Annotated in this window: 104 protein-coding genes, 4 tRNA genes, 1 other RNA gene and 2 pseudogenes (1 of these 111 cut by a window edge); 97 read left to right on the forward strand and 14 right to left on the reverse strand. The window is 44.6% G+C overall.

All coding sequences use genetic code 11. The annotated features are described in order from the left end of the window. The 8 genes from BS63_RS0102185 to BS63_RS0102220 all read left to right on the forward strand — a co-directional run. Nucleotides 1–360, forward strand: the end of a protein-coding gene (locus BS63_RS0102185; RefSeq protein WP_002961422.1) for a DUF1003 domain-containing protein. Its footprint begins 396 nt before the window's first position; the window shows 360 of its 756 coding nt (coding positions 397–756); its start codon lies beyond the left edge, outside the window; the stop codon is at nucleotides 358–360. A 401-nt stretch (nucleotides 361–761) separates the two neighbouring features. Next, on the forward strand, nucleotides 762–1649 hold the full coding sequence (rapZ, locus tag BS63_RS0102190; protein WP_002962132.1) for an RNase adapter RapZ: 888 nt from the start codon (nucleotides 762–764) through the stop codon (nucleotides 1647–1649). Continuing rightward, nucleotides 1646–2623: a YvcK family protein gene (locus BS63_RS0102195; protein ID WP_019769619.1), complete on the forward strand. Its 978-nt coding sequence runs from the start codon at nucleotides 1646–1648 to the stop codon at nucleotides 2621–2623. The genes rapZ and BS63_RS0102195 overlap by 4 nt, the downstream gene beginning before the upstream one ends. Further along, nucleotides 2620–3531, forward strand: coding sequence for a DNA-binding protein WhiA (gene whiA / locus BS63_RS0102200; protein WP_002962136.1), 912 nt, complete (start codon nucleotides 2620–2622; stop codon nucleotides 3529–3531). The genes BS63_RS0102195 and whiA overlap by 4 nt, the downstream gene beginning before the upstream one ends. A gap of 600 nt (nucleotides 3532–4131) precedes the next feature. Continuing rightward, on the forward strand, nucleotides 4132–5652 hold the full coding sequence (locus tag BS63_RS0102205; protein ID WP_019795514.1) for a zinc ABC transporter substrate-binding protein AdcA: 1521 nt from the start codon (nucleotides 4132–4134) through the stop codon (nucleotides 5650–5652). Nucleotides 5653–6249: 597 nt separating this feature from the next. Continuing rightward, the gene (locus tag BS63_RS0102210) at nucleotides 6250–7005 is read left to right on the forward strand and encodes a class I SAM-dependent methyltransferase (RefSeq protein ID WP_002962809.1); all 756 of its coding nucleotides are present in this window, start codon (nucleotides 6250–6252) and stop codon (nucleotides 7003–7005) included. 11 nt (nucleotides 7006–7016) lie between these two features. After that, nucleotides 7017–7355 carry a cupin domain-containing protein gene (locus tag BS63_RS0102215; RefSeq protein ID WP_002962808.1) on the forward strand — a complete coding sequence of 113 codons (339 nt, stop codon included), beginning with the start codon at nucleotides 7017–7019 and terminating at the stop codon, nucleotides 7353–7355. A 2-nt stretch (nucleotides 7356–7357) separates the two neighbouring features. Continuing rightward, on the forward strand, nucleotides 7358–7660 hold the full coding sequence (locus tag BS63_RS0102220) for a cupin domain-containing protein (protein ID WP_002962807.1): 303 nt from the start codon (nucleotides 7358–7360) through the stop codon (nucleotides 7658–7660). A gap of 240 nt (nucleotides 7661–7900) precedes the next feature. Here BS63_RS0102220 and BS63_RS0102225 read toward each other — a convergent pair whose 3' ends face one another. The 6 genes from BS63_RS0102225 to yghU form a co-directional block, all read right to left on the reverse strand. Then, the gene (locus BS63_RS0102225; RefSeq protein ID WP_002962806.1) at nucleotides 7901–8143 is read right to left on the reverse strand and encodes a type B 50S ribosomal protein L31; all 243 of its coding nucleotides are present in this window, start codon (nucleotides 8141–8143) and stop codon (nucleotides 7901–7903) included. Nucleotides 8144–8367: 224 nt separating this feature from the next. After that, nucleotides 8368–9621 carry an NAD(P)H-dependent oxidoreductase gene (locus BS63_RS0102230; protein WP_002962804.1) on the reverse strand — a complete coding sequence of 418 codons (1254 nt, stop codon included), beginning with the start codon at nucleotides 9619–9621 and terminating at the stop codon, nucleotides 8368–8370. A gap of 18 nt (nucleotides 9622–9639) precedes the next feature. Beyond that, nucleotides 9640–10245: an NADPH-dependent FMN reductase gene (locus BS63_RS0102235; RefSeq protein ID WP_002962803.1), complete on the reverse strand. Its 606-nt coding sequence runs from the start codon at nucleotides 10243–10245 to the stop codon at nucleotides 9640–9642. An 85-nt stretch (nucleotides 10246–10330) separates the two neighbouring features. Beyond that, nucleotides 10331–11263: an FAD:protein FMN transferase gene (locus BS63_RS0102240; RefSeq protein ID WP_002962802.1), complete on the reverse strand. Its 933-nt coding sequence runs from the start codon at nucleotides 11261–11263 to the stop codon at nucleotides 10331–10333. Next, nucleotides 11247–12191 carry a DHH family phosphoesterase gene (locus BS63_RS0102245; protein ID WP_002962801.1) on the reverse strand — a complete coding sequence of 315 codons (945 nt, stop codon included), beginning with the start codon at nucleotides 12189–12191 and terminating at the stop codon, nucleotides 11247–11249. Before BS63_RS0102245 ends, BS63_RS0102240 begins: the two co-directional genes overlap by 17 nt. Nucleotides 12192–12286: 95 nt before the next feature. Then, the gene (gene yghU / locus BS63_RS0102250; RefSeq protein ID WP_002962800.1) at nucleotides 12287–13078 is read right to left on the reverse strand and encodes a glutathione-dependent disulfide-bond oxidoreductase; all 792 of its coding nucleotides are present in this window, start codon (nucleotides 13076–13078) and stop codon (nucleotides 12287–12289) included. Nucleotides 13079–13298: 220 nt separating this feature from the next. Between yghU and add the strand changes: the two genes are divergently transcribed. From add to rplS, 7 genes are all read left to right on the forward strand, one after another. Next, nucleotides 13299–14306, forward strand: coding sequence for an adenosine deaminase (gene add / locus BS63_RS0102255; RefSeq protein ID WP_002962799.1), 1008 nt, complete (start codon nucleotides 13299–13301; stop codon nucleotides 14304–14306). 65 nt (nucleotides 14307–14371) lie between these two features. Beyond that, on the forward strand, nucleotides 14372–14815 hold the full coding sequence (locus tag BS63_RS0102260) for a flavodoxin (protein ID WP_002962798.1): 444 nt from the start codon (nucleotides 14372–14374) through the stop codon (nucleotides 14813–14815). Nucleotides 14816–15123: 308 nt separating this feature from the next. Beyond that, nucleotides 15124–16509, forward strand: coding sequence for a Fe-S cluster assembly protein SufB (gene sufB / locus BS63_RS0102265; RefSeq protein ID WP_028798413.1), 1386 nt, complete (start codon nucleotides 15124–15126; stop codon nucleotides 16507–16509). Between the two features lie 585 nt (nucleotides 16510–17094). Further along, entirely contained in the window at nucleotides 17095–17829 is a 735-nt protein-coding gene (locus BS63_RS0102275; protein WP_002962074.1) for a VTT domain-containing protein, read from the forward strand. A gap of 66 nt (nucleotides 17830–17895) precedes the next feature. After that, nucleotides 17896–18162 (forward strand): chorismate mutase, encoded by a 267-nt coding sequence (locus BS63_RS0102280; protein WP_002962073.1) that lies wholly within the window; start codon nucleotides 17896–17898, stop codon nucleotides 18160–18162. 79 nt (nucleotides 18163–18241) lie between these two features. Continuing rightward, nucleotides 18242–19429 carry a chloride channel protein gene (locus tag BS63_RS0102285; protein WP_002962072.1) on the forward strand — a complete coding sequence of 396 codons (1188 nt, stop codon included), beginning with the start codon at nucleotides 18242–18244 and terminating at the stop codon, nucleotides 19427–19429. A 98-nt stretch (nucleotides 19430–19527) separates the two neighbouring features. After that, entirely contained in the window at nucleotides 19528–19875 is a 348-nt protein-coding gene (rplS, locus tag BS63_RS0102290) for a 50S ribosomal protein L19 (protein ID WP_002962071.1), read from the forward strand. Nucleotides 19876–19927: 52 nt separating this feature from the next. On the opposite strand, the gene BS63_RS0102295 is transcribed toward rplS, so the two are convergent. Further along, on the reverse strand, nucleotides 19928–20263 hold the full coding sequence (locus BS63_RS0102295) for a MerR family transcriptional regulator (RefSeq protein ID WP_002962070.1): 336 nt from the start codon (nucleotides 20261–20263) through the stop codon (nucleotides 19928–19930). A 294-nt stretch (nucleotides 20264–20557) separates the two neighbouring features. Here BS63_RS0102295 and BS63_RS0102300 point away from each other — a divergent pair, with 294 nt between their 5' ends. The 23 genes from BS63_RS0102300 (at nucleotide 20558) to BS63_RS0102410 (ending at nucleotide 46471) form a co-directional block, all read left to right on the forward strand. After that, nucleotides 20558–21217, forward strand: coding sequence for an NAD(P)-dependent oxidoreductase (locus BS63_RS0102300; protein WP_002962069.1), 660 nt, complete (start codon nucleotides 20558–20560; stop codon nucleotides 21215–21217). 94 nt (nucleotides 21218–21311) lie between these two features. Then, a tRNA-Arg gene (locus BS63_RS0102305) sits at nucleotides 21312–21383 on the forward strand. A 135-nt stretch (nucleotides 21384–21518) separates the two neighbouring features. Then, a complete protein-coding gene (nrdI, locus tag BS63_RS0102310; RefSeq protein WP_002962068.1) occupies nucleotides 21519–21974 on the forward strand; it encodes a class Ib ribonucleoside-diphosphate reductase assembly flavoprotein NrdI in 456 nt (151 codons plus the stop codon). 209 nt (nucleotides 21975–22183) lie between these two features. Continuing rightward, nucleotides 22184–22525 carry a metal-sulfur cluster assembly factor gene (locus BS63_RS0102315; RefSeq protein ID WP_002962067.1) on the forward strand — a complete coding sequence of 114 codons (342 nt, stop codon included), beginning with the start codon at nucleotides 22184–22186 and terminating at the stop codon, nucleotides 22523–22525. Nucleotides 22526–22609: 84 nt separating this feature from the next. Then, nucleotides 22610–24307 carry a dihydroxy-acid dehydratase gene (ilvD, locus tag BS63_RS0102320; protein WP_019775853.1) on the forward strand — a complete coding sequence of 566 codons (1698 nt, stop codon included), beginning with the start codon at nucleotides 22610–22612 and terminating at the stop codon, nucleotides 24305–24307. Nucleotides 24308–24786: 479 nt separating this feature from the next. Next, on the forward strand, nucleotides 24787–25773 hold the full coding sequence (locus BS63_RS0102325) for a YeiH family protein (protein WP_002962064.1): 987 nt from the start codon (nucleotides 24787–24789) through the stop codon (nucleotides 25771–25773). A 62-nt stretch (nucleotides 25774–25835) separates the two neighbouring features. Then, nucleotides 25836–27068: an FtsW/RodA/SpoVE family cell cycle protein gene (locus tag BS63_RS0102330; RefSeq protein WP_002962061.1), complete on the forward strand. Its 1233-nt coding sequence runs from the start codon at nucleotides 25836–25838 to the stop codon at nucleotides 27066–27068. Between the two features lie 143 nt (nucleotides 27069–27211). Next, nucleotides 27212–27772 (forward strand): HAD-IA family hydrolase, encoded by a 561-nt coding sequence (locus tag BS63_RS0102335; protein WP_002962060.1) that lies wholly within the window; start codon nucleotides 27212–27214, stop codon nucleotides 27770–27772. A 1-nt stretch (nucleotide 27773) separates the two neighbouring features. Further along, nucleotides 27774–29726 (forward strand): DNA topoisomerase (ATP-hydrolyzing) subunit B, encoded by a 1953-nt coding sequence (gene gyrB, locus BS63_RS0102340; protein ID WP_019770481.1) that lies wholly within the window; start codon nucleotides 27774–27776, stop codon nucleotides 29724–29726. A gap of 365 nt (nucleotides 29727–30091) precedes the next feature. After that, nucleotides 30092–31816, forward strand: coding sequence for a septation ring formation regulator EzrA (ezrA, locus tag BS63_RS0102345; protein ID WP_002963018.1), 1725 nt, complete (start codon nucleotides 30092–30094; stop codon nucleotides 31814–31816). A 466-nt stretch (nucleotides 31817–32282) separates the two neighbouring features. Next, complete coding sequence (gene hflX / locus BS63_RS0102350) at nucleotides 32283–33521, forward strand: GTPase HflX (RefSeq protein ID WP_028798414.1); 1239 nt, start codon at nucleotides 32283–32285, stop codon at nucleotides 33519–33521. Continuing rightward, nucleotides 33514–34167 (forward strand): hypothetical protein, encoded by a 654-nt coding sequence (locus tag BS63_RS0102355; protein ID WP_002962359.1) that lies wholly within the window; start codon nucleotides 33514–33516, stop codon nucleotides 34165–34167. The genes hflX and BS63_RS0102355 overlap by 8 nt, the downstream gene beginning before the upstream one ends. 55 nt (nucleotides 34168–34222) lie before the next feature. After that, nucleotides 34223–35152, forward strand: coding sequence for a ribonuclease Z (gene rnz, locus BS63_RS0102360; RefSeq protein ID WP_002962358.1), 930 nt, complete (start codon nucleotides 34223–34225; stop codon nucleotides 35150–35152). After that, the gene (locus tag BS63_RS0102365; RefSeq protein ID WP_019781377.1) at nucleotides 35149–35922 is read left to right on the forward strand and encodes an SDR family NAD(P)-dependent oxidoreductase; all 774 of its coding nucleotides are present in this window, start codon (nucleotides 35149–35151) and stop codon (nucleotides 35920–35922) included. Before rnz ends, BS63_RS0102365 begins: the two co-directional genes overlap by 4 nt. After that, nucleotides 35919–38156, forward strand: a complete 2238-nt coding sequence (gene recJ / locus BS63_RS0102370) for a single-stranded-DNA-specific exonuclease RecJ (RefSeq protein ID WP_002962355.1) — start codon at nucleotides 35919–35921, stop codon at nucleotides 38154–38156. Before BS63_RS0102365 ends, recJ begins: the two co-directional genes overlap by 4 nt. 202 nt (nucleotides 38157–38358) lie before the next feature. Next, nucleotides 38359–38907 (forward strand): GNAT family N-acetyltransferase, encoded by a 549-nt coding sequence (locus BS63_RS0102375; RefSeq protein ID WP_002962353.1) that lies wholly within the window; start codon nucleotides 38359–38361, stop codon nucleotides 38905–38907. Further along, nucleotides 38904–40184 (forward strand): CBS-HotDog domain-containing transcription factor SpxR, encoded by a 1281-nt coding sequence (spxR, locus tag BS63_RS0102380; RefSeq protein WP_002962351.1) that lies wholly within the window; start codon nucleotides 38904–38906, stop codon nucleotides 40182–40184. The genes BS63_RS0102375 and spxR overlap by 4 nt, the downstream gene beginning before the upstream one ends. A gap of 79 nt (nucleotides 40185–40263) precedes the next feature. Continuing rightward, entirely contained in the window at nucleotides 40264–41124 is an 861-nt protein-coding gene (locus tag BS63_RS0102385) for a methionyl aminopeptidase (protein WP_002962350.1), read from the forward strand. A 4-nt stretch (nucleotides 41125–41128) separates the two neighbouring features. Beyond that, complete coding sequence (locus tag BS63_RS0102390) at nucleotides 41129–42112, forward strand: YihY/virulence factor BrkB family protein (RefSeq protein ID WP_002962348.1); 984 nt, start codon at nucleotides 41129–41131, stop codon at nucleotides 42110–42112. Between the two features lie 508 nt (nucleotides 42113–42620). Further along, entirely contained in the window at nucleotides 42621–44030 is a 1410-nt protein-coding gene (gene pepV / locus BS63_RS0102395; RefSeq protein WP_002963302.1) for a dipeptidase PepV, read from the forward strand. A 248-nt stretch (nucleotides 44031–44278) separates the two neighbouring features. Beyond that, entirely contained in the window at nucleotides 44279–44863 is a 585-nt protein-coding gene (locus BS63_RS0102400; protein ID WP_002963301.1) for a uracil-DNA glycosylase family protein, read from the forward strand. Continuing rightward, nucleotides 44860–45621: a DUF4931 domain-containing protein gene (locus tag BS63_RS0102405; RefSeq protein ID WP_002963300.1), complete on the forward strand. Its 762-nt coding sequence runs from the start codon at nucleotides 44860–44862 to the stop codon at nucleotides 45619–45621. The genes BS63_RS0102400 and BS63_RS0102405 overlap by 4 nt, the downstream gene beginning before the upstream one ends. A gap of 280 nt (nucleotides 45622–45901) precedes the next feature. Next, a complete protein-coding gene (locus BS63_RS0102410; RefSeq protein WP_002963357.1) occupies nucleotides 45902–46471 on the forward strand; it encodes a hypothetical protein in 570 nt (189 codons plus the stop codon). Between the two features lie 397 nt (nucleotides 46472–46868). On the opposite strand, the gene mnmE is transcribed toward BS63_RS0102410, so the two are convergent. Beyond that, nucleotides 46869–48239: a tRNA uridine-5-carboxymethylaminomethyl(34) synthesis GTPase MnmE gene (mnmE, locus tag BS63_RS0102415; protein WP_028798415.1), complete on the reverse strand. Its 1371-nt coding sequence runs from the start codon at nucleotides 48237–48239 to the stop codon at nucleotides 46869–46871. 148 nt (nucleotides 48240–48387) lie between these two features. Here mnmE and rpiA point away from each other — a divergent pair, with 148 nt between their 5' ends. The 16 genes and pseudogenes from rpiA to BS63_RS1000000112230 all read left to right on the forward strand — a co-directional run bounded on the left by rpiA (nucleotide 48388) and on the right by BS63_RS1000000112230 (nucleotide 61585). After that, nucleotides 48388–49065: a ribose-5-phosphate isomerase RpiA gene (gene rpiA / locus BS63_RS0102420; RefSeq protein ID WP_002962544.1), complete on the forward strand. Its 678-nt coding sequence runs from the start codon at nucleotides 48388–48390 to the stop codon at nucleotides 49063–49065. 372 nt (nucleotides 49066–49437) lie between these two features. Further along, nucleotides 49438–50649 (forward strand): phosphopentomutase, encoded by a 1212-nt coding sequence (locus BS63_RS0102425; RefSeq protein ID WP_002960093.1) that lies wholly within the window; start codon nucleotides 49438–49440, stop codon nucleotides 50647–50649. A gap of 12 nt (nucleotides 50650–50661) precedes the next feature. Further along, nucleotides 50662–51432, forward strand: a complete 771-nt coding sequence (locus BS63_RS0102430; protein WP_002960090.1) for an EcsC family protein — start codon at nucleotides 50662–50664, stop codon at nucleotides 51430–51432. 28 nt (nucleotides 51433–51460) lie between these two features. Beyond that, a complete protein-coding gene (locus BS63_RS0102435) occupies nucleotides 51461–52030 on the forward strand; it encodes a nucleotidyltransferase family protein (RefSeq protein ID WP_002960087.1) in 570 nt (189 codons plus the stop codon). A gap of 13 nt (nucleotides 52031–52043) precedes the next feature. Further along, nucleotides 52044–52853: a purine-nucleoside phosphorylase gene (locus BS63_RS0102440; protein ID WP_002960085.1), complete on the forward strand. Its 810-nt coding sequence runs from the start codon at nucleotides 52044–52046 to the stop codon at nucleotides 52851–52853. A gap of 13 nt (nucleotides 52854–52866) precedes the next feature. After that, a complete protein-coding gene (locus tag BS63_RS0102445; protein ID WP_002960084.1) occupies nucleotides 52867–53574 on the forward strand; it encodes a glutamine amidotransferase-related protein in 708 nt (235 codons plus the stop codon). Then, nucleotides 53571–54803 (forward strand): chloride channel protein, encoded by a 1233-nt coding sequence (locus tag BS63_RS0102450; RefSeq protein WP_019772591.1) that lies wholly within the window; start codon nucleotides 53571–53573, stop codon nucleotides 54801–54803. Before BS63_RS0102445 ends, BS63_RS0102450 begins: the two co-directional genes overlap by 4 nt. Nucleotides 54804–54816: 13 nt before the next feature. Then, a complete protein-coding gene (gene deoD / locus BS63_RS0102455) occupies nucleotides 54817–55524 on the forward strand; it encodes a purine-nucleoside phosphorylase (protein ID WP_019779670.1) in 708 nt (235 codons plus the stop codon). 1 nt (nucleotide 55525) lies between these two features. Further along, a pseudogene (locus BS63_RS1000000111280) lies at nucleotides 55526–56291 on the forward strand (LytR family transcriptional regulator). A gap of 18 nt (nucleotides 56292–56309) precedes the next feature. Continuing rightward, nucleotides 56310–56771 (forward strand): COG2426 family protein, encoded by a 462-nt coding sequence (locus BS63_RS0102465; RefSeq protein ID WP_002960079.1) that lies wholly within the window; start codon nucleotides 56310–56312, stop codon nucleotides 56769–56771. A gap of 255 nt (nucleotides 56772–57026) precedes the next feature. Then, on the forward strand, nucleotides 57027–57737 hold the full coding sequence (locus BS63_RS0102470) for a lantibiotic protection ABC transporter ATP-binding protein (protein WP_019769365.1): 711 nt from the start codon (nucleotides 57027–57029) through the stop codon (nucleotides 57735–57737). Next, nucleotides 57730–58485 carry a lantibiotic immunity ABC transporter MutE/EpiE family permease subunit gene (locus tag BS63_RS0102475; protein ID WP_002960077.1) on the forward strand — a complete coding sequence of 252 codons (756 nt, stop codon included), beginning with the start codon at nucleotides 57730–57732 and terminating at the stop codon, nucleotides 58483–58485. Before BS63_RS0102470 ends, BS63_RS0102475 begins: the two co-directional genes overlap by 8 nt. Further along, a complete protein-coding gene (locus BS63_RS0102480) occupies nucleotides 58482–59225 on the forward strand; it encodes a lantibiotic immunity ABC transporter MutG family permease subunit (protein WP_002960076.1) in 744 nt (247 codons plus the stop codon). The genes BS63_RS0102475 and BS63_RS0102480 overlap by 4 nt, the downstream gene beginning before the upstream one ends. 32 nt (nucleotides 59226–59257) lie before the next feature. After that, nucleotides 59258–59917, forward strand: a complete 660-nt coding sequence (locus BS63_RS0102485; protein ID WP_019769363.1) for a response regulator transcription factor — start codon at nucleotides 59258–59260, stop codon at nucleotides 59915–59917. Then, the gene (locus tag BS63_RS0102490; RefSeq protein ID WP_002960072.1) at nucleotides 59908–61281 is read left to right on the forward strand and encodes a sensor histidine kinase; all 1374 of its coding nucleotides are present in this window, start codon (nucleotides 59908–59910) and stop codon (nucleotides 61279–61281) included. Before BS63_RS0102485 ends, BS63_RS0102490 begins: the two co-directional genes overlap by 10 nt. Nucleotides 61282–61477: 196 nt before the next feature. Further along, nucleotides 61478–61585, forward strand: coding sequence for a putative holin-like toxin (locus BS63_RS1000000112230; RefSeq protein ID WP_002963318.1), 108 nt, complete (start codon nucleotides 61478–61480; stop codon nucleotides 61583–61585). Between the two features lie 330 nt (nucleotides 61586–61915). On the opposite strand, the gene BS63_RS0102500 is transcribed toward BS63_RS1000000112230, so the two are convergent. Further along, nucleotides 61916–62821 carry a LysR family transcriptional regulator gene (locus BS63_RS0102500; RefSeq protein WP_002963261.1) on the reverse strand — a complete coding sequence of 302 codons (906 nt, stop codon included), beginning with the start codon at nucleotides 62819–62821 and terminating at the stop codon, nucleotides 61916–61918. A gap of 278 nt (nucleotides 62822–63099) precedes the next feature. On the opposite strand from BS63_RS0102500, the gene rfbA reads away from it, so the two are divergent. The 13 genes from rfbA to BS63_RS0102570 all read left to right on the forward strand — a co-directional run bounded on the left by rfbA (nucleotide 63100) and on the right by BS63_RS0102570 (nucleotide 76242). Next, the gene (rfbA, locus tag BS63_RS0102505) at nucleotides 63100–63969 is read left to right on the forward strand and encodes a glucose-1-phosphate thymidylyltransferase RfbA (protein ID WP_002963260.1); all 870 of its coding nucleotides are present in this window, start codon (nucleotides 63100–63102) and stop codon (nucleotides 63967–63969) included. Continuing rightward, nucleotides 63969–64562, forward strand: coding sequence for a dTDP-4-dehydrorhamnose 3,5-epimerase family protein (locus tag BS63_RS0102510; RefSeq protein ID WP_002963259.1), 594 nt, complete (start codon nucleotides 63969–63971; stop codon nucleotides 64560–64562). The genes rfbA and BS63_RS0102510 overlap by 1 nt, the downstream gene beginning before the upstream one ends. A 441-nt stretch (nucleotides 64563–65003) precedes the next feature. Further along, nucleotides 65004–66050 (forward strand): dTDP-glucose 4,6-dehydratase, encoded by a 1047-nt coding sequence (gene rfbB / locus BS63_RS0102515; protein ID WP_019769581.1) that lies wholly within the window; start codon nucleotides 65004–65006, stop codon nucleotides 66048–66050. Between the two features lie 343 nt (nucleotides 66051–66393). Continuing rightward, the gene (locus BS63_RS0102520; protein ID WP_002963258.1) at nucleotides 66394–66858 is read left to right on the forward strand and encodes a hypothetical protein; all 465 of its coding nucleotides are present in this window, start codon (nucleotides 66394–66396) and stop codon (nucleotides 66856–66858) included. A 146-nt stretch (nucleotides 66859–67004) separates the two neighbouring features. Further along, nucleotides 67005–67799 carry a dihydroorotate dehydrogenase electron transfer subunit gene (locus BS63_RS0102525; protein ID WP_002963257.1) on the forward strand — a complete coding sequence of 265 codons (795 nt, stop codon included), beginning with the start codon at nucleotides 67005–67007 and terminating at the stop codon, nucleotides 67797–67799. Between the two features lie 9 nt (nucleotides 67800–67808). Further along, on the forward strand, nucleotides 67809–68744 hold the full coding sequence (locus BS63_RS0102530) for a dihydroorotate dehydrogenase (protein WP_002963255.1): 936 nt from the start codon (nucleotides 67809–67811) through the stop codon (nucleotides 68742–68744). Nucleotides 68745–69277: 533 nt separating this feature from the next. Then, nucleotides 69278–69976 carry an orotidine-5'-phosphate decarboxylase gene (gene pyrF, locus BS63_RS0102540; protein WP_002962178.1) on the forward strand — a complete coding sequence of 233 codons (699 nt, stop codon included), beginning with the start codon at nucleotides 69278–69280 and terminating at the stop codon, nucleotides 69974–69976. Between the two features lie 149 nt (nucleotides 69977–70125). Continuing rightward, nucleotides 70126–70755, forward strand: coding sequence for an orotate phosphoribosyltransferase (gene pyrE / locus BS63_RS0102545; protein ID WP_002962179.1), 630 nt, complete (start codon nucleotides 70126–70128; stop codon nucleotides 70753–70755). A gap of 50 nt (nucleotides 70756–70805) precedes the next feature. After that, nucleotides 70806–71153: an MmcQ/YjbR family DNA-binding protein gene (locus tag BS63_RS0102550; protein ID WP_002962181.1), complete on the forward strand. Its 348-nt coding sequence runs from the start codon at nucleotides 70806–70808 to the stop codon at nucleotides 71151–71153. Between the two features lie 10 nt (nucleotides 71154–71163). Beyond that, entirely contained in the window at nucleotides 71164–71664 is a 501-nt protein-coding gene (locus BS63_RS0102555; RefSeq protein WP_002962184.1) for a YbhB/YbcL family Raf kinase inhibitor-like protein, read from the forward strand. 9 nt (nucleotides 71665–71673) lie between these two features. After that, entirely contained in the window at nucleotides 71674–72327 is a 654-nt protein-coding gene (locus tag BS63_RS0102560; protein ID WP_002962186.1) for a uracil-DNA glycosylase, read from the forward strand. Nucleotides 72328–72350: 23 nt separating this feature from the next. After that, entirely contained in the window at nucleotides 72351–73619 is a 1269-nt protein-coding gene (locus BS63_RS0102565; RefSeq protein ID WP_002962187.1) for a dihydroorotase, read from the forward strand. A gap of 139 nt (nucleotides 73620–73758) precedes the next feature. Then, the gene (locus BS63_RS0102570) at nucleotides 73759–76242 is read left to right on the forward strand and encodes a 5'-nucleotidase C-terminal domain-containing protein (protein WP_019769267.1); all 2484 of its coding nucleotides are present in this window, start codon (nucleotides 73759–73761) and stop codon (nucleotides 76240–76242) included. A gap of 135 nt (nucleotides 76243–76377) precedes the next feature. Here the strand turns inward: BS63_RS0102570 and plsY are convergent, their stop codons facing one another. After that, nucleotides 76378–77019, reverse strand: coding sequence for a glycerol-3-phosphate 1-O-acyltransferase PlsY (plsY, locus tag BS63_RS0102575; protein ID WP_002962188.1), 642 nt, complete (start codon nucleotides 77017–77019; stop codon nucleotides 76378–76380). Nucleotides 77020–77549: 530 nt separating this feature from the next. Between plsY and parE the strand changes: the two genes are divergently transcribed. The 9 genes from parE to BS63_RS0102620 all read left to right on the forward strand — a co-directional run bounded on the left by parE (nucleotide 77550) and on the right by BS63_RS0102620 (nucleotide 86973). Beyond that, nucleotides 77550–79493 (forward strand): DNA topoisomerase IV subunit B, encoded by a 1944-nt coding sequence (gene parE / locus BS63_RS0102580; RefSeq protein WP_019781123.1) that lies wholly within the window; start codon nucleotides 77550–77552, stop codon nucleotides 79491–79493. Then, complete coding sequence (locus tag BS63_RS0102585; protein ID WP_002960904.1) at nucleotides 79493–80311, forward strand: hypothetical protein; 819 nt, start codon at nucleotides 79493–79495, stop codon at nucleotides 80309–80311. Before parE ends, BS63_RS0102585 begins: the two co-directional genes overlap by 1 nt. 501 nt (nucleotides 80312–80812) lie before the next feature. Further along, nucleotides 80813–83272, forward strand: coding sequence for a DNA topoisomerase IV subunit A (gene parC, locus BS63_RS0102590; protein WP_032798533.1), 2460 nt, complete (start codon nucleotides 80813–80815; stop codon nucleotides 83270–83272). Nucleotides 83273–83513: 241 nt separating this feature from the next. Continuing rightward, the gene (locus tag BS63_RS0102595) at nucleotides 83514–84536 is read left to right on the forward strand and encodes a branched-chain amino acid aminotransferase (RefSeq protein WP_019769912.1); all 1023 of its coding nucleotides are present in this window, start codon (nucleotides 83514–83516) and stop codon (nucleotides 84534–84536) included. A 209-nt stretch (nucleotides 84537–84745) separates the two neighbouring features. Beyond that, complete coding sequence (locus BS63_RS0102600; protein WP_002960890.1) at nucleotides 84746–84976, forward strand: DUF2969 domain-containing protein; 231 nt, start codon at nucleotides 84746–84748, stop codon at nucleotides 84974–84976. 51 nt (nucleotides 84977–85027) lie between these two features. Then, nucleotides 85028–85108, forward strand: a tRNA-Tyr gene (locus BS63_RS0102605). Nucleotides 85109–85251: 143 nt separating this feature from the next. Beyond that, nucleotides 85252–85323, forward strand: a tRNA-Gln gene (locus BS63_RS0102610). 115 nt (nucleotides 85324–85438) lie between these two features. Beyond that, nucleotides 85439–86641: a 30S ribosomal protein S1 gene (rpsA, locus tag BS63_RS0102615; RefSeq protein WP_002960660.1), complete on the forward strand. Its 1203-nt coding sequence runs from the start codon at nucleotides 85439–85441 to the stop codon at nucleotides 86639–86641. 260 nt (nucleotides 86642–86901) lie between these two features. Next, nucleotides 86902–86973, forward strand: a tRNA-Arg gene (locus BS63_RS0102620). Between the two features lie 109 nt (nucleotides 86974–87082). Here the strand turns inward: BS63_RS0102620 and BS63_RS0102625 are convergent. Beyond that, nucleotides 87083–87670: a VTT domain-containing protein gene (locus BS63_RS0102625; protein WP_002960659.1), complete on the reverse strand. Its 588-nt coding sequence runs from the start codon at nucleotides 87668–87670 to the stop codon at nucleotides 87083–87085. Between the two features lie 75 nt (nucleotides 87671–87745). On the opposite strand from BS63_RS0102625, the gene ssrA reads away from it, so the two are divergent. Together ssrA and BS63_RS0102630 are read left to right on the forward strand one after the other, a co-directional pair. After that, nucleotides 87746–88095, forward strand: a transfer-messenger RNA (tmRNA) gene (gene ssrA / locus BS63_RS1000000111670). A gap of 40 nt (nucleotides 88096–88135) precedes the next feature. Next, nucleotides 88136–88765, forward strand: a complete 630-nt coding sequence (locus BS63_RS0102630) for a DUF3862 domain-containing protein (RefSeq protein WP_028798416.1) — start codon at nucleotides 88136–88138, stop codon at nucleotides 88763–88765. Between the two features lie 218 nt (nucleotides 88766–88983). On the opposite strand, the pseudogene BS63_RS1000000112475 reads toward BS63_RS0102630, so the two are convergent. The 3 genes and pseudogenes from BS63_RS1000000112475 to BS63_RS0102645 all read right to left on the reverse strand — a co-directional run. Then, nucleotides 88984–89389 (reverse strand): annotated as a pseudogene (locus BS63_RS1000000112475) (hypothetical protein); the annotation flags it as partial. A gap of 218 nt (nucleotides 89390–89607) precedes the next feature. Next, on the reverse strand, nucleotides 89608–90306 hold the full coding sequence (locus BS63_RS0102640; RefSeq protein ID WP_002960652.1) for an ABC transporter ATP-binding protein: 699 nt from the start codon (nucleotides 90304–90306) through the stop codon (nucleotides 89608–89610). Nucleotides 90307–90330: 24 nt separating this feature from the next. Then, nucleotides 90331–90705 carry a GntR family transcriptional regulator gene (locus BS63_RS0102645; protein WP_002960650.1) on the reverse strand — a complete coding sequence of 125 codons (375 nt, stop codon included), beginning with the start codon at nucleotides 90703–90705 and terminating at the stop codon, nucleotides 90331–90333. Nucleotides 90706–90887: 182 nt separating this feature from the next. Here BS63_RS0102645 and BS63_RS0102650 point away from each other — a divergent pair, with 182 nt between their 5' ends. From BS63_RS0102650 to BS63_RS0102740, 19 genes are all read left to right on the forward strand, one after another. Continuing rightward, a complete protein-coding gene (locus BS63_RS0102650) occupies nucleotides 90888–93995 on the forward strand; it encodes a DNA polymerase III subunit alpha (protein WP_002960648.1) in 3108 nt (1035 codons plus the stop codon). 81 nt (nucleotides 93996–94076) lie between these two features. Further along, nucleotides 94077–95087 (forward strand): 6-phosphofructokinase, encoded by a 1011-nt coding sequence (gene pfkA, locus BS63_RS0102655; RefSeq protein WP_002960646.1) that lies wholly within the window; start codon nucleotides 94077–94079, stop codon nucleotides 95085–95087. A 70-nt stretch (nucleotides 95088–95157) separates the two neighbouring features. Continuing rightward, nucleotides 95158–96660, forward strand: coding sequence for a pyruvate kinase (pyk, locus tag BS63_RS0102660; protein ID WP_002960644.1), 1503 nt, complete (start codon nucleotides 95158–95160; stop codon nucleotides 96658–96660). A 194-nt stretch (nucleotides 96661–96854) separates the two neighbouring features. Beyond that, nucleotides 96855–97415 carry a signal peptidase I gene (gene lepB, locus BS63_RS0102665; RefSeq protein WP_002960642.1) on the forward strand — a complete coding sequence of 187 codons (561 nt, stop codon included), beginning with the start codon at nucleotides 96855–96857 and terminating at the stop codon, nucleotides 97413–97415. A 261-nt stretch (nucleotides 97416–97676) separates the two neighbouring features. Then, a complete protein-coding gene (gene glmS, locus BS63_RS0102670; RefSeq protein WP_019768828.1) occupies nucleotides 97677–99488 on the forward strand; it encodes a glutamine--fructose-6-phosphate transaminase (isomerizing) in 1812 nt (603 codons plus the stop codon). A gap of 586 nt (nucleotides 99489–100074) precedes the next feature. After that, entirely contained in the window at nucleotides 100075–101853 is a 1779-nt protein-coding gene (locus BS63_RS0102675; protein WP_002963183.1) for a PTS mannitol transporter subunit IIBC, read from the forward strand. Between the two features lie 100 nt (nucleotides 101854–101953). Next, nucleotides 101954–103906 (forward strand): BglG family transcription antiterminator, encoded by a 1953-nt coding sequence (locus tag BS63_RS0102680; RefSeq protein WP_002963181.1) that lies wholly within the window; start codon nucleotides 101954–101956, stop codon nucleotides 103904–103906. Between the two features lie 2 nt (nucleotides 103907–103908). Then, entirely contained in the window at nucleotides 103909–104346 is a 438-nt protein-coding gene (locus BS63_RS0102685) for a PTS mannitol transporter subunit IIA (RefSeq protein WP_002963179.1), read from the forward strand. A 25-nt stretch (nucleotides 104347–104371) separates the two neighbouring features. Next, the gene (locus BS63_RS0102690; protein WP_002963177.1) at nucleotides 104372–105517 is read left to right on the forward strand and encodes a mannitol-1-phosphate 5-dehydrogenase; all 1146 of its coding nucleotides are present in this window, start codon (nucleotides 104372–104374) and stop codon (nucleotides 105515–105517) included. A gap of 154 nt (nucleotides 105518–105671) precedes the next feature. Continuing rightward, nucleotides 105672–106031, forward strand: a complete 360-nt coding sequence (locus tag BS63_RS0102695) for a hypothetical protein (RefSeq protein ID WP_002963175.1) — start codon at nucleotides 105672–105674, stop codon at nucleotides 106029–106031. Between the two features lie 2 nt (nucleotides 106032–106033). Then, nucleotides 106034–106441, forward strand: a complete 408-nt coding sequence (locus BS63_RS0102700) for a hypothetical protein (protein WP_002963173.1) — start codon at nucleotides 106034–106036, stop codon at nucleotides 106439–106441. A 32-nt stretch (nucleotides 106442–106473) separates the two neighbouring features. Then, entirely contained in the window at nucleotides 106474–106854 is a 381-nt protein-coding gene (locus BS63_RS1000000112235) for a hypothetical protein (RefSeq protein WP_002963172.1), read from the forward strand. Between the two features lie 84 nt (nucleotides 106855–106938). After that, nucleotides 106939–107289, forward strand: a complete 351-nt coding sequence (locus BS63_RS0102710; protein WP_002963171.1) for a hypothetical protein — start codon at nucleotides 106939–106941, stop codon at nucleotides 107287–107289. Between the two features lie 65 nt (nucleotides 107290–107354). Further along, the gene (locus BS63_RS0102715) at nucleotides 107355–108158 is read left to right on the forward strand and encodes a hypothetical protein (protein WP_019772455.1); all 804 of its coding nucleotides are present in this window, start codon (nucleotides 107355–107357) and stop codon (nucleotides 108156–108158) included. A gap of 52 nt (nucleotides 108159–108210) precedes the next feature. Further along, nucleotides 108211–108429: a hypothetical protein gene (locus BS63_RS0102720; protein ID WP_002963169.1), complete on the forward strand. Its 219-nt coding sequence runs from the start codon at nucleotides 108211–108213 to the stop codon at nucleotides 108427–108429. A 373-nt stretch (nucleotides 108430–108802) separates the two neighbouring features. Then, nucleotides 108803–109138 carry a zinc ribbon domain-containing protein YjdM gene (locus tag BS63_RS0102725; protein ID WP_002962863.1) on the forward strand — a complete coding sequence of 112 codons (336 nt, stop codon included), beginning with the start codon at nucleotides 108803–108805 and terminating at the stop codon, nucleotides 109136–109138. 211 nt (nucleotides 109139–109349) lie between these two features. Next, on the forward strand, nucleotides 109350–109991 hold the full coding sequence (locus tag BS63_RS0102730; RefSeq protein ID WP_002962861.1) for an amino acid ABC transporter permease: 642 nt from the start codon (nucleotides 109350–109352) through the stop codon (nucleotides 109989–109991). A gap of 9 nt (nucleotides 109992–110000) precedes the next feature. Next, complete coding sequence (locus tag BS63_RS0102735) at nucleotides 110001–110633, forward strand: amino acid ABC transporter ATP-binding protein (protein ID WP_019779867.1); 633 nt, start codon at nucleotides 110001–110003, stop codon at nucleotides 110631–110633. Nucleotides 110634–110648: 15 nt separating this feature from the next. Continuing rightward, entirely contained in the window at nucleotides 110649–111497 is an 849-nt protein-coding gene (locus BS63_RS0102740; RefSeq protein WP_002962857.1) for an amino acid ABC transporter substrate-binding protein, read from the forward strand. Nucleotides 111498–111945: the final 448 nt, after the last annotated feature.

The raw sequence follows: 111945 nt of genomic DNA on the forward strand, positions 1-111945 counted from the left end.
GCTGTTAATGTTTATAAGCCTTTTGGTATCCAGTTTGATGCCTATCCCTTTATCCTTTTGAACCTAGCCCTATCGACGCTGGCAGCTATCCAAGCACCTCTGATTATGATGAGTCAAAATCGGGCCAGTGATTATGACCGCTTGCAGGCCAAGAATGACTTTAATGTCAACAAGAAATCCGAAGAGGGAGTCCGTCTTCTCCATACCAAACTGGATCACCTGGTTCAACAAGACCAATCAGACCTCCTGCAGGTGCAAAAGCTTCAGACAGAAATGTTGGCTTCTATTACCCAACAGCTGGATGATTTACAAAAGACTAATTACGAGCTCAAGACGCAGTTGGCAGCCAAAGAGGGATAAAAAGATATCACAATTAGTAAGGAAGATAGGAAGTTTGCTGATAGCAGCTTCCAGGGGCATTTCTTGAGCCTCGAAATGAGTTAGCGAGGATAGTTTGGGGATAGACTAGACTTCCCGCAACACTCTTTTTGACTAGTCGATAATACTAGTCAAAAAGAGGTAGTAAAGGAGGCAGACAAGGTACTCTAGTACTTGTCTGCCTCCCTTGAACCTAAGAGTGCTAGAGTGAGGCAAATCGATTTGGCGAAATCACGATTGCGTCTCACTCTCTGTAGTAAGTGTAAATACAAAGTTATGGACTTTGCCTTGTCTGTTGGAAAGTCTTGATTTTCGAAGAGTCAAAAAAATTGGGAGAGACAAAGCCTTTTAGCCTTGCCTGCCTCCAATGAAGGGAGAAAAACATGACAAACTCTATTGATTTAGTGATTGTAACAGGAATGAGTGGTGCTGGTAAGACCGTCGCTATCCAATCCTTTGAGGACATGGGTTATTTTACCATTGATAATATGCCTCCAGCTCTGGTACCCAAATTCATGGAGTTGGTTGGCCATAGTGAGGACAATGACCGAGTTGCCCTGGTTGTTGATATGCGGAGCCGTCTCTTTTTCAAGGAAATCAATTCTATTTTGGATGAATTAGACAAGAATCCTGCCATCAACTTCAAGATTCTCTTTTTGGATGCTACCGATGGTGAATTGGTGGCCCGCTATAAGGAGACCCGTCGCAGCCATCCCCTGGCCGCTGACGGTCGCGTTATGGACGGGATTAAACTGGAGAGGGAGCTTCTGGCTCCCCTAAAGAGCATGAGTCAAAATGTGGTGGACACTACCGAATTAACCCCTCGCCAATTACGCAAAACCATTTCCGAGCAGTTTTCATCGGATGATGATGCCACACCATTTCGGATTGAAGTCATGAGCTTTGGTTTCAAGTATGGTCTGCCCTTGGATGCCGACCTAGTCTTTGACGTCCGTTTTTTGCCAAATCCTTATTATATTCCAGAATTACGCAACCAAACAGGGCTTGATCAGGAAGTGGCCGACTATGTTATGGACCATGATGAGTCAGAAGACTTTTACCGTCACCTCTTGGCTTTGATTAAACCAATTCTGCCAGGCTATCAAAAAGAAGGCAAGGCTATCTTGACCATTGCCGTTGGTTGTACAGGTGGTCAACACCGTAGTGTAGCCTTTGCTCACAGACTGGCCCAAGATTTAAAGACCGACTGGGTTGTCAATGAAAGCCACCGCGATAAGGATCGGCGGAAGGAAACGGTGAACCGCTCATGAGAAAACCAAAGATTACTGTTATTGGTGGTGGAACTGGGATTCCCGTCCTCCTCAAAAGCCTACGGCATGAAAATGTTGATATCACCGCTATCGTGACCGTAGCCGATGATGGGGGTTCTTCAGGCCAGCTCCGTTCTGCCATGCAGCTGACTCCGCCTGGCGACCTCCGCAATGTTCTGGTAGCCATGAGCGACATGCCCAAATTCTATGAAAAGATTTTCCAGTACCGCTTTAATGCAGACGATGGTGCCTTATCTGGCCACCCCCTGGGAAATCTGATTATCGCTGGGATTTCTGAGATGCAGGGCTCAACCTATAATGCCATGCAAATCCTCAGTAAATTTTTCCATACAACGGGTAAGATTTATCCTGCCAGCGAAGATGCTCTGACTCTTCATGCTGTTTTTAAAGATGGGCATGAGGTGGTGGGCGAGTCCAGTATTGCCGACTACGAGGGCATGATTGACCATGTCTTTGTCACCAATACCTACAATGCTAAAGAACCCTCTGCCAGCCGCAAGGTTGTTGAGGCCATCATGGATAGCGATATGATTGTCCTAGGCCCGGGGTCTCTCTTCACGTCCATTCTGCCCAATCTGGTTATTCCTGAAATCAAGCAGGCCCTCCTGGAAACCCAGTCAGAAGTGGCCTATGTCTGCAATATTATGACCCAGTACGGCGAAACCGAGCAATTTTCGGATGCTGACCATGTGGCTGTCCTCAATCGTCACCTAGGTGCCGATGTCATTGATACCGTTCTGGTTAATATCGAGCCGGTTCCCAAGGATTATATGGACACCAACAAGTTTGATGAATATCTGGTTCAGGTTGACCATGATTTCCTTGGTTTGCAGAAGCTAGTTAAACGGGTCATTTCTTCTAATTTTTTGCGTTTGGAAAATGGCGGAGCCTTCCACCATGGTGAGTTGGTCGTTGAAGAATTGATGCGCTTGATTAAGAGGAGAAAACGATGAGTTTTACCACCCAGGTCAAAGAAGAAGTGTTGGGGCTAGCCGGTGCCGACCCCAACCAGTTGTCAGCTATCATCAAAATGTCTGGCAGTCTGGGTCTGACCAGCTCTGGCTTGACCCTGTCTATCCTGACCGAAAATGCTAAAATAGCCCGTCATATCTATTCTCTCTTGGAAGAACTTTATGGCAGCCAACCTGATATTCGTTACCATCAGAAGACCAATCTGAAAAAAAATCGTGTCTATACTGTCTTTCTTGATCAGGATGTGGAAGCCATTCTGGCAGACCTGCAATTGGCAGATTCCTTCTTCGGGATTGAGACAGGAATTGCCCAGTCCCTGCTCCAAGATGATGAGGCAGGGCGTACCTATCTTCGGGGGGCCTTCTTGGCCAATGGTTCCATCCGTGACCCAGAGTCAGGCAAGTACCAATTGGAAATCTTTTCAGTCTACCGAGACCACGCCGAGGACCTGGCCCAGCTCATGCAAAAATTTATGTTGGATGCCAAGGTCATCGAGCATAAAAATGGAGCCGTTACCTATCTGCAAAAGGCTGAGGACATCATGGATTTTCTGATTGTCATCGGTGCCATGCAGGCCAAGGCTAATTTTGAAGAAATCAAGGTCATGCGGGAGACCAGAAATGACCTCAATCGGGCCAACAATGCCGAAGCCGCCAATATTGCCCGGACCGTAACGGCCAGTATGAAGACCATCAATAATATCATCAAAATCATGGATACAGCTGGCTTGGATATCCTACCGGTCGAATTACGCCAGGTCGCCCAAGTACGGGTGGCTCACCCCGATTATTCCATCCAAAAAATCGCCGACAGCCTCGAAACGCCCCTAAGCAAAAGCGGCATCAACCACCGCCTCCGCAAAATCAATAAAATTGCTGAGGAATTATAAGATGCCAGGGACAAAGTCACTCTAATATTGTTACTTAGAGTGACTACGAAAGCTACCATTCTAGCTTTCTATGTCTCTGACTAATTCCGATAAAGCAGCTGGATTGACTGCTTTATCTACGCGTCGCAAAGTTGTAAAGCATCCCAAAGTAAAATAGGAAAACTGTCGAAGAAGTACAGGACTTCGAGACAGACTTTCTCTTTTTACAAAGGGATGTAGGCGTGCTCAATTCTTTGTGATATAGATGAACTAAAGTTTTTAACTTAGTTCGTCTACGGTTGTCGCTATGGCGACCAACCTATATCTCTCACTAATTCAGCTAAGTTGTCATGGTCGGCCAACTTAGCTTCATGTCGTAAGATGCCAGGGACAAAGTCAACAGAAAATAATTTCAAGAGGAGAGATAAAGGTCTCACCTCTTTTTCTTAGCTTCCGAAACCCATTAGCTATGCTAGTGGGTTATTTCGTTGGTCCCTGTACAATATCGTGACCTGCTTTGACATACCCAATATTTTTCACAAAAAGTGCTTGCACTTCTTGTTTTTTATGATATACTTAACCAGTAAATAATTTAATTAACTGGTTAAGAAAGGCAGAGAGATGAAGAAAAAAAGACTGATAACCTTTGGGACCTTGTTGATTTTGGCCTGTCTCCTGGTCGGCGTGACTTGGTTCCATGAGCAGGAGAAGCAGAAGTCTGGTGACATTGAGGTAGTAGCTACCTTCTATCCCATGTATGAATTTACCAAGAATGTTGTTGGTGACCAGGGCCATGTTAGTTTGCTCATAAAGGCGGGCAAGGAGCCCCATGACTTTGATCCTTCAACCAAGGATGTAGCTACCATTCAAAAGGCTGACGCCCTCGTTTATGACAATGAGAGCATGGAGACCTGGGTGCCCAAGGTGAAAAAATCCATTGGCAAGAGCAAGACTGATTTTATCAGAGCGACTGGTAATATGGTTCTTCTAGCCGGAAGTGAAGAAGGTGAAGAGGAAGGCCATGAAGGACACCATCATGACTTTGACCCCCATGTCTGGTTGTCCCCTCAACGCTCGATTAAGCTGGTTGAAAATATCCGAGATAGCCTGTCCAAAAAATACCCTAAGAAGGCAAAGTTGTTCAAGAAAAATGCTGCCTCCTATATTAAGAAGTTGCAGGCCTTGGATAAGGAGTATAGTTCAGCCCTTTCGGCAGCCAAGCAAAAGAGCTTCATTACCCAGCACGCAGCCTTTGCCTACCTGGCTTTGGACTACGGCCTCAAGCAGGTCTACATCAATGGCATTTCGGCGGAGAGTGAGCCATCGGCTCAACACTTGGCTGACTTGACCCAGCAGGTTAAAGATTCTGGCATCAAGTATGTTTACTTTGAAGAAAATGCCTCCTCAGCAGTTTCAGAAACCCTAGCAAAAGAGGCTGGTGTTGAAACCCTAGTTTTAAATCCAATCGAAAGTCTGACCCAGCAGCAAATGGACAAGGGGCAAGATTATTTCTCAGTCATGCATCAAAATCTAAAAAATCTACGCAAGACGACAGATAAGGAAGGACAAGAGCTGGCCAGTAAAGAGGCTGAAAAAACAGTTCAAAAGGGTTACTTCAAGGATGAGGAAGTTTCCAACCGTAGCCTGAGCGATTGGACAGGCTCTTGGCAATCAGTTTACCCCTATCTGCAAGACGGCAGCCTGGACCAAGTTTGGGACTACAAGGCCAAGCTTAATAAGGACATGACCGCCAAAGAGTACAAAGACTACTACAGCAAGGGCTACAAGACAGATGTGGAGGTTATCTCTATTAATGGGAAGAAAAATCAAGTAACCTTTACCCAAAAGGGTAAAAAGCAGACCTTCACCTACAAGTATGTGGGTTATAAGATTTTGACCTACAAGAAGGGCAACCGTGGTGTTCGCTATCTCTTTGAAACTAAGAATAGCAAAGCAGGAGCCTTTAGATATATCCAGTTCAGTGACCACAATATTTCTGACACCAAGGCGGAGCACTTCCATCTTTTCTGGGGCGATACCAGTCAGGATACCATTTTACAGGAAATGGACAACTGGCCAACCTATTACCCTGCTAAGATGTCTGGACATGATATTGCCCAGGATTTGGTTGCCCATAGTTAAGAAATTGAAGAGAGATGAGTTCGATACTTGCAGCTAGCAAGAAAAAGTCCTGTTGACGAGCAGGTGATAGTTTGCGACAGTTGGATAAGCGAGCCGATAAAGGTCGCTTATCCAACTTAGTAAGATGTTTAGGGAGTGGGACAAAAATCGCGATTTCAACGAAATCGATTTTGTCGTCTCACCACCGCACAGTTGATTAGGAAGGATGCTGTCCCGAAGGGGACAAGTACTTCCAATCAACCGCTGCGTCAAACTGTTTGATGTTGAAAAAGTGACAGGGTTAAGAGTTTTGTCTCACTTAGTAGGAAATAGAGCCATTTTAATGGCCTATTTCCTTAACTAATTGGAAGGTTAGGACGATTGGTCCTAGCCTTTTATCTTAGCTGTTTTAGAATCATTCTAGAATAAGCTTTTCTGCCCTCGGATGGTCGGTTTGACCAGTCTTTTGTGATAAAATTAAAGAGTACTCGAAAGGAAAGCTTTAGGCTAGTAGAAGGACTTAGCGGAAAGGAACAAACTTCCAAGAATCCTCTTTGACCAGCCTAGCTCGTCTCTCCAGAGTATAAAATAAGTTTTATTTCCGAAAGGATGATATAGATGACTAAAAAAGAAGTTGGTCACAATTTTCTTGCCAGACTGGGCAAGAAACGCTTACGTCCTGGTGGTATTAGGGCTACAAATTGGTTGATAAAGGAAGGAGGATTTAGTAAGGACAGTCAAGTTTTGGAGGTCGCCTGCAATCAGGGCACAACCTCTATAGAGTTGGCCCAGACCTTTGGCTGCAAGATTATTGGTATTGATAGGGATAGGGCTGCTCTGGATAAGGCAAAAAAATCTGTTCAGGCCGCTCAGCTGGAGGATCTGATTCAGCTTCAAGAGGGCAATGCCATGAAGCTCCCCTTTCCTGACAATAGTTTCGATATTGTTATCAACGAGGCCATGCTGACCATGTTGTCAGAAAAAGCAAAAATCAAGGCTGTCAAGGAGTATTATCGGGTTCTCAGGCCTGGTGGATGTATCTTGACCCATGATGTTTCCTTTAGTGATAAGCATCTGGAAGATAAGTTGGCCCAATTGAGACAGACCATTAATGCTAATGTTAGTCCCCTGCATGTAGACAAGTGGCAGGAGCTCTTTAAATCCTGTGGTTTCTCACAGGTCAATTATGACACTGGTAGGATGACATTGATGTCAATAACTGGTATGATTAAGGATGAAGGGCTCTTAGGAGCCTGCCGGATATTTTATCGGGGAATGAAGAAAGAGAATCGTCAGCAATTTTTGCAAATGTACCGCTTTTTTAACAAGACTGGTAAAGAGTTGGGCTACATTGCTGTGTCCAGTCAAAAATAAGGAGGAAAATGATGGCCTATATTGAAAAATTAGCTCCAGCCAAGGTAGTCGATTTGAAGGAAGAAGTACCGATTGAGGAAGAACAAATGCTCAGTCGGACCCTAGTCCAGCGACGGGATTTGGGCATGACAGTTTTTTCTCTGGATAAGGGACAGGAAATTGCTCGCCATAAGTCCCCTGGCGATGCCATGGTCAATGTTCTATCGGGACAGGCAAAAATTGAAATTGGCGATGAAGAATTCATTGTCGAGGCTGGTCAAACCATTGTCATGCCGGCCGGAATTCCCCATGCCCTCTGTGCTCAAGAGGCCTTCCAGATGTTGCTGGTCGTCGTTAAACCGGAGGCCTAGTCATGAAATTAGAACTATTAAATCTGGTCAACTATCATGACTATCAAATCACCAGTCGTTCCCTCAGTCAAAAACTTGGCCTTGACCAAGTGGTCACCCTCTATGCCATGGATAAGGCTGAGACCATCAGCCAGGAAAGCTCCCCCAGCCCCAAGCTGATTCAGGTTCTAGAAGGTCAATTGGAAGTCAGTCTGGCTGAGGAAGAAGCCGAGCTCTTAAAGCCCAATGAACTCCTAACAGTCCCAGCCTTAAAGCTCCACGCCCTTAAGGCAGTTGAAAAGACTAAGTTTTTACAAATCGAATGATAAACAAAAGCCAAGTTTCCACTATTGGGGTGCTTGGCTTTTTTGGTTTTAGAGACTGTAGTTCTTGGCTTCTGAAAGGTTAAAAAATCAAATCCTGGTAGGATGATCAAGTTCAATCAGCTTAGAAGCTAGGTCGTTAGGGACATCATCAAGGCGTGAGGCTCTGACGGGCTCACCCAAAGTTACAATCCCCCAATTTTCGGCAAAAAAAGAAGTCCGAAGACTTCCTTTTTATCTTGCTTATTTGAGACCGTATTTCTTGTTGAAACGATCGACACGTCCGTCTGCTTGCGTGAATTTTTGACGTCCAGTGTAGAATGGGTGTGAATCAGAAGAGATTTCAACACGTATCAATGGATAAGTTTCACCTTCGAATTCTACGGTTTCGTTAGATGATTTTGTAGAACCGCTGAGGAACTTGTAACCAGTAGTGGTATCTAAGAATACGACTGGGCGATACTCTGGATGGATATCTTTTTTCATTACTAAATTTCCTTTCTGCCATAGCTTTTCTAAGCCATAGTTAATAACTACTCTAGTTTATCAAAGTTCCTTAGCTTTGGCAAGACTTTTGGATAAATTCCTTGAGAAATTTGCCCGTCCCAAGCTGGGGCAAACTGTCAAATCCAAGCTAACCGGCAAGTAAAACTACCTAGGAAATTTATAATCGTCCCTGCTGGGTCAAAGTGCCAGAGCAAGCCTGTTTCTTAATGGGAAGAAGCCCCAGAAGTGGCATCGGCTGCAGCTTCTCCGCCACCAGATGATGAGGCACCAGAGGTAGCGTCAGCACCGCCGTGACCACTTGATGAAGAAGCCCCAGAAGTGGCATCAGCTCCAGCATTACCGCCAGCTAAGTGTTGACCGGTAGTTTCAAGATACCAATCCAACCAAGGCTTGAAGTTGAAGACAATTTCGTTGATACCAGCATAAGATCCATCATCATAGTACATAGCTTGATAGTTGTGGGTATTGAGGACGGCCGGATTTGGATTAGGAATCAAAGTCCGCACAACTTCTTGATTACCATTACGCAGGGTACCGATAACCCATTCGACATTTTTCATCCGAGCAGGTGGAAGGCTGTTATGGACAGTGGATAGACGGTTTCCTGACTGTTCAGGCACCCGTTTAGCGAACATGGTTTCTGGATCTTGGTGGGCATTATTATAGTAGAGGAACTGGTTGTTGTCATCCGCATAAGTCAGTTCAAACGGCATGGATCTAAGGAACATATTGATCTGATCAACAGTCAGGATACCGTGATCCAATTTGACATAGGTGTCACCAGAGACGGCTCCGGTAATCTCAGCTACTTTTTCAACCCATTCTGGGTCATCTGGGTCAACCTCGGTGACAGTTGTTGCGATTGGATGGTTACAATCCAGATCTTCAGGCTCGATTGGTTTTGGTTTTTTCAATTTTGAAACGACCCCCACGTATTTGACAAAGTTATCTAGACAGGTAGATAGGAAATCGACAGTTCCTTGATTGATAATATCTCCATTATCATCAAAGGCTTCCTTAGCCTTACCCAAAAGGAATTCATTTCCTGGCAGGGTATAGGCACTGACACCAGGAGCGTCCAAGATTTTCCGCAGGTGAACCTGAGCCCTGGAGGTTCCTTGGTCGTAGTAGGAAGCTCCAACAATCATGACCGGCTTATTTTCAAAAGGGTGTAGGTTGAAAGAAAGCCATTCGAGAGTGCTCTTGAGAGCTGGTGTAATGGTGTGGTTGTGCTCCGGCGTAGCGATGATAACCCCATCTGCCCGAGTAATCTTGTTATAGAGATATTGGATCGCAAAGGAATCAGACTGGTCGTCATCCTGGTTGAACATTGGGACATCCTTGATTTCAAGGACTTCCAGTTCAAATTGATATTTAAAGTGCCGGCGAATATATTCCAGCAACATGCGATTGTAAGAAATTTCAGCATTTGAGCCGACAAGTCCAACAAATTTCATAGTCATTTTTATCCTTCCCTAGTTCAAAGTTTCCCAGTCAAAGTTTTCGGCCTCTTTTTTCAAGAGTTCTTTGGCGTGGGACATCTTTTCTGTCATTTTAACAAAGAGCCTGAAATCATCAAAAATTGCATCTAACTTTTGACTGGTTTCGATATCCGTCAAATCCCCCTTGCTATCAAAGGCCTGCAGGGAATGAGACAGGAGAAATTCATCAGGAAGAACATTAGCCTTTAATTCTGGGGCATTAAGGATTTGCCGCAGTTGGAGCTGAGCACGTGAAGATCCCAAAGTTCCGTAAGATGCTCCCGTAATCATGACAGGTTTATTGAGCATAGGGTAGATACCATAGGATAACCAAGCTAGGGCATTCATCAAAACAGCTGGTACGGAGTGGTCATATTCCGGTGTTCCAATGATGACCCCATCGGCTTCCTCAATTTTAGCAGCCAAAGCCTTAACAGGCTCTGGGAGGGTCCTGTCTGCAGGTTTATTGAAAAAGGGAAGGTCCTTGATTTCGACCAATTCAATATCTGCCTTATCAACAAAATGCTTTTGAATGTATTGCAAGAGTTGACGGTTTGTGGACTTCTCAGAATTCGTTCCAACAATTCCGATAATTTTCATAATAAAAACCTCCTATATTCATGTAGGATTATTGTAACAAAAAAGCACTTTATTTGAAAGTGCTTACAGGAGTTTTAAGTAATTTTCAATTTTTCACAATTGGTAGATTTGAACTAGCCAAAACTTGGTTGTCTTTGGTGACCACCAGGGTAGCTAAGTCAGCTTCCCGACTGATTTCTGTCAGGATTTCCTGAGCCGATTTGCCAAAGAGGCGGGTGGTCCAAATTTCTCCGTCAACAGATTGTTTGGAAACGATGGTCAAACTGGCCGTCTGACAATCCACGGGATAGCCGGTCTGGCTGTCAAAAATATGGTGGTAGATCTTGCCTTGATAGGTGAAGGTCCGCTCGTAAATACCCGAGGTGACTACCGATTGGTCACGGATTTTGAGAATGGCTAGGTGATTGCCCCGAGGAAGTTTGGGGTTTTGGATGCCGATTCGCCAGTTCTGGTCGGGATTATGGTAGGCAGGGCCGAAGGTCAGAACATTGCCCCCCAGATTAATCAGACCAGCAGGTACCCCTTGCTTTTTTAGGAATTCAACAATCCGATCAGCGATATAACCCTTGGCCAGGGCCCCTAGGTCAATTTTCATACCAGTCTTGGCTAGAAAGACAGAAAGATTTTTTTCATCTAAAATAATCTGCTTGGGGTCAATCAAGTCCAGCTGGGCCTCAATTTCCTCCTGACTGGGGACCTTGGCATCCGCAAAACCAATCCGCCAGGTCTGAATGAGAGGGCCGATAGCGATATTGAGATGACTGCCTGGAGCCAGGCTGTGCTTTTTCCCCAGAGCAATCAAGTCGAAGAGCTGGGGATGAACGCTTACGGCCTTTTTACCAGCTGCCTGATTGATGGCCATCAATTCAGAAGTGTCATCATTGGCAGAAAAGCGATGGTTGTAGAGATGGAGAAGCTCCTCAACCTGGTCCAAAATCGGTTGGGGATTGGCGTGATAGATGGAGGTATCAATGGTGGTCCCCATCAGTTGGACCTGGCGATCAGTCAGTGGTAACATGGGCGACGGCCTCTTTGATTTCTTGGTAGATCTGCTCGTTTTCTTCTAGACTGTAGGAGTTGGCTCCGCTAGCCAGCGGGTGGCCCCCACCATCATGGCGTTTGGCAATTTCATTGATGGTGGCTTTTTTACTGCGGAGGCGAACTCGGTAGTGGCCCTCAGGCTGCTCGACAAAGATGGCCCAGGACTGGACAACATCAATCTTGCCGGGCGTGCCAACGATGGCTGAGCTTTCGGCATCGCTAACGCCAAAGTCTGCCAGAACCTGCCGACTTAAAAGCAAGCGGGCTGCCCCATTCTCATCCACTTCTAAGTGGTCAAAGACATAACCCTGCAACTTGGCGATTTTAAAGGAAAAGCTGTCCATCTGGCGAGAAATAGCCGCAAAATCAAAGTCGAATTCTCGTAAATCCGCCGCAATTCTTAAAGTCTTAGGGCTGGTCGCATCGTAGAGAAAACGACCTGTATCACCGACTATCCCAGCATAGAGCAGGCGGGCTGCCTCATCCGTCAACTCAAGACCAGTTTCTTGGGCAAAAGCAGTAATGATTTCGCTGGCCGAAGAAGCTTGCGTATCGACATAGAGCAGGTCACCGTAGGCATCTTCGTTGGGATGATGGTCCATTTTGATGAGGAAGTCCCCTTGGTCAAAGCGGTCGTCGTCAATCCGAGGGGTGTTGGCTGTGTCAGTCACGATAACTAAGCTACTAACATAGTCGCTGTCAGCCACCTGGTCCATCTTGGCCAGCCAAGCCAGACTAGGTTCATCACTCCCAGTTGCCAGCACCTTCTTATTAGGAAAATTGTGGCGGAGTATCTCCCGCAAGCCCAGCTGACTGCCCAGAGCATCGGGGTCGGGCCTCTGGTGGCGGTGAATAATAATCCTATCGTAGGCTTGAATTTTTTCCAAAATTTGATTGAAAGTCATAGTCTCTTCATCCTTGTTTTTGAGGCTATTATAGCATAATTATCGGGACCAGAGAGGATGAGAAAAGCCCGCCAAAATTCTCAGCTAGGCTTTACTTATTTAATCGCCTTGTATTCGACGGCCAAACCACGTTTGACGGCTGGGCGTTGGGCAATTTTCTCGGTCCAGGCCTGTAGGTTCTTATATTCCTTGACATTGAGGAAGATGCCGGCCCTGTCCCAAATCTTGTCTTGGGCCAGACGTCCGTACCAGCACCAGATGGCTAGGTCAGCGATGGTGTAGGTGTCACCTGCGATGTAGGATTTATTGGCCAATTCCTTATCCAGCAGGTCCAGTTGACGTTTAGCTTCCATGGCAAAGCGGTTGATGGCGTACTCGATCTTTTCTGGTGCATAGTGGAAGAAGTGGCCAAAACCACCACCCAAGAAAGGTGCAGCTCCAGTCTGCCAGAAGAGCCAGTTGAGGACTTCATTACGCTCAGCTGGATCACTAGGAATTAGTTGACCAAATTTTTCCGCTAGGTAGAGCAGGATATTGGCAGACTCAAAGACGCGAACGGGTTTATCACCCGACAGGTCCAAGAGGGCAGGAATTTTTGAATTAGGGTTGATGGCCACAAAGTCGGAACCAAATTGGTTACCTTCGCCGATGGCGATTTTGAAGAGATCATAGCCGGCTTCCTCGATGCCCAACTCTTTTAATTCTTCAAACATGATGGAAGCCTTGATACCATTTGGCGTTCCAAGAGAATAGAGCTGGAAGGGTTGGTCCCCTTGAGGCAAGTCTTGCTCGAAACGAGCTCCAGCCGTTGGCTGGTTGAGAGAACCCCAGGCCCCACCCATTTGAGCTGGATTTTCCCAAACTTCTGGTAATTGATAATCTGACATAAGCAAATCCTCCGTCCTTTTTGGTTTTATCCTATCAGAAATAAGGAAGGAATACAAAAGATTGACATGACTATCTCAAGCCAGCGGTCCGGTCAATTTAAGACCGAATCAATCCAGCAATCTGCTCTAGACTAGACCTAGGCTTGCCTAGGTCTAGTCATTTGAATTTCTCCTTATTTATGTTAAGATAGGAAAAATTATTTGCTTAAAGGAAGTCGTCATGTATCAAAGTCTTGCAAAAACAGAACTTCATTGTCATCTTGATGGGTCGCTCTCCCTGTCAGCCATTCGGCAACTGGCTCAAATGGCCCATATTGCCATTCCGGCAACGGACCAAGAGCTAAGAAGTCTAGTGATGGCACCTGAGCATTGTCAAAATCTTATGGATTATCTCAGGACCTTCGATTTTGTCCGCCCCCTCTTACAGACCCAAGAAGCTCTGGAGTTGGCGGCCTATGATGTCGCCCGCCAGCAGGCCCAGGAGAATGTCATCTATAGTGAAATTCGTTTTGCACCTGAATTATCCATGGACCAGGGTTTGAGTGCCAGCCAGACCGTCAAGGCTGTTCTAGCAGGTCTAAATCGAGCTCAGCAAGATTTTGGAATTGTCAGCAAGGCCCTAGTCTGTGGCATGCGGCAATCAAATCTTGACCTCACTTGGGATATTCTGTCAGAAATTGCTAACTTGGCTCCTCGGGGTCTGGCCGGTTTTGATTTTGCTGGAGACGAGCATACCTTTCCCCCTGCCAAGATTGAAGGTCTGATTAAGAAGGTGCAGGGTCTGGGTTATCCTCTGACCCTCCATGCTGGTGAATGTGGCTGTCCCCAACATATTGTCCAAACCTTAGAGTTAGGAATCAAACGGATGGGACATGTCGCAGCCCTTACCCACCATCCAGAAATTATTACCGAATTTGTTAGAGAAGGAGCGGTAGCTGAGCTCTGTCTGACCAGCAATCTGCAAACCAAGGCAGCTTCAAGCTTGGCCGATTATCCTTATCAGGAACTCCTGAAAGCAGGGGCTAAGATTACCATCAATACGGATAATCGGACGGTTTCGGATACTAATTTGACCAAGGAGTACCGGCTCTTCAACCGACATTTCGCTACCAGCCCTGCTGAATTTCTGACCTTTAATCAGAATGCCATCTCGGCTGCCTTTGCCAGTCAAGTGGAGAAGGACCATTTGTCGCAAAAGCTGAAGGCGGCCTATCAGCCCTATTTGTAGAGAGTTCTCTATAAAATTTTCAACGATTGTGATATAATCAAGGCACCGATTATTTGGAGGGAACTATGGCTTTAGCTAAGATTGTTTATGCGAGTATGACGGGCAATACTGAGGAAATTGCCGATATTGTGGCTGAGAAATTGGAAGACTTGGGTCACACCGTGGATGTGGACGAGTGCACAACGGTTGATGCTGCTGACTTTGAAGATGCGGATATGGCGATTGTTGCCACCTATACTTATGGTGATGGGGATTTGCCTGATGAAATTGTGGATTTCTACGAAGATTTGGCAGATGTCGATCTGTCTGGTAAGATTTACGGTGTGGTTGGCTCTGGGGATACCTTCTACGATTACTTCTGTAAATCGGTTGATGAATTTGAGGACCAATTTGCTCTGACAGGTGCGACCAAGGGAGCCAATTCGGTCAAGGTTGACCTGGCAGCAGAAGACGAGGATATTGAAAATCTGGAAGCCTTCGCCCAAACAATGTCTGATAAATTAGCCTAAATAAGATTGAGAAGAAATCGGCAGAATTGTCGGTTTCTTTTTCGTGAAAATTCCCCCCAAAGAGGTTATAATGAGAGTTGGCTAGTTTTAGCTTAAAGATGAAAAGTGGACTAGAAATTGTTGGAGCAATGCTAGCAATTTTCTAGACCACCCCGCAGGCTTGATTGTTTTTTCAATGGTCTCCCAGACTGTTGGCCTTGTCCCCTGTGACAGAGGCATTCAATCAACCCCTGCGTCAATTGTTTACGGTTGAAAAGTAAGGAGGCTTGGACCATTTGTTCCAGCCTTCTCAGATAGATGGAGGAAATATGGCTAAGAATAGAGATTACGCTTTTGGTTTCCACGATGATGTCAGCGCCCTGGTTTCGACTGGTAAGGGCCTGACCGAAGAAGTTGTACGAGAAATTTCTCGGGTTAAAAACGAACCCCAATGGATGCTGGATTACCGGCTCAAGTCCCTGGAGCTCTTTCACAAGCTTCCCATGCCCAAGTGGGGGCCTGACCTGTCAGGTATCAATTTTGATGACATTATTTACTACCAAAAGTTGTCCAAGGATCGTTCCCGTTCCTGGGAAGAAGTGCCTGATAAGATTAAGGAAACCTTTGACCGCTTAGGGATCCCTGAGGCAGAAAAGCAGTACCTGTCTGGAGCTGCCGCCCAGTATGAGTCTGAAGTGGTCTACCACAATATGAAGGATGAATTTGAAAAGCTGGGTATCGTCTTTACCGATACCGACACAGCTCTGCAACAGTATCCTGAGCTTTTTAAGGAATATTTCGGTACGGTGATTTCCAATGCTGAGCATAAGTTTGCCGCCCTCAACGGGGCAGTTTGGTCCGGTGGTACCTTTATCTACGTTCCAAAGGGTGTGCAATGTCCCATGCCGGTGCAAACCTATTTCCGAATTAACAGCGAAAATGCCGGCCAATTTGAACGCTCGCTCATGATTGTCGACGAAGGAGCTTCCATCCAGTATATCGAAGGCTGTACTGCGCCATCTTATACGACCAACAGCCTCCATGCTGCCAGCGTAGAGATTGTCGTTAAGCGAGATGCTTCCTTCCGTTACACTACTATGCAGAACTGGTCGGATAATGTTTATAATCTGGTAACCGAGCGGGGGACAGTCGAAGAAAACGGAACCCTAGAATGGATTGATGGTAATCTAGGCAGTAAGGTCAATATGAAGTACCCTTGCTCCCTGCTCAACGGCCCTCACGCCCGTTGTTCCGTCCTGTCTATGGCCTTTGCCAACTACGGTCAACATTTGGATGCCGGCTGTAAGGTCTACCACAATGCTCCCAACACCTCCAGCACCCTGATTTCTAAATCTGTTGCCAAGGATGGTGGTCGGACCGACTATCGGGGAACCGTTCGCTTCGCTTCCAATAGTAAGGGTTCCAAGTCTCACATCGAGTGCGATACCATTCTTATGGATGAGGAATCTAGCTCAGATACCATTCCTTTCAATGAAATCCATAATTCAGATGTTGCTCTGGAACACGAAGCTAAGGTTTCCAAGGTTTCCGAAGAACAGCTCTACTACCTGATGAGCCGGGGTGTCAGCGAAGAAGATGCCACTGCCATGATTATCAATGGTTTCATGGACCCTATCACCAAGGAACTGCCAATGGAATACGCCGTCGAGCTCAACACCCTCATCAACATGAGCATGGAAGGATCGGTGGGGTAACACTGAAAGATTGACTAAGTGCTCGGCACTTGTCAATCTACGGTAGTCTCTATGGCCGACTACCTATCAGTCTTACTAACTCCAAAAAGGAAGCATTATCGGCTTCCTTTTTTCCGTGTCGTAACTCACGGAAATCTAGCTAAGACTTAAAAGCCTTGCTAGATTACGGCAAGTGCTATGGCACTTTGCCTACCTCCCTTACTAACTTCGATAAAGCAGTAATATCGACTGCTTTATCTCCCTGTCGTAACACTATCAAGAGTGACTAAGTGCTCGGCACTTGTCAATCTACGGTAGTCTCTATGGCGACTACCTATCAGTCTTACTAACTCCAAAAAGGAAAGCAACATCGGCTTTCCTTTTTTCGTGTCAGCACAGGTAAGGTCACTTTATTTTTCTTTTAAAGTGTCTATGGAAACTACTAGGCTAGTTTCCTATACCCCTGACTAACTATGATAAAGAAGTGGATAATTGACTGCTTTATCTCCGTGTCGTCACCAACAAAGTTACTTTTTCTCTCTTTTTTAGTGACTAGGGGAATTGCTTTGGTGATCATTTTAGCTAATCCTAATAGAAAGGGATAGATTGGCTTTCTCCCTTGAATTTCTCCTGCCATTCCCCTATAATAAGCCTATGCCTTTCAAGAAAATCAATTTAAACAGTCGGAGCCTGCGACACCTACTTGCCTCCTTGGGCTTGCTGATTGGCCTCATTTATTTGGGCTTTTTCGCCTATCGCTACTGGGATGCTCTGAGCAATTTCTTCAATGTTGAAAAGCAGGTCGTCTCCTTCGGTCGCCAGTTTTCGACTGCCAACATCTTTAATTTCTGCGTTCTGATTCTACTGACGGCTCTGGGTTCGGCTGTTCCCTTCCTGTCAAATGCAGTCCTAGCCGTTTTTAATGGTGTAGTCTTCGGCCCTTGGCTGGGCCTGGTCATGAATCTGCTGGCCAATTCTCTGGGGAATTTTCTCTCCCTCAAAATTTTATCAAAGATTAACATTACCGACCGGGAAAAATCTTTCTCTGATAAATTAGAAGTCCTGCAAAAGATTGATAATCCCTATCTGGCCATAAGTTTGGGCTATATGGTTCCCATCTTTCCAACCCTGCTGGTCAATTATTTGGTCACAGAATCGAAGCTACCGCTCAAGAAATGGTTACCCTGTGTGCTAGTTGGTGTCTTTCCAACCTCCTGCCTCTACGCCTTTGGCGGGGACGCTATTCTCAAGGGAAATATTAAGAGAATCCTAGTTCTCCTAGTTCTGGGACTACTGGTTTATGGACTGGTCAAGTGGATGCTCAATCGCAAGAAAGCCTAGTTTTGCTGGGCTCTTTTTGATATAATGAGGTGTTTTGAAAATCATAAAATGCTGGGAGGAAATCCTATGGACTTAGAGGAAATTCGACAAAATATAGACAAGATTGATAGGGACTTGGTGGCCTTGATTGAAAAGCGGATAACTTTAGTCAGCCAAGTCGCCGCCTATAAGAAGGAAACGGGCAAGCCCATCTACGACCAAGCTCGTGAAGAAGCAGTCTTGGACAAGGTGTCTAGTCTAGTTCAAAACCAAAGTTTTGAGTCCTTTATTCGGGCCACCTTTGCGGACATTATGAAGGAGTCTCGGGCCTATCAGGCCCAAGAATTGGACTAGGTGAGACATTTGGCTGGCTTTCTCAACCAGAAGCAAAGATTTGAGAAAAGGTCCTAGTTCTCAGTCATGGAGGAAATTTGTGCTTACATCAATAAAAAATAATTCGCTACTCATTGTCGCAGCTGTCATCGTCGGTCTGGTCATCGGAGCTATTGATACAGTCTTCGGGCGTGTTCTGCTCTTTGTCAGCGATTTTCGTGACAGTCACCTAGCTTGGACCCTGCCCTTTCTCGCTCTGGCTGGATTAGTCAGCGTCTGGCTCTACCAACGCTTCGGCGGTGAGGCTGGTAAGGGCATGGGTCTGGTCTTTGAAGTCGGCCACGAGAAAAGAGACGACATCCCCAAAGTCTTAATCCCCTTGATTATGGTAGCAACCTGGCTGACCCATCTTTTCGGAGGAAGTGCCGGCCGAGAAGGAGTAGCTGTACAGATTGGAGCAACGGTTTCCCATTGGTTGGGCAAACTGATTCCCCTACAGAATAGCTCTCGTATCTTTTTGGTGACAGGGATGGCAGCTGGTTTTGCGGGCCTCTTTCAAATTCCTCTAGCAGCTACCTTCTTTGCGATTGAAGTTCTGGTGGTAGGTGAATTAGCCTTCTCAGCCCTCTTGCCAGCCCTGATTGCCTCTCTGGTTGCCAGTCAGACCTCGCACGCTTTGGGTCTAGAAAAATTTGCCGTACCCGTCTCTGTTCATTTGGACTTGGAACCTCTAGTGGTAGTCAAATTACTGGTCTTGGGGCTTTGCTTTGGTCTTGTTGGCAGTCTCTTTGCGGCCAGTCTAGCCTGGGCTAAGAAACAAGCCTCGACCTATTTCACCAATCCCTATTGGCGGATTGCCCTTATCAGTCTCTGCTTGACTGTTCTCTTTTTCTTGCTTTGGCAAGGACGTTACACGGGTCTGGGAACCAATTTGATTTCAGCTAGTTTTTCAGGCGGTAAGATTTATGCCTGGGACTGGGCTTTGAAATTGGTGCTGACGGTTATTACGCTAGCAGCTGGTTTCCAAGGGGGAGAAGTAACACCGCTCTTTGCTATCGGGGCCAGCCTCGGGGTCGTTCTTGCCGGTTTCTTCGGCCTTCCAGTCGCCTTGGTCGCAGGCCTGGGCTATGTCAGCGTCTTTGGTTCAGCTACCAATACCCTCCTAGCCCCAATTCTCTTGGGCGGTGAGGTCTTTGGCTTTGCCAATACCCCCTACTTTGCTATCGTGGCGGTCGCTGCCTTTCTCTTTAGCCATAAACATACGATTTATGCCTTGCAAAAACGCTAATCATAGTGTAAAATATTTCTATGTGTGTAATGGACACACGAAAATACGGCTAATCCGCTGGGACAAGCACCTAAGATTAGTAAGATAGGAGAAAATAAATGAATCCATTAATCCAAAGTTTGACTGAAAGTCAACTTCGTACTGACATCCCTGACTTCCGCCCTGGTGATACCGTTCGTGTTCACGCTAAGGTTGTCGAAGGTAACCGTGAACGTGTTCAGATCTTTGAAGGCGTTGTTATCTCTCGTAAGGGTCAAGGCATTTCAGAAATGTACACTGTCCGCAAGATTTCAAGCGGTATCGGTGTCGAACGTACTTTCCCAGTTCACACACCACGTGTTGAAAAGATTGAAGTAACTCGTCATGGTAAAGTCCGTCGTGCTAAATTGTACTACTTGCGTGCCCTTCAGGGTAAAGCTGCACGTATTCAAGAAGTCCGTCGTTAAGACTAATAAAAAAGGTTCCAATCGGAACTTTTTTTATTAGTCTCAACCTCAATTACTTGTCAATATCTTTCAGCTCTTCTACCAAATTTTTAAACATAGCATTTAATGCAGCTAATCGCTTTTCAACCTTTTTAGCGGCAAAATCCAAGGTGAAACCTTCCTCAAGCATTTCCTGAATCAAAAGCATTTTTTTGATATTTATATAATCAAATCTTCTGGTACTGCCCTCTTTACTATCTTGAGAGTTAATGATACCTTTTTCTTCCCAATAACGAATTTTTCTAACTGGGATGCCTGTTATTTTAGAAACTTCCCCAATGCCAACGACTAACTTTTTTATCAAGTTAACATCAAGAAGAGCAGAATAATCATCAAAATCCTTTTTCATGCCATTTCAATCCTTTTCGCTGTAAATTTAGTTACTGTGTTATTCTATAACAATTGAGAAAAATCTACAATTTTTTCTTGACTATCGAAATAATTTTAGGTATATTATTTGTAGATTATCTACAATTAAAATAGATTATTTACAAGAAACGTAAAAATATAGGCTAACGATTATGAAAATTGTGGTGACCAGTTTGGTTCCCTATGCAATCAATTATTGTTGTTGACATTTAAACGCTTCTTATTTTGTAATTAATGTCTACCTATGGTTAGTTTGGAGATTCAGGAGGATCAGATGATAAATGTTTTAGTTCTAGGGGCAACAGGCAGAACTGGCCGCTTAATCATAGACGAACTGATCAAACAAGACTCTGTCCAGATTTTAGCAGGACTAAGAAAAGAATCAGACAAGGCCAGATTGGCTCCCTTAAGAAAAGCAGTGAGAAGCACTGTTATTGATATAGAAGATGAAGGAAAATTGCAAAGAGTACTACATGATCATGATATTGATATTGTCGTTCAGGCTATTCGTTTAAGAGAAGATATACCAGATGACGCTTTAGTTCAATTAGAGCAGCGCCTTCGTCGAGCCTTCACTTTTTCAAAAGAATTCCGTATAGTAACCGTAGGGGGAGCAGGAGCATTAAGGCTTGAGAATGGACAGCGCTTCTGGGAGACTGATTGTTTCCCTGCAATGACTTTGCCACGTGGAGCTGCACATGCTAAGTTGAGGGATTACTTAGAAGAATCATCTCTTAAAGATTCTTGGACTTATCTTATACCGCCCCCTGTTTATCGTCCAGATGGAAATAGGACGGGGAGCTATCAGAGACACTCCCCAACAATGGCAGAAGATTTTTTTCTTAAGAAAGAAATCTCCTATGCTGATTTTGCCCTTGCGGTAGCGGACGCTGTCGTAAAAGAATGGCGGGGGACCTACCTCATTTCGATTTAGGAACTATGAATGATTTAAATTTGGCATAGGACTTTTTTAAAGTTGCATTCATCTGTAGTCTAGGGTACAATATAAGGGGTTGGTACGTTAATGTGTCTCCTTAGTTAAATGGATATAACAACTCCCTCCTAAGGAGTAGTTGCTGGTTCGATTCCGGCAGGGGATATGATTTCAATGCTTCGCTCAGCCGAGGCTTTTCTTTTTTCTCCAAATAACTTGACCCCACCTTTGCCTAGTGCTACAATATCTTGTAGATTAAATCTAGGAATACCACAATATCTAGTGGTTGAAGGAGCAAACTGTGAAATTTGTCTATATTTCTTTGAGTGGGAACACCAAGGCCTTTGTCCAAAAGATGGTTGATTATTTTGCTTTCAACCACGCCGAGATTCCGGTTGAGACCTTGGATGTTAAGGAGCTGGTCAAGGAGGGGCAGGCCTATCCTGACCTCGACCAGCCCTATGTGGCTTTTCTGCCAACTTATTTGGAAGGTGGTAATGGTGTCGATAATGGCGACCAGGAGATCCTGACCACCGATTTACGCAAGCTAATTGCTAAGGGCAATAATGCTAGAAATTGTCTGGGGATTGTCGGAAGTGGCAATCGCAACTTTAACAACCAATTTTGTCTGACGGCCTACCAATACTCCGAACAATTCGGTTTTCCAGTCCTCGATACTTACGAAATGCGGGGCTTGACAGCTGATGTCGAAAGGATTGCTGAGAAAATAGTGACTGTCTACGGTTCTGAAAAATAAAGAAGGCTTACTTCAAAAGCAGCAGCGATTTAAATCGAGGGCAAACTAGAGAGACCTCTGGTTTGTCTTTTTCTTTTATCTTGAGTTGGCTTCAAGCCCATCTTATCAGACTTTTCTGACCTTCCTCAATCCTTATTTATAATGATTTTCATCTAGACAAATTGTCTGAATTGTGCTACAATTATGAGTTATAGAAGGGAGAATTCTTAATGAGGGATGACATCAAGTTAAATGACCGTGCCAAGGCTCTCAGCCAAGACTTGGTTGAAAAGTTAGAGACCGTCTATGACCCGGAAATCGAGTTGGATATTTATAATCTGGGCTTGATTTATGAAATCTCAATTGATGAGAAGGGCCATTGTCAGGTTGTTATGACTTTCACTGATGTAGCCTGTGGCTGTGCCGATACCCTGCCCCTTGATTTGGCTGAGGTTCTTAAGACCATTGATGGAATAGAGTCAGCCAGTGTTAAGGTGGTCTGGAAGCCTGTTTGGAAATTGACACGCATCAGTCGCTTGGGTCGGATTGCCTTAGGAATCAGTCCCCGATAAAATTTTGTTTATATTTCTAACTGATGAGGAGACCCTCCTGACGTCGGTTAGATTACTATATTTTTCTAGAGAGAAGGAAGTCTTATGACAGATGATATGAAGAAACTTCGTCATCGTTCAGCTGTTTATGATAGTATGGTCAAGTCGCCTAACCGTGCCATGTTGCGGGCAACAGGGATGACGGACAAGGATTTTGATAGGCCAATCGTTGGCGTCATCTCAACTTGGGCTGAAAATACCCCTTGTAACATGCACTTGCATGATTTTGGTAAATTGACCAAGAAGGGTGTCAAGGATGCGGGAGCTTGGCCTGTCCAATTCGGTACCATTACGGTTGCGGATGGGATTGCCATGGGAACCCAAGGGATGCGGTTTTCTCTGACCTCTCGGGATATTATCGCTGACTCTATTGAAGCAGCTATGGGTGGTCACAATGCTGATGCCTTTGTCGCTATTGGTGGCTGTGATAAAAATATGCCTGGTTCCATGATTGCCATTGCCAATATGGATATTCCTGCTATCTTTGCCTATGGTGGTACTATTGCCCCAGGTAACTTAGATGGTAAGGATATTGACCTGGTGTCTGTCTTTGAAGGGGTCGGTCACTGGAACCACGGTGATATGACTGAAGAAGAAGTGCGGCAGATTGAATGTAATGCCTGCCCTGGCCCTGGTGGTTGTGGTGGTATGTACACGGCTAACACCATGGCGACAGCTATCGAAGTTTTGGGAATGAGCCTGCCAGGTTCCTCTTCTCACCCAGCAGAATCCGCTGAAAAGAAGGCAGATATTGAAGAAGCCGGTCGAGCAGTTGTCAATATGCTGAAATTGGGTCTCAAGCCATCTGACATTCTGACTCGCGAAGCCTTTGAAGATGCCATTACGGTAACCATGGCTCTTGGTGGTTCAACTAATGCGACCCTGCACCTTTTGGCTATCGCCCATGCCGCCAATGTTGATTTGAGCTTGGAAGACTTCAATACCTTCCAAGAAAAGGTGCCACACTTGGCTGACCTCAAGCCATCCGGTCAATACGTTTTCCAAGACCTCTATGATGTCGGTGGTGTGCCAGCAGTTATGAAATACCTCTTGGCTAATGGCTTCTTGCATGGTGATCGGATTACCTGTACGGGTAAGACCGTCGCTGAAAACTTGGCTGACTTTGATGATTTGACCCCTGGTCAAAAGGTTATTATGCCTTTGGAACATCCTAAACGTGCTGATGGTCCTCTGATTATCCTCAAGGGTAACTTGGCTCCAGATGGTGCCGTTGCTAAGGTTTCTGGGGTTAAGGTTCGTCGTCATGAAGGACCTGCCAAGGTCTTTGACTCTGAAGAAGATGCTATCGAAGCAGTTCTGGCTGATGATATCGTTGATGGCGATGTTGTCGTTGTCCGCTATGTGGGTCCTAAGGGTGGTCCTGGTATGCCGGAAATGCTCTCCCTATCATCTATGCTGGTAGGTAAGGGACAAGGCGATAAGGTTGCCCTCATTACCGATGGTCGTTTCTCTGGTGGGACCTATGGTCTGGTTGTTGGTCACGTGGCCCCAGAAGCCCAAGACGGAGGTCCAATCGCTTATCTGAGAACCGGCGATACCGTGGTTGTTGACCAAGATACCAAGGAAATTACCATGAGAGTTTCTGAAGAAGAATTGGAACGTCGGAAGGCGGAAACAACCATTCCACCACTTTATTCACGTGGTGTCCTCGGTAAATATGCCCATATCGTTTCCTCCGCATCTAAGGGTGCTGTGACTGACTTCTGGAACAAGGGTGAATAAGAACTCGAAACCTAAAGCTCTTGGTTCTTGATTCATGACCTGGATAGATTTAACATGTAATAGCTCAGTTTTGACTGGGCTATTTTTCTGTCTGAATTTTTTAGAGCCTTTTATGAATGAAGTCAATGAAGGCTGGAATCTTTGGTCTGATTACTTTAGGCATTAGGGTACTTTATCTCCTTCAAAGTGGCCTTGCCATATGATTTGGAAGGGGTGGGTCTGAAAAATTAGTGGCCTGAAATAGGAGTGGCGATTTCTTGGTGCCTAGAAAAAAGTAGAAGAAGTCAAGAAGGTGCTCTAGTGGGCTGACGGAGGTTAGACTGTAAAGTTGGTCTATCTTATTCTCTTTTTTGATGATTTTTCCTGAGCTTGGTCACTTGACGGATATAGCTACTAGTGGAATACTTTACCTCTTTTTGGGCTTGATTGCTCTCCTAAAAGTGGTAACATAGTAGCGATAATATTTTTTGGAGGTCATTATGAAAAAATGGCAAACCTACTTGCCTGGTTTTGCATTGACAGCAATTTTAGCCATCTTTGCTATGATTTTGGGGAATTTCTTTCCCCTGATTGGTTCTAGCGTTTTTGCTATTGTTTTGGGAATTCTCGTGAACAATATCTGGGGGGTGAGTGAAAGCTTTCAACCCGGTGTTGCCTACAGCGGTAAGAAAATTCTCCAGTATTCCATCATCGTCTTGGGCTTTACCATGTCCATTCAACAGGTCTCTAAAACTGGCCTATCTTCCTTAAAAATTTCGATTACAACAATTTTAATCTCTTTCCTGGTCTCCTACCTAGTTGGTCATTGGCTAAAAATGTCCAAGAATTTGGAAACTTTGATTGGCTTTGGGACGGCCATTTGTGGAGGGTCTGCCATTGCAGCTGCTTCGCCGATTTTGAAAGCAGAAGATGATGAGATTGCCCTCTCCATGTCAACCATCTTTCTCTTTAATATTATTGCAGTCTTCCTCTTTCCGGCCCTTGGTCACCTGATGCAGATGTCTGATTATAATTTTGGCCTCTGGGCAGGAACAGCAGTTAATGACACCTCGTCAGTAGTGGCAGCAGGTTACAGTTACAGCCAAAAGGCAGGAGATTTTGCGACCATTGTCAAATTAGCTCGTGCCCTGATGATTGTGCCAGCCTGCTTGATCTTGGCTGGAATTAAATTTTACCAATCCAGGAAGAGCCAGCAGAATTTTTCTTTTGTCAAGATTTTTCCTTGGTTTATTCTCTGGTTTGTCGTGACCTCCATCCTTTCCACCTTAGGTATTTTTCCTAAGGTGGCTATCCCCTATGCTAAGTCCATCTCACAATTTTTAATGGCTATGGCCTTAGCAGGAATTGGCTGCAAGGTTTCCTTCCAGCAGTTTAAGACAGCTGGTCACAAGCCTCTGGTTACAGGTCTAATCACCTGGGCAGCAGTAGCCGGTTCCAGTCTAATCTTGCAATATTTTGTCTTTTAGGGTCATGAGTTTATCATGAATTCATGCTATAATAGGTTCTAGTTATTTTAAGGAGTGTGGCAATGCCAAGAAAAAGAAAACGTCCCTTAGACAGTCGGATTGATTACACAGTGATTCTTCCTGTCTTTCTCTTAATCTTAATCGGAATCGTCGCCATCTATACAGCGACCAGCCATGATAATTCCAGCTCAATTGTATCAGTTATCATCCAACAAGTTGTTGGAATCGTGGTCGGCTGTGCAATCGCCTTTATTGTCATGTTTTTCGATGTTGAACGCTTGTGGAAATTGACTCCCTATCTTTATGGCTCTGGGCTGGTATTGATGGTTCTGCCGCTCTTTATCTATAGTCCGGCCTTGGTGGCTTCGACTGGGGCAAAAAACTGGGTCAGTATTGGCTCGGTCAGTCTCTTTCAACCTTCTGAATTTATGAAAATAGCCTACATCCTGATGTTGGCCCGTATGGGGGTCTGGTTCAAGGATGAGTACAAGGAGGAGGAGCCCTCACTCAAGAAGGATGGCCGCCTGATTCTTATCTATCTGGCTGTGACAGCACCAGTTCTTTTGCTTCTGGTTCTGCAAAAGGATATGGGGACTGCCATGGTCTTTATGGCTATTCTAGCTGGTCTGATTGTTCTATCAGGTGTTTCCTGGCGGATTATTCTATCAGCCCTTTTGGTGGCAGGCCTGGGATTTGGTCTTTTTCTCTTGATTTTCACTAGTGACTGGGGTAAGGAATGGCTCTACCACATGGGGATGGAAACCTACAAGATTAACCGGGTGGCCGCCTGGTTGGATCCCTTTGCCTATGAGTCGGGCATCGCCTATCAACAGGTGCAGGGCCTGATTTCCATCGGTAGTGGTGGCCTGTTGGGCAAAGGTTTTAATGTTGCCGAGCTTTCAATTCCGGTTCGGGAATCGGATATGATTTTCACCGTTATTGCTGAGGATTATGGCTTTATCGGCTCAATTGTTGTCATTCTCCTCTATCTCATTCTGATTTTCCGGATGATTCGGATTACCATTGAATCCAACAATGTCTTTAATACCTACATTGCGACAGGCTTCATCATGATGATTCTCTTCCATGTCTTTGAAAATATTGGTGCAGCAATTGGTGTCCTCCCTCTAACAGGGATTCCCCTGCCCTTTATTTCTAAAGGGGGGTCCTCCCTTATGTCGAATTTGATTGGTGTTGGTCTAGTCCTATCCATGTCCTACCAAAATTCCTTGGCCAAGGAAAGGCGGATTGATAAGGACTTGAGCCGCAGTAGTTGGAATAAATATTGGATTTGAAATCGGTCTTGGAAACTTGTTTTCCAAGACTTTTTTGGGCTGAAAAAACGATGGGAAAAGCATGGCAAAATGGCATGAAATAGGGAAAGGTAAAAGGGTTAAGCTACGTGCAAAAAGCATCAAAATATGCTATAATCATACCTATGAAATTTCACGATTATATCTGGGATTTAGGCGGTACTCTGCTCGATAATTATGAGACCTCAACTCGGGCCTTTTGCCAGACTTTAAGAGAATTCAGCTTGGAGGCTGACCACGACCAGGTCTACGCTCAGTTGAAGATTTCGACGGATGCGGCCATTGCCCATTTTGTCCCAAATCAGCCAGCCTTTCGGGCTCAGTATAAGACCCGTGAGGCCCAAGCTTTGGCGGAGCCAAGGCTCTTTGCAGGTGCTAAAGAGCTGCTGGCTAAGATTGTTGCTCAGGGCGGCCGAAACTTTATGATTTCCCACCGCAACCATCTGGTCTTGGATATTCTTAAAAAGGCAGGGATTGACCAGTATTTTACAGAAGTAGTGACAAGCGAATCGGGCTTTGCTCGAAAGCCTGATCCCGAGTCCATGCTATATCTAAAAAACAAATATGCCATGACCAGTGCTTTAGCCATTGGTGATCGAGACATTGATCTGCAAGCAGCCCGAGCAGCAGGTATTGAAGCCCTGCTCTTCGATGGTAAAAAATCATTATTAGAAACGGTAGTGTAAGATGACAGAAGAAAATAAAAATCGTCAGGAATTGGCCCAAGAATATGATGCCAGTCAAATTCAGGTCTTAGAAGGTTTGGAAGCCGTTCGGATGCGGCCTGGTATGTATATCGGTTCAACCTCTAAAGAAGGTCTCCACCATCTGGTTTGGGAAATCGTTGATAACTCCATTGACGAGGCTCTAGCTGGTTTTGCTAGTCATATTGAGGTCTTTATTGAACCTGATGATTCCATTACTGTTGTTGATGATGGTCGGGGTATTCCAGTAGATATTCAGGAGAAAACCGGTCGACCTGCTGTTGAAACGGTTTTCACGGTCCTTCATGCTGGTGGTAAATTTGGCGGTGGCGGCTACAAGGTTTCTGGAGGTCTTCACGGGGTTGGTTCTTCCGTTGTTAATGCCCTTTCTACCTCCTTGGAAGTTAAGGTTCACAAGAATGGGAAAATTCATTTCCAAGAATATAAGCGAGGCATGGTCGCTGCTGATCTCAAGGTTATTGGAGATACGGATAAGACAGGAACCAGTGTTCACTTTACGCCAGACCCAGAAATTTTTACCGAAACCACCGAATTTGATTTTGATAAACTGGCTAAACGGATTCAAGAGTTGGCCTTTCTCAACAAGGGCTTGAAGATTTCCATTACCGACAAGCGAGAAGGTAAGGAGCAAAATCAGGTCTACCACTACGAAGGTGGGATTGTCAGCTATGTTGACTACCTCAATGAAAACAAGGAAGTCCTTTTTGAAAGGCCCATCTACACCGATGGCGAAATGGATGGTATCTCGGTTGAAGTGGCCATGCAATACACGGGGACCTATCATGAAAATGTTCTCAGTTTTGCCAATAATATCCATACCCACGAGGGGGGGACCCACGAGCAAGGTTTTCGGACCGCTCTGACTCGGGTTATCAATGACTACGCCCGGCAAAACAAGTTGCTCAAAGAAAAAGACGACAATCTTTCCGGCGAAGATGTTCGTGAAGGCTTGACCGCCATTATCTCAGTTAAGCACCCTAATCCTCAGTTTGAAGGACAAACCAAGACAAAACTGGGGAACTCGGAAGTGGTTAAGATCACCAACCGTCTCTTTAGCGAAGCCTTCTTTCGTTTCCTCTTGGAAAATCCTCAAATTGCCAAGAAGATTGTTGAGAAGGGAATTCTGGCTTCCAAGGCTCGGATTGCCGCTAAGCGGGCCCGTGAGGTTACTCGGAAAAAATCAGGCTTAGAAATTTCCAACCTGCCTGGTAAATTGGCCGACTGTTCATCCAATGATGCCAGCCAAAATGAACTCTTCATCGTCGAAGGGGACTCAGCTGGTGGTTCGGCCAAGTCCGGCCGTAACCGTGAATTCCAGGCTATTTTGCCTATTCGTGGTAAGATTCTCAATGTGGAAAAGGCCAGCATGGACAAGATTCTGGCCAACGATGAAATCCGCAGCCTCTTTACCGCTATGGGAACAGGCTTTGGAGCTGAATTTGATGTCAGCAAGGCTCGCTACCAAAAATTGGTCATCATGACCGATGCCGATGTTGATGGGGCCCACATCAGGACCCTGCTCCTTACCCTTTTCTATCGCTACATGCGACCTGTTGTTGAGGCTGGCTATGTCTACATTGCTCAGCCACCGATTTATGGGGTCAAGGTTGGTAGCGAGGTTAAGGAGTATATCCAACCAGGTGCTGACCAAGAAACCAAACTGCAGGAAGCCTTAGACCGCTATACCCAAGGTCGCTCGAAACCAAGTGTCCAACGTTACAAGGGACTTGGAGAAATGGATGACCATCAACTTTGGGAAACAACCATGGATCCTGACCACCGTCTGATGGCTAGGGTTTCAGTTGATGACGCAGCCGAAGCTGATAAGATTTTTGATATGCTCATGGGTGACCAGGTTGGTCCTCGCCGTGAATTTATCGAAGAAAATGCAGTTTATTCTACTCTAGATATTTAGTTGGCACGACACGAAAACGACGAAGTCGATAATACTTCTTCGTTGGAGTTAGTCAGGGACAAAGAAATTTGCCCTAGCAAATTTTGTAGTCGCCCTAAAGAGCCAAAGGTAGAGCGACCATGTCTGTGGAACTTTTTTTGATAAGTCCCTAGAACTATGATATAATGGGGCGTATTATGTGAAAGAAAAGAGGAAAGAGATTTGATTTTCAATGATTGAAAATTGACTCTTTTGCTCTAGCAAGCCCGATAAACCCTGCAGTCTAGACCTGACAGTAGGCAATGGATTTTGTGTTAAGGTATCAAAATGATAAAAAGTGAGATAGCACGTAAAGTTGGCTAATCTCATAGCTTAAAGGAGAGAACATGTCGAGCGGAATTATAGTGCTGATTGTAGCCTTTGTCCTAGTGGTCATCGTCGGTTACCTCATCGGTGTTATTCTTAGAAAACGAAACGATTTGCGTTTGGCGCAATTGGAAGAGCGCAAGCAAAAGCTTTTTGACCAGCCAGTCGCTAAAGAACTGGAATCTATTAAAAAGCTGAATCTGATTGGACAAAGTCAAACCACCTTCCGTGAATGGAATCAAAAGTGGACTGACCTTTCAACCAATACGGTTAAGGATATTGAGGCCAATCTGGTTGAAGCTGAAAATCAAAATGATTCTTTCCGCTTCCTCAAGGTTAGAAATTCTCTTGGCACCATTGAGAGTCAATTGGATTTGGCAGAAGAAGATATCACCTCGGTTCGTGAAGCTCTTGACATCCTCAAGGATCAAGAAGATAAGAATAGCGCTCGTGTTAAACACGCTCTGGATCTTTACGAAGATTTGAAGACAAGTATAGAAGATAATTCTGATAACTTTGGTGCCACCAAGGCTGAGATTGAGAAACAGCTCAAAAATATTGAAGCGGAATTCTCTCAATTTGTTACCCTCAATTCAACAGGGGACCCAGTTGAAGCGGCGGAAATTTTGGATAAGGCTGAGGAGCACACCATCGCTCTTGGTCAAATCTCTGAAAAGATTCCTGCCATTGTGGCTAAATTGGAAGATGATTTCCCAGATCAATTGGATGATTTGGAATCGGGATATGGCAAACTTTTGGATGCCCATTATCACTTCCCAGAACGTAATATCGAACGTCGTTTCCAAGATATTCGTGAGTCTATCTCCAGTAATGCTGATGGCTTGGCAACCCTGGACTTGGATCGTGCCATCGAAGAAAACGAAGAAATTCAAGAGAAAATTGATGGTCTCTATGCTATCTTTGAGCGGGAAATTGATGCTAATAAGCAAGTCATGAAGGATTCTAAGATTCTTCCTAAGTACTTAGAGCATGCTAAGCATAATAACCAGGCTCTTGAAAAAGAAATGGCCCATCTCAACAGCCTCTATATCATCGAAGATAATGAAACCCTTAGCGTCAGCAAGTTCGCTAAGGAACTGGATAAAATCGAAGAAGATACGATTCCGGCTATCAAGAATTTTGATACGCAAGTGAAGCCATTCTCTGAGCTCAAGGGAATCTTCGATGATGCCCTCAAGACCTTGTCAAATGTTGAGGATGGTCAGATTGAACTCAGCGGTGAGCTCAAGGGTATCGAGCGTATTGAAAATGAATCACGGATTAAGGCTGATGATTATGTCAATCAGCTGCATGTTATCAAGCGTTTTATGGAAAAACGCAATTTGCCGGGTATCCCACAAGACTTCCTCAGTATCTTCTTCACGACCAGTGAACATTTGGAAACCCTGCTGGATGAATTGAGCAAAGGCCGCATTAATATCAACTTGGTGGCTCGTTTGACAGAATCAGCTGGGTCTTCTATGGACCTTCTGATTGAAACTACCTATCGAGTGGTTCAAAACGCAACCTTAACCGAACAGCTCTTGCAATACTCAAATCGCTATCGTAGCTTTGAACCTGCTGTTCAAGAAAGTTTTGAAATTGCCCTCAAACTCTTTGAAAAAGAGTACGATTATAAATCTTCCTTTGAAGAAATTTCTTATGCTTTAGAGGTTGTTGAACCTGGTGTCACCGACCGTTTCGTTTCCTCTTACGAAAGAACCCGCGAAATTATTCGCTTCTAAAAATAGAATTCATGGGCTTAGATAAGCCATTAAGATGACTGGGATTTCCGGTCATTTTTTAATGGAAAAATTTAGTCTTGTGTCCATAAAATTCACCCTCATTTGTGATATAATGAAAGTCCCAATAAATGGAGAAAAGTGGTCTTGAAATAGACTGTTTGACTCCGACTTAATGAAAACCAGGCTCAGTCTTGGTTTGATTTGTCAGAAGCCTGGCTTAGTAAGAAGTTTAGGCAATCCACCCTAGTGGTTGCCGTAGGAAATGATAGTGGGACAAAAGTCCTCACCTCCTTACTTTTTCAATATCAAACAGTTAGACGCAGTGGTTGATTGGAAGTACTTGTCCCCTTCGGGACAGCGTCCTTCCTAATCAACTGTGCGGGGGTGAGACGACAAAATCGATTTCGAAGAAATCACGATTTTTGTCTCACTCCCATTTTCTTAACTTATTGAAAGGAGATAGCTCATGTTTGAGACAGCTGAGAGCACTGAACGGGTGATTCTGCTGGGTGTTGAATTGCCTAGTAGCCAGAATTTTGACATGTCCATGCTGGAACTGGCTAGTCTAGCCCAGACAGCTGGTGCTGAGGTTGTCAGGAGCTATCGCCAGAAGCGCGATAAATACGATAGCAAATCCTTTGTTGGCTCGGGAAAGTTGCAAGAAATTGCTGCCATGATTGAGGCGGATCAGATTGATATGGTTATTGTTAATAATCGTCTGACTCCAAGGCAGAATTCCAATTTGGAGCAGGCTTTCGGGGTCAAGGTTATTGACCGGATGCAGCTGATTTTGGATATTTTTGCTATGCGGGCCCGCAGTCATGAGGGCAAGCTTCAGGTTCATCTGGCCCAACTCAAATATATGTTACCCCGGCTTGCAGGCCAAGGGGTTATGCTCAGTCGTCAAGCTGGTGGGATTGGCAGCCGGGGGCCTGGTGAAAGTCAGCTGGAGCTCAATCGTCGTTCTATTCGCCATCAGATTAGTGATATTGAACGCCAGCTCAAGATCGTTGAAAAGACCCGTTCAACCATTCGGGACAAGCGATTGGAATCGACGGTTTTTAAAATCGGCCTCATTGGTTATACCAATGCTGGGAAATCAACCCTGATGAATCGCTTGACGGATAATGGCCAGTATGAAGCCGATGAACTCTTTGCGACCCTGAATGCGACGACCAAGCAAATTTATCTCAAGGATCAATTTCAGGCTACACTGACGGATACGGTTGGATTTATTCAGGATCTGCCGACTGAATTGGTGGCAGCCTTCAAGTCAACCTTGGAAGAGAGCCGCCATGTGGATTTGCTCCTCCATGTTATTGATGCCAGTGATTCCAATCATGCCGAACAGGAGCAGGTGGTTCTGGATATTTTGCAGGATTTGGATATGCTCCAGATTCCTCGTCTGGCTATCTACAATAAGATGGATCAGACAGATAATTTGTTGGCTACTGTCTTTCCCAATATCAGGATTTCCTTAAAAAATCCAGACAGTCGACAAAGCCTTAGGCGACAGATTTTGGATGAAATCGAGCAGATTTTTCTCCCCTTTTCAATTAAGGTCGGTCCAGATAAGCTTTATAAGCTCCATGACTTAAGTAAGTTTGCCCTGCTGGATCCCTACGACTATAATCAAGCTAGCCCAGAAGTTTCTGGCTTTATTGCTGAGAAAAACAAATGGAGATTGGAAGAATTTTATGACTGATGTGATGAACTTGGCCCTCAAATACGGTGGCTTCACCAGCTTAGATAAGGCTTACTTGAAAAATAGTTTAGCTGGGCTGAGTAGAGAAGAGGCCCTGATTTTGGTTAGTCCGCCCCCCAGTGTGGTTAATGCCTACTTTGCTGAGCTCTATCAGAAAGAGAGCCCTCAGGCTGCAACGGCCTATTATTTGGAGCTTTCCCAGGCCTTTGGTTGGTTCAAGACAGAGCCCTCTTTTGCCCAAGAAAGCCAGCCCTTTGTTAGGCTCAATTTGTCGGGTAGGTCCTACGGTTTTGTCTATGAATCTGATCAGGAAATTGCCCAAGTATTTTCAGAAAAAGACCAAGCGGTAACGGCTCAAGTCTTGATGGAAATAGCTCAGATTTTCCCCCACTACAAGGTTTATCAAGAGGCTGGCAAAATCAAGATGGGCCCCTTGGAATTTGCTGAGGATGAGCAGGAAGTTGTTGAGCTCGACCAGAATGCCCTCTTAACAGATGCTGTCCGTTTGCAGGGAGACATCCTCAAACTGTCTGGCTACAATGCCCAAGAGGTCCTAAATCTAGCAGAACAACTGAAAAAAGAGGCTCAGAGCCCAATCTACTATGGCTTTAGCCAAAGACAATTTAGCATTTATATAAAAGAATAGACTAGTAAGAAAGAGAGACTAGTTCCAAAACTTGGGACTAGCAAGAGTGTTAGGTATGGAATTGCAATTTTTAGGAACGGGAGCAGGCCAGCCAGCCAAGGCTCGGAATGTTTCCAGCTTAGTGTTGAAACTGCTCAATGAAATCGACCAGGTTTGGATGTTTGACTGCGGTGAGGGGACCCAAAGGCAGATTTTGGATACGACCATCAAGCCCCGCAAGGTGCGGAAAATTTTTATCACCCACCTACATGGAGACCATGTGCTGGGCCTGCCTGGTTTTTTGGCCAGTCGCTCCTTCCAAGCCAGTGAAGAGCAGACCGATTTGGATATTTATGGTCCGGTTGGCATTCGTAGTATGGTGCTCAATACACTCAAGCTGTCCGGTACCCGCCTGCCTTACCGCATTAATTTTCATGAGTTTGATGCCCTGTCCCTTGGGAAAATTTTAGAAACCGATAAATTTACCGTCTATGCCGAAAAGCTGGACCATACTATCTTTTGCGTGGGTTATCGGGTGGTCCAGAAGGATTTGGAAGGCACTCTGGATGCTGAAAAGCTCAAGGCAGCCGGTCTCCCCTTTGGCCCTCTCTTTGGCAAGGTAAAAAATGGTCAAGACGTTGTCTTGGAAGATGGCACAAAAATCATTGCCAAGGACTATATCTCGGATCCCCGTAAGGGCAAGGTTCTAGCCATTCTTGGCGATACTAGAAAATGCCATGCCAGCGTACGATTAGCCCTGGGGGCGGATATTCTGGTACATGAATCAACCTATGGTAGGGGAGATGAACGCCTGGCTCGCAACCACGGTCACTCTACTAATATGCAGGCGGCTCAGGTAGCCAAGGATGCTAGTGCTAAACGACTCTTGATGAACCACATCAGTGCCCGTTTCCTAGCAAGGGATGTCCGCCAACTAGAAGCAGATGCCAGAGGCATTTTTGAAAACAGCAAGGTAGTTTGGGACCTAGAAGAGGTAGAAATTTGACACAGGAAAAACAGCGGGTGATTGCTATTACAGGGGCCTCGGGTGGCTTAGCCCAGGCCATCATCCAGCTTTTACCCCCAGAGGATATTGTCTTAGCCATCGGTCGTAGCAAGGAAAAGATGGATCAGCTCTATGCTGGTCGAGGAAATTTTCAGTCTTACGGTCTCAATTGCCGAGATGATGCTGCTCTAACAGGCCTAGTTGATCAGATTTATGCTGATTATGGCCGGATTGATGTCTTTATCAATAATGCTGGTTTTGGTGACTTTAAGAACTTCGACCGATTTACTCCCCAGACTATTAGGGAGACCTTTGACGTCAATACCCTGGCGGCCATCAATTCTTCCCGCCTAGTTGGGGAGAGAATGGCCAAGGTTGGTTCAGGTCACATCATCAATATTGCTAGTATGGCTGGCAAGATGGCGACTGCCAAGTCTTCTGTCTATGCGGCGACCAAGTTTGCCCTCATTGGCTATTCCAATGCCTTGCGATTGGAATTGATTGACAGAGGCGTTTATGTGACTACGGTCAATCCTGGTCCCATCTCGACCAAATTTTTTGATCGGGCAGACCCTTCGGGCAACTACCTCAAGGCTATCGGCAGGTTTAGCCTGACACCTGAGCAGGTGGCAAGAAAAATTGTCAAGGCTATGGGCAAAAATAAGCGAGAGCTCAATATGCCTCTGGCCATGGCCTTTGCGGCTAAGTTTTATGCCCTCTTTCCCAAGACAGCGGATTTTCTTTCCAGAAAGGCTTTTAATTATAAATGATTTCTTCTAAGTTTGATTGGAAACAAGTTGACCAGGCTCCTAGTGAGCCCTTTTTAGAGCTGGCAAAAAAAGAAAATTTGGATAACCTGGCAGCCGGTATTCTCTATGAAAGGGGAATTGATGACCAGGCCAAGCTCCATGATTTTCTGTCAGCTGACCTGTCCCAACTCCATGATCCTTATTTACTTCATGATATGGATAAGGCTGTCGAGCGGATTCGTTCTGCCATTGAAGCTGGCCAGCAAATCCTAATCTACGGGGACTACGATGCCGATGGCATGACCTCCAGCTCTATTATGCAGGAGGCCCTGGAGATGTTGGGGGCTGAGTATCAGGTTTATCTGCCCAATCGGTTTACCGATGGTTATGGGCCCAATCTCAGCGTTTATAAGTACTTTATTGAGCAGCAGGAAACCTCTCTGATTGTGACCGTTGATAATGGGGTGGCTGGTCATGAGGCCATTGCCTATGCACAGGAGCAGGGGATTGATGTCGTCGTTACCGACCACCATTCCCTGCCGGATAATCTGCCCGATGCTTACGCTATTGTTCACCCCGAGCATCCAGAAGGAGACTATCCCTTTAAATATCTGGCCGGCTGTGGTGTGGCCTTCAAACTAGCCTCTGCCCTCTTGGAAGGTATTCCCAATGAGTTACTGGACCTGGTCGCTATCGGAACCATTGCCGATATGGTTAGCCTGACTGGGGAAAATCGGATTCTGGTCAAGTATGGCCTGCAAATGCTGGCTCAGACTGAAAGGGTGGGCCTGCAGGAACTCATGCAGCTGGCTGATATTGAGCCTAGCGACCTCAATGAGGAAACCGTTGGCTTCAAGATTGCCCCCATGCTCAATGCCCTAGGTCGCCTAGATGACCCCAACCCTGCTGTCGAACTCCTGACCGGCTTTGATGACCAAGAGGCTGGCGAAATTGCTCACATGATTCAGGAGAAAAATGAGGAACGCAAGCAGATTGTTCAGGATATCTATGACCAGGCCCTGACCATGATTGCCCCTGGCAAACCGGCCCAGGTCTTAGCCAAGGAAGGCTGGCATCCTGGGGTCCTGGGCATTGTGGCTGGTCGGATTTCGGAATCTCTCAGTCAGCCTGTTATCCTCCTCAATATTGAAGACGGCAGGGCCAAGGGGTCGGCCCGCTCGGTTGAGGCTGTCAATATCTTTGCTGCCCTCAATCCTCATCGGGACATTTTCGATGCCTTTGGTGGCCATGCTGGTGCGGCTGGTATGACCCTGCCGGTTGAAAATCTGGAAAAGCTATCTGATGCTCTCTGTAGCTATATCCTAGATAATGGTCTAGATAAGGCTGGCAAGAATAGCCTGACCATTGATGAGGAGCTTCACTTGCCCGACCTGTCTCTGGAGACCATCAAGAGCCTAGAAAAGCTGTCTCCCTTTGGCATGGATAATAAGAAACCGGTATTTCTTCTCAAGGATTTCCAGGTCCTGCAAAGCCGAACTATGGGACAAAATGGAGCCCACCTCAAACTCAAACTGGCCCAAGCTGGTGCAGAATTCGATCTGGTAGCCTTCTCCCAAGGCCATCTGGCCCAAGAATTTGCTCAGGCCAGCGGTCTCGAGCTGGCGGTGACCCTCTCAGTCAATAAATGGAACGGTAATACCAGTCTTCAGCTTATGCTGGTTGATGCTCGAGTGCAAGGGGTGCAACTCATTGATATTAGGGCTAAATCGGCCCAGTTACCTAAGGGTGTGCCCAGCCTCCAGCAGCTAGTAGAAGCTGATAAGCAGGCTCAAGCTGTTGTCCTCCTAAAGGTTCCAGAGCAAGCTAGCCAACTCAAAGAGGCCTTCCAAGATCAGGATTTTTCAGCCATCTATTTTAAAAATCAGATTAAGCAGGCCTATTATCTGACTGGCTACGGAACTCGAGAGCAGTTTGCCAAACTTTACAAGACCATCTATCAATTTCCAGAATTTGATATCCGTCATAAGCTCAAAGAACTGGCAGACTATCTCAAAATCCCTGATATTCTCTTAATTAAGATGATTCAGATTTTTGAGGAATTGGACTTCGTGACCATTGCTGATGGTATCATGACGGTCAATAAGTCTGCCGACAAGAAGCCTATCTCCGACAGCCAAATTTATCAGGATTTGGTGGCCCTGGTCAAGTACCAAGAACTCATGGCCCTCGGAAGCCCCAGAGAAATCTATGACTGGCTGACGGGTGCTTCAAAAAATAACGAGCAGGAATTTTGAGCTCTAGACTGTTTTTGAATTAACAATTTTCTTAAGGCCGTCGACGATTTCAAGCAAAATGAAAACACAATTAAATTGGAATAGCGTTGCTCAATAGAAGTGGCACCCTAATTGTTAGACAGGAAGTCTAACATTGGGGTGCCTTTTTCCTTGTAATTTAGGTGGGTTTGACGAAGTCTCTAAAAAACTGTACTATAATAGCATGGATATTTGGACAGTACTGGGCAGGTATTCCCAGTTGGAAACGGAGCGGCTCTGGCTTCGTCCTTTTCGTTTTGATGACAGTCAGGACTTCTATAAAATCACCCACAATCCAGCCAATCTGACCTTCATTTTTCCAGCCCAGGTCAGTCAGGCCGAGAGCGACTATCTCTTGGTACATTATTTCATGAAGGAACCGCTGGGAATCTGGGCTCTGGAGGACAAGGCCAGCCAGCAGATGATTGGGGCCATTCGTTTGGAAAAGCTTAATCCAACTAAGCAAACAGCGGAAATTGGCTACTTTGTTCAGCAAGATTTTTGGGGTCAAGGTCTGGCGACTGAAAGTCTAAAGACTATTAGTTTTCTTGCCTTGGCGGAATTTGGCCTGCGAAGTCTGTCCATTATTACTCATCGAGAAAACCTAGCCAGCCAAAAGGTTGCCCTCAAGGCTGGTTTTAAACTGGCTCGGGCCTTCAAGGGGAGTGACCGCTACAGCCGCAAAATGCGGGACTACCTCGAATTTCAGCTAAAGGCAGGTGAGGTACTGTGACCAAACATCAGGAAATTTTAGAATATCTGGAAGGCCTGCCCATTGGCAAGCAGGTCAGTGTGCGGTCTATTTCGAACCATCTGGCAGTCAGCGAAGGGACGGCCTATCGGGCTATCAAGGAGGCTGAGAGCCGTGGCCTAGTTGAGACCCGTCCCCGTAGCGGGACCGTGCGGGTGGAACAGAAGGTCCAGGTGCGACTGGAGAAGTTGACCTATGCCGAAATTGCCACCATCACCGAGTCAGATGTCGTGGCAGGAAGGGCTGGCCTCAAGCACGAATTCAGCCGTTTCTCTATTGGAGCTATGACCAAGAAAAATGTTGGCCGCTATCTGGTCAAGGGTGGCCTCTTGATTGTTGGTGACCGCGAGGAAATCCAGCTGCTAGCTTTGAAAAATAAAAATGCCATCTTGGTAACTGGTGGTTTTACTGTGTCGGAAAAGGTTTTAGAGCTCTCGCAGAAACAGGGAATTCCGGTTATGGTGACCGCCTACGATACCTTTACCGTTGCCACCATGATTAACCGTGCCCTCTCTAATGTGCGGATTAAGACTGACATTAAAACAGTGGCTCAGGTTTATAGTCTCAAGTCTCACTATGGTTATCTAACCGATGGTGACACAGTCAATGATTACCATCGTCTGGTCAGAAAGAACAACCATGTTCGCTATCCTGTCATTGATGAAGCGGGTCAGGTTCTAGGTGTCATTACTATGCGAGATGTTTCCAATCAAGATTCGACCATCAAGCTGACCCAAGTCATGACTAAACCAGTCACTACTAAACCGGAAACTAGTCTAGCAACTGTAGCCCAGCGGATGATTGCCGAGGACTTTGCTATGCTGCCGGTTGTTGATGATGACAATCGTCTACTGGGGGTCATCAGTCGAAAGCTGGTTTTGGAGAATTTGCAGGAGCTCAATCATGATGGCCTGCATACCATCAGTGACCAGATTATTGCCAGTCTTAAAACTGAAAATCAGGGTTATGGTTTCAAAGTTGAACCAGCCATGATTGATAATGCTGGGAATTTGACCGATGGAATTCTGGCTGAATTGCTTAAGGAAACCAGCCTAAGGACCCTATCCCTAGCTAGTAAAAAAAATATCATTATTGAACAAATGATGATATACTTTTTACAGGCTGTGCAAATTGACGATTATTTGATGCTAAAGCCAAGGATTGTCAGAGAAAATCGCCGATCTGCCTTGGTTGACATTGAAGTTGACTGTCAAGGTCGGGTGGTCTGTAAGGCCTTGATTACCAGTAAAATTAATTAAAATAGTAGATGGGGCTTTGGTCTCAAGCAAACCAATTCTGGTCAACCGCCCTGCCCCTAAATAGAGGAGTTTTTAAATCATGATTACACTTAAATCACCGCGTGAAATTGAAGCCATGAAACGTGCTGGCGACTTTCTTGCCAGCATCCATATTGGCCTGCGAGATTTGATTAAGCCAGGGATTGATATGTGGGAAGTCGAAGAATATGTCCGCCACCGCTGTAAAGAGGCCAATGTCCTGCCCTTGCAAATCGGCGTTGATGGCCAGCTTATGGATTATCCCTATGCTACCTGCTGTGGCCTCAATGACGAAGTGGCCCATGCCTTCCCCCGCCATTATAAACTTAAAGATGGGGATTTGCTCAAGGTTGATATGGTCTTGACCGAGCCCTTGGATAAGTCAGAGCTTGATGTGTCCGAGTTGAATTTTGACAACGTTGCCCAAGTCAAAAAGTATACCGAAAACTACACGGGTGGTTTGGCTGACTCTTGCTGGGCCTACGCTGTCGGCAATGTCTCTCAAGAGGTCAAGGACCTGATGGCTGTCACCAAGGAGGCCCTCTATCTGGGTATTAAAAAGGCCGTTGTTGGTAACCGAATTGGTGACATCGGTGCTGCCATTCAAGAATATGCCGAAGGCAAGGGTTACGGCGTTGTTCGTGACTTGGTCGGTCACGGTGTTGGCCCAACCATGCACGAAGAGCCTATGGTTCCTCACTATGGTAAGGCTGGGCGTGGCCTGCGTCTCAAGGAAGGTATGGTTCTGACCATTGAACCCATGATTAACACAGGTTCTTGGGAAATTGATACTGATATGAAGACTGGCTGGGCCCACAAGACCATTGATGGAGGCCTTTCTTGCCAGTATGAGCACCAATTTGTCATCACTAAAGACGGTCCAGTCATCTTGACCAGTCAGGGAGAAGAAGGAACCTACTAGACCCATGAAGAAAAAATTCGTGGATAAGCTGGTGGAAAAACTCAACTATCCGCCGCTGCAGGTCTATCTCAAGCACTACCGTAGTGCCGAGATTGACCTATCCAGTATCGCCGTTGCCTATTACTTGCTGCTGACCATCTTCCCTTTGATTGTCATTGCTGCCAATATCTTTCCTTATTTAGACATTGATTTACCAGATGTCTTGTCCTTTCTAAGGGCTAACCTGCCATCGGAGATTTACGCCAATGTCGCTGGCATTGTCCGCAACCTCTTTGCCACCCCTTCCAATGGGATTCTGGGAGTTGCGACCCTGGCGGGTTTTTGGACCATGTCCCGAAGCCTGACCTCCCTGCAAAAGGCCTTTAATAAGGCCTATGATGTCAGTCAACACCGGGATGTTGTGGTAGGTCATATCGTGGGGATTGTTGCTAGCTTTTTCATCCTCTTTTTGCTGACCTTTGCCTTGCTACTGTCAACCCTGTCCGATGGGGTTTACCAGGCAGCCTTGCAGAGGAAGTATGATGTGCCCTCGGGTCTGATAAAGCTCTTGCTCCACCTCAATCGCCCCATCATGGTTCTGGTGGTTTGGATTGGCTTGACCGTTCTCTACTTTATCCTGCCAAATGTCAGGATTCGCAAGATTCGCTACACCATTCCAGGAACCATCCTCAGTGCCATCGTCATCATCTTTATGACGGGCTTGGTGGGGGACTATGTGACCCATACCTTTAACAATCTGGTTGACATCAAGTTCTTTGGTTCCATCATCATCTTCATCATCATGTTCTGGTTCGTACTCCTGGCTCGGATACTGATTACGGGAGCTGTCCTTAATGCGACGACTCAAGAATTAGTAACGGGGAAAATGGAAGGCCGCCGAGGCGATGTCTTTGCCTTCCTCCAATCCATGGGCGATCATCACGACGACAATGACCGTGAGCAACAGCTGGATAAGCAGGAGGGCAATCCCTTTAAAGAAAAGGAATAAAATTAAGTTCAAGGTTCTAACCTTGGGCTTTTTTCTAGGTTTGATAGCAAGAATAGTCAAATCCCCTCCTTTAGTCTGTCCTGCATTTATGCTATAATGATGGAAATTAATACTCTTCGAAAATCATAACTTTCCATCAGCAAAGCAAATCTAAGATTTAAAAAATCTTGATTTGCAACGGTAGCCACTAATGTGGCCTACCTATGCTGCTCGCTAGCTCCAAAGGGAAAGTATAATCGGTTTTCCTTTTCTCGAGTCGTGTCGTTAACTCACCTTGCCGTACTTGTTGAGAAAAGCAGGCCTTCCCCCTTTTGAGCTACCTGCAGTTCGTTGCACGGCGATGCCCCACGAAGTTGGCCGATTTTACCAACTTCGTGAGGCTAGTGAGGGAGCTAGACAATCGCTATAGCGATTGTCGTTAGACCTCGCCACTTTAGTGGCTGAGGTCTTTGCTCCATCCTATTTTTGATTTTCATTGAGTTTACACCCATTAGAAGAAGGTAGTCCAATGACAGTTGATTTTAAAGCAGAAGTGGAAAAACGTCGGGAGGATTTGCTGGCTGATTTGTTTAGCCTTTTGGAAATCAATTCTGAGCGTGATGATAGCCAGGCCGACAAGGAGCACCCTTTCGGTCCTGGTCCTGTCAAGGCCTTGGAACATTTTCTAGCTATGGCCCAAAAAGATGGCTACAAGACTAGAAATATTGACAACTATGTCGGTGATTTTGAATTTGGTCAGGGGGATGAGACCCTAGGAATCTTTGCCCATCTGGATGTGGTGCCAGCTGGGTCAGGTTGGGATACGGATCCTTACAAACCGGTCATCAAGGATGGTAAGCTCTATGCCCGCGGTTCTTCTGATGATAAGGGCCCAACTCTAGCAGCCTACTATGCCTTAAAGATTATCAAGGAACTAGGCCTACCAACTTCTAAAAAGGTCCGCTTTGTTTTGGGAACAGACGAAGAGTCAGGTTGGGGCGATATGGATTATTATTTTGCCCACCCCGATGTTGAAAAGCCTGACTTTGGCTTTGCCCCAGATGCCGAGTTCCCGATTATCAATGGCGAAAAGGGAAATATCACCCAGTATCTGCATTTTTCTGGGCAAAATGCTGGACCTGTCGTCCTTCATTCCTTTAAGGGAGGCCTGAGGGACAATATGGTGCCTGAATCCGCTCAGGCTATCATTTCTGGTCAGCTTAGTCAGGCCCAATTGGAAGCCAAGCTAGATGACTTTTTAGATGACTATCCTGTTTTATCAGGCTCTCTTCAGGCAGAAGGGGACAAGTTTGTCTTTGAAATTGTCGGGAAAGCTGCCCACGGTTCAACGCCAGAAGAAGGGGTTAATGGGGCAACCTTCCTGGCCCTCTTCCTCAATCAATTTGACTTTTCTGGTCCTGCCAAAGCTTTCTTGAATTTGACAGCGACCGTACTGCATGAAGATTTTGATGGGCAAAAGTTAGGTCTGGCCTATATCGACCCTAAAATGGGTGCCCTGTCTATGAACGCTGGTATCTTTGACTTTGAAGAAGGAGCTAACGACAACACCATTACCCTCAATTTCCGCTATCCTCAAGGGACTGATACGGCGACCATTAAGGCCGGTCTGGAAAAATTGCCTGGAGTTGAGTCTGTCAGTCTGGCCGACCATGAGCACCTGCCCCACTATGTTCCTATGGATGACCCCTTGGTTAAAACCCTCTTGTCTGTTTATGAAAAGCAGACAGGACTGGAAGGCTATGAGCAGGTCATCGGCGGTGGGACCTTTGGCCGTCTCTTGGACAGAGGGGTTGCCTTTGGCGCCATGTTCCCTGACTATGTCAATACCATGCATCAGGCCAACGAATTCGTCGAAGTTGAAGACCTCTTCCGTGCCTGTGCCATCTATGCTGAAGCCATCTACGAATTGATTAAATAATCGACCATCTATAACCCTATCGGACCAGCTCAGCCTTGCTAGACTGGTCCGCTGATTTTAGTTTACTCTTCGGAAATCAAAAATTGCTAAGGCAGTGAAGGAATAGCACTGCAGAATAAGGTAAAGTGACTTACCAATGAATTTTTTGATTTTCATTGAGTGCTGAATTACCGAAACCTCAAGGCTGAATGCCCAAGGGCAGAATCTTGCTCCGACTTCAACCTGATTTTGAAAAGGAGATGTTTCCTATGTCAAGCATGCAAGAAATTATTGAGGCCATCAAGGCCGACCCCCAAAATGAGGAATTTACCAAGGCTGGAATTGAGCCTCTCTTTACGGCTCCCAAGACCTCCCGCATCAATATCGTTGGCCAGGCCCCTGGTATCAGAGCCCAAGAATCCCGCCTTTACTGGAATGATCCTTCGGGAGATAATCTGCGGGACTGGTTGGGAATTGACCGAGATACCTTCTATAATTCCGACAAGATTGCCGTTATCCCTATGGATTTTTACTACCCTGGCAAGGGCAAATCTGGCGACCTGCCTCCTCGTAAGGGTTTTGCGGAAAAATGGCACCCCCTGATTTTGCAGGAGTTGCCTGACATCTCTTTGACCCTTTTGATTGGGAACTATGCCCAGCATTATTACCTCCAACAAAAATCTTCGGTTAAGCTGACGGATAATGTCAAAGCCTATAAAGACTTTCTCCCAGACTTTTTCCCCTTGGTTCATCCGTCCCCGCGCAACAATATTTGGCAAAAGAAAAATCCTTGGTTCAAGGAAGAGGTTCTGCCAGATCTCAAAAAATTGGTGAAAGAGATTCTCGAAAAATGACCCAGAAACTAACCTTCAATGTTCACACAGCTCAAAAGAAGCCCAACAATCAGGATAGCTGTCCCTTCTGCCAGATTGATAGCCTGGAAAAAATTATTGCCCAAAAAGGGGACATGATTTGGCTGGACAATAAATACCCAGTTCTGGCTAAGACCTATCAGACCTTGATTATCGAGTCTAGCCAACATCTGGGAGACATCACGACTTACAGCAAAGCCCACAATCGTAAGCTCTTTGCCTTCGCCCTCAAGGCTTGGCGTCAGTTGGAGGATAGTGGTCGCTTTAAGACAGTCGGTCTTTTTAAAAATTTTGGTCCCCTCTCAGGTGGCTCCCTGCGCCATCCCCATATGCAGGTGATTGGATTTGAAGGGGTTGACGCCTACGAGGCAATAGATGCTGAGACCTTCGCTGGGGCTCTGGTGAGCCAGGAAAGGACTGACCTAGCCCGAGTGACCATTTCGGCCCAACCCCTGAGCAGTTTTACCGAAATCAATGTGGTCATCGCAGACCAAAGAGATAGCGACAAGTTGGCCGACACGGTGCAGAAGGTTCTCCGCTATGTGCTTGAAGGCTACCTTGGCGGAGCCTGTTCCTCCTACAATCTCTTCTTTTATCATCAAGGAGAAGGTCTAGTCTGCAAGGTCATTCCTCGCTTTGTGGCTTCCCCCTATATGATTGGCTACCATCTGGTTCAGGTAAATTCTGACAGCAGAGTGGCAGAAGAGGTGGCGGAATTGCAAGCATTTTTGGAAAACTAGAAGTCATCTGACCTAGAGATTTGGGTCAAATTTTTATTTTTATACTCTTCAAAAATCAAAACTATCCATCGTTAACTCACTTTGCCGTACCCAAGTACTGTCTGCAGTTCGTTGCCTTGGCTATTTTTGATTTTTATTGAGTATTAGTTTGCATCACAGTTTTGTCGGCTGTTCAAGAAAATGCTAAACTGTTTTTATAAGAATAGTTTAAATTGACCTCTGGTAGAGATGAATTAGTCTGATGCAGAGGCAGAAGTCACTTGAAATCAAGGAGAAGGATATGGATATCAGTGAAGTTGAGATTAAAGAATTGGTTGAAGCCGTTCAAGAAAAGGCCCCCGACTATCAGTTGGATTGGCAGACCTATCTGGTCGGTAACCTTTGGGGAGACGGTGGTTTTTGGTTGGAAAATCCACAATATTTTATTTTTATTTACCTCTCTAAGAATTATCAAGCGATTGCCAAAAAAGATATTCAAGGCTTACAAGTGGAAAATCGCGAAAAGGACTATCGCCTGAATATTCGCCTGACAAATGGTCAATACTATCAGGTTGACCTTCTTAAGGGCGTCAAGGATCTTCCTAATCACGAAGAAAAACTAAATCATTTAGTGGAGCGCCTGTCACAGGACTTTGGGGATCGCCAGGACATGAAAAATCACAGCCGATACTCCGGTGGGCTATTAGCAGCTCAAATCATTCTCCTAGTCTTAACGGTGGTGGCGGCAATTGTAGGTGCCCTAACTAAATCCTTGCCAATACTTGTTTTGGCAATAGTCTGCGCCTTGGCCTACAGATTTCATGTCATTCCTCGCTTGGTTTATCGCATCCACCCACCAAAGGACCAATAATAAGCAGGCCTACAACAATTTACTTTGGCTCTGTCAAAAAGAATAGAATAATAAAAAGCTGATTCCTCCTAGAGATTGAGAAATCAGCTTCTTTTGTCTATTCAGCTTATCAATGTTATAGCCAAGAAAAATCAAAATCTGATATTTTCTATCGTAACAAGTTTATCAGCGATTAAAAATCACTGATATATTATCGCTATGGAGGTTGCCGTTTAGGAATAAGACAGAAGGGCTTTGACAGATGTTAAAACTACCCCAGCAAGGGTGACTAGCTGTCTGCTGTGGCACGAGGTGGCGCAAAGATAGCAGACACCTACTGCGACATCAGTCACTTTAGTGACTTGAGGTCCTTGCTCCTTTCCTCGGGTTGTTTAATTTTCGTTGAGTATGAAGGGATTTATTTTCCCAAACAGAATTGGCTGAAGAGTTGGGTGATGAGTTCATCGGGGGCGGCATCTCCTGTAATTTCTCCCAGAATTTCCCAGCAGCGGGTCATGTCAACCTGGAGAAGATCGACCGGCATGCCAGCCTCTAGCCCTTGGTTAACCTCTTGCAGGCTGGCCAGGGCTTTTTCAATGAGGGAAATGTGACGGGAGTTGGACAGGTAGGTCGCATCCTTTTCCACCAGACCGGCGTTGTCAAAGAAGAGGTCATTGATCCGCTCTTCAATCAGGTCCATATTTTGATTATTGAGGACAGAGATTTGGATAACATCGTCGGGTAGCTGGTCCAGCTCAATCTTTTGCGGCAGGTCAGTTTTATTGATGAGGATAATCCGCTTGCTATCCTTACTGATGTCCAATAATGCTCGGTCCTGGTCAGTTAATTTTTCTGAGCCATTGAGAACCAGAAGGACTAGGTCAGCTTCGGCCAGGGCCTTTTTGGAGCGTTCAACACCGATTTTTTCAACCAGATCATCGGTCTCACGAATCCCAGCCGTATCAATCAATTTAAGAGGAACTCCCTTAATATTGACATATTCTTCAATGACATCACGGGTGGTCCCAGCTACATCGGTAACGATGGCCTTGTCCTCCCGCAGGAGATTATTGAGCAGGCTGGACTTGCCGACATTGGGTCGCCCGATAATTGCTGTAGAGAGGCCTTCGCGGAGAATTTTGCCCCGTTTTGCGGTTGCCAGTAGGCGGGTCAAAAGATCCTCAAATTCCTGCGTCTTTTCTCGCATTAGGGCTGTGGTCATTTCTTCCACATCGTCATATTCGGGGTAGTCAATATTGACTTCAACCTGGGCCAGGGTATTGAGAATTTCCTGGCGGATGTTATTAATGAGATTTTTCAGGGAACCATCCAGCTGGCTGACAGCGATATTCATGGCCTTGTCTGTCTTGGCCCGAATCAAATCCATAACGGCCTCGGCCTGTGTCAAATCCACACGACCATTGAGAAAGGCCCGCTTGGTAAATTCACCAGGCTCAGCCATTCGAGCCCCTGACCGCAGGAGCAGTTGGAGAATTTCATTGGTGACAGCGACACCGCCGTGGGTATTGATTTCCACCACATCTTCACGGGTAAAGGTTTTGGGAGCCCGCATGACAGAAACCATGACCTCGTCAATAATCTCGTCATTTTCAATAATATGACCGTAGTTGATGGTGTGGGAAGGCACGGTCTCTAAATCCTTGCCTTTAAAAACACTCTTGGCGATGGCGACGGCCTGACTGCCAGAGAGACGGACAATCCCGATGGCCCCCTCACCCAGAGGGGTTGAAATAGCCGCGATGGTATCAAATTCTTTGGTAATGGACATAAGTCTTCCTTCTTGATTGAGATACTGTCATTGTATCGCAAGCCCCAAGGGATAGCAAGTGATAAAATCACCGCCTCTGTTGGTAGTTCAAGGTTTTTCATGATATAATAAATTGATAAAAAAGAGAGGGATAATTAGCATGCAAAAGATGGATGACTTGAAGAAGCAAGCGAGTGTCAGAGCAGCCCAGTATGTCAAGGACGGAATGGTCGTTGGTCTGGGAACGGGTTCAACCGCTTATTATTTTGTGGCCGAAATTGGTCGCAGGGTCCAAGAAGAGGGCTTGCAGGTAGTGGGCGTGACAACCTCAAGTGGGACGACTGCCCAAGCCCAAGCTCTGGGGATTTCCCTCAAGTCTGTTGATGACATTGATAGTATTGATGTCACCGTTGACGGGGCAGATGAAGTAGACCGCAACTTTAACGGCATCAAGGGCGGTGGCGGAGCCCTCCTGATGGAAAAGATTGTCGCAACACCAACCAAGGACTATATCTGGGTGGTTGATGAAAGCAAGCTGGTCAAGGCCCTAGGTGCCTTCAAGCTACCTGTTGAAGTGGTTCAGTATGGAGCCGAACGCCTCTATCGTCAGTTCGACCAGCAGGGCTACAAGCCTAGCTTCCGCCAAAAAGATGGCAAGCGTTTTGTTACTGATATGCAAAACTTTATCATTGACTTGGATTTGGGGACTATCGAAAATCCTCTTGCTCTCGGTCAGGAGCTCAAAAGTCTGACGGGCGTGGTTGAACATGGCCTCTTTAACGGCCTGGTCAATAAGGTCATAGTTGCTGGCCAGGACGGCGTAAAAGTATTAGACAGTCATAAATAAGAATATTCTTTGAAGTTTAAAATCTGCATCTTACAGCTTTAGTAGGAATATTTGTTGCTGAAAAAGCATAATTGTTTTGACTGATGATGTAAGGAGAGAATGATACTTTCTCCAAAGTGGTATTATTAGCAACAAGTGTACTTGGTGCTAATAACGGAAATTTTGAGACTGAGGCTCAAAATTTAGTAATGAAACTCCGTCAGGAGTTTGCTTGTGTCCGCACTTTTTAAGAAAGTATCAAAAATGTGAGCTTAAATGAGTACAACAAGAAGGTAGGAGCAAGGCCTGTGCTCCCTCAAAATAGGGAAAACTGGCCCCTTCCCTACACTAAAAATTGAGTGATAACCCAGCTATCTTAGAGATGAGGACATAATGTCAAAATTTGAACGTATTCACCTAGTTGTTTTGGATTCCGTTGGAATCGGTGCGGCCCCAGATGCCAATAACTTTGTCAATGCTGGTGTGCCAGATGGTGCTTCTGATACTCTGGGTCATATTTCCAAAACGGTCGGACTGGACCTGCCCAATATGGCTAAAATCGGCTTGGGCAATATCCCTCGCCCCCAAGCCCTAAAGACCGTCCCAGCAGAAAGCGAACCAAGTGGTTATACCACAAAACTGGAGGAAGTTTCCCTTGGTAAAGATACCATGACTGGTCACTGGGAAATCATGGGCCTCAATATTACTGAGCCCTTTGATACTTTCTGGAATGGCTTCCCCGAAGAAATCATTACCAAGATTGAAGAATTTTCAGGCCGTAAGGTCATCCGTGAGGCCAACAAGCCTTATTCAGGCACTCAAGTCATTGCCGACTTTGGGCCTCGCCAGACGGAGACAGGCGAATTGATTATCTATACCTCAGCGGATCCTGTCTTGCAAATTGCTGCTCATGAGGACGTTATTCCCCTGGAAGAGCTCTATCGTATCTGTGAATACGCCCGTTCTATTACGCTGGAACGTCCAGCCTTACTGGGTCGGATTATTGCCCGTCCTTATGTAGGTCAACCAGGCAACTTCACGCGAACCGCTAACCGTCGGGACTTGGCGCTATCACCCTTTGCCCCAACTGTCCTCAATAAATTAGACGAAGCTGGCATTGATACTTATGCCGTCGGTAAGATCAATGACATCTTTAACGGCTCTGGCCTCAACCACGATATGGGCCACAATAAGTCCAACAATCACGGCGTTGACAATCTCATTGAAGCTATGAAGAAGTCTGAATTTACCCATGGCTTATCCTTCACCAATCTGGTGGACTTTGATGCCATGTATGGTCATCGTCGCAACCCTCAGGGTTATCGCGATTGCCTGCAGGAATTTGACGGTCGTCTGCCAGATATCCTTGAAGCCATGCAGGAAAATGACCTGCTCATGATTACGGCTGACCACGGTAATGACCCTACCTATGCTGGTACCGACCATACCCGTGAATACATCCCGCTCCTAGCCTACAGCCCAGCCTTTAAGGGCAATGGCACCATCCCAGTCGGTCACTACGCTGACATCTCTGCCACCGTTGCCCAAAACTTCGGTGTCGACACCGCCATGATTGGCCAAAGCTTCTTGGATAAGTTGGTGTAGGGAGACGGAAAAATGGTAAATAAGAAGGTTATTTCGAGCAGTGTCAAGGAAAAGAGTACAAGATTAGTTGGGAATTCTAAGAGATTTATTTCAAAAAAATTAGAAAACTCACAAGAGATTAGTCAGGAAGCTCTTTTAAAAACTTTAGATTGGGCCTATTCTAAGACTATTGAAGGAATACCTGGGCAACAGACACTTGATGAGTTTGTAGAAGATTATTTATCGAAAAGTAGTGATAAGGATGAAGCAATTGATAAGATAATCAAATTTCAAACAACCAAAGCAGCTGTTTCAGGTTTTGTTACTGGATTTGGTGGAGTTCTGACATTACCTGTTACAGTTCCAGCAAATATAACGACCGTTATTTTGTTCCAAATGAGGATGATAGCAGCTATAGCCAGCATCAGAGGTTATAATTTACGTAGTGACCAAGTCCAGACTTTTGCATATGCTACCCTTGCAGGTTCTTCTGTGGCTGATATTGTTAAAAAATCTGGAATAACGATTGGCAATAAACTAGCTGTTAATACAGTAAGGAGGATACCTGGAACTGTTCTCACTAAGATAAATCAAGCAGTTGGATTTAGATTAGCAACTAAATTTGGAACAAAAGGGGTTGTCAATCTAGGGAAGATGGTTCCTATTGCAGGTGCGGGAATTGGTGCGATTTTTGATGTTACAACAACAAGAACCATTGCAAGGATGGCTAAAAAAACTTTTACCACTAAGGGTATTGAGTTAGGTAATGATGAGATGATTAGTAAGGAAATGGTAAATAATTAATTATCTTCTAAAGGGAAAGGAGGCGATTATGACAGCATCTATTGAAAAAGTCGAACGTTTGATTGACCAGATTAATAAGCTCCATTTGGCTTATTCGCGGGACTATTTTGAAACTGGGAAAGTGGCCAAGGTCAACCTTTCCCATACCTTCTCCAAAGTGCCGACCGAACATATCTTGTCCTATCGTCTCAATCTCCATGAGTCTATCAATGACTACCTTTACCGAGCTGACCTCAAGGATATTAACTTTTATTATCGGGTTAAAACGGCCGAGTCTATTCTGGATAAGATTGAGAGATATAAGGCTCGAGAAACCCAGTATCCGGTCAATAACATCCTCAACGACATCTTTGGGGCTCGGATGATTTTGACTTCGGACCAAGTGGCTCAAGTGCTTGATTCTCTTGACGGTTGGAAGGAAAAATTTGGTCTGAAAAATTGGTATCTAAGGGATCAAGATGGCTATATTGGTATCCATATTTATTTCAAAAATGCCAGTAATTTCTATTACCCATGGGAATTGCAAATTTGGGATGAAAAGGATGCCGAGAGCAATATCAAAAGCCATCAGGACTTTAAGCGGTCATTTGTAAAATAAGAAAGGCTAAACTATGATACTTATTGATAAAATCAAGCAAACCCGTGACTTCTTGCAAGGCAAGGGCATGGTGGCTCCGGAATTTGGTCTGATTCTGGGTTCAGGTCTGGGTGAATTGGCCCAAGAGGTTGAGAATGCCATTGTTTTGGATTATGCGGAGATTCCTAATTGGGGTCGCTCAACGGTTGTCGGCCATGCTGGTAAGCTAGTCTATGGTGACTTGGCTGGACGCAAGGTTCTGGCCTTACAAGGTCGTTTCCATTTTTACGAGGGGAATCCGCTGGAAGTGGTGACCTTCCCTGTTCGTGTTATGAAAGCTCTGGGATGCCAAGGCGTTCTCGTCACCAATGCGGCTGGCGGAATTGGTTTTGGTCCTGGGACTCTTATGGCCATCAGCGACCACATCAATTTGACTGGACAAAATCCGCTGATTGGAGCCAATCTAGATGACTTCGGTCCGCGTTTCCCTGACATGTCCAATGCCTACAGCAAGGATTACCGGCAAACAGCCCACCGTGTAGCTGAAAAATTAGGTATCAAGTTGGACGAAGGTGTCTATATCGGCGTGACTGGGCCATCCTATGAAACCCCTGCCGAAATCAGAGCCTTTAAGACTATGGGAGTCGATGCCGTTGGTATGTCAACCGTTCCTGAAGTCATCGTTGCGGCTCATTCAGGCCTCAAGGTGCTGGGAATCTCTGCTATCACCAATCATGCGGCCGGTTTCCAAGATGAGCTCAACCACGAAGAAGTGGTAGCCGTCACCCAAAGAATCAAGGCCGATTTCAAGGGTCTGGTCAAGGCAGTTCTAGCTGAATTATAGGAGGTGAGACTCCATGCGAGTCCATTTTATCATTCATGAAAGTTTTGAAGCCCCTGGGGCTTACCTAGCCTGGGCAGCTCTGCGGGGACACGAGGTCTCCATCACCAAGGTTTATCAATTTGAAGGCCTACCCGAGTCAGTCGGTGATTTTGATATGCTGATTGTTATGGGCGGCCCTCAAAGTCCAAGTTCCACTCAGGAAGAATTCCCCCATTTCAATGCAGGGGCTGAGATTGCCCTGATTAAAAAGGCCATCCAGGCGGATAAATACATTATCGGTGTCTGCCTAGGAGCCCAGCTCCTGGGTCAGGCCTACGGAGGTACCTGCATTGCCAGCCCTGAGCGAGAAATCGGGAATTTTCCGATTGAGCTAACCCAAGCTGGCCAAGCAGATTCAAGATTGTCTCATATCCCCCAAGGTCTGGTTGTCGGACATTGGCATGGGGATATGCCAGGTTTGGTTGAGGGAGCTCAGATTCTGGCTACCAGTCAGGGATGCCCTAGGCAGATTATCGCCTATAGTCAGAAGCATTTTGGCTTTCAAGCCCATCTGGAATTAACCAAGGATCTAGTCAGACAGCTCCTGGCTCAGGAAAAGGACATTGAAGGCGACAGCCAAAAATATAGCTACGTCCAAGGAGCAGATGCTATTTTGACCTATGATTATGACCAGATGAATCAGGCCCTCTACCAGTTCTTGGATAAATTAAGCCAATCATGAAGTTCTATCATTACTCCCTCCGTTTTCTTACGGCTGTCGGCTTGACCGGTCTCCTGGGAGGATTCGCTGGGATTGCCATGCATGAATTGCTCAATCTCGTGGAAATTCTGGTCTTTGGCCATAATGACGATGACTATCTGACTTTGGTTAGGTCCCTGTCCGCCTGGTCCCGTTTTGGCGGTATAGCTGTCATTTCACTTGTGGCTGCTCTAATCTGGTATTGGTTGCAGAAGGCCCCAAATCGGGTTGTTTCCGTCCGACAAAGCCTGCAACACCCCAAGAGACTTTATAGCTTTCTACGGCAGGTCCTCCATAGCCTCCTACAGATTGTCTTTGTCGGTGCCGGTGGTCCAATTGGTAAGGAAGGAGCTCCCCGTGAATTAGGAGCCCTCTTTGCTGGGCGAGTTGCCGTCCGCTTTAAATTAAAATCCAAGGATGCCTACCTGCTGATGGCCAGCGGGGCAGCAGCAGGGCTGGCGGCTGTTTATCAGGTGCCCCTGTCCTCTTTCTTCTTTGCTTTTGAAGTATTGGCCGTGGCCCTTTCCCTGAGAAGTCTGTTGGTGGTGCTCGTCAGTACCTATCTGGCAACTTTTGTCTCTAATCCTATTGTGACCAGTAATCCCAACTATCATTTGCATCCCCTGACCAATGGTCTAAGCTTTTGGTCCAGTCTAGGCCTCCTAGTCTGCCTAGCGATTTTGACTGCATTTTTTGCGGGCTCTTTCAGACGCCTCAATAAACTTGCTGGTAAATGGCGGCGGAAAGACAAGTCAATCTTTCTAACCCTGCCCCTTACTGGAGTCCTTGTAGGAGCTACTGCCCTGCTCTTTCCAACCATTCTTGGTAACGGGAGTGCCCTAGCTCAATCGGCCTTCAATGGCCTACCCTTGCGAATGGCTCTGGTCCTCTTTGTCCTAAAGGCCAGTCTGGTTCTTTTGAGTCTAGTCAGCGGTGCCTACGGTGGCACCCTGACCCCGTCCTTCGCCCTGGGTGGCCTGCTGGGCCTAATTGTCTGTCAAATTGTAGCTGGCTTTATCTCTATCCAAGGGCCTGAGCTCTTCATGTTGGCTGGCGCAGCTAGCTTCTTAGCCATCACCATGAAGGCCCCTCTGACAGCTGCGGGCTTGGTCATTGGTTTCACCCACTCCCAACCCATTCTACTAATCCCGATTCTCTTTACAGTTGCTTTGACCAAGCTCTTTGAATCTCGTATATTTTATAGAAATTGAGGAATACCAATCTATGTCAATTCATATCGAAGCGGCACCTGGCCAAATTGTTGATAAAATTCTCTTACCGGGAGACCCTCTGCGGGCCAAATTCATTGCCGAAAACTTTTTAGAAAATCCTGTCTGCTTTAACAATATTCGTGGCATGTTGGGCTATACTGGAACCTACAAGGACCAGAAGGTCTCTGTCATGGGAACTGGTATGGGTATGCCCTCCATCTCCATCTATGCCCACGAATTGATTGTCGATTATGGTGTGAAGAAATTGATTCGGGTTGGTACGGCTGGCTCCATTGACCCAGATGTCCATGTGCGGGAATTGGTTCTGGCCCAAGCGGCCGCAACCAATTCAAATATTATCCGCAACGACTTTCCTGAATATGATTTCCCACAAATTGCTGATTTTGACCTCCTGGACAAGGCCTACCATATCGCTAAGGATTTGGGCATGACCACCCATGTTGGCTCTGTTCTGTCATCGGATGTCTTTTATTCCAGCATGCCTGAACGCAATATGAAGCTGGGGACCTTGGGCGTTAAGGCTATTGAAATGGAAGCAGCAGCTCTCTATTACCTAGCAGCCCAATATCAGGTGCAAGCCTTGGGTATTATGACCATCTCAGACAGTCTAGTCCACCCAGAAGAGGACACGACAGCTGAGGAAAGACAAACGACCTTTACCGACATGATGACAGTCGGCCTGGAAACTTTGATTGCTTAAAATGGAAAATCAGGCTTTAAAGGAAACCTTAGAAATCCTTATCCAGCAGTATGAATATGCCTCAGCTTACCGCTTGGTGGAGCAGCAAAGGATAAGTGGTGATGCTAAGACCTTGCTCTATCTGATGAAGAAGCGGCGCCAGTTGGCTATTGAAGAACTCTATGGCCCCAAGACCGTGGAGCATTTTCAAGCTAACTATGATTGCCAGCTGACAGTCAATCCACAAGAACAGGAGCTGCTGGCTAACTACATCATGGACTTGCAGGCCAAGGTTATCACAGAGGATATTATTGATTTTGTTCGGGCCGTCAGTCCCATCCTCTATCGACTTTTTCTGCGCTTGATTCAGAGTCAGATTCCAGATTTGCCTAACTATGTCAAGAATTCCAAGGATTCCAGCTACGACACTTGGAAATTCTCCAAGATGGAGGACTCGCAAAATCAGGCTCTCCAAGACTTTGCCAGTACTTGGCACGACCCACGGGTCACTTCCAGAAGTCTAGTCGCCTTAATTGAGCTCCTTACCAATCTCAGAATCGCTCAAGAAGGATGTGACCTTCCTCAGAGACATGGAAAAGTCGGTCCGCAATCCGCTGGCCCACCTCATCAAGCCCTTTGATGAGAAAATCTTGCATCAGACAACCGGCTTTTCATCTCGTTCTTTCCTAGAGATGATTATCAAACTAGCCCGCCATACTGGCATTGTTTATCAAGAAAGTCCCTTTTACTTTGACCAAATTAATCAGCTGATTAGCTCACTCTTATAAGCCAAAAGGATAAAATTTATGAAGTATTTGATTACCTTCCTCATTTCTATGATTCCCCTTATTGAATTGCGGGGAGCCGTTCCCTACGGAATCGGCGTGGGTCTCCCTATGTGGCAGGCCATCATCATTGGTGTCATCGGCAATATGTTGCCGGTACCCATCATCTTTTTCTTCGCCCGCCGTGTCTTGGAGTGGGGAGCTGATAAACCCGTCATCGGGGGCTTCTTTAGCTGGTGTCTGAAAAAGGGCCACAATGGAGGCCAAAAATTAGCCAAAGGGGCAGGTGATAAGGGACTCTATTTCGCTCTCTTCCTCTTCGTTGGCATTCCCCTTCCAGGAACAGGAGCCTGGACAGGCACCCTGGCCGCCTCCATCCTTGACCTCAAGTTCAAGAACAGCATCATCGCCGTCATCGCCGGCGTCATCCTAGCTGGTTTCATCATGGGCTTTGGTTCGGTCCTGGTCAAGAGTTTTTTCTAATACTCTTCGAAACTCAAAAATATACGGCGTTAACTCGCTTTGCCGTACTTCAGTACTGCCTGCAGCTTATTGCCTTGTCTATTTTTGATTTTCATTGAGTATAAGTAAGCCAATAAGAAAAGAAGTTGGGGTGAACTTCTAAAATCTAAATTGTTCAAAAACGTTAGAATTTTTCTAGCGTTTTTTGTTTTTCCTGATAAAGTCCTGAAATTTCTTTTCTAAAATAGTTTTTAGAAAGAAGAGGAGGATCAAGTCATGAACTATGTGTTGGAGACACGCAATTTAACAAAAAAATTTGGTAAGCAGGTTGCTGTCAAGGAAATATCTTTGCAAGTGGAAAAGAATTCAGTCTATGGACTATTGGGGCCTAATGGTTCTGGTAAATCAACCACCTTAAAAATGGTGACAGGCATGCTTCATAAGACTTCTGGCCAAATTCTGATAGATGGACATGAATGGAGTCGCAAGGATTTGGAGACTATTGGAGCTCTAATTGAATCGCCACCGCTTTATGAAAACCTAACCGCGCGTGAAAATTTAAAGGTAAGAACCTTAATGTTAAACCTTCCTGAACAACGAATTGATGAGGTTTTAAAGATTGTTGACCTGACTAATACGGGCAAAAAACGAGCTAGGAACTTCTCCATGGGAATGAAGCAGCGCTTGGGCATTGCCATTGCCCTGCTCAACCATCCCAAACTTTTGATTCTGGATGAACCAACCAATGGTTTAGACCCCTTGGGTATTCAGGAATTACGGGATTTGATTCGTTCCTTTCCGAAGCAGGGCATTACTGTCATTATTTCCAGCCATATCCTGTCTGAGATTGAATTGATTGCAGATCATATCGGGATTATTTCGAATGGAGTTCTTGGCTATCAGGACAAAATTCATGCTGGTGAAGATTTGGAAGAACTATTTACCGAGGTCGTAAAGCAGCAGAAAGAGGGTGAAAGTTATGATTAAATTCTTTTTAGCAGAACGCTTGAAATTAAAGAGAACCATCAGCAAAAAGATTCTATTATTTTCACCCTGTCTGATCGCCCTGTTAACCATTCGCCTTCCAGATTATATTTTTACGACCGGTTACAACTGGTGGTATGCCATGATTTTTCCAGGTGTGCTGACTTTATTTATTTGTCTGGTTCAGCAGCAGGAGGAGAGAAAACTGGCCTATCAGGCTGTCTATCCTCTTTCCGTTTCATTAAAACGCTTTTGGCTCGGAAAAATTAGTGTTATCGCCTATTATATGGGACTGGCAGAATTGCTCCATTTAGGCCTATTATTGCTGGTAAAGTATTCACTATTTCCGACTCAGGGCGAAAATCAGGAACTATGGCGGTTGGTACTAGCATCATTAGTTCTGGTGTTTACAGCCCTCTGGCAAATCCCATTTTGCTTATGGCTGGCCAAAAAGACTGGAACCATCGTAACTTTACTGATTAATCTTGTCCTTAATATTGGTGCCGGCATCATTTTCGCAACCAGTAGTTTTTGGTGGCTTTGTCCTTATAGCTGGGGGATTCGCCTGATGGTGCCAATTTTGAATATTTTACCCAATGGTTTACCGGCAGGAACAGATGCAGTAGTGGCACCGAAATTGCCAACCAGTTCTTGGTCTATGCTGCTTGCAGTCTGCCTATCGGCAATCCTATTGATTTTCTTATTGCATTTAACCGCAAGTTGGTTTTCCAAGCAGGAGGTTAAATCATGAAAAAGCTCTTTCTAGCAGAAGCCTATAAGTATCGCAGGACTTTTATCATCTGGTTACATATTCTCTTGCCTGCCTTTATGGGAATAGCCTTTGCCACTTATGGTTTGCTTGCCCCAACCTATTCATGGCAGGCCGTGACCAAGGCCTATTTTGAAGTTTTGGGAATCGGTTTTCCTCTGATTATTTCTATCATTTGCCAAAAGTCGATCGAGCTAGATAAGGAAGCTGGAAATTTTCAAGCTTTGCTGACCAGTAAGAAGAGGCTGCCACTTTACATGCAAAAGTTACTCTTTCTTATAGCCTTAGAAATTCTGGCTGTAGTCATTGCTATCGTTAGCTTCTCGCTTTTGTATGGAGGATTGGTCAACCACCTCACCTTTTATCTAGTCCTGCTGTTTGCCTATTTGCTATCGACAATTTTCTTATACTGTCTCCACATTGACCTAGCCTTTATTTTTGGTAATGGCCTAACCATTATCGTCGGGATTTTTGAATCCCTCATTGCTGCCTTATTTCTGACGGGATTAGGGGATTTTGTTTGGAAATTCGTTCCCTGCAGTTGGTCAAGTAGACTCATTGGCTTAATTATGGCCCATTTGGGAATTATAAAATCTGTTGGACCTGTTATTGAAAGGGAATTGCTCAACTGGATTTTGCTTCTTTTCATTATGACAATTCTGATTGTCGTTGCTAGCCTAATCTGGTTCAATCATTGGGAGGGTCGTTCCGGTAATGACTAAAATATGATATTCTTGTTATGAGGTAAGCAAATATGAACCGTATTCTTGTTGTAGATGATGATAAAGATATTTTAGAACTTGTAAAAACGACCCTAGAGTTAAACCATTATCTTGTTGACATAGCGGAGAACCCCGCTGGTCTAAATAAAGATAATCTCACTCAGTATGATTTAATTATTTTGGATATCATGATGCCAGAGATTGACGGTCTGACTTTTTGCCGGGAGATTCGTCCTCTGGTTGACTGCCCCATTGTTTTTCTCACGGCCAAATCACAGGAGACGGATATTGTACTTGGTCTAGGTTACGGTGCTGATGATTATATCAGTAAACCCTTTGGCATAGAGGAACTCTTGGCCAGAGTCTCTGCCCATCTTCGCAGAGAGCGCCGGGACCATCATAGTAAGTTGGTGTCAGGCGACATCCAGTTCGATTTGTCATCAAAAGAAGTCAAGGTTGAGCAAGCGATTCTGGACTTAACGAAATCAGAATATGAAATTTGTGACTGCCTTCTCAAACATCGTGGGCAGGTCTTTTCTAAAGAGCAACTATATGAAGAACTCTATGGCTATGACGAAAGAGGCATGCCATCAGCTATTGCCGAACATATAAAAAATATTCGTGCTAAATTTAGAGATTATGGACAAGAACCGATTAAAACAGTCTGGGGAATTGGGTATAAATGGGAATGAAAGAAAAAAGTTTTAGCCTAAGAGCAATTTTCATCAGCTATTTTGCTACGGTCATCTTGGCCTGTACCCTTTTAGCAATGCTTATTTTAATAGCCTTAAACCTGGCCTATCGCAGTGGGGCCATAATTCCTGCAAACAATGCGGAGCAGTACTTGATTGAACAAAAAAGGTCCCTGGAAACTAGCAAAAAGTTTGATAAGAGCGACCTGCCCAATGGCACAACCTATCTATTTATCAGTAAATCCGGTCGAGTGGTCGAAACAGACATGTCCCAGCCAATGGAAAAAGCCATCCTGAAAAATTTTCGGGAGGCGAATGCGGGTAAGACAAGTTACGGTTATTATAAGGTCTTTGACCGTCCTGATGGAAGAATTCTGGTCAACTACCAGCTAAGAGAGAGCTACTCTTTCGCCTGGGGAAATAAATCTCTCCCTAGCGCCACGAACTTGGTTGCTATCCTCTTGGCTGTGGGGAGCTTGCTCATTTTTATCATTACCACTTTAGTCTTCGTAAGACGACTGCAGGAGCAATTAAAACCCGTTTTAAAAGCAACTGAAAAAATAGCAGAAGAAGACCTGACCTTCTCTATGGGTCACTCTCGAATAAAAGAATTCAATCAGCTATTATTGAGCCTGGATAAAATGAGAGGAGCCCTAAGCGACTCCCTGCTTCAGTCTTGGTCATTAGAGCGTGAAAAGAGAGAGCAAATAAGGGCTTTGGCACATGACATCAGAACCCCCTTAACCGTTGTTAGGGGAAATACAGAGTTGTTAGCCCAGACAGCCCTAACCGAAGAGCAGGAAAAATTTGTGACCTACAGTTCTAAAAATATCAGTCAAATAGAAAATTACATCAATGAACTGTCAACAATTGCTAAGGGAAATAGCTTACGAGACTTCCAGCCTGAGCAGGTTTCTGTAAAAGATTTTCTTGATGAGCTAAATCAGGCAAGCTCCGCCCTTGCTCAGACAAGAGATCTGCGCCTGGATTGCCAAGACTCAATTCAAGAGAACCTCGAAATAAGGCTTGATAAAAATCTATTTCATCGTGCCTGGATGAATATTCTATCCAATGCTGTAGAGTATAGCCCAAAAGGTGGTCGACTCTCTCTGACCTATTCTACCCAAGGAGATGACTTGGTCATGACCTGTCAGGATAGTGGGCCTGGTTTCTCTGCTGAGGCTCTGAAAAAAGCTCATCTGCAATTTTTTAGAGATGATAAAAGTCGCCATGCTAGCAATCATCTTGGTATTGGATTAACCATTGCTGAAAATATTATCCAGCTTCATAAAGGGCAACTGTCCCTGTCTAATGGAGAATGGGGTGGAGCAAGAGTAACAGTAAAAACCCCTATCAATAATTGATATAAAAAACAGCCTTTTATTCAATGACGAATAGAAGGCTGTTTTTGCGAGATAGTCCAGCTCTTGTTAGTAAAAAAGCTAACTTTATGCTATAATAGACGAGTAAAGAAGTGAAGACGGTGGTTACATTCTTTTCTGAAAGTGAGGTGATGCCTATGCGGTATTCATCAAAATCTAACAGAGAGGAGGTAATCCTTTGACTGCTTTTGAAGTGGTAGAGACCGAGACCATTTTAGGTTTTGCTATGTTTACCATAGCCCTAATCAGTCTTTGTTACCAAATCTTCAAAAATGGCAAAAAATGACCGTCATAGCTTTGGTCCGCATGACGGTTAAAACAACTAACTGAAATGTAACCACCGTTTAACGGCTTTACATGGGGTCTTGTTTCAGCAAGGCCCTTTTTCTATTCTTATTCTACCATAGTCCTGCGATTTTGCAAGACTTAACTAGTTTTGGGGGCATTAGCCATATCATGCTTTTGTGTTTACAATCTCCGCAACACTAGAGCTTAGCGAGGTTGCTCAATTGAACTCGCCTACACCACTGTGGAAAAAGACAAATCGGGCTTGGAGCCTTCGTGCTCCATCGTCCGATTTTCTATTTGGCTTTGTGGTGCTTAACGGCTCTGTATCTTATTTAAACTTCACTTCCTCTAACAAATAGTCGATAAAGCGTTCGCCCATTTTGGAGAGGTTGGCCTTTTCGTGTTTGATGTAGATGATGTCAATTTTGTCTTCCACGTCCAAGGGAATGGAAACGATATCGTCACCGTTGAGGTTGCTATTGAGGATACCGGTTGCGATGGTATAGCCATCCAGGCCAATCAGGAGATTAAAGAGGGTAGCTCGGTCCGAAACCACGATGGATTTTTTGTGGGGAATCTGGGACATGATTTCCTCTGAGAAGTAGAAGGAGTTGTGCAGACCTTGCTCATAACTGAGATAAGGGAAGTCCTCTAGGTCGCTGAGGCTGACTGACTTCTTGCTAGCCAAGGGATTGGACTTGCTGACAAAGATATGGGGCTGGGCGACAAAGAGGTTGGTATAGGTCAGATGATTGTCGTCAAACATCTTGGTCAGGACATCGCGATTATAGCTGTTGAGGAAGAGAACGCCAATTTCTGAGCGGAAATTCTTAACGTCATCAATAATTTCATAGGTCCGTGTTTCCCGCAGAAAGAGCTCATACTGGCTCATATCAGCTCCCTTGAGTAGAGAGACAAAGGCATTGACCACAAAGGCATAGTGCTGGGCCGAGACACTAAAGAGCTCACGGTTATGGTCCTTGCTCTTGTAGCGTTCCTCCAGAAGATTAGTCTGCTCCACGACCTGGCGGGCATAGGAGAGAAATTCCATACCGTCCTGGGTCAGGGTAATGCCTTTAGGATTGCGGTTGAAAATCTTTATATCCATTTCTCTTTCCAAGTCCCTAATGGCATTGGATAGGCTGGGCTGGGTGATATAGAGCTGTTTGGCAGCTTCATTCATACTGCCAGTTTCGACGATTTTGATAATATAATGTAATTGTTGAATACGCATAGGCCTATTCTAACATAAATCAGCTATAGTTTCAGGCTATATCTTTAACAAGATACAAAGCCGTTAAGCATCCCAAGGTAAAATAGGAAAGCTGGCGAAGAAGTATTAGACTTCGAGACAGGCTTTATCTTTTTACAAAGAGATGTAGGCGTGTTCAATTTTAAAATGCCCTGTATTCGGGCCTTGGCAATTGCTCCCTGCCATCCCTTGTTTTTACTGACATTTGCAAGGGCTTGTGATATAATTTTATCAGACAAATTCTGAAAGGAAGCTTTTCTATGAAAGGTATTATTCTTGCAGGTGGGTCAGGAACTCGCCTCTATCCATTGACCCGTGCGGCCTCAAAACAGCTCATGCCTGTTTACGATAAACCGATGATTTATTATCCCCTCTCAACTCTCATGTTGGCAGGGATTAAGGACATCTTGATTATTTCAACACCGCAAGATTTGCCTCGTTTCAAGGAATTGCTTCAAGATGGTTCTGAATTCGGTATTAAGTTGTCCTATGCCGAACAACCTAGTCCAGATGGCTTGGCCCAAGCCTTTATCATCGGTGAAGATTTCATTGGCGATGACAATGTTGCTTTGATTTTAGGTGACAATATCTACTACGGTCCAGGTCTCAGCCGGATGTTGCAAAAGGCAGCCAGCAAGGAAAAAGGGGCAACCGTCTTTGGTTATCAAGTCAAGGATCCTGAGCGCTTCGGAGTTGTTGAATTTGACGAAAATATGAATGCCATTTCCATCGAAGAAAAGCCTGAGCATCCTAAGTCTCACTATGCCGTAACCGGTCTTTATTTCTATGATAATGACGTTGTTGAAATTGCCAAGAACATCAAACCGAGCCCTCGGGGAGAATTGGAAATTACCGATGTTAACAAGGCCTATCTAGACCGCGGTGACCTTTCTGTGGAAGTCATGGAGCGTGGTTTCGCTTGGTTGGATACTGGAACTCATGAAAGTTTGCTGGAAGCAGCCCAATACATCGAGACCGTTCAACGGATGCAAAACCTGCAAGTGGCTAACTTGGAAGAAATTGCCTACCGCATGGGTTACATCACCAAGGACCAGGTGCGTGAGCTGGCGCAACCGCTCAAGAAAAATGAATATGGACAATACCTCTTGCGTTTGATTGGAGAAGCCTAATGACCGAAAACTTTTTTGAAAAAGAATTAGCTGCCCGTAAAATTGAAGCTATCCCTGGCATGATTGAGTTTGACATTCCCGTTCACGGCGACAACCGTGGCTGGTTCAAGGAAAATTTCCAAAAGGAAAAGATGGTTCCACTCGGTTTTCCAGAAAGCTTCTTTAGGGAAGGTAAGTTGCAAAATAATGTTTCCTTCTCCCGCAAAAACGTTCTTCGTGGCCTCCATGCCGAGCCTTGGGACAAGTACATCTCGGTTGCTGACGAAGGTAAGGTTCTAGGCTCCTGGGTTGACCTACGTGAGGGCCCTAGCTTTGGTCATGTCTACCAAACCATCATTGATGCCTCCAAAGGAATCTTTGTGCCCCGTGGCGTCGCTAATGGCTTCCAAGTCCTTTCTGACAAGGTTTCCTACAGCTACCTAGTTAACGACTACTGGGCATTGGAACTCAAACCCAAATACGCCTTTGTCAACTATGCAGACCCAGCCCTTGGCATTGAATGGGAAAATCTTGCAGAAGCAGAAGTTTCAGAAGCCGATAAAAACCACCCACTGCTCAAAGATGTGAAACCACTGAAAGCAGAAGACTTGTAAAAAGAAGCTGTTCGCAGAATTTTCTACAGGAAATTGAGTGTTCCTAAAAGTAAGAAAGTACCGCGCTAGTGAGTAAGCCCTCGGCTTTTGCTCTAGCTGTCGGGCATTAGAGAACGAGCTAAGTAGCTAGCACAATATTTTTTTACTGTAAGGAAAAACAATAATATTACAAAGAGGCTGGAACAAAAGGCCTAATCTTGTTACTTTTTCAACATCAGATAGTTTGACTTTAGTCTTATTATCAATATTTAAAGGCGAGCGAAGCGAGCCCTTATCCGAAACTCTTCGCAGTGATGAAAAGACTTTCAGTCATTTATGAATGAAAGTCTCGGAAAACTCGAGACCTGAGGCTCGAGTTTTAGCCATGAAATCCCGGAGGGATTTGCTGGCGTCCGCATCACATCAGAAGAGTTTCATAAAGAAAACAAAGAGGAAAAATTTATGTCTGAATACAAACATATCATCGTTACTGGTGGAGCTGGTTTCATCGGTTCAAACTTCGTCCACTATGTCTACAACAACCATCCGGACGTTCATGTTACCGTTCTGGATAAGTTGACCTATGCTGGTAACCGGGCCAACCTAGAAGAAATTCTCGGTGACCGCGTTGAGCTGGTAGTTGGTGATATTGCGGATGCTGAATTGGTGGATAAATTGGCTGCTAAAGCTGATGCCATCGTTCACTATGCGGCCGAAAGCCACAACGATAATTCTCTTAAGGACCCAAGTCCTTTCATCTACACTAATTTTATCGGGACTTACACCCTGTTGGAAGCGGCAAGAAAGTACGACATCCGTTTCCACCATGTTTCCACCGATGAAGTCTACGGCGACCTTCCGCTTCGGGAAGACCTGCCAGGTCACGGTGAAGGTCCGGGTGAAAAATTCACACCAGACACCAAGTACAATCCATCCTCTCCTTATTCATCCACCAAGGCAGCTTCTGACCTGATTGTTAAGGCTTGGGTGCGTTCTTTCGGTGTCAAGGCCACCATTTCCAATTGTTCAAATAACTATGGTCCTTACCAACACATCGAAAAATTCATTCCTCGGCAAATTACCAACATCCTGTCTGGCATCAAGCCAAAACTCTACGGTGATGGTAAAAATGTTCGTGACTGGATTCATACCAACGACCATTCAACAGGTGTCTGGGCTATTTTGACCAAGGGTAAAATTGGCGAAACCTACCTGATTGGTGCTGACGGTGAAAAGAATAACAAGGAAGTGCTTGAGTTGATTCTGGAAAAGATGGGACAACCTAAGGATGCCTATGAGCACGTAACTGACCGTGCTGGTCACGACCTGCGTTACGCCATTGACTCGACCAAACTTCGTCAAGAGTTGGGCTGGACTCCTGAATTTACCAACTTTGAAGCTGGTCTAGAAGATACCATTAAGTGGTACACGGACCACCAAGATTGGTGGAAGGCTGAAAAAGAAGCCGTCGAAGCTAACTACGCTAAGACACAAAAAGTTTTGAAATAAGACAGGCGAGCTCACAGGCTCGTTTTTCTTTAGCTTGTTAGGGAGCGAAGCAGTACGATAGGCTCCTAGTGATAGTGTTGCGGCGCCAGCCAGAGCTAGCTGTCAAACAAAGGACGAGGACAGAAGTGCATCAGTCGGATATTCGATTAATTGCTGGTAGTCTTTGGGGGTTCAAAATTTCACGTGACAACTCTATCGTGGCCATATCTTGCTACGTTAGAAAGTATCAAATTGATAGTTTGGATTTTAACTCAGTATAAGACCATTTCTCGAGGGCATGTGGCTTAATTTTATTAGCATTTTATGATAGAATAAAAGAAAATAAGAAGTAAGGGAAGTAACTATGGAGCAAGTCCTGCAAGATTATCAACAACTATTGCACAAACTAGCCGTCACGCGGCACTATCTACACTTATTTGAAACCGAATTGACTATGATTCAACACGAGCCATCACTCTTGGAGTTTTCAGTTGAAACGGTTTTGATTAAACCAGAAATTGACAAGATTTTAGAAGCCTGCCAGCCTCTCAAGCGTCAAGAGGAAAAGGTTCAGGCCTTGTCCTGGTATGATGAGCCATCTTTTCGTCTGATGAATAGCTCGTTGGATGTCGTGGGAGACTGGCTATCTCAACTGGACTTTTTAGAAGAGGTAGCTGTAGCGCAACCGTTTTTCTATAATTTACTTGATCAAGACCGGGCTAAGTCCTTCGGAATCTTGGTTGACCTCTTTGGCAGTTTACAGGTTGCCGGAGCAGCCCTGAAAGAAGAATATGAACGCCCTTATGAGGTTTCGGCAGATCAATCTTAAAAAGTCTATACTAAGTAAATTTACACCTTTAAATTGGTCCAGCGAGGCTTCAAGGTAATTGTCAAAAAGGCAGGAGACTAGTTTTTTGCCTTTGTTTGTATGACCTCGCTCTCTGGGCGAGGTCTTTTTGTTGGAAAGGAAAGCTTATGCAAGCACAAGAAAAACCAGCTATTCTCAAAGAAAACCTGAAAGTAATCAGTCAGACAGAAATCGCCCCTAAGATTTTCAAAATGATTCTGACTGGTCAGATGGTCCAAGAGATGAAGGAAGGTCAATTTCTTCACCTGCGCATGCCAGATCCCAGCAAGCTCCTAAGACGGCCAATTTCCATCTGTGACATTGACAGAAAGAATCGGCAAGTCACTATCATCTATCGGGTTCAGGGCATGGGGACAGACCTCTTGTCTCAGATGGAACCTGGTGATTTTATCGATACTATGGGACCCCAAGGAAATGGCTTTGACCTGTCTGTTGTTAACAAGGGCGACAAGGCCCTCCTTATCGGTGGTGGTATCGGGGTTCCCCCTCTCTATGCGACAGCCAAGGCTCTGGCTCAAAAAGGTGTTCAAGTGACAGCAGTTCTAGGCTTCGCCAATAAGGATGCCGTCATTTTGGAAGAAGAGATGAAGCAGGTTGCCCGGGTGACGGTGACAACGGATGATGGGTCCTACGGCATCAAAGGCTATGTCTCAACAGTTGTTGACGAATTGACCGATGATTTCGCAGCCATCTATTCCTGCGGAGCACCAGGCATGCTTAAATATGTCGATGAGAAATTTGCCGACCACCCCCATGCCTATATGTCCTTGGAAGAAAGGATGGCTTGTGGAATGGGGGCCTGCTATGCCTGTGTTGTCCATCTCAAAGACAGTTCCGAGGCGGCCAATAAGCGTGTCTGTGAAGATGGCCCTGTCTTTGAAACAGGTAGCGTTCTAGTCTAGGAGGTAATTATGACTGAAAATCGTTTAGCGATTTCTTTACCGGGCTTGGATTTGAAAAATCCCATTATTCCGGCTTCGGGTTGTTTTGGTTTTGGCCAGGAATACGCCAAGTATTACGACTTGAATAAATTGGGTTCCATTATGATTAAGGCCACGACCCAGGAAGCTCGTTTTGGCAATCCTACCCCTCGGGTAGCTGAAACCCCGTCGGGCATGCTCAATGCCATTGGCCTGCAAAATCCTGGTCTTGACGTGGTCCTTGCTGAGAAATTACCTTGGTTGCAGGAGCATTATCCTGATCTGCCCATTATCGCTAATGTGGCTGGCTTCTCTAATGAGGAGTATGCTAATGTGGCAGGAAAAATTTCTCAGGCAGCAAATGTCAAGGCAATCGAACTCAACATCTCCTGTCCCAATGTTGACCATGGTAATGCCGGTCTCCTGATTGGTCAGGTGCCTGAATTGGCCTATGCTGCCACCAAGGCGGCCGTTGGGACTTCCCAAGTGCCTGTCTATGTCAAATTGACCCCCAGCGTGGCTGATATTAGTCAGGTTACCAAGGCCGTCGAGGATGCTGGAGCGACTGGCTTTACCATGATAAATACCCTAGTGGGCATGCGCTTTAATTTGCAAAGTCGAAAGCCAATCATTGCCAATGGCGTAGGGGGTATGAGTGGTCCAGCGGTTTTCCCTGTCGCCCTCAAGCTCATTCGTCAAGTCGCCCAAAGTTCCAAACTACCGATTATTGGTATAGGTGGTGTGGATTCTGCAGAAGCTGCCCTGGAAATGATGATTGCCGGTGCCTCGGCCATCGGTGTCGGTACAGCCAATTTCACCGACCCCTTTGCCTGTCCTAATATCATTGCCGACCTGCCCAAGGTCATGGATAAGTATGGCATCGAGACCTTGGAAGAGTTGAGAACAGAAGTCGCCCAAAGTTTATAAGCGTGCCATAAATACCTGCCAAATCGCTTCTATAAAAACAGGAATTGATTGACAGTTAGCCCACTGTAAGATAAAATAGAACCAATCAGATGACCTTTAAGTTCAGTCCAGAGAGGCTAACAAGGAAACGGTAAAATATGGGGTGAGGACTACCCTGATTTTTGTCATACCTTGCCTCCCCGGCAAGGTTTTTCTATGCCTCTTAGCGATTGCGGAGCAGAGCTTAGAGGCATTGATGCAGTTCGAGCGGCAGCTAGAACTACGAACCGAAGAAACCTTGGCGAAACAAGTCATTTATGACGCTGTTGAGACTAGGGCCATTGACCCAGTTCGAACGGTAGTGAGAACTAGGTTCTTAAGAAATCTTAGCGTTGTGAAGCAAAGCTTAGAGGCATTGATGCAGTTCGAGCGGCGGCGAGAACTACGAACCGCCGAAACCTTAATGAGGCAAGCCACCCTAGTGGTTTGCCCTAGGAAATAGAGACATTTTAATGACCCATTTCCTTAACTTATTGAAAGGATATTTAGACCTTATGAGAGAATCACGCCCTGTTGTTGCCCTTGATTTTCCTTCTTTTGAGGCGGTCAAGACCTTCTTGAACCGTTTTCCACAGGAGGAAAAGCTTTATGTCAAGATTGGCATGGAGCTCTACTATGGAGTTGGCCCAGAAATTGTTTCTTATGTCAAATCGCTGGGACATTCGGTCTTTCTTGATTTGAAGCTGCACGATATTCCCAATACCGTTAAATCTGCCATGGCAGTCCTAGCTAACTTGGGTGTTGATATGACTAATGTTCATGCGGCTGGCGGTGTTGAGATGATGCGAGCAGCAAGGGAAGGCCTAGGCAAGGGACCAAAATTGATTGCGGTCACCCAGCTGACTTCAACATCTCAAGAGCAGATGCAGGACTTTCAAAATATTCAAACCAGCCTGGAAGAGTCGGTTCTGCATTATGCTAAGAAGACCCAGGAAGCCAGCTTGGATGGTGTGGTCTGCTCGGCCCATGAGGTGGCTAAAATCAAAGCGGCGACTTCTAAAGATTTTATCTGCCTGACCCCAGGTATCAGGCCAGCTGGTGCCAGTGTCGGTGACCAAAAACGGGTTATGACCCCAGCTGATGCCTACAGAATTGGTTCTGACTATATCGTAGTTGGTCGCCCTATTACCCAGGCTGAGGACCCAGTCACAGCCTACCAGGCTATCAAGGCTGAGTGGAACGCTCAAGACTAGACGACCAGAAGTAAACTAGTCGAGAATATTATTTTATCTCAGTCAGTGAGAGAACTAGGCGAATGCTATTGAAAGCACTACAAACCTAGTGGTTGCAGGCTTTACTAGTTAGAAATTAAGCCAATCCCCAATTTAGAATGGAGAAAAACATGACATTAGCATCACAAATCGCATCAGATTTACTAGACATCAAAGCGGTCTACTTGAAACCCGAGGAACCATTCACTTGGGCTTCCGGCATTAAATCACCTATTTATACGGACAACCGTATCACCCTTTCATATCCTGAAACACGGACTTTGATTGAAAATGGTTTTGTGGAAAAAATTAAAGAAGAATTTCCAGAAGTAGAAGTGATTGCTGGAACGGCAACAGCAGGGATTCCTCACGGTGCTATCATTGCTGATAAAATGGATCTGCCTTTTGCCTACATTCGTAGCAAACCAAAAGACCATGGGGCTGGCAATCAAATTGAAGGTCGGGTTGCTAAAGGTGAAAAAATGGTTATCATTGAAGACCTGATTTCAACCGGCGGCTCAGTCTTGGAGGCTGTTACTGCAGCTGAGCGTGAAGGAGCTAAGGTCCTTGGAGTTGTCGCAATTTTCACCTATGAATTGCCAAAAGCAGCTGAAAACTTTGAAAAGGCTGGCGTCAAATTGGTGACCTTGTCAAATTACTCAGAACTGATTAAAGTGGCGAAAGTTCAAGGTTATATCGACGCGGACGGCTTGCAGCTTTTGAAGAAATTCAAAGAAAATCAGGAAACCTGGCAGGACTGATTTGACGAGGTCTTCTGGCTGTACCAATCTGAAAAGATTAGGAGGTGCTTATGGCTTTTGGTAATTTTTCTAAGCGAGAGCTGCTGGATTGGCTGCTGGATTTGACCGAGGCAGAAGAAGCTTATCCTTTCACGCGCGAAAAGAGCAAATCTACCCCAATTATCCGGCATCGCCGTAACAAAAAGATGTTGGCATTGGTGACACATAGAGAAGGAAAACTTTTGCTTAATCTCAAGCTTAAGCCAGAACAGATTGAAATAATGATGGATACCAAAGGAGTTATCCCAGCTTACCACATGAATAAAAAACACTGGCTGACTGTTTGGGTCAATGAAACCGAATTGAGTGAATCGGAACTTGCGGCTATGGTGCTGGAAAGCAGCCGTTTAACTAGTTAGGAGAATAATTATGAAAATCACAGTTCCTTTTGAAGAGCGCATTATTCCAAAACGATACAGTAAGTACACCGATGAACTTGCGCAGGGAAATGCCATTGTATCCTTCCCTTTTTCAATAGAAGGAGCACCTGCTGGGACTAAGACCTTTGCTTGGTCTTTGGTTGATTATGACTCCATTCCAGTCTGTGGTTTTGCCTACATACACTGGGTTGTGGCCAATGTGCCCGCTGCCAAGACCAAGATTGAGGCTGATTTTTCACGAATTGACAGTCAGCATCTTCATGGCAAGAACAGCCTTGTCAGCAAATTTTTACCGACAGATTTTTCGGCCATTGAGGATAGTTACATTGGTCCTTACCCGCCAGATCAGGATCATATCTACACATTAACCGTCTATGCTCTGGACAGTGATCTCGCTTTAAGCCAAGGTTTCTATCTCAATAATCTGCAGAAGGCGCTTGAACCCCACCTATTGGGAAGGGCTAAAATCGATCTTATCGGGAAGTACTAAGGAGGAAGTATGAAGCATTCTAGCTGGCACGAGCTGATTAAGGCTCAGTTACCTGAGCATTATTTCGGGCAAATCAATAACTTTATGGATCAGGTCTACGCTCAAGGAGTAGTCTATCCACCGCGGGAGCAGGTTTTTAATGCCATTCAAACGACACCCTTAGAAGATGTTAAGGTGGTCATTATTGGTCAGGATCCCTACCATGGGCCCAAACAGGCTCAGGGTCTGTCATTTTCTGTGCCAGAGGATTTACCAGCTCCTCCCTCTCTGCAAAATATTCTCAAGGAATTAGCTCAGGACATCGGTCCAAGAGACCATCATGATTTGACACCATGGGCCAAGCAGGGCGTGCTCTTGCTCAATGCCTGTTTGACGGTTCCAGCAGGTCAAGCCAACGGTCACCAGGGCCAGATTTGGGAACCCTTTACCGATGCCATCATCCAGGTGGTCAATGAGAAGGAAACACCAGTGGTCTTCATTCTCTGGGGTGGTTTTGCCCGCAAGAAGAAGGCACTGATAACCAATCCCATCCATCGGATTATTGAGTCACCCCATCCCAGCCCGCTGTCGGCCCATCGGGGTTTCTTTGGCTCTCAGCCTTTTTCAAGGGCTAATGCCTATCTGCAAGAAGCAGGTCTGGAGCCCATTGATTGGTTGGCTTAGCTAGTGATAGATAAGGAGTTGCTATGTTATTAATTAAAAACGGCCGAGTTATTGACCCTAAGTCTGGTTTTGATCAGATTGCTGATGTCTTGGTTGACGGTAAAAAAGTTGTCAAGATTGGCCAAAATCTCGATCAGACTGCTGACCAAGTTCTTGATGCAACTGGCTTAGTCGTTGCGCCTGGACTGGTAGATATTCATGTGCATTTTCGTGAACCAGGTCAGACCCATAAGGAGGACATCCATACGGGTGCCCTAGCGGCAGCAGCAGGAGGGGTGACAACGGTGGTCATGATGGCCAATACCAATCCTACCATTTCAGATATTGCCACCCTCAAGGAAGTCCTGGCCAGTGCGGCTAAGGAAGCTATCCATATTTATACCAATGCTACTGTCACCAAGAACTTTGATGGTCAAAATCTGACGGACTTCAAGGCCCTCCTAGAAGCCGGTGCTGTTTCCCTATCGGACGATGGCATTCCCCTAAAGAGTACCAAGGTGGTTCGAGAAGCTCTGGAATTGGCCAAGGCCAATCGTACCTTTATCGCTCTGCACGAGGAAGACCCTGAGCTCAATGGTATTCTGGGCTTCAATGAGAACATCGCTCATGAAGAATTCGGTTTCTGCGGGGCAACAGGTGTGGCTGAATACAGCATGATTGCCCGTGATGCCATGATTGCCCATGCCACCCAGGCCCATCTCCACATCCAGCACCTGTCCAAGGCTGAGTCTGTCAAGGTGGTCGAATTTGCCCAAGGACTGGGCGCTCCTGTAACAGCAGAAGCGGCCCCCCAACACTTCTCCAAGACTGAGGATTTACTTTTGGTCAAGGGGGCTATGGCTAAGATGAATCCACCCCTGCGGACGGAAAGTGACCGCCTAGCAGTTATTGAAGGTCTTAAATCAGGGGTCATTTCAGTCATCGCTACGGACCATGCCCCTCACCATGCGGATGAGAAGGCAGTTGCTGATATAACCAAGGCCCCATCTGGCATGACAGGGCTGGAAACCTCGCTCTCGCTTGGTTTGACCAATCTTGTCGAAACTGGAGACCTCAGCCTGTCGGATTTCTTGGCCAAGATGACCAGCAATCCAGCTGCTCTCTATGACTTTGATGCCGGTTATCTGGCTGAAAATGGACCAGCCGACATCATCATTTTTGCCGATAGGGAGGACCGTATTGTTTCCGACCAGTTCGCTTCTAAGGCCTCAAACTCCCCCTTCATCGGAGAAAGTCTCAAAGGTGTTGTCAAATATACCATCTGTGATGGTCAAATTATTTATCAAGCATAAGTGTGTAAAGACTAGGTAACTTAAGCACAACCTAGTCTTTTTGCTCGCTTAAAAATATTATTTTTTCTGAACAATCTCATTTCAAATTATCACTATTTATTGTATAATAGATGTTACTAATATTATTCTGGAGTTCTTCATGCGAAAGCAAACATTCTTAATCCCGACCTTATCTGCCCTCTTATTTTCGACGGCAATTTTACCAAATAAAATATACGCTGACGAGGCTAACATGAACAGTAGGGCTGATGAGCAGGCTGATTCTATCCAAGTATCAAAGTCGGGACAAGGGGAAGCAAGTCAGAATGCTTCCTCAGAAACTCCGGAAACTTCCTCAACTTCTGCAACTTCAGATGAGGCAGGCCAGACTAATAATCAGCAAGCCAAATGGATTTTGGTCAATAATCAATCAGAAGAAAATACGACTCCAGAAAATCAAGAAAAAACTAGCACAGAAACTCCTCAAGATTCAGCGTCAAAGTCAAATCAGGACATCACAATACTTCATACCAATGATGTCCACGGACGGATGGTGGAAGATGACAAGAATGGTGTTATTGGCGATGCCAAATTAGCTAGCGTTGTAGAAGCCTCTCGTCAGCAAGGTCAAACCCTAGTTTTTGATGCGGGTGATTCCTTCCAAGGCTTACCGATTTCTAACAGCAGCCAGGGTGAGGACATGGCTGACGTCATGAATAGCATTGGCTATGATGCTATGACTGTCGGTAATCATGAGTTTGATTTTGGTCTCTATCAATTGAAACGTCTCAAGGAGAAGTTGCAGTTTCCAATCCTCAGCTCCAATATCTATGTTAATGGAACTCGGCTCTTTGAACCATCGACCATCATTGATAAAACCCCTGACCAGGATGGTGATGAATTTGTTGTCATCGGGGTTACCACCCCAGAAACGGCGACCAAGACCCATCCCGATAACATCAAGGGAGTAACTTTTGCAGACCCAATTACAGAGGTCAACAATGTTATTGCTCAAACCGAAGCTAACGCAAAAGCCCAAGGGAAGACCTATCATAACTACGTCATCTTAAGCCACCTTGGCGTGGATGCAACTACCAAGACAGAATGGCGTGGTGATAGTCTAGCCCAGGCCTTAGCACAAAATGAGCTGCTGAAAGATAAGAATGTCATCGTTATTGATGGACATTCTCACACCGTCCTAGAGCTTAAGGATGGGAATGTCACCTACAACCAAACTGGTAGCTATCTCCATAATATTGGCTATATCACCCTGAATTCTGATCAGATTCTAGCCGCAGGAGATTTATCGGCAGACCAACTGCAAAATGTCACTCCAGATCCAGCCGTTGCCGGCCTGCTTCAAAAGATTCAGGCCAAGTACGAAGCGGAAAGCTCCCAGCTGGTTCTTGAGGATAATCCAGTTGAGCTCAATGGTGATCGGACTAATGTCCGAGTTCGCGAAACTAATTTGGGAGATGCTGTTGCTGATTCCATTTTGACCTATGGTCAAACGGGCTTTAGCCACAAATCTAATTTAGCAGTGATCAATGGCGGTGGTCTGCGGGAAACCTTGAAGGAAGGCCAACCCATCACAAAGGGTGATGTTATTGCCGTTCTTCCCTTTGGAAATACAGTTTCTCAGATTCAGGTGACTGGTCAAAATATCTACGATATGTTCAAGACCTCAGTGTCCTCAATTACGCAAGTCGATGCGACTGGACATTCGGTTTTGGATGAGAATGGTAACCCCTTGTTAGAACCAAGTGGTGGCTTTCTACAGCTAGCTGGTGCTCGGGTTTATTACGATACTAATCTGGATCCAGACAAGCGCATCCTTGAGATTGAGATTTGGGATCCTGAGACAGCTAACTTCAAGCCATTGGATCTGGCAAAAACCTATTATTTAGCGACCAATGATTTCTTGGCTGCTGGTGGAGATGACTACACCATGTTGGGTGGCCCCCGTGAAGAAGGACCATCAATGGATCAGGTCTTTGAGGATTATCTTAAATCAGATATCAATTTACTGCAGTATGAGGAGCTTAATCCAAATAATCGGATGATTTCGGTTTCATCACTGCAATACTATAATGAAAATTGGATTCTTAATCATATTAAGCGAAATACTTGGGATATTAAGACACCAGAAAAGGAAACCACTCAACCGACTAAAATTGATGTTGAGACCAATAATTCAGACAAGCAAGATGAGTCTAGTGACTTATCTGTTAAGAATACTGACTCAATCATTGAGCAGAAGATTGTGGATGACCTCGCTCTAGTCAGTAAGCAAGTGGAGCTCAATAGGGTGGCTGATCAGGCTGAGGAAGCTGTGAAACAGACCAATGATGGGGCAGAACAAAAAACTGATAAGTTGGACAAACCTAGCTCTGAAGATATTCAATTGCCAGATGTCAGCTCACCGTCCAAGGGACTAGGAAATGCCTCTGGTTCAAGTTCAGGTGGTCAATCAGGATCTGATCCAGCAGGTTCTAGCGTGCAGGCCAGTTCCCACTTTAATGCTACTAATTCGAATTCTACAAACGACACTTATTTTAACGAAATTTTGGTCAGCGTAGTCGGTGTAACTATTGTTGCAGCCGGTGCTGTGGTTGACCACCTGCGGGTCCGGAGACGGGAATAAGTAAATACAAAAAGGACATCCGCAAGGGTGTCTTTTTGTGTGGCCGCAAGACCACTAGTCGATAATTCTAATTAGGCTAAACAAAAAAGCAGATGCGACAATCTCGAATCTGCTTGAACTTTATAGGTTTAAATCTCATTTCTTAGGATGCTGGTGGGTCAGGTTGAGACCGAAAGGTACCAGATTTTCTTCCCTATTCTTAATTCGAACCATATTATCCTTGTGGCGGGTGATGATTATCAAGGCCAGACAGGAGACGACTAGAGTAAAGAGCCAATCGTAGCTTGGTAAGATGAAATGAAAGGCTGGGAAGGTAAAGAGGGTGATTAGGCCGATGACCGAAACGGCGATGCTGGAGAAAGAAATCATGCTAGTCAAGAAAAGAACGGTGAAGAAGATAGCCAGTAAAAAAAGGCAGTAGGGAGGGGTAAAGCCTAAGAGCACCCCTGCACTGGTGGCGACTGCCTTGCCCCCTTTGAAGCCGGCAAAAAGGGGTAAGGTGTGGCCTAGCACGGCGAAGAAACCGATAAGAAGGGGTGAAATAGCCGTTGCTCCAAACCAGACGGGTAGCAGCACCGCTAGGGTACCCTTGAGCATGTCCATCAGAAAGGTAATGCTACCAGCTGTTTTTCCCAAGACACGAAAAGTGTTGGTCGTACCCGTATTCCCACTACCGTAGTCGCGAATATTTTTATGGTAAAAAATCTGCCCAATCCAGAGCCCAGAAGGAATGGAGCCCAGGAGATAGGCAATAATGATAAAAATAATAGATTCCATGCTATCATTATATCAAAAATTAAGGCCTGATTACAGGCTTTCTTAAATATGAAGAAAAAGCGGTCGATATTACCGCTTTATCGCAGTTAGTAAGGGAGGTAGGCAGACCGCCTAAAGCGGCTGACGTCTAGCCTCCAAGTGCTTTAGCACTTAGGAGCTAGTCCACCTTATACTCATCAAACTTCAAAACTAGCAATTTACTTTCTCAATATGATCACGTCTGAAAAATGGACATATATCTTTAACTAACTAAACAGTTGCAAAGTGATACTTTCGCCAAAGTGGTATTATAAGCAACAATCATAATAGTTGCTTATAACGGAAATTTTGAGACCGAGGCTCAAAATTTAGCAATGAAACTACGTGAGGAGTTTGCTTGCGTCCGCACTTTTAAGAAAGTAACAAAAATGCTAACTTTGATTTTAATTGAGTATTAGAAAAAGCTTATTTGCTAAGCTGAGGCCAAATTCTTTTGCAAATTCCCTCAAAAACTTGTAATATAAGAGGGATGAATAATTGGGAGGTCAACTTTGACTAAAAAAGAAATTTCAATTACAAATTATAATGATGATGCCATTCAGGTGCTAGAAGGGTTGGATGCGGTCCGCAAGCGTCCCGGTATGTATATCGGTTCGACCGATGGCACGGGCCTCCACCATCTGGTTTGGGAGATTATCGACAATGCTGTCGATGAAGCCCTGTCTGGCTTTGGAGATCGTATTGAGGTGGTTCTCCACCAGGATGGCTCGGTTAGCGTCACCGATAGTGGTCGGGGGATGCCGACGGGGATGCACGCCACCGGCAAGCCGACCGTTGAGGTTATCTTCACCGTCCTCCACGCTGGTGGTAAGTTCGGTCAAGGTGGTTACAAGACCTCTGGTGGTCTGCACGGGGTTGGTTCTTCCGTTGTTAATGCCCTGTCCAGCTGGCTGGAAGTTGAGATTACCCGTGATGGTGCGGTTTACAAGCAGCGTTTTGAAAATGGTGGTAAGCCTGTCACTGGTTTGGAAAAAATCGACACTGCCCCTAAGTCCAAATCAGGGACCAAGGTCACCTTCAAGCCTGATGAAACGATTTTCTCAACTACTGATTTCAGATTCAATACCATTTCTGAACGGCTCAAGGAATCGGCCTTCCTACTTAAGGAAGTAACCTTAGTTCTCAAGGATGAACGTACAGATGAAGAAGCTGAATTTCATTATGAAAATGGGGTTCAAGACTTCGTTTCCTACTTGAATGAAGATAAGGAGACTCTAACCCCTGTTATCTATTTTGAGGGGGAGAACCAAGGCTTCCAAGTCCAAGTGGCTATGCAGTACAATGATGGCTTCTCTGACAATATCCTCTCCTTTGTCAATAATGTTCGGACCAAGGATGGCGGTACCCACGAAACAGGGCTCAAGACAGCCATTACCAAGGCCATGAACGACTATGCCAGAAAGACCGGCCTGCTCAAGGACAAGGACAAAAATCTGGAAGGGTCTGACTACCGTGAGGGTCTGTCAGCCGTCCTCTCTATCTTGGTTCCCGAAGAGCATCTGCAATTTGAAGGTCAAACCAAGGACAAATTGGGCAGCCCTCTGGCCCGTCCCGTTGTCGATGGCTTGGTTTCCGATCAGCTGACCTTCTTCCTTATGGAAAATGGCGAGCTGGCCTCCAGTCTGGTTCGCAAGGCCATCAAGGCTAGGGATGCCCGTGAGGCAGCCCGCAAGGCCCGTGATGAAAGTCGTAACGGCAAGAAAAATAAGAAGGACAAGGGCCTCCTTTCTGGTAAACTGACCCCTGCCCAATCTAAAAATCCTAAGAAAAATGAACTCTACCTGGTCGAAGGGGACTCAGCCGGCGGTTCAGCCAAGCAAGGACGGGACCGTAAGTTTCAAGCTATTCTGCCTTTGCGGGGGAAGGTTCTTAATACCGAAAAGGCCAAGATGCCTGACATCCTCAAAAATGAGGAAATCAATACCATGATTTACACCATCGGAGCCGGTGTCGGCCCTGACTTTAGCCTGGATGACATTAACTATGATAAGATTATCATCATGACCGATGCTGATACCGATGGGGCCCATATTCAGACTCTCTTGCTGACTTTTTTCTATCGTTACATGCGTCCCCTAGTGGAAGCTGGCCATGTCTACATTGCCCTGCCACCACTTTACAAAATGTCCAAGGGAAAGGGCAAGAAGGAGCAGGTGGAATACGCCTGGACCGATGGCGAATTAGAAGAGCTCCGCCAGAAATTTGGCAAAGGCTCCATGCTCCAACGCTACAAGGGGCTGGGAGAAATGAATGCTGATCAGCTCTGGGAAACCACCATGGACCCCGACAACCGCACCCTTATCCGCGTGACCATTGAAGACCTGGCCCGAGCAGAACGCCGCGTCTCCGTTCTGATGGGTGATAAACCAGCTCCGCGCCGAAAGTGGATTGAGGACAACGTCAAGTTCACGCTGGAGGAAAGTACGGTGTTTTGATGGTTAGGAAAAATTATTTTGAAATTTTAGATAATATGAGTTTCGACCCTAAAGCTGAGCTAGATAGTTTACTGGGACTTTTGAACAAGTCTGTTTATTATTCAACATCTATTTATGATACTATATCTGAAAATTTTCTTAGTTATAAAAATAGGTTAACTATTACTAATTTTGATGAGTTTTTAGCTTACATTTGGCAGAGTGGTGAAAATTCGACGGATATTTTATTTCTTACTTCAGAAATTTTGAATGATATTTTCCGAGACTTCTTAAATGTATTTTCAGATGAGGAGAATAAATATATTGAGGAGGCGATATTTCACAATATAAATAAGTTTCTAGATTTATCAAACCATGAGTTTCTTACTCTAGAAAGTGGTCGTCAAATTATCGTTGAAAAGAATGTCTATGCTTCAGAAGTATCTCAGATTGTGTTTAAGACAAATATTCAAGAAGCTATTAAGGTATTAGAATATAATCATTTTGCTAATAAGGGAAATATAGAACGGAAAAGAGAAATACTCAAATCACTTGCTGATTATCTTGAGCCCCTTAGAAGCGAGATTAATGCGTCAGAGGAACTGAAAGAGGTTCTCAAAGTAAATAATAAAAAGATAATTTCTGTTGAAAAACTTTTTGAGATGTACAATCAATTTGGTTTAAGACATAATAATACTGAACAGTATCATCTTGGTATGTCTGAAGCTGAAATTGAACAGTGGTATGATGATATTTATACCTCAACTTTATTTGTTATTCTCAGTTTAAATGAGGCACAAATTTTATCACGGCTAAATAAGCTAAAATCTAATAGTTGACTTGCTCGCCCACCTCAACCCTCTCCACCGTGGAGAAACTGGCGCAAGCCAGCCCTCGTGAGAGGGCTAAATCAATAATCGCTGCCGTGATGGAAAGACTGTTTGGAAATTTCCAAACAGTCTCGGAAAAATGGAGACTTTAGGCTCCATTTTTAGCCATGGAATTTCGCAGAAAGTCGCTGGCGTCCGCATCACCTAAAGCGATTATTAAAAAAACAAATTATAAAAAGCCACTTCGGCTAAGAACCCAAAGAAACAAATGCTCAGCTAGCATCCTAACTGAACAGGGGACTAAATGTCTAGGAAAAAAGACAAAACTGCCTAGACGCAGGCGTCGTCGTTAGTTTTCCTATTTTTCTACGACATTTTTCGAAAGCGAAACGTCCCTTTGTATCTTATGAAAGGAGTTGAATTCGCCCTAAAGTCTGTGTAAAAAAGATAAATCGTCTAGGAAATCAGGATTTCCTATTTTTACTTTGACTTTTACGGGCTTAATATCCTATGTCCAATGTACAAAACATATCCCTTGAGGATATCATGGGAGATCGCTTCGGCCGCTACTCTAAATACATCATTCAGGAGCGTGCGCTTCCTGATATTCGCGATGGCCTCAAGCCCGTTCAACGCCGGATTCTTTATTCTATGAATAAGGACGGCAATACATTTGAGAAGAGCTATCGTAAGTCGGCCAAGTCGGTCGGTAATATCATGGGGAATTTCCATCCCCACGGGGATTCTTCCATTTATGATGCCATGGTCCGCATGTCTCAGGACTGGAAGAATCGCGAAATTCTGGTCGAAATGCACGGGAACAACGGTTCTATGGATGGTGACCCACCGGCTGCCATGCGTTATACCGAAGCTAGGTTGTCAGAAATTGCTGGCTACCTCCTGCAAGACATCGACAAGGACACCGTGCCCTGGGCCTGGAACTTTGACGATACCGAGAAGGAACCGACGGTTCTGCCGGCTGCCTTCCCCAACCTCCTGGTCAATGGGGCCACAGGGATTTCGGCTGGTTATGCGACCGATATTCCGCCCCACAATTTGGCTGAGGTCATTGATGCCGTCATCTATATGATTGACCATCCCAAGGCTACGGTGGATAAGCTCATGGAATTCATGCCTGGGCCAGACCTGCCGACCGGTGCCATTATTCAAGGGGCTGACGAAATTCGCAAGGCCTATGAAACCGGTAAGGGTCGAATTGTCGTTCGCTCGCGGACTGAGATTGAACCCCTCAAGGCTGGCAAAGAGCAGATTGTCGTCACCGAGATTCCTTATGATGTCAATAAGGCCCTGTTGGTCAAGAAGATTGACGATGTTCGCATCAACAATAAGGTACCCGGCATCGCCGAAGTGCGGGACGAATCTGACCGTGATGGTTTGCGAATTGCCATTGAGCTCAAGAAGGATGCCGATAGTCAGGCCATTCTCAACTACCTGCTCAAATACACCGACCTACAAATTAACTATAATTTCAATATGGTGGCTATTGAAAATTTCACGCCAAAGCAGGTTGGAATTATTCCCATCCTGACCAGCTATATTGCTCACCGGCGGGACATTATTGTAGCTCGCTCCAAGTTTGACAAGAACAAGGCCGAAAAACGCCTCCATATTGTTGAAGGTTTGATTCGGGTTCTGTCCATCCTGGATGAGGTTATCGCCCTCATTCGGGCTTCGGAAAATAAGGCCGATGCCAAGGAAAACCTCAAGGTCTCCTACGATTTTACCGAGGAACAGGCTGAAGCTATTGTCACCCTCCAGCTCTATCGTCTGACCAACACCGACATTGTGACCCTAGAGGAAGAAGATGCTGCCCTGCGGGAACAGATAGCCACTCTCAAGGCCATTATTGGCGACGAACGAACTATGTTCAACCTCATGAAACGTGAACTCCGTGAGGTCAAGAAGAAATTTGCTAACCCCCGTCGTTCGGAATTGCAAGCTCAGGCACAAGCCATTGAAATTGATACAGCCAGCCTGATTGTTGAAGAGGACACCTATGTCAGCCTAACCCGCAGCGGTTATCTCAAACGAACCAGCCCCCGATCTTACAATGCCTCAACGCCTGAGGAATTGGGCAAGCGGGATGATGACAGAGCCATCTTGATTGCTCCGGCCAAGACTACCCAGCACTTGCTGGTATTCACAAATCTGGGGAATGTCATCTACCGACCTATTCATGAATTGACCGATATTCGCTGGAAGGACATCGGCGAGCATCTCTCGCAAACCCTGACTAATTTTGCCACGGAAGAAGAAGTTCTTTATGCTGAAATCATTGACGATTTCACACATGAGACCTATTTTGCGGTAACCAAGCAGGGGCAAATCAAACGGGTTGATCGGACCGAATTCCAGCCTTGGCGAAGCTATAAGACCAAATCGGCCAAATACGCTAAGCTCAAGGGAGATGGTGACCAGGTGATTGCTATGGCTCCGATTAAGCTGGACCAAGTCATGGTCATTACCGAAAAGGGCTATGCCCTCCACTTCTCCATCGAAGAAGTGCCAGTGGTCGGTAGCAAGGCAGCCGGGGTTAAGGCCATCAATCTTAAGGATGGCGACACCGTTCAGTCGGCCTTTATCGCCAATACCAAGTCCTTCTTTATCCTGACCCAGCGAGGCAGCCTCAAGCGGATGGCTCTGGATGATATTCCATTAGCCAAGCGGGCAGGGCGTGGTCTTCAAGTTCTGCGAGAACTCAAGTCCAAACCCCACCGTGTCTTCCTAGCAGGACCCGTTCTGTCGGATGCCAACACCCAAGACCTAGACCTCTTTAGCACAGAAGTCCAAGAGTCTGATGACCAACAGATTTTGGAAGTCATGTCCAAGACCGGCAAGCTGGAACAAGTCAACCTGGTTGAACTAGGACTGTCAGAACGCACCAGCAATGGTAGCTTCATTTCGGATACCATTTCAGACCAGGAGATCTATCGAGCAGAAGTAAAATAATAACTCTTTGAAAATCAAAATTTTCCGTCGTTAACTCGCTTTGCCGTAGGTCAGTACAACCTACAGCTCATTGCTTCGGCAATTTCCGATTTTCATTAAGTATTAGAAGTTAGACGAGTCCCTTGTCTAGCTTCTTTCTTTTATTGGCCAAATTTTCTGAATTTTTCCACAAAAGTCTTGAAAAAGAAAAGGAAAAGGTCTACAATAGAACCACATTACCTGATAGAAAGAGGAATTGATTATGACAGTTGATTTAGATTGGGAAAACCTAGGCTTCGCTTATCGTAAGCTACCTTTCCGTTATATTTCTTACTATAAAGATGGTAAGTGGGACGAGGGTAAATTAACCGAAGATGCCACTCTGCATATTTCTGAGAGTTCTCCAGCCCTCCACTATGGACAACAAGCTTTTGAAGGTCTAAAAGCTTATCGAACCAAGGATGGCTCCGTTCAACTTTTCCGCCCAGATCGCAATGCAGCCCGCCTGCAAAATACAGCTGATCGTCTCCTCATGCCACAGGTACCAACGGATAAATTCATTGCTGCTTGTAAGCAAGTTGTTAAGGCTAATGAAGACTATGTGCCACCATATGGTACAGGAGCTACCCTTTATCTGCGTCCTCTTTTGATTGGGGTTGGAGATATTATCGGGGTGCACCCAGCTACCGAATACATTTTCACCGTCTTTGCAATGCCAGTTGGTAACTACTTCAAAGGTGGTTTGCAACCAACTAACTTCTTGATTCAAGATGAGTATGACAGAGCAGCACCACATGGTACTGGGGCTGCCAAGGTCGGTGGGAACTACGCTGCCAGCCTCATGCCTGGTGACATCGCCCACAATACAGGCTTCTCAGATGTTATCTATCTTGACCCAGCTACCCACACCAAGATTGAAGAAGTCGGTTCAGCTAACTTCTTTGGTATTACTAAGGATAATGAATTTGTAACGCCGCTCAGTCCATCCATCCTACCATCCATTACCAAATATTCTCTGCTCTACCTTGCCGAACATAATCTTGGTCTCAAGCCTGTTCAAGGAGATGTCTTCATTGATGATTTGGACCGCTTCAAGGAAGCAGGTGCCTGCGGTACCGCAGCTGTCATCTCACCAATCGGTGGTGTCAAACACGGTGACGATTTCCACGTCTTCTACAGCGAAACAGAAGTAGGACCAGTCACTCGTCAACTTTACGACCTCTTGACTGGTATCCAATTCGGTGACGTTGAAGGCCCAGAAGGCTGGATTTACAAAGTCGATTAATAATCTCAAAAGCTTCTTGCAGACTTCCTCTGCAGGAAGTTTTTTATGATGTTGAAAAGTCTTTCCAATTAGAAATGAAATTTTTCTGGAAGCGACGACCTCACTCCTTGAAACTCTACTAATTAGAAATAATTGTTTTTTCATCTTGCATGCTTCTTGGAATTTGTGTAAAATTAATAAGAAATTTAATCATAACAAGGAAGTAAGTCATGGCTAAGAAAGACAAGAAAATTGAAATCCAGCTGGCAGATGCCCAAGTCACAGTCTCTGGAAGAAAGCTGGCAGGCTACCAATTGACCATTGGTAAACGTACAGTTGGACAAATCGTAGAAGTAGAGGGCCAGTTTGCGACGGTTGAAAATGAAGCACTCAAAGATTCCTATAAAACCCTAGACCAGGCAATGGAATCTATCATCGAAAATTACAACCTAAATCACTAAAAACTGTTGACATTAAGGGTTCCTTTATGTTAGAATGAACCCTAGTTGCATGGAAGGGTAGCGAAGAGGCTAAACGCGGCGGACTGTAAATCCGCTCCTTCGGGTTCGGGGGTTCGAATCCCTCCCCTTCCATTAAGATACCAAGACCGTTAAAAAATCTCGTATGAAAATAGGGAAGTGAGGAAAAGTGTTGATACTTTTCCCGAACTTCATCTTTTTCATTAGAGGTTTAGGGCGGGTTCAGTTTCCCATAAACTGAACAGTGGTACTATTTTTGGGGTATAGCCAAGCGGTAAGGCAAGGGACTTTGACTCCCTCATGCGTTGGTTCGAATCCAGCTACCCCAGTCTGAGGTTGTGAGGTCTGCCCTCAAACCGTCAAGGAGTCCTTGCGGGTTGCCTTAAGAAAATATAGTGTTGTCAAGAGCTGGCTAGGCCAGTTCTTGCTGGAGGTTTTTTTAGAATGAACGAATTTGAAGATTTGCTAAACAGTGTTAGTGAAGTTAACCCTGGTGATGTTGTCACTGCTGAAGTTTTGACAGTTGATAATGGTCAAGCAAACGTAATCATAGAAGGTACTGGTATCGAAGGTGTATTGACTCTTCGTGAATTGACTAACAATCGTGAAGCTGACATTAATGATTTTGTCAATGCTGGCGATAAAATTGAAGTTCTTGTCCTTCGCCAAGTTGTCGGAAAAGATACAGATACCGTTACTTATCTTGTCTCTAAAAAACGCTTGGAAGCACGTAAGGCTTGGGACAAACTTGTCGGTCGTGAAGGTGAAGTTGTAACCGTTAAGGGAACTCGCGCTGTTAAGGGCGGCCTTTCAGTTGAATTTGAAGGACTTCGTGGATTTATTCCAGCTTCAATGCTTGATACTCGCTTTGTTCGTAATACTGAACAATTTGTTGGTCAAGATATCGAAGCTAAAATCAAAGAAGTTGATCCAGCTGAGAACCGTTTCATCCTGTCACGTCGTGAAGTTGTAGAAGAAAAGAATGCAGCAGCTCGTCAAGAAATCTTCTCTAAACTTGAAGTTGGCTCAATCGTTAAGGGTAAAGTTGCTCGTTTGACAAGCTTCGGTGCCTTCGTTGACCTTGGCGGTGTTGATGGACTTGTTCACGTGACTGAATTGTCTCACGAACGTAACGTCTCACCTAAGTCAGTGGTTTCTGTTGGTGATGAAATCGATGTTAAGGTACTTGCTATCGACGAAGAAGCAGGACGTATTTCATTGTCGTTGAAAGCAACAACCCCTGGACCATGGGACGGTGTTGAACAAAAATTGGCTGCCGGTGATGTTATCGACGGTAAAGTTAAACGCTTAACTGACTTCGGTGCCTTTGTTGAGGTTCTTCCTGGTATTGATGGACTTGTTCACATCTCACAAATTTCTCACAAACGTGTTGAAAATCCAAAAGATGTCCTTTCAGTAGGTCAAGATGTTCAAGTTAAGGTCTTGTCAGTAGATGCTGATGCAGAACGTGTATCCTTGTCTATCAAGGCACTTCAAGAACGCCCAGCTGATGCTGAAGGCCAAAACCAAGGTGAAAAACGTCAATCACGTCCACGTCGTCAAAAACGTGAAAAACGCGATTACGAATTGCCAGAAACTCAAACAGGTTTCTCAATGGCAGATCTCTTTGGAGATATCGAATTATAAGATTAAGAACAGCTCTTGGGCTGTTTTTTTTGCAATTTAAACGGCTATCTATGAGGCTTAAACGTATTGGTGTCGGCTCATAGATTATGGACACCTACCTGTGATTTTCGACAGGCCAGTTTCTATACTTCGATATTTGATGTCCAAGTGAGGCCCAGAAATGGCTTTTCAAACGGGCCTTTGGAATTTCCGCCTTGCCTGAAAATCTTGGATTTTCCTATAGCAATATCTCAGTTAACATGGTATAATAATAGTCGTTGCCACTCTTAGTGTAATGGATATCACGTAAGATTCCGGTTCTTGAGATGGGGGTTCGATTCCCTCAGAGTGGAAAAGAAAAGACCGTTAGTTAAACTAGCGGTCTTTTATTGTATGATGATTTATCCAATGGTAATTTTCAGTATATAAAAAAGAATCTACATGAGGTTCTTCCATTAATGCTTAGAAAATTTGCAGGAGCCATTTACCACCCAGTACCCAAATCAGATTGTAACCGATGACAGAGAGAGGCTTGGTCCAAAGCATAATCAGACTGAACTTCTTTATGGGCATATTGGTCAGACCAGTTACCATGACCACCAGGTCAGCTGGGGATACTGGTGAAACCATACAGAAGATAAAGAAATACTGATAACCAGGGCTCTCTAGCTTGGCTTCATACTTGCGGAAGGTTTCCTCCTTAACGAAGAGCAGGATAAACCTGCGACCATATTTTTGAACCAGAGCAAAGAGAATGATACTACCGATAATAATACCGACAGAATTGTAGATAAGTCCTGGCCAGAAGCCAAAGACGGCGAAACCAACAATCGTCGTCACGCCACCAGGGATGATGGGAAAGACTACTTGGATAATCTGAATCAGAATGAAAATGAAGGGCGATAGTATCTTATACTGGATGACCCAGTTTTTGAAGCGATCAAAGTCACTTAGAGTGCCATCTCTGAAGAGCCAGATTGCAAAAATAGCAGAGGCAATAAGGACAATCCAGCCCAGCCATTGAATAGCTTTTTTTGTAAATTCGTACATGCTAAAATTATACCTTAATTCCCTTATTTTTGCTATTTTTAGGTGGATTTGTTATAATGGGCCAAGTAATATTTAGGGGTCGTTACGGATTCGACAGGCATTATGAGGCTTGTTTTGCAACCCATCGGCAGATGTAAAAATGCCAGTTAAATATAACTGCAAAAAATACAAATTCTTACGCAGTAGCTGCCTAAACACCAGCCTGTGTGACTAATAGCGAATGGCTTGTGTTTGCTTATTAGTCTTAAAAAACAGCAAGCTACGTTAGGCTGCAGTCAGGTCAGCCTAAAAGAGATCTACTGACTCGCAAGATTTAGGCTTGAGTTATGTGTCAAGGTCTTGTTAAAGCAATACATAACCTATGGTTGTAGACGAATGAGTTAGCAGGTGTTTGGACGTGGGTTCGACTCCCACCGGCTCCATTGAGAGAATATCTTAGTTTTAGATAGAGAGAAGGATGTTATTATGAAAAAAGTATTAGTGACCCTAGTGGCTTTACTTGCTGCTATCGTTTTAGTATCTTGTAAGAAAAATAATCAGAGTAAGACCTCATCCTTTAGTCTGAGTTCCACGACTCTACAGAGTTCTGACAATCATGATGGTGTCCGTAAGAACTTCGATAAGGTTAAGGTTGGAAAGTCCGATAATGACTTTGCTGGTGGTACTAACCTAGCCCAATTAAAACAATATTTTGGTCAACCAAAGAGTCACAAACAAGAAAAGCCTTCGTCCGGGAATATCACCTTGGATGTTTATACTTGGAACGTTGGTAATATCACAGTTGAAGTCAAACTCTTCAAAGATAGTACCTTAGTTCGTTCCATTAAGGGCTACACCTATCAGAGGGATGCTAATTTTTCTGCGAAAGACTATAAGAATTTGAAGAATGGCTATGCTTATTCAAGCATGGTTGCCAAGTACGGGGCACCAGATAGCCTTTCAGAAGCAGCATCGTCTGATAAAACTGAGATCCAAGCTGTTTGGTCCAGTAATCTTAAATTAGCCAAGGGCCAAAAGGAGGGGCAGATGATTCTAAACTTTACTAATGGCAAATTGACCGATAAGGAGCAGTCTGGATTAGGTCAAGCAAAATAAACAACAAGAAAAAAGCCTTGATTTCAAGGCTTTTTCTATAATCAGTTATTGAATATCGACTTTGTATTTTATGATATAGTGGGTGACCTGATACCAGATGAAGGCGAGAACAGCATCAACAAGGATTCCGACTATTACCCGTGTGTTATAATCCACAATAATATTTTCATTACCAGTTGCTATTTGAAGGAAACTATTGACAAAGGTGAAAATCCCCTCAATAACAAAGTAGCTAATGAAAGCCATTAAAACCCGATGATTACGGAAAAGTTGACCAACAGAAATAGCAGCATAAATTAAGAGAATATTTGCGACCCGTCCGACAATTGACCCTAATAACCATAGTGGGACACTGTTGTGAATGGCAGTGACTGTTGCCTTAGGTAAAGAAGCATAAATTCTACTATAGAATTCAGAAACTTCTTGCTGATTAATAAAGAGATAGATTAATCCCATAGCTAAGGCAATGACTAAATAATTACCGATTGTTAAAGCTAAAGCTGCCGAAAGTTTTGAAGAAATCAACTGACTTTCTTTAACTGGTAGTGTTAGACTCAGATAACCCTCACGACCGAAAAGATGACTATAGAAGCGGCGGATGATTAAAATCAGAGTGGCAATTAATTGGCCGATAATTAAGCTGATAAAGGCAAAGACGAGTAAGACAAAGGTTACGACCAGTAAACCACCATTGTTAAGTAGGTCGTAGTGACGACTTAGATAGGAAGCATAGAAACCCAAAACTAAGCTGGCCAATAGAATTAAACCATTCATGGCTAAATACCAGTGTCCGACTGCCTTAAATTCATACTTAACTAATTTACTAAACATACGGAGACCTCCTAGTTCTGGAATATTTCTCTAAAGAGTGAATCAATGGATTTTCCGTGTTCAAAGCGGATATCATCACTGTTACCCTCAAGGATAACTTTGCCCTCTTTTAGAAAAATCACATCATCAAGAATTTGTTCAACATCTGCAATCAGATGGGTAGAAATGATAACCGAAGCATCTTCTGAATAGTTGTTGATAATGGTACGCAGAATATAATCCCTTGCGGCTGGGTCAACTCCACCGATAGGCTCGTCTAGAATATAAAGTTTGGCCTTTCGACTCATGACCAGGATAAGTTGAACTTTTTCCTTGTTACCTTTGGATAAATTTTTAATCTTCTCTTTAGAGTCAATACCGAGGTCTTCGAGTAGATGCTCAGCCTTTTGATAATCAAAATCTTCATAAAAATCTTTGAACATATTCAAGGCTTGTTTGACCGAAAAGTTTTCGTTTAGATAGCTAGTATCTGGCAGATATGAGATTATCTTTTTGGAGTCTGCAGAAGGGTGGAAGCCATCAACAACGATGTCACCGCTTGTCTGCTTGAGTAAACCGTTGATGAGCTTAATCAGGGTAGTTTTTCCGCTCCCGTTTGGTCCTAGTAATCCAATAATTTTACCACTAGAAATAGTCAAGCTTACGTCATCCAATGCTTGATGTTGGCCATAAGCTTTTGAGACGTGGTGTACTTGTAGTAATTTCTCCATGTTTGTCTCTCTTTCTTGATTCGGCTACTTTTCTGACTGATTCATCAGATATTTCTTGGTTTCTTCTAAGATTTCTTGATTAGAAAATCCGATATTTGCCATATTTGAAGCAAAGCCAGCAATTTCATCTTCGGCAAGTTCAACTCGCTTTTCCTTAATAAGCTCTTCGTCTTCGGTAACAAAGCGGCCAGCAGTTCGACGAGAGAATACGATTCCTTCACGCTCTAGTTCGGTAAAGGCTCTCTGCATGGTGTTTGGATTGACACCGGCTTCCTGAGCGTAGTCTCGAACAGTTGGCAATTGTTCTCCTTGCTTCATTTCTTGGCTAACGATTTTGATTTTAATGTTTTTTGCAATTTGCAAATAGATTGGTGATTTTTCATCAAAGGTCCAAGCCATATAGTCTCCTCCCAATTTATAATTGTCATAAATAAATAATACAGTAAAATTATTTAAATATCAAGTTCTATTCCTTGTAATCTAAGAGTATAATAAGCTAAATCTAGGGCTTGAAGGAGAAAATTCTTTGCTTTCATAGTATAATAATAATTAACTAACAAACAAGAAAGAAAGGATATGAGATGTTTGCACCCATAGATACTAAGACAGTCTATAGCTTTATGGATAGCTTGGTTAATCTCAAATCTTACGTAAAAAGGGCCAAGGAATTGGGTTACAGCCATCTTGGCATTATGGACCAAGACAATCTTTATGGGGCCTATCATTTTGTAGTAGAAGCAAAAAAAGAAGGGTTGCAAGCGGTGATTGGTCTGGAACTATCTTTTAGACTTGATGATGAGAGTCCCTTAACCTTACAATTGCTGGCTCTAGATACCCGTGGCTACCAGAACTTGTTAAAACTTTCGACCTTAAAAATGAGCGAGGGTTTGGGACTAAAGGATTTGCCCAACTATCTATCGGGGCTGGCTGTTTTAGTTCCTTATTTTGATGAGATTGATTCCCTAGAACTTCCTTTTGACTACTATATTGGAGTGTTTTTGGATAGTCCAAAACAAGCCTATTCCAAACCCATTTTGCCTCTGCAGACTGTTCGCTATTATCAGGAAGAGGATCGTAAGACCCTGCAGGTTTTACACGCTATCAGGGATAATTTACCCTTAAAAGATGTCAGACCACCCCAAGCTGGTCAATTCCTGCGGTCGCGTCAGGAGATGGAAGAGGCCTTTGAGCAGACCTTTCCAGAAAGCCTAGAAAATTTAGAAGAGCTCTTGAGGCCAGTTGCTTATCAATTTGATCACCGACTAAAGCTACCACGTTTTAATCGGGATAAAGAGCCTGTACTTGAGTTGCGAGAACGGGCAGAAGCTGGGCTAAAAGACAAGGAGCTCTTGAATAGAACCTACCAAGAGCGGTTGGATAAGGAACTCGGTATTATCCATAAGATGGGCTTTGACGATTACTTTTTGATTGTCTGGGATCTCCTGCATTTTGGACGTTCTCGCCACTATTATATGGGAATGGGGCGGGGGTCAGCCGCGGGTAGCTTGGTTGCTTTTGCCCTTGATATTACCGGCATTGACCCCGTTAAAAATAATCTACTCTTTGAACGCTTCCTCAATGAAGAACGTTACTCTATGCCAGATATTGATATTGACCTACCAGATGTCTACCGGACAGAATTTCTTCATTATGTCAGAGATCGTTATGGCAGCCGACATTCTGCTCAGATTGTGACCTATTCAACCTTTGGTGCCAAGCAAGCCATTCGGGACGTTTTCAAACGTTTTGGAGCAGCTGAATATGAATTAACCAATATCACCCGCAAGATTGGTTTTCGGGATGACTTAGCTTCTGCCTATGAAAAGAATTTATCCTTCCGTCAGATTATTAATAGTAAACTGGAGTATCAGAAGGCCTTTGCCATCGCTAAGAAGATTGAAGGGCAACCGCGTCAGACCTCAATCCATGCGGCTGGGATTGTCATGAGTGATGACGACCTGACCAATCATATCCCGCTTAAGTCTGGCGAGGATATGATGATTACTCAGTATGATGCTGGTGCCGTTGAGGCTAATGGTCTCTTGAAGATGGATTTTCTGGGGCTTCGTAATCTGACCTTCGTTCAACGGATGGATGAAAAATTGGCAGAAGAAAAAGGAATCAATTTGGATATCAGGAGTATTGACCTTGAAGACCCTGAAACTCTGGCCCTCTTTGCGACTGGTAGAACCAAGGGTATCTTCCAATTTGAACAGGCTGGGGCCATCAACCTTTTGAAGCGAATCAAGCCAGCACGGTTTGAAGAGATTGTTGCTACAACCAGCCTTAATCGGCCAGGTGCCAGCGACTATACTGAGAACTTTATTAAGCGAAAGTATGGTAAGGAAGCTGTTGACTTGATTGACCCCTTAGTTGCCCCAATTTTGGAAGGAACCTACGGTATTATGCTCTATCAGGAGCAAGTCATGCAGATTGCCCAAGTTTTCGCTGGTTTCACGCTGGGTAAGGCCGACCTTTTGCGCCGAGCCATGTCTAAGAAAAATCAGGCGGAAATGCAGAAAATGGAAGCCGACTTTCTGCAGGGTGCCAAGGACTTGGGTCGAAATCCGGCCACAGCCAAGGAACTTTTTGAGCGTATGGCCAAATTCGCTGGCTATGGTTTTAACCGTAGCCATGCCTTTGCTTATTCAGCTCTAGCCTTTCAATTGGCCTATTTCAAGGCGCATTACCCTTCTATTTTTTATGATGTCATGCTCAATTATTCCAGCTCTGACTATATCAGTGATGCCCTGCAGACCGATTTTAAAGTCGGGAGCTTATCCATCAATAGTGTTCCCTATGGGGATAAGATTTCTGCTGGCACAATATACATGGGCATGAAGAATCTCAAGGGCTTCCCGAGAGACCTAGCCTACTGGATTATTGAAGAAAGGCCTTTTTCCTCAATTGAAGACTTTCTAACACGTCTGCCGGAGAATTATCAAAAAGCCGACTACATCAGGCCCCTGATTCAGATTGGTCTATTTGATCAGTTTGAGTCCAATCGCCGTAAGCTAGAAGAGAATTTAGAACCTCTTTTCACCTTTGTCAATGAATTAGGCAGCCTCTTTGCTGAATCATCTTATAATTGGCTGGAGTCAGAAGATTATTCTCCGAGTCAGAAGTATGATTTAGAAATGCAGTGGCTGGGTGTTGGCATCAGTCCCCATCCCCTAGTTAGTCTCGCTAAGGAAGTTGAAGGAGCCTATACTCCTTTTGATGAATTGATTGTCAATCAGCAGGCAAGAGTCTTGGGACAAATTGAAATAGTTCGGGTGATTCGCACTAAATCTAAAGGGGAGCAGATGGCTTTTGTAACCCTAACAGACACCAAGCAAAAGCTGGGTGTAACAGTCTTTCCAGAAAGTTATCAAAAGTGGCGGGAATTGCTAAAAGAAGGTCAGATCTTTTATATGACAGGCAAGGTTCAAGAAAGGGACGGACGCTTGCAATTGGTCTTACAGACAATTGAAGCCGTGACAAGAGAGAAATTTTGGATTCAAATTTCAAATCATGCTCATGATAGGGAAATCGCTAAGGTTCTTCAAGCCTACCCAGGGCAAATTCCTGTTATCTTACACTACCAAGAAGGCAACCAAACTTTGCAGAGCAAACAATTATTTGTAGCAAAATCTGATCAGCTTCAAAAAGAGCTGACACCCTATGTTATGAAAACGATTTATCACTAAAAAAATTCCGAAAAAAGAGCATTTTAAAAACGATTGTGCTATAATTAAAGGGTTAAAAATAAAAAAGGAGTATCAGGTAGAATGAAACGTATTGCTGTTTTAACCAGTGGTGGAGACGCCCCTGGAATGAACGCTGCCATTCGTGCTGTTGTTCGTAAAGCAATTGCTGAAGGCATGGAAGTCTTCGGGATTAACCGTGGCTACGCTGGTATGGTTGAAGGGGATATCTTCCAATTTGATGCCCAAGGTGTGACCAACACTATCAACCGCGGCGGAACCTTCCTTCAGTCGGCTCGTTATCCTGAATTTGCCACACTTGAGGGGCAATTGAAAGGTATTGAGCAGCTTAAGAAGCATGGTATTGAAGGTGTTGTCGTTATTGGTGGTGATGGTTCCTACCACGGTGCAATGCGCCTGACAGAACACGGCTTTCCAGCTGTTGGTCTTCCAGGCACAATTGACAATGATATCGTTGGTACAGACTATACTATCGGATTTGACACTGCCGTTGCGACAGCTACCGAAAACTTAGATAGACTTCGTGATACAGCCTATAGTCATGGTCGTACCTTTGTCGTTGAGGTGATGGGACGTAATGCTGGAGATATCGCTCTTTGGGCAGGTATCGCAGCTGGTGCCGATCAAATTATCGTACCAGAAGAAGACTTTGACATCAAGGAAGTTGTTGCTAAAGTTAAAGCTGGTTACGAAAAAGGAAAAAAACGCCATATAATTGTTTTGGCTGAAGGAGTTATGAGCGCTCAAAAATTCACTGTCAAGATGAAAGAGGCAGGCGACATTAGTGACCTGCGTGCGACCAATCTTGGTCACGTGGTTCGTGGCGGTGCTCCAACTGCCAGAGATCGTGTCTTAGCTTCTTGGATGGGAGCTCATGCGGTTGAGCTTCTCAAGGAAGGTCGTGGCGGATTGGCTATTGGTGTCCACAATGAGGAATTGGTCGAAAGCCCTATTCTCGGTACTGCCGAAGAAGGTGCCCTGTTCAGCTTAGCTGATAACGGAGATATCATCGTTAACAACCCTCATAAGACTCGTCTTGACTTTGCTGACCTAGCTCGTGATTTGACCTACTAAGAAACACTTATTAAATTTAGTTAATCCTATCCCAATAAGGGATGTAAAATAGAGGGAGTTCATACTTATCATGAATAAACGCGTAAAAATCGTTGCAACACTCGGTCCTGCGGTAGAAATCCGCGGTGGTAAAAAATTTGGTGATGATGGTTATTGGGGTGAAAGCCTTGATCATGAAGCATCAGCACAAAATATCGCCAACTTAATCAGTGAAGGCGCTAATGTATTCCGTTTCAACTTTTCACATGGTGATCACGCAGAGCAAGGTGAACGTATGGAAGTTGTTCGTAAGGCAGAAGAACTTGCTGGTCAAAAGGTTGGTTTCCTACTTGACACTAAGGGACCTGAAATCCGTACCGAATTATTTGCGGATGACGCTAAAGAATATTCATACAAAACTGGTGATAAACTTCGTGTCGCAACGAAACAAGGTATCCAATCAACAAAAGAAGTAATCGCCTTGAATGTTGCTGGTGGACTGGACATCTTTGACGATGTTGAAGTTGGTAAGCAAATCCTTGTCGATGATGGTAAACTTGGTTTGCGTGTCGTAGGAAAAGATGCTTCAAGTCGTGAATTTGAAGTAGAAGTTGAAAACGACGGCATCATTGCTAAGCAAAAAGGTGTTAACATTCCAAACACCAAGATTCCTTTCCCTGCCTTGGCAGAACGCGATAATTCTGATATTCGTTTTGGTCTTGAACAAGGTCTTAACTTCATCGCTATTTCCTTTGTCCGTACAGCTAAAGATGTTAATGAAGTTCGTGCTATCTGTGAAGAAACTGGTAACGGACATGTTAAACTTTTGGCTAAAATTGAAAACCAACAAGGTATCGAAAATATTGACGAAATCATTGATGCTGCTGATGGTATCATGATTGCCCGTGGTGATATGGGTATTGAAGTTCCATTTGAAATGGTTCCAGTTTACCAAAAGATGATTATCACTAAAGTTAATGCAGCAGGCAAAATCGTTGTTACAGCAACAAATATGTTGGAAACAATGACTGATAAGCCACGTGCTACTCGTTCAGAAGTATCTGATGTCTTCAATGCTGTTATTGATGGTACCGATGCAACAATGTTGTCAGGTGAATCAGCTAATGGTAAATACCCACGTGAATCTGTTCGCACTATGGCAACAATTGACAAGAATGCTCAAACCCTTCTGAGTGAATACGGCCGTTTGGATTCATCTAAGTTTGAACGCTCAACTAAGACTGATGTTGTTGCTTCAGCTGTTAAGGATGCAACCAACTCAATGAACATCAAGTTGGTTGTTACTATTACAGAATCTGGAAATACAGCTCGTTTGATTTCTAAGTATCGCCCAGAAGCTGATATCTTGGCTGTTACCTTTAATGAAATTACGCAAAAATCACTCATGCTCAACTGGGGTGTCATTCCAGTTGTAACGGATAAACCTGCATCTACTGATGACATGTTTGAATTGGCAGAACGCGAAGCTGTTAAGTCTGGCCTTGTTGAAGCTGGTGATGATATCGTTATTGTTGCTGGTGTTCCTGTTGGTTCAGGTGGTACCAACACTATGCGTGTTCGTACAGTTAAATAAGCTGGCCAATAAACCTAAAAAAGCTACCGCAGAAGTGGTAGCTTTTTTGTAGGCACCGCTACGGCTAAAATATTTTCTGTGATTTAATAGTTCTTTGTTATAGAACGGTTGCTTATGATTGGGCTTTGTTAAGTCACTGAGCTTTTCTATTTGTCCAAGAAATGTTATAATACTGGGTATCGGAAGGAGCTTCTATGGTTAAGCGTGATCTCATTAGAAATATCATAATTCTCTTAGTAGTTGTGTTGGCAATTGTACTCTTGCGGATTTTCTTATTTTCCACAGTGAAAATAACTTCAGACTCTGCTAATGCTTATCTGCACAAGGGAGACTATGTTACAGTAGCCACAAAGCGCCAGCCTCTTGATAGAGATTTCGTTGTTTATAAAGTTGGAAGCAAGGAGTATATTGGTCGTGTTGTGGCTGAGTCTGGGCAAAAGGCAACCTCCATGGATGACGTTCTCTATATTAATGACAGGATTAAGAGTGAACCTTATTTAAAAAAAGAGCATAGGGCCTTTATGAAAAAAGCTCAACCTGGTCAATATTTTACTGATGATTTTACAACGCAAACCATTGCTAAGAGTGATAAGGTCGTAAAAGTTCCTAAGGGCTCCTATCTCATCCTGAATGATAACCGGCAAAATAAAAATGATAGTCGCAAATTCGGTTTCATCTCTAAAAAGCAAATCAAAGGGGTCGTTTCCTTCAGATTATGGCCTTTAAATAAATTTGGTTTCGTAACTGTCGAGTAGTCAAGGAGCTGCTCTTTTTTTGTGTCTGCAAATGTTTGAGAGGGTGGAATAGTTTTTCCAAGAAAAGGCAAAAAAAGTCAGAGTACAATAAGGAGTAGGCTAATTTTGACGAATTGAACTATACCAATTTTTCTCTTGACAAAGTGAAAACATTTAAATATACTGTACCTATCGTCCTTGGTCTAAGAAAATAGACTAGACCAATTTAAAACGAAATAGAAAAAAGGAGAAGTAGCTCACTTAAGCTACTGATTGAAAACTATGTGTGGAATTGTCGGTGTTGTCGGAAATTCAGAGGCAACTGATATTTTAATTCAAGGTTTGGAAAAATTGGAATACCGGGGGTATGATTCAGCCGGTGTTTATGTGACCGATGGTCAAACCAGTCATCTAATTAAGGCTGTTGGCCGGATTGCTGAATTGACTGCCAAGGTTGGAGATATAAAGGGAACTGCTGGTGTTGGCCATACCCGTTGGGCAACCCATGGCCCTGCTAGCGAGGTTAACGCTCACCCCCATCAATCACAAACAGGACGTTTCACCTTGGTGCATAACGGTGTGATTGAAAACTACTTAGAAATTAAGAATACTTATCTGGCTGACCACGATTTTAAGGGTCAAACCGATACTGAAATTGCTGCTCACTTGATTGGTAAATTCGTTGAAGAAGATGGCCTCGATGTTCTCGCTGCTTTCAAGAAGGCCCTCTCAATTATTGAAGGTTCTTATGCCTTCGCCCTTATGGATGCTGATGATAGTGAAACTATCTACGTAGCTAAGAATAAGTCACCACTTTTAATTGGTTTGGGACATGGTTACAATATGGTCTGCTCCGATGCCATGGCTATGATTCGTGAAACCAATCAATTTATGGAAATCCATGATAAGGAATTGGTTATCGTTAAGGCCAATAGTGTAGAAGTGCAAGACTACGATGGCAAAGTTCAAGACCGCGGTAGTTACACTGCCGAACTGGACCTTTCTGACATTGGTAAGGGCACCTATCCTTTCTATATGCTCAAGGAAATTGATGAACAACCAACCGTTATGCGTAAACTCATCAATACTTATGCTGATAGCAAGGGCAATATGACGGTTGACCCAGCCGTTGTTAAATCTGTCCAAGAAGCTGACCGTATTTATATCTTGGCAGCTGGAACTTCCTACAATGCCGGATTTGCAGCTAAGTCAATGTTCGAGCAATTGACAGATACACCGGTTGAATTGGGTGTTGCTTCTGAATGGGGCTACAATATGCCGCTTTTGAGCAAAAAACCAATGTTCGTCCTTCTCAGTCAATCAGGGGAAACGGCTGATAGCCGTCAGGTATTGGTTAAGGCCAATGCTATGGCCATCCCAAGTCTGACTGTGACCAATGTGCCAGGCTCTACCCTGTCTCGTGAAGCAACCTATACCATGCTTCTTCATGCCGGGCCAGAAATCGCTGTTGCTTCAACCAAGGCCTACACAGCTCAAATCGCAGCTTTGGCTTTCTTAGCTAAGGCAGTTGGTGAAGCCAATGGTAAACAAGAGGCTATCGATTTTGATTTGGTTCATGAACTCTCTATCGTAGCCCAATCCATTGAGTCAACCTTATCTGAAAAAGATAGCATTGCTAAGAAGGTTGAAAAGCTCTTGCCAACTAGTCGCAATGCCTTCTACATCGGTCGTGGTACCGACTACTATGTGGCCATGGAAGCTTCCCTCAAGCTCAAGGAAATCTCTTACATCCAATGTGAGGGCTTCGCTGCTGGTGAATTGAAGCACGGCACCATTTCTTTGATTGAAGAAGGAGTACCTGTTCTGGCTCTCATTTCTGCGAGTCCCAAAGTCGCTGCCCACACTCGTGGTAATATCCAAGAAGTCGCAGCTCGTGGTGCCAGCGTCTTGACTATTGTTGAAGAAGACTTGGCTAATGATACAGATGATGTCGTCGTGAATAAGGTTCATCCTTACTTGGCTCCAATCTCAATGGTTATCCCAACCCAATTGATTGCCTACTTTGCTTCCCTGCAACGAGGGTTGGATGTCGATAAACCACGTAACCTAGCCAAAGCCGTAACAGTGGAATAATAAGATGCAAAGGGCGTTAAAAAGCTGTATGAAAATAGGGAAGGGACAGAGAATCCTGATTTTCTAGGGCCTTCATCTTTTTCACTAGGCTTTTAGCCCGTGTTCAATTAAGCAGTTTTACTAAGTGCTAAAGCACTTGCTAACTGACGAAAGCCGCTAGAGCGGACTTTCTATCCCTCTTACTAATTCAAAAGACTTGTCTGATAATGACAAGTCTTTTTCATGTCGTTGAAAGGATAGTGTGATAAAGTCGGCCAATTGGTCCTTAATTTCACTTGGGTTTCAAAGGGGAATTAAAACACATTCTGGTTAATGAGTAATAATGACTATAAAAGGATTTTTGTTTGCTAAGTTAACGGACTTACACTTGTTGGGTGAAATTGTGACTTAATAAGCCAGGCTCTCAAGTCTATGAAATTTTCGAGATTTTTTGCTCAAGAAAATCTAGTTGGAAGTCATTTTATTTTGCTTATAAAAGTTTTGCCAAACCTTTATTTTTTGGCAAAGTTTTTTTGCCAAAGTTTGAGTGTTCTGGCAAAAATAAAAATTCTATAATAGACTTATAGAAAAAAGGAGGAATGTTTTAATGGATAATGGAAATTCATTGAAGGTCAGAATTCAGAAATTAGGGACTGCCCTTTCTAATATGGTAATGCCTAACATTGGGGCCTTTATTGCTTGGGGGGTAGCGGCCTCCCTCTTCATTGATACAGGGTATCTGCCAAACAGCGGTTTGAATACCAATGTTGTTGGCCCAATGCTTAAATATGTGTTACCACTTTTAATTGGCTATACAGGTGGTTATAATGTCCACAAACAACGTGGCGGTGTTATTGGTGCCATTGCTTCATTTGGTGCCATAGCTGGTTCAACTGTTACCATGTTTATCGGTGCCATGATTATGGGCCCTTTATCCGCCTGGATTTTGAAGAAATTTGATGAAAAGGTTCAGCCAAAAATCAAAACTGGTTTTGAAATGCTGGTTAATAACTTCTCATTAGGTCTGATTGGATTTGGCCTGATGGTTATTTCCTTCTTTGTCATTGGGCCAGTGGTTGCTCAATTGACAGAATGGGTTGGTGTTGGTGTAGAGGCTATTGTCAAGGTGCACTTGCTTCCACTTGCCAATCTGATTATTGAACCTGCTAAAATTCTCTTCCTCAACAATGCCCTTAACCATGGTATCTTTACCCCTCTTGGTACTGAACAGGTCCAACAAGCCGGTAAATCAGTACTCTTCCTTTTGGAAGCAAATCCAGGTCCAGGTCTTGGTGTTCTTCTTGCCTATGCTTTCTTTGGTAAGGGTTCAGCCAAATCATCTTCATGGGGGGCAATGATTATCCACTTCTTCGGTGGTATCCATGAAATTTACTTCCCATACGTTATGATGAAACCAGCAATGTTCTTGGCTGTTATCGCTGGCGGTTTAACTGGTACCTTTACTTTCCAAACTCTCAATGCCGGTTTGACAGCGCCTGCTTCACCAGGTTCCATCATTGCCATCATGGGTATGGCACCTAAGGGTTGGGGGCCTCACTTGGTTGTTCTAGCGGGTGTCTTTGCTGCAGCAGCCGTCTCCTTCTTAGTGGGTTCTATTATTTTGAAGGCAGATAAATCTGATGATGATGACTTGGCAGCAGCCCAAGCAGCTACTCAAGCAGCTAAGGCAGAGTCTAAAGGACAAGCTAGTCAACCACTGGCTAACTCAAAAGATATTACAGCCGATAATATTCAACAAATCATCTTCGCCTGTGATGCCGGTATGGGCAGTTCAGCAATGGGAGCTTCCATTCTACGTGATAAGGTCAAAAAATCTGGATTGGATATTCCAGTCAGCAATCTTGCCATTTCTAATCTGACAGACAAGGATCATACCTTGATTGTCACTCAAGAAGAATTGACAGCCCGTGCTGCTGAAAAGACGCCAAGTAGTGTTCATGTGAGCGTTGATAATTTCTTAGCGACGCCTAAATATGACGAAATTGTTGGGCTTTTGTCTGGTCAAACGACCGCAAATTCTGCAGGGGCAGCATCTCAAACAGAGGTAGCAACAACAGTTACAAGCGACCTCGATTTGAATTATATTGATGAAGTTGTCTTTGCGCATGGTAAGGCTGAAGGTTCAGCAACCATGGGGCAAGTAACCCTGGAAGGCATCTTTAAGAACAAGAATATCGGTATTCCTGTTTCTAAGGCTGCTAATGAAAAACTCGGTAGCTTTAATGCTAAGAATATCTTGGTCGTAACAACAATCGCTAATCAATCAGAAGCGCAAACCTACGCTCCAGATGCTCAATTTTTAGTTGTCGAAAGTCTAGTAACGACAGCGGAATATGATAAGATGGTAGCTCGGATGCACAAGTAAGCAGCAGGACTGACTTAAAAAATTATGATGGTCAAAAATGGCCTGCTCATCCCTACAATAAAGTTTTTTGTTTGGTGGTTAAAAGTAGTACAATAAGTTTATGATTTTTACCAAACGTGAAGAAAAATTGATTAAGGCTTTCCTCGATGTGGGAAAGCTTTCGATTGATGATATTCAAAAGATTCTAGGAGTTTCTCAACGTACAGCCTATCGAACGATTTCCGACTTAAACAAGAGTCTATCGGAGGTTGGAATCAGTCTACGCAAGGAACAGAAGAAGTTCGTCCTAGCAGGTGACTTGTCCCAGTTAAGTTCCTTTTACGGTCAGGAGGACTACAGCCGTAGTGAGCGCCTTAATTTGATTTGTCTGGCCCTCCTTATGGCAGACGGGCCCCTGACTAATGCCTATTTTCAAGAGACGCTGATGGTCAGCAATGTTACCATTATTCAGGATATTACTGATATTGAGGAACGCTTGGCTGACTTTGATATTGGCATAGAGAGAAAACAAGGTTACCAGCTCCAGCTGACAACTGCAGAGCATCGTTATCTTTTGTCAGTTCTTCTGACTAATATGATTTCTTCTGCTGATTTTAAACAAGGTAAGTTCGAAATCCTGTCAACTGACTGGCAGCAGCAATTGAAAATGTCCAAGAAGGCCTTTCGAGAGCAGGGAGCTTTCCTGCCGGATATGGATCCTAAACTCTTGCAGTTCTTTACCATTCTTTTGGCCTCTTCAAAAAGGTTTGGGCAGCCCCAGATGGTGACCCACGTCAGCAAACAGTCATTGGAACTGGCGCAGAAGCTCTATGCCAGTTACTCTAAGCTGACAGCCCAGGCCTATGGCATCAATGATATTGTCTACTGGGCTGGTTGCTTCGACCAACTGTATATTAAGCGTCAAGAAAATCCTCTCTATGTAGAAAATTTTGATAGCCAGTACTTTTACAATGTGACCAATTTAATTGATAAGGTTTCCTCATTGACAAAGATTAACTTTGTCAATGACAAGACTCTCTTTCATTTTCTCTTTCATCATCTGCGTTTGAGTTTGGCTATCCCCTATCTTTTTCCCGACCAGACTCAAACATCAACGGCTCATTTAGTGGCCTATCAGAATGATTTTCTTCATCGGATTATTCGCTTGGTCGTTAAGGACTTATTCCCAGCCTATTTGCAAAATGAGGCGGAGTACGAATTAATTACCTTGCACTTTGCTTCCAGCATTAGGCGAAGTCCTGATATTTATCCCATTCAGGTCCTGCTCTTAACCAACCAGCGGCCCTTAGCAGTCGAACTTCTCATCAGCAAGATTAAGTCAATTGCTCCCTTTGTCCAATCGGTTCAGGTCAAGCGTTTAGAAGAATTTGATGACTCTTATTTGGAAACTTATGACTATGTTTTAGCGACCAGCCCTAATGACTATAAGGATGTTGAACTGATTTCAATTTACCCCAATACGAGTGAAATTCTCCGCTTGCAGGACCGCCTTCAGGCCGTTCAAATTGAACGCAATCAACAGAGGGACCGTAATATTGAGATTGTCGGCCAGACAGATCTGCAGCTTTATTTGGAAGCCAGCCAGGCTCTCCTAGAACGGTTTCAGCTAAGAGAGATTAGAAATAATTTTTCCTTCGAAGAAACAGTGGGAGAGATTATTGGCGACTTACCTTATATCTCGGACCAAGACTATCTGACTAAGAAGTTGCTCAAGCGCTTTGCCATCAGTCCCTTCGCTATTCCAGAGACCGGACTGGTGCTCTTACATACCAAATCTCATACAGTTCAAAACAGCCAATTCATGGTCTACCAATTAGAACATGAGATTGAGGCTCTGTCCATGAATCATGAGAAAGAGAAGGTCAGTCGGATTTTAGTTATGCTAACCAAGGATGATAGTCGGCCAGTTGTTAAGGAGCTGATGTCAGCAATCGGTCAATCGATTATCGAAAATCATCTTTATACAGAAATTTACAAAACAGGTAATCAAGAGATTATCTATCAACTACTCAATAAGATTTTTTCAGAAACAATAAAAGATTTGGAGACTTAAGTATGGAATTTGAAAAAAGTTTGATTAAACTCAATCAGCAATTTGCTAATAAAGAAGAAGCCATCCGTTACTGTGGTCAGCTTCTGGTAGACGGTGGCTATGTCAGTCCAGACTATGTAGATGCCATGGTCCGACGGGACCAAGAGCTATCAGTCTATATGGGGAATTTTATTGCAATTCCTCATGGAACAGATGATGCCAAAAAAGAAGTGCTCAAGACGGGCGTGACAGTTGTCCAAGTCCCTAAGGGAGTTAATTTTGGCACGGAAGCGGAACCGCAAATCGCTACTGTTCTTTTTGGCATTGCCGGCTTGGGTGACGAACACTTGGAATTGATTCAAAAGATTTCTATCTTTTGTGCTGATGTTGATAATGTTGTCAAATTGGCAGATGCCCAAACGCAAGATGATGTTATCCGTCTTTTAAATAGCGTGGAATAATGATAAGGAAAAGAGGTTTAGAAAAATGAGTAAAGCAGTACATTTTGGTGCCGGAAATATTGGGCGTGGTTTCATCGGAGAAATTCTCTTTGAAAATGATTTTGACATCACCTTTGTGGATGTTAATGAAAAGATTATTGATGCCCTCAATGAACGAGGCAGCTATGAAATTGAGATTGCTGAAGATGGGCAACGCCATATTGCAGTTTCTGGTGTTTCCGGAATTAACAATGGTCAAGACCCAGAAGCAGTAGTCGCAGCTATTACCCAGGCTGATATTATCACAACTGCAATCGGTCCTAATATTTTGCCATTTATTGCAGAATTGATTGCTCAGGGGATTGAAGCCCGCCAGGCCGCTGGCAAAGAAGAAGCCATTGATGTCTTGGCCTGTGAAAATATGATTGGTGGTTCACAGTTCCTTTGGGAAGAAGTCAAGAAGCATCTTTCTTCAGCAAGTTTGGACTATGCCCAACAGTATGTTGGCTTTCCAAATGCAGCAGTTGACCGAATTGTACCAGCCCAAAGTCACGAAGACCCTCTCTTTGTTGTCGTTGAACCTTTCAAGGAATGGGTAGTTGAAACTGGTCGAATGAAAAACAAATCTCTCAAGTTGACTGGTGTGCACTACGAGGAAGAATTGACACCTTTCATCGAACGAAAGCTCTTCTCAGTTAACTCTGGCCACGCCACCTCTGCCTATACAGGAGCTCACTATGGCGCCCAAACCATCTTAGAAGCTCTGAAAAATCCTACTGTTAAGGCAAATGTTGAGGCTGTTCTTGCAGAAATTCGCAGCCTTTTGATTGCCAAATGGGGATTCAAGGAAGCTGACCTACTGGATTACCATAAGGTCATTATCTCTCGTTTTGAAAATCCTTATATCGTCGATGATGTGACTCGGGTAGCCCGCACACCAATCCGCAAACTGGGCTTTGACGAACGCTTCATTCGTCCAATTCGTGAGCTCAAGGAACGTGGCCTAGCCTATGATAACCTGCTCAAAACAGTGGCCTATGTCTTTGAGTATAAGGATCCAAATGAACAACAATCCCTTGAACTACAAGAGCTCTTAACTAAGAAACCTCTCCCTGAGGTCATTGCCCAAGTGACTGGCCTTGAAGACCAAAATTTGATTGCAGAGATTGAGGCAGCGGTAGAAGCCTTGTAAAATCTACCTCGAAAATTCTTACCTCAGAATAAGGTTTGGCTAGTTGCTAAGCCTTATTTTTCTTGCCAGGCGTTTAATCAAATTGTAATTTTTCAAAGCTTAAAAAATGCTATAATCAGTATGTTTACTAACTGATAGAAAAGGATAAGGAGCCATGGCAAGAGAAAGGGACCTTGATAGGGCTTTTGAGACTAGTGAGACTGATTATTTGGGCTGGCCTGAGAGAATCCAGGCAAAGCCGGGTGTGACTTTGGGTCAGATTCTACTTGCAATTGGTCTGATTCTCTGTCTTCTGGGATGTCTAGGCTATTTCATTTATTCGGTTAAAGGTGTCCCCTATTTCGCTAAACAGCACTTACAGTTGGAAAAGGGGCAGGAGCCCCACCACTGGACCTACCCGGAATTTGAAAGTCTCAAGCTCAATACCGACGAGCACAAGACTGTGGGAGATTCAGCTGAGACGATTGGCCGGAGGTTTGGTAAGGATGAAATTGATACATCAGCAATGACCTGACCATGACCTATAGTCCTTCCAGCCCTAAGTTTTACCGGTCAAATCGAGCTCCCGAGGTAACCTTGACCTTCTGGAAAATTAAGGGGAAGTATTATCTGCGTAGGAAGGAAGCAGATAATATTGAGGATGGAAAAAATCTCCGCCTGCAAGAAAAAGCATTGGTTACTGACCAGTCAGCCTATGATAAACTAAACGTCGGCAATTTTGATAACGGTGAAGGTGGGGATACTTATCAGAGTGTCTTCAAGCAATTGGGCCTACCTCAATCCAATCATATTGATGTTCTTGGTAGCAGACAGACAAACTTGACGGTCGACTACCGCTGGAATGAGGGCAATCATTATTATGACCAAGAACTGACCTTTCAAAAGCATAAGGATGGTCACTACTACTTGAAATCGCGAAACTAAATTTGGCAGGTAACAATTAAAAGGAGCTCAAGATGGAAGAGCAGATTTTTCAAAGCCCAGATAATGGAATTAGCAATCAAAATCCTCAAAGAAGTCCCAAGAAACCTAGCTGGAGCCTAGGGAAAAAGATTTTAATTGGTCTGGTCTCGGGGCTTGGCCTGATACTTATCTTTGTTATGCTCTGTAAAACCAATTCGGTGGCCTTTTTGACTCATTTGCGGTACCAAAATTATTCTGGGCAGGAGTCGCCCAGTCTGACTTATAAGGATTACCAGAGTGTCAAACGAGGGGATTCGATTGATAGTGTTATTGAAAAGTTTGGCAAGGGTAAGGTTAAGGTCAATCTGGCCCTTGTTAATGAGCATGACTCCAGTGGCAACGAAACTGGACGGACTTGGACTTCTAGGTCCTGATTCCGAGCTGCAGATATGAGTGTTGGCTATGGTTCGTCCTACGATGGGAAAACATTCGTTTCCCTCACTTTTAGAAGGGAAGGGTTGGGCCATTACGTTTTGGATTATAAATTTATCACCAATGCCCAAGATGGTAAGACCTTCCGTCTAGAAGATTCTCCTAAAAAGCGAATTAGTCGCTCTGATTTCAAGAAGCTCCATGTTGGTGATAGTTATTCTGGTCAAGGTGGTATAATCTATCAGGAAGTTGTCGACCGGATTGGTTACCCTTCGGGCAATCAAATTACCGATTATATTGGTCATAATAGAGAATTGCGAATCAGCTATTATCGCGACAAATCAGATGGAAGTAAGGACTACTCGGTCTCCTTAACTTTTGATCAGGGTCAGGATGGTCGGTATTATCTCAAACAAAAAGATGGCGACTTTAAGTAATGACCTTCAATGAGAAACAGCAGAGACTAGCCTGTTCAAGGATTTTTCAAGAAGAAAGAGGATAGATGATGACAGAAGAAAAAGAATTCGAATCAGCCTTCAGCAAGGGAAGAGATACAGGTTCACCGATTTTTGAAAACGGTAACGAGATGCCAGTTCCAAAAGACAATCCCGGTAAAAACGGTGGCGGATCCAGGAAGGTAATTGTTCTTGTTGCCGGCCTAATCCTCTGTACTTTGCTGGCTGTAGGGACCTTTGCCTACCAGACCGATAGTCTTGATTCCCTGGTTCAATACAAGTACAGTCTCTCAGAAGGAGAGCAGGCTCATCAATGGACCTATCAAGAATTTAAGAGCCTCACCCTTTCGAGTGAATACGGCCAAAGTAATGGGATGACCTTAAAAGAAATCATTAAAAAATATGGCAAGGGAGATGTTTCAGCCTATAAGAACATAGCAACAATTACTTACTCGACAAAATCTAAGACCTACAATTGGGTCTATCTCAGCTTTGAAAAGATAAATGGGAGCTATTATTTAGATTATAAATCTATTGATAATATGGAGATAGACGGTCTTAAAATATCTGAAAAGCCTGCTAAACCCTTTAACAAGGCCGACTATAACAACTTAAAAGTTGGTGATAGCAAAACCGGTCAAGGAGGTATGAGCTACCAGGAAATTGTGGGAAAATTTGGTAATCCTCAAGAAAACAGTCTTATTGAAAGTGCAGGCTCATCTCCAGATCTTTCTATCACTTATGAGAACCCCTCTAATGAACCTAAGCAATATAAAGCAAAACTCAATTTTAAAAAGACCCAGGATGGTAACTGGCATTTGAATGAAAAATCAGTCCATTTTGATGATTAGGCGCGAACTAGCTTAGTTTGTGGGTGTTTTCCAAGAAATGAAAGGATAAGAGATGGCAGAAGATAATGAATTTGAATCAGCCTTTTCGACGGACCAGGAAAGCGAGTCTCCGATTTTTTCAGGGCGTTCCCCTAAATCACCTGGGTCCCCTAAGGGACTCCAAAAGCTAGATGCCAAGGGTTTTAGAAAGAGACTTTTGCTGGCTTTTATCGAAGTCGTCATCATTACAGTTTTGATTGCTCTTGTTGCCCTTATAGCGACGCACTTATAGCAATCTGTTGCGACCGCTCGACGAGCTTGCCCCCTGGCTGGAATTAGGGTAAAATAGGCTAGTAAGTGAAATTAATGGAACGCGCCTACAACTCCGTGAATTTAGATAAAATCATTTAGGTGTGAACACCATCAATGATTTCCCTCCTCACTTTTTTGTTTCTAGGTTCGGGTTAAAAAGGTCTCCCAGACCTTTTTAATCCTTTGAGTTGTTGAACGGCTTAGCGACACGAAAATCAGCCAGTCGAAAATACTGGCTGATTGGAGTTAGTCAGGGAGCTAGGCAATCAGACTAGTGATTGCCGTTAGCCAGCTCTTGTATGAACAAGAAGCTGGCTTTGTTCCGTGGTATCTTATTTAGAAAAGGAAAATCTATGTCATTACCTAATTGTCCAAAATGTAACTCAGAGTATGTTTACGAGGATGGTATCCTCTTGGTTTGCCCAGAGTGTGCTTATGAATGGGACCCTAATCAGGCTGCTGAAGCTGAAGAAGGATTGGTGGTCCTTGATAGTAACGGTACCCGTCTAGCTGACGGCGACAGTGTTACCATTGTCAAGAACCTCAAGGTCAAGGGTGCCCCTAAGGACCTCAAGCAAGGGACTCGGGTCAAGAATATCCGTCTGGTTGAGGGTGACCACAACATTGACTGTAAAATTGATGGCTTTGGTGCCATGAAACTCAAGTCAGAATTTGTTAAGAAGGCATAAACTAAAGCTCAAAACTTCGGGCTTTTTTTATCTGATTTCGAGTCAGTTTTTCTTGCAAGAGGGGATATCCAATTATTCAGCTGATGGCGGCAAATGATAAGATAATTGAATATTTTCCATCTTAGACTGTATAAATATAAAAAACGACTCTTCCCAATTGTCTGACAATTTGATATAATAAAGGATATTACTGAAGAAGTGAGGAAGCTTTATGTCCTATGTTTTGGAAATCCTGCCAGCCCTTTTAAATGGGGTCTTGGTGACTCTGGAGGTTTTCTGCATTGTCATCATCTTATCCATTCCCCTAGGGATTGTTCTGGCTTTTTTGATGCAAATCAAATTCAAGCCCCTCAACTGGCTCTTGACCATCTATGTTTGGATTATGCGTGGGACCCCGCTTCTCTTGCAGTTAATCTTTTTCTACTATGTCCTGCCTAGTGTTGGCATCGTCTTTGACCGTCTGCCGGCAGCCATTCTGGCCTTTACTCTCAACTATGCTGCCTATTTCGCAGAAATCTTCCGCGGGGGAATTGACGCTATTCCCAAGGGGCAATACGAGGCAGCCAAGGTTCTCAAGTTTAATCAAATTCAAACCATCCGTTATATCATTCTGCCTCAGGTGGTTAAAATCGTTCTGCCCAGCGTCTTCAATGAAGTCATCAATCTGGTCAAGGATTCATCTCTTGTTTATGTCTTGGGTGTCGGCGACCTCTTGCTGGAAAGTCGGACAGCTTCCAACCGCGATGCCAGTCTGGCACCAATGTTTGTAGCTGGTGCCATCTACCTCTTCTTAGTGGGAGTAGTGACGCTGGCTTCTAAACGCATTGAAAAGAAATTTAACTTTTATAAGTAGGAGGGGCCAATGTTATTAGAGCTAAAAAATATTTCCAAACAGTTTGGCCACAAGCAAATTTTCAAGGATTTCAACCTTCATGTAGAAGAGGGAAAAATCCTGGCTATTGTAGGCCCTTCTGGTGGTGGTAAAACCACCCTCCTGCGGATGTTAGCTGGCCTTGAGACCATCGATTCTGGTCAGGTTATCTATCAGGGGCAGGAAGTCCCCCTCAATCACCTTGAGTCCGAAAATATTCTGGGCTTCGTCTTCCAAGATTTTCAACTCTTTCCTCATTTGACGGTTCTGGAAAATCTGACCCTGTCTCCCATCAAGACCATGAGCGTGACTAAGGAGGAGGCTTCCAAAAAGGCCCAGGAATTGCTGGGTAAGTTGGGCCTAGAAGAGCAGGGCAAGACCTACCCTTTCTCCCTTTCAGGAGGTCAGAAGCAACGGGTGGCCTTTGCCAGAGCCATGATGATTGACCCGAAAATCGTTGGCTATGATGAGCCTACCTCGGCTCTGGACCCCGCCCTTCGCCAAGAAGTGGCTAAATTGATTGTCCAGAACCGTGATCTCGGGATTACTCAGATTGTTATCACCCATGATATGGATTTTGCTCAAGAGATAGCCGACCATATTGTGACCATTAACCCTAAATAGATGAAGGGATAAAGCATGAGAAAATTATCCAAAAGTCTTGCCCTTGGGGTCTTGCTCTTATTTGCGGCTCTAGTTCTTGCTTCCTGTAGTTCGCGGTCCAATTTCGCAACCGAGACCGATCAGTGGCAGACTTATAGCAAGGAAAAGACCATTAAGATTGGCTTTGATGCCACCTTTGTTCCCATGGGCTTCGAAGAAAAAGACGGGAAATATACTGGTTTCGATGTTGATTTGGCCAATGCTGTCTTTAAGAAATATGGGATTAAGGTTGAATGGCAGGCTATTGACTGGGATATGAAGGAAACCGAGCTTAAGAACGGAACTATCGACCTGATTTGGAATGGCTATTCCGTGACCGATGAACGTAAGAAGGAGCTGGCCTTCACTGAGCCCTACATGGTCAACCAACAGGTTGTTGTGACCAAGAAGTCTTCGGGGATTTCTAGCATCGCCATGATGGCTGGCAAGTCCTTGGGAGCACAGGCAGGTTCCTCCGGCTATGATGCCTTTGAAAGTCAGCCTGACCTCCTTAAAAACAAGGTCAAGGATAAGAAGGCGGTTCAGTATTCCACCTTTACCCAGGCTTTGATTGACCTACAGGCGGGTCGGATTGATGGCCTCTTAATTGACCGAGTTTATGCCAATTACTACCTGGAGCAGGAAGGAAAATTAGACCAGTATAACATTATGCCGGCTGGTTATGAGGCAGAAAGCTTCGCCGTCGGGGCTCGCAAGTCTGATAAGACCCTGGTTAAAAAAATCAACCAAGCCTTCAAGGAACTCTATCAGGCTGGCCAATTCCAGAAGATTTCCAAGAAATGGTTTGGTGAAGACGTGGCTACCAAACAAGTCAAAAATAAATGATAAGAATAAAAGCTAGGCTCAGCCTGGCTTTTTTGATAGTCTTTGAAAATCAAAAGAAGGATAAGCCAAACCATCAGCCAATAAAGGAGATGTAAACTTATACCCAATTAAAATCAAAGTTTGCATCTTTGATACTTTCTAACGTAGCAAGTTCATCAGCGATTAAAAATCACTGATGAACTACGGTAATCGCTATGGCGACTTACCTAGCTACCTTACTAATTCCCTTTTCAAAATAATATCGATTTTGAAAAGGGAATGTCGTTTAAAAGTGCGGACGCAAGAAGAAATTATCCAGTGGATGATTTCTTGGAACTCACGTAGTTTCATTACGACACGAGGTTAGGCTAGCCGATTTTACTGGCCTAACCGAGTTAATCAGGGGGCTAGTCAATTTTCGTAGAGATTGGCGTTAGATATTTGCTACTTTAGTAGCTGATATCTTTGC

This window comes from Streptococcus sobrinus DSM 20742 = ATCC 33478, assembly GCF_000686605.1.
In the GTDB taxonomy this organism is placed as follows: domain Bacteria; phylum Bacillota; class Bacilli; order Lactobacillales; family Streptococcaceae; genus Streptococcus; species Streptococcus sobrinus.

What these genes read in the sequence shown, in the direction of transcription:
- rapZ (WP_002962132.1), top strand. Translation starts at nt 762, where the DNA reads ATGACAAACTCTATTGATTTAGTGATTGTAACAGGAATGAGTGGTGCT.
- BS63_RS0102195 (WP_019769619.1), top strand. Translation starts at nt 1,646, where the DNA reads ATGAGAAAACCAAAGATTACTGTTATTGGTGGTGGAACTGGGATTCCC.
- whiA (WP_002962136.1), top strand. Translation starts at nt 2,620, where the DNA reads ATGAGTTTTACCACCCAGGTCAAAGAAGAAGTGTTGGGGCTAGCCGGT.
- BS63_RS0102205 (WP_019795514.1), top strand. Translation starts at nt 4,132, where the DNA reads ATGAAGAAAAAAAGACTGATAACCTTTGGGACCTTGTTGATTTTGGCC.
- BS63_RS0102210 (WP_002962809.1), top strand. Translation starts at nt 6,250, where the DNA reads ATGACTAAAAAAGAAGTTGGTCACAATTTTCTTGCCAGACTGGGCAAG.
- BS63_RS0102215 (WP_002962808.1), top strand. Translation starts at nt 7,017, where the DNA reads ATGGCCTATATTGAAAAATTAGCTCCAGCCAAGGTAGTCGATTTGAAG.
- BS63_RS0102220 (WP_002962807.1), top strand. Translation starts at nt 7,358, where the DNA reads ATGAAATTAGAACTATTAAATCTGGTCAACTATCATGACTATCAAATC.
- BS63_RS0102225 (WP_002962806.1), bottom strand. Translation starts at nt 8,143, where the DNA reads ATGAAAAAAGATATCCATCCAGAGTATCGCCCAGTCGTATTCTTAGAT.
- BS63_RS0102230 (WP_002962804.1), bottom strand. Translation starts at nt 9,621, where the DNA reads ATGAAATTTGTTGGACTTGTCGGCTCAAATGCTGAAATTTCTTACAAT.
- BS63_RS0102235 (WP_002962803.1), bottom strand. Translation starts at nt 10,245, where the DNA reads ATGAAAATTATCGGAATTGTTGGAACGAATTCTGAGAAGTCCACAAAC.
- BS63_RS0102240 (WP_002962802.1), bottom strand. Translation starts at nt 11,263, where the DNA reads ATGTTACCACTGACTGATCGCCAGGTCCAACTGATGGGGACCACCATT.
- BS63_RS0102245 (WP_002962801.1), bottom strand. Translation starts at nt 12,191, where the DNA reads ATGACTTTCAATCAAATTTTGGAAAAAATTCAAGCCTACGATAGGATT.
- yghU (WP_002962800.1), bottom strand. Translation starts at nt 13,078, where the DNA reads ATGTCAGATTATCAATTACCAGAAGTTTGGGAAAATCCAGCTCAAATG.
- add (WP_002962799.1), top strand. Translation starts at nt 13,299, where the DNA reads ATGTATCAAAGTCTTGCAAAAACAGAACTTCATTGTCATCTTGATGGG.
- BS63_RS0102260 (WP_002962798.1), top strand. Translation starts at nt 14,372, where the DNA reads ATGGCTTTAGCTAAGATTGTTTATGCGAGTATGACGGGCAATACTGAG.
- sufB (WP_028798413.1), top strand. Translation starts at nt 15,124, where the DNA reads ATGGCTAAGAATAGAGATTACGCTTTTGGTTTCCACGATGATGTCAGC.
- BS63_RS0102280 (WP_002962073.1), top strand. Translation starts at nt 17,896, where the DNA reads ATGGACTTAGAGGAAATTCGACAAAATATAGACAAGATTGATAGGGAC.
- rplS (WP_002962071.1), top strand. Translation starts at nt 19,528, where the DNA reads ATGAATCCATTAATCCAAAGTTTGACTGAAAGTCAACTTCGTACTGAC.
- BS63_RS0102295 (WP_002962070.1), bottom strand. Translation starts at nt 20,263, where the DNA reads ATGAAAAAGGATTTTGATGATTATTCTGCTCTTCTTGATGTTAACTTG.
- BS63_RS0102300 (WP_002962069.1), top strand. Translation starts at nt 20,558, where the DNA reads ATGATAAATGTTTTAGTTCTAGGGGCAACAGGCAGAACTGGCCGCTTA.
- BS63_RS0102315 (WP_002962067.1), top strand. Translation starts at nt 22,184, where the DNA reads ATGAGGGATGACATCAAGTTAAATGACCGTGCCAAGGCTCTCAGCCAA.
- ilvD (WP_019775853.1), top strand. Translation starts at nt 22,610, where the DNA reads ATGACAGATGATATGAAGAAACTTCGTCATCGTTCAGCTGTTTATGAT.
- BS63_RS0102325 (WP_002962064.1), top strand. Translation starts at nt 24,787, where the DNA reads ATGAAAAAATGGCAAACCTACTTGCCTGGTTTTGCATTGACAGCAATT.
- BS63_RS0102330 (WP_002962061.1), top strand. Translation starts at nt 25,836, where the DNA reads ATGCCAAGAAAAAGAAAACGTCCCTTAGACAGTCGGATTGATTACACA.
- BS63_RS0102335 (WP_002962060.1), top strand. Translation starts at nt 27,212, where the DNA reads ATGAAATTTCACGATTATATCTGGGATTTAGGCGGTACTCTGCTCGAT.
- gyrB (WP_019770481.1), top strand. Translation starts at nt 27,774, where the DNA reads ATGACAGAAGAAAATAAAAATCGTCAGGAATTGGCCCAAGAATATGAT.
- ezrA (WP_002963018.1), top strand. Translation starts at nt 30,092, where the DNA reads ATGTCGAGCGGAATTATAGTGCTGATTGTAGCCTTTGTCCTAGTGGTC.
- hflX (WP_028798414.1), top strand. Translation starts at nt 32,283, where the DNA reads ATGTTTGAGACAGCTGAGAGCACTGAACGGGTGATTCTGCTGGGTGTT.
- BS63_RS0102355 (WP_002962359.1), top strand. Translation starts at nt 33,514, where the DNA reads ATGACTGATGTGATGAACTTGGCCCTCAAATACGGTGGCTTCACCAGC.
- rnz (WP_002962358.1), top strand. Translation starts at nt 34,223, where the DNA reads ATGGAATTGCAATTTTTAGGAACGGGAGCAGGCCAGCCAGCCAAGGCT.
- recJ (WP_002962355.1), top strand. Translation starts at nt 35,919, where the DNA reads ATGATTTCTTCTAAGTTTGATTGGAAACAAGTTGACCAGGCTCCTAGT.
- BS63_RS0102375 (WP_002962353.1), top strand. Translation starts at nt 38,359, where the DNA reads ATGGATATTTGGACAGTACTGGGCAGGTATTCCCAGTTGGAAACGGAG.
- BS63_RS0102385 (WP_002962350.1), top strand. Translation starts at nt 40,264, where the DNA reads ATGATTACACTTAAATCACCGCGTGAAATTGAAGCCATGAAACGTGCT.
- BS63_RS0102390 (WP_002962348.1), top strand. Translation starts at nt 41,129, where the DNA reads ATGAAGAAAAAATTCGTGGATAAGCTGGTGGAAAAACTCAACTATCCG.
- pepV (WP_002963302.1), top strand. Translation starts at nt 42,621, where the DNA reads ATGACAGTTGATTTTAAAGCAGAAGTGGAAAAACGTCGGGAGGATTTG.
- BS63_RS0102400 (WP_002963301.1), top strand. Translation starts at nt 44,279, where the DNA reads ATGTCAAGCATGCAAGAAATTATTGAGGCCATCAAGGCCGACCCCCAA.
- BS63_RS0102405 (WP_002963300.1), top strand. Translation starts at nt 44,860, where the DNA reads ATGACCCAGAAACTAACCTTCAATGTTCACACAGCTCAAAAGAAGCCC.
- BS63_RS0102410 (WP_002963357.1), top strand. Translation starts at nt 45,902, where the DNA reads ATGGATATCAGTGAAGTTGAGATTAAAGAATTGGTTGAAGCCGTTCAA.
- mnmE (WP_028798415.1), bottom strand. Translation starts at nt 48,239, where the DNA reads ATGTCCATTACCAAAGAATTTGATACCATCGCGGCTATTTCAACCCCT.
- rpiA (WP_002962544.1), top strand. Translation starts at nt 48,388, where the DNA reads ATGGATGACTTGAAGAAGCAAGCGAGTGTCAGAGCAGCCCAGTATGTC.
- BS63_RS0102425 (WP_002960093.1), top strand. Translation starts at nt 49,438, where the DNA reads ATGTCAAAATTTGAACGTATTCACCTAGTTGTTTTGGATTCCGTTGGA.
- BS63_RS0102430 (WP_002960090.1), top strand. Translation starts at nt 50,662, where the DNA reads ATGGTAAATAAGAAGGTTATTTCGAGCAGTGTCAAGGAAAAGAGTACA.
- BS63_RS0102435 (WP_002960087.1), top strand. Translation starts at nt 51,461, where the DNA reads ATGACAGCATCTATTGAAAAAGTCGAACGTTTGATTGACCAGATTAAT.
- BS63_RS0102440 (WP_002960085.1), top strand. Translation starts at nt 52,044, where the DNA reads ATGATACTTATTGATAAAATCAAGCAAACCCGTGACTTCTTGCAAGGC.
- BS63_RS0102445 (WP_002960084.1), top strand. Translation starts at nt 52,867, where the DNA reads ATGCGAGTCCATTTTATCATTCATGAAAGTTTTGAAGCCCCTGGGGCT.
- BS63_RS0102450 (WP_019772591.1), top strand. Translation starts at nt 53,571, where the DNA reads ATGAAGTTCTATCATTACTCCCTCCGTTTTCTTACGGCTGTCGGCTTG.
- deoD (WP_019779670.1), top strand. Translation starts at nt 54,817, where the DNA reads ATGTCAATTCATATCGAAGCGGCACCTGGCCAAATTGTTGATAAAATT.
- BS63_RS0102465 (WP_002960079.1), top strand. Translation starts at nt 56,310, where the DNA reads ATGAAGTATTTGATTACCTTCCTCATTTCTATGATTCCCCTTATTGAA.
- BS63_RS0102470 (WP_019769365.1), top strand. Translation starts at nt 57,027, where the DNA reads ATGAACTATGTGTTGGAGACACGCAATTTAACAAAAAAATTTGGTAAG.
- BS63_RS0102475 (WP_002960077.1), top strand. Translation starts at nt 57,730, where the DNA reads ATGATTAAATTCTTTTTAGCAGAACGCTTGAAATTAAAGAGAACCATC.
- BS63_RS0102480 (WP_002960076.1), top strand. Translation starts at nt 58,482, where the DNA reads ATGAAAAAGCTCTTTCTAGCAGAAGCCTATAAGTATCGCAGGACTTTT.
- BS63_RS0102485 (WP_019769363.1), top strand. Translation starts at nt 59,258, where the DNA reads ATGAACCGTATTCTTGTTGTAGATGATGATAAAGATATTTTAGAACTT.
- BS63_RS0102490 (WP_002960072.1), top strand. Translation starts at nt 59,908, where the DNA reads ATGGGAATGAAAGAAAAAAGTTTTAGCCTAAGAGCAATTTTCATCAGC.
- BS63_RS0102500 (WP_002963261.1), bottom strand. Translation starts at nt 62,821, where the DNA reads ATGCGTATTCAACAATTACATTATATTATCAAAATCGTCGAAACTGGC.
- rfbA (WP_002963260.1), top strand. Translation starts at nt 63,100, where the DNA reads ATGAAAGGTATTATTCTTGCAGGTGGGTCAGGAACTCGCCTCTATCCA.
- BS63_RS0102510 (WP_002963259.1), top strand. Translation starts at nt 63,969, where the DNA reads ATGACCGAAAACTTTTTTGAAAAAGAATTAGCTGCCCGTAAAATTGAA.
- rfbB (WP_019769581.1), top strand. Translation starts at nt 65,004, where the DNA reads ATGTCTGAATACAAACATATCATCGTTACTGGTGGAGCTGGTTTCATC.
- BS63_RS0102520 (WP_002963258.1), top strand. Translation starts at nt 66,394, where the DNA reads ATGGAGCAAGTCCTGCAAGATTATCAACAACTATTGCACAAACTAGCC.
- BS63_RS0102525 (WP_002963257.1), top strand. Translation starts at nt 67,005, where the DNA reads ATGCAAGCACAAGAAAAACCAGCTATTCTCAAAGAAAACCTGAAAGTA.
- BS63_RS0102530 (WP_002963255.1), top strand. Translation starts at nt 67,809, where the DNA reads ATGACTGAAAATCGTTTAGCGATTTCTTTACCGGGCTTGGATTTGAAA.
- pyrF (WP_002962178.1), top strand. Translation starts at nt 69,278, where the DNA reads ATGAGAGAATCACGCCCTGTTGTTGCCCTTGATTTTCCTTCTTTTGAG.
- pyrE (WP_002962179.1), top strand. Translation starts at nt 70,126, where the DNA reads ATGACATTAGCATCACAAATCGCATCAGATTTACTAGACATCAAAGCG.
- BS63_RS0102550 (WP_002962181.1), top strand. Translation starts at nt 70,806, where the DNA reads ATGGCTTTTGGTAATTTTTCTAAGCGAGAGCTGCTGGATTGGCTGCTG.
- BS63_RS0102555 (WP_002962184.1), top strand. Translation starts at nt 71,164, where the DNA reads ATGAAAATCACAGTTCCTTTTGAAGAGCGCATTATTCCAAAACGATAC.
- BS63_RS0102560 (WP_002962186.1), top strand. Translation starts at nt 71,674, where the DNA reads ATGAAGCATTCTAGCTGGCACGAGCTGATTAAGGCTCAGTTACCTGAG.
- BS63_RS0102565 (WP_002962187.1), top strand. Translation starts at nt 72,351, where the DNA reads ATGTTATTAATTAAAAACGGCCGAGTTATTGACCCTAAGTCTGGTTTT.
- BS63_RS0102570 (WP_019769267.1), top strand. Translation starts at nt 73,759, where the DNA reads ATGCGAAAGCAAACATTCTTAATCCCGACCTTATCTGCCCTCTTATTT.
- plsY (WP_002962188.1), bottom strand. Translation starts at nt 77,019, where the DNA reads ATGGAATCTATTATTTTTATCATTATTGCCTATCTCCTGGGCTCCATT.
- BS63_RS0102585 (WP_002960904.1), top strand. Translation starts at nt 79,493, where the DNA reads ATGGTTAGGAAAAATTATTTTGAAATTTTAGATAATATGAGTTTCGAC.
- parC (WP_032798533.1), top strand. Translation starts at nt 80,813, where the DNA reads ATGTCCAATGTACAAAACATATCCCTTGAGGATATCATGGGAGATCGC.
- BS63_RS0102595 (WP_019769912.1), top strand. Translation starts at nt 83,514, where the DNA reads ATGACAGTTGATTTAGATTGGGAAAACCTAGGCTTCGCTTATCGTAAG.
- BS63_RS0102600 (WP_002960890.1), top strand. Translation starts at nt 84,746, where the DNA reads ATGGCTAAGAAAGACAAGAAAATTGAAATCCAGCTGGCAGATGCCCAA.
- rpsA (WP_002960660.1), top strand. Translation starts at nt 85,439, where the DNA reads ATGAACGAATTTGAAGATTTGCTAAACAGTGTTAGTGAAGTTAACCCT.
- BS63_RS0102625 (WP_002960659.1), bottom strand. Translation starts at nt 87,670, where the DNA reads ATGTACGAATTTACAAAAAAAGCTATTCAATGGCTGGGCTGGATTGTC.
- BS63_RS0102630 (WP_028798416.1), top strand. Translation starts at nt 88,136, where the DNA reads ATGAAAAAAGTATTAGTGACCCTAGTGGCTTTACTTGCTGCTATCGTT.
- BS63_RS0102640 (WP_002960652.1), bottom strand. Translation starts at nt 90,306, where the DNA reads ATGGAGAAATTACTACAAGTACACCACGTCTCAAAAGCTTATGGCCAA.
- BS63_RS0102645 (WP_002960650.1), bottom strand. Translation starts at nt 90,705, where the DNA reads ATGGCTTGGACCTTTGATGAAAAATCACCAATCTATTTGCAAATTGCA.
- BS63_RS0102650 (WP_002960648.1), top strand. Translation starts at nt 90,888, where the DNA reads ATGTTTGCACCCATAGATACTAAGACAGTCTATAGCTTTATGGATAGC.
- pfkA (WP_002960646.1), top strand. Translation starts at nt 94,077, where the DNA reads ATGAAACGTATTGCTGTTTTAACCAGTGGTGGAGACGCCCCTGGAATG.
- pyk (WP_002960644.1), top strand. Translation starts at nt 95,158, where the DNA reads ATGAATAAACGCGTAAAAATCGTTGCAACACTCGGTCCTGCGGTAGAA.
- lepB (WP_002960642.1), top strand. Translation starts at nt 96,855, where the DNA reads ATGGTTAAGCGTGATCTCATTAGAAATATCATAATTCTCTTAGTAGTT.
- glmS (WP_019768828.1), top strand. Translation starts at nt 97,677, where the DNA reads ATGTGTGGAATTGTCGGTGTTGTCGGAAATTCAGAGGCAACTGATATT.
- BS63_RS0102675 (WP_002963183.1), top strand. Translation starts at nt 100,075, where the DNA reads ATGGATAATGGAAATTCATTGAAGGTCAGAATTCAGAAATTAGGGACT.
- BS63_RS0102680 (WP_002963181.1), top strand. Translation starts at nt 101,954, where the DNA reads ATGATTTTTACCAAACGTGAAGAAAAATTGATTAAGGCTTTCCTCGAT.
- BS63_RS0102685 (WP_002963179.1), top strand. Translation starts at nt 103,909, where the DNA reads ATGGAATTTGAAAAAAGTTTGATTAAACTCAATCAGCAATTTGCTAAT.
- BS63_RS0102690 (WP_002963177.1), top strand. Translation starts at nt 104,372, where the DNA reads ATGAGTAAAGCAGTACATTTTGGTGCCGGAAATATTGGGCGTGGTTTC.
- BS63_RS0102695 (WP_002963175.1), top strand. Translation starts at nt 105,672, where the DNA reads ATGGCAAGAGAAAGGGACCTTGATAGGGCTTTTGAGACTAGTGAGACT.
- BS63_RS0102700 (WP_002963173.1), top strand. Translation starts at nt 106,034, where the DNA reads ATGACCTATAGTCCTTCCAGCCCTAAGTTTTACCGGTCAAATCGAGCT.
- BS63_RS1000000112235 (WP_002963172.1), top strand. Translation starts at nt 106,474, where the DNA reads ATGGAAGAGCAGATTTTTCAAAGCCCAGATAATGGAATTAGCAATCAA.
- BS63_RS0102715 (WP_019772455.1), top strand. Translation starts at nt 107,355, where the DNA reads ATGATGACAGAAGAAAAAGAATTCGAATCAGCCTTCAGCAAGGGAAGA.
- BS63_RS0102720 (WP_002963169.1), top strand. Translation starts at nt 108,211, where the DNA reads ATGGCAGAAGATAATGAATTTGAATCAGCCTTTTCGACGGACCAGGAA.
- BS63_RS0102725 (WP_002962863.1), top strand. Translation starts at nt 108,803, where the DNA reads ATGTCATTACCTAATTGTCCAAAATGTAACTCAGAGTATGTTTACGAG.
- BS63_RS0102730 (WP_002962861.1), top strand. Translation starts at nt 109,350, where the DNA reads ATGTCCTATGTTTTGGAAATCCTGCCAGCCCTTTTAAATGGGGTCTTG.
- BS63_RS0102735 (WP_019779867.1), top strand. Translation starts at nt 110,001, where the DNA reads ATGTTATTAGAGCTAAAAAATATTTCCAAACAGTTTGGCCACAAGCAA.
- BS63_RS0102740 (WP_002962857.1), top strand. Translation starts at nt 110,649, where the DNA reads ATGAGAAAATTATCCAAAAGTCTTGCCCTTGGGGTCTTGCTCTTATTT.